This is a genomic window from Ralstonia soli (assembly GCF_023955655.1).
Classification (GTDB): domain Bacteria; phylum Pseudomonadota; class Gammaproteobacteria; order Burkholderiales; family Burkholderiaceae; genus Ralstonia; species Ralstonia soli.
Map to the genome: position 1 here is coordinate 570,448 of NZ_JAMXHT010000002.1, position 115,343 is coordinate 685,790.

Genomic DNA, 115,343 nt, shown 5'->3' on the forward strand with positions numbered 1-115,343 from the left:
AAATTTCGCTGCGCATGCCTTCGATGTTGTCGAAGATCATGCGTGCATAGCGCACCAGCACCGCGCCCGCGGGGCTTGGGACGACGCCTTTGGGCCCTCGCTCGAGCAGCTTGACGCCCGCGATATCCTCCAGATCCTGGATGCGCTTGGTGGCGGTGGATGCTGCGATGTTTTCGCGAATTGCCGCGCGGCCGATCTGCTGTTCTTCGACGGCGGAGAGGAAGAGCCGCAACGTAAAGAGATCGACCTGTCGGATCAGGTGGAGTCGGTTGAATGAGCCCATCTTGGCCTTCGAATGTGGCGGGCGAGGGCAGCGCTTGACTCAAGCGATTGCGGCTGCCTCCCGCAGTGCGGCAATTTCGTCGGAGGTGAACCCCCAGTCTCGAAGTATTTCCTCGCTGTGCTCACCGGCGGATGCCGGTGGACGCTGGATTGCCCCAGGTGTGCGGCTGAACCGCGGCGCGGGGGCCGGTTGCACCACGCCGTCATATTCCACCAAGGTCTCGCGCGCGCGCAAGTGTGGATGGTCCGGGGCTTCTGCCATTGACAGTACTGGCGTTACGCATGCCTCGCGGCCATCGGCCAGCCTGCTCCATTCATCGCGCGTGCGCGTGCGGAAGGCAGCGGCCAATCGCTCGTGCATTTCCGGCCATCGCGTGCGGTCGTGCTGGTCTGGCATGTCGTCCTCGCGCAAGTCCAGCAACGCGAGCAGGTTGCGCCAGAACCGGGCCTCGTTGGCGCCGACGCTGACCCACAGACCATCCTTGGCCTGGTACACGTTGTACCAGGGGGCGCCGGAATCGAGCCGGTTTGTCCCGCGGTTGTCGGTCCAGTAGCCGGCGGCGCGCAGCCCGTAGAACAGCGTCATCAGCGACGCCGATCCGTCCACCATTGCCGCATCAACAACCTGCCCCTGGCCCGAGCGGTGGCTTTCCAGGATGGCGGAAACGACACCCAGCGCGAGGTACAGCGAGCCCCCGCCAAAATCGCCGGCGAGATTGAGCGGAATCACCGGCGGGCCGTCCGCCAGGCCGATGGAGTGAACCACGCCCGTCAGCGAAACGTAGTTGAGATCGTGGCCGGGCGCCTGGGCCAGCGGGCCTTCCTGGCCCCAGCCGGTCATGCGTCCGTACACCAGCCTCGGATTGGCCCGCTGGCAATCATTAGGACCAAGGCCTAGCTTCTCTGCCACACCCGGGCGAAAGCCTTCCACCAGGGCATCCGCGTTTTCGACCAGCTTGAGAACGGTGGCGACAGCCTCTTTCTTCTTCAGATCGAGCGCAAGATTGCGCCGCCCCCGATTCAACAGGTTGAAACGGGGGGCGACAGGCACGCCGCCGTCGTACCCCGGCGGACGATCGATCCGGATGACCTCGGCACCCAGGTCCGCCAGCAGCATGCAGCAGAAGGGCACGGGCCCAACGCCACCCAGCTCGACAACGCGTAGCCCAGCCAACGGACCTTTTGCACCGCGGTTCATTCTTGTCTCCTGTGGTCGTTTTCGGCGTTGCTTTGATGCTTAGAGCGCTGCCACCAGTTCCGGCACGGCCTCGAACAGGTCGGCGACCAGGCCGTAGTCCGCCACGCTGAAGATCGGCGCTTCGGCATCCTTGTTGATGGCCACGATCACCTTCGAATCCTTCATGCCGGCCAGATGCTGGATCGCGCCCGAAATGCCGCAGGCGATGTACAACGTCGGCGCAACGATCTTGCCTGTCTGCCCGACTTGCAAATCATTGGGAGCATAGCCCGCATCCACGGCGGCGCGCGATGCGCCCAGCGCAGCGCTGAGCTTGTCCGCCAGCGGCGTGAGTACTGCATTGAAGCGTTCGTTGCTGCCCAGTGCCCGGCCGCCCGAGACGATGATCGTCGCGGAGGTCAGCTCGGGGCGTTCGCTCTTGGCGATTTCCGCACTGACGAACTGGCTGCCTGCCGTACCAGCGACCGTGGGTGTCGCCTCCACCGGGGCGTTGCCTTGCGCCACGTTGGCCGGCTCGAACGAGGTGGAGCGCACCGTGATGACCTTGACGCCGTCGCTCGATTGCACGGTGGCGATGGCGTTGCCGGCGTACACGGGGCGGTCGAACGTGTCCGCGGTGTGCACCTTGATGACGTCGCTGATCTGCGCGGCATCCAGCTTGGCTGCGACGCGCGGCGCGACATTCTTTCCGCCGGCGGTGGTCGGGAAGAGGATGTGCGTGTAGTCCGTGGCGAGCGCCAGGACCTGCGCGGCGATGTTCTCTGCCAACTGGTGTTCGAACTGCGCGCCGTCGGCGTGCAGCACCTTGGACACACCGGCAACGCGTGCGGCGGCCTGTGCAGCGTCGGCAGCGTTGTGGCCGGCAATGAGGACGTGCACGTCTCCACCGCAAGCCAGGGCGGCAGTCACGGTGTTGAGCGTGGCGCCCTTGATGGACGCATTGTCGTGTTCGGCGATAACGAGAACAGCCATTTAGATCACCTTCGCTTCGTTCTTGAGTTTTTGCACCAGGGTTGCTACGTCCGGCACGATCACGCCGGCGCTGCGCTTGGACGGCTCCACTACCTTCAGCGTCTTCAGGCGCGGGGCAACGTCCACGCCCAGGTCTTCCGGCTTGACCGTGTCGAGCGGCTTCTTCTTGGCCTTCATGATGTTCGGCAGCGTCACGTAGCGCGGCTCGTTCAGGCGCAGGTCGGTGGTGACCACCGCTGGCAGCTTGAGCGAGAGGGTCTCCAGGCCGCCATCGATCTCGCGTGTGACAGTCGCCTGTTGGCCTGCGATCTCGACCTTGCTTGCGAAGGTCGCTTGCGGAAGGTCGGCCAGTGCAGCCAGCATCTGGCCGGTCTGGTTGGCGTCGTCGTCAATGGCCTGCTTGCCGAGGATGATCAGTTGCGGCTGTTCCTTGTCGACGAGCGCCTTGAGCAGCTTGGCCACGGCCAGCGGCTGCAGTTCCGCATCGGTTTCGACCAGGATGCCGCGATCGGCACCGATGGCCAGGGCGGTGCGCAGCGTTTCCTGGCACTGCGACACGCCACACGTGACCGCCACGACTTCGGTGGCAACACCTTTTTCCTTGAGACGCACGGCTTCTTCCACCGCGATTTCGTCGAAGGGATTCATCGACATCTTGACGTTGGCCAGATCCACGCCGGTGTGATCTGCCTTGACTCTGACCTTGACGTTGAAGTCGACCACGCGCTTGACGGCGACCAGAATTTTCATCGTTCCTGCTCCAGGGATTTCTATGCTCGGAAGGACGCCCGAGGTGGGCATCCGGAGTCGCTGCACCGCGTAGCGTTGTACCGAGCATGAAATACAGCCGCAGCGATGCATAGGTGCTACGCAGCATCGTCACGGTGGCAGATTGCGTCAACGCTCCAGCCGGCACCGTTCCGTACTTCGGTAGGGAAGTGCGGCATGACCGTCCCGCAGCCCGCTGGTTTCAGGCTGCTTGCGCGTTGCGGAACACTCCGTTGTACGGAACGCGTCCAACAGCCGGCGGTGATGTGTGTGGCGCTGACGTGGAGATCGGAGGGGGCGCAAGGCGTCAGGAGCTGCCGCCAGCGGCTTGCGCGACCTTGATCAGCTCATCGATGAGGTCGCGCGCGCATCCGGGCAGCCCATCAATATCGCGCACGATCACGGCGCGTTCGCGAACGGCCCACGCATCGGCCAGTTCGGAGATTTCGATCTGCATGGTCTTGCTGTGTCGTAGCGCGGCAGACAACGGCACGACGCCGATGCCCACGCCGGCTTCGATCATCCGGCACATGGCTTCGAAGCTGCGGACCTGGATGCGGATCTGCAATTTGCGCCGTTGGTCGCGCACAAGATCGGTCAGGAACGCGTGCAGCGTGCTGCCTTCGTGCAGGCTCACGTGCGGATAGTCGAGGGTGTCGGCAAAGGCGATTTCACGCGATGCCATCGCCAAGGGGTGCCCGACCGGCGTGCACAGCACCAGCTTGTCGGTGCTGAAATGCACGAGCTGCAGGTCTTCAGCGGTGATTGGGCCCGAGATGATGCCGAGGTCCGCACTGCCATCCAGCACGCCGCGCACGATGTCGCGGGTCAGCCGCTCTTGCAGGTCCACCGTCACGGCGGGGCGATCCGCCATGAACTTGGCCAGCACCTCCGGCATGAATTCGGTGACGGCGGTGGTGTTGGCGAAGATGCGGATGTGGCCGACTTCGTCCTTGGAGAATTCTTCGAAATCGCTGCGCACGTGCTCGAACTGGCGCTCGATGACGCGCGCGTGCCGCAGCAGCTTTTCACCGGCCGGGGTGAGCGACAGGCCCTTGCTCTCGCGATAGAAGAGTCGGGTGCCGAGTTGTTCTTCCAGGGCTTTGAGACGGGCGCTTGCCGCTGCCGGGGAAAGAAAGGCGCGCCGTGCGCCGCGCGAGAGGTTTTGTTCCTCGGCGATGCGCGAAAACAGTCTCAGGTCTGCGAAATCGAAGTGCATAGGGGTTCCTTGGCGCGCCACTGTAGCAAGGTGTTCCGGGGTCGGCAATTGGCGTCGTTCATCACACGTGTCCGTCTGGAAGACGCGTGCATTCGGAACAGCTGAACGCTAGCTTCGCAATTTCAAGCTTTACCCACACCGGCCTCGGCCCGAGACTAGACCGGCAATACAGTCTGCGGTGGCAGGTTCGCGCACGCTGTCCGGATCGATCTTTCAAGGCCAGTCTCCTATGCGTCCTCTCGATGGTATGACCGTCGTCTCGTTTGAACACGCGATCGCGGCTCCGTTTTGCACACGTCAACTGGCGGATCTCGGCGCGCGCGTGATCAAGATCGAACGCCCCAAGGTGGGCGATTTCGCACGCGGGTACGACGAACGCGTGAATGGTTTGTCGTCGCACTTTGCCTGGACCAATCGCTCGAAAGAGAGCCTGACGCTCGATGTGAAGCATCCGGAGGCGTCGACTATTCTGGAACGTTTGCTCGACAAGGCGGACGTGCTGGTGCAGAACCTTGCACCCGGCGCGGCTGAACGCCTTGGCCTGTCATACGAAACACAATCGAAGGTGCGTCCTCGCTTGATTGTGTGTGACATCTCCGGCTATGGCAATGACGGCCCGTACCGCGACAAGAAGGCGTATGACCTGCTGATCCAGGCGGAGGCGGGCTTTCTGTCGATCACCGGTACGGCGGAGCAACCGTCCAAGGCCGGATGCTCGATTGCCGACATCTCGGCCGGCATGTACGCCTACACGAATATCCTGGCGGCGCTGCTGCAGCGCAATAAGACGAACCAGGGCGCGCACATCGATATCTCCATGCTCGAAAGCATGACTGAATGGATGACCTATCCGCTGTACTACGCGTACGAAGGCGCGGCACCGCCGCCGCGCGCCGGTGCCGCGCACGCGACGATCTTTCCCTATGGCCCGTTCAAGGCGGGTGATGGCAAGACCGTCATCCTGGGTCTGCAGAACGAGCGTGAGTGGGAGGTGTTCTGCCGCGTTGTGCTCGAGAAACCTGAAATGGCTTCCGACCCGCACTTCGCCTCGAACTCGCTGCGCACGAAGAACCGCGAGTCACTGACCACTCTGATTCACCACGTGTTTGCAGCATTGACGGCCGAGGCGATTGTGGAGCGGCTCGACCGAGCGCAGATCGCCAATGCGCGCATGAACGACATGCACGACCTCTGGCAGCACCCGCAACTCAAGGCGCGCGGCAGGTGGACGGAAGTGTCGTCGCCCGTCGGCACGATCCCCGCCCTCTACCCACCCGGCATGCCCGGCGCCTTCGAACCCCGGATGGATGGCGTACCCGCGCTGGGCCAGCATAGCCAGGCCATTCTGGGCGAACTCGGCTATGCGCCATCCGAAATCGATGCGCTTGCCGAGGCTGGCGCTATCTGAAGCGAGCGGCCCGGTCGCGCGTCCTGTCTGTTCGTCATTCACCCGATCCACGATGTCTACATCACGTTCCTCCCGCTCGTATCTCTTTGTGCCCGCCAACCGTCCCGAGCGTTTTGCCAAAGCGCAGGCTGCTGGTGCGGACGCCGTAATCCTGGACCTCGAAGATGCGGTGTCGATTGACGACAAAGACCACGCCCGCCAGCAGCTTGCCGATTACCTTGAAGGCGGCGGTACCGGCATCGTGCGCGTCAACAGCATCGAGACACGCTGGCATGACGATGACATGCGGTTGTGTGCCTTGCCCGGTGTGCAGGCCGTCATGCTGCCCAAGGCCAACAGCGCGGGGGACATCGTGGCGGCACGCTCGCACATGCCTGCGTCTGTGCCGCTGCTGCCGCTCATCGAGACGGCCCGGGGCATGGCCAACGCCAACGGCATTGCCGCTGCGCCGGGTGTGAGTCGCCTCGTCTTCGGTACGGTGGACTTCCGTACCGAGCTGGGCATTGACGGTGACGAAGCCGAGTTGCTGACCTTTCGCTCGACGCTGGTGCTGGCCTCGGCGCTGGCGGAGATCGAGTCGCCGGTTGATGGCGTCACGGTGGAGATCGGCAACGTTGATCTGCTAAGAGCCGCGTGTGTGCGCAGCCGGCGCCTGGGTTTTGGCGGCAAGTTGTGTATCCACCCCAGTCAGGTCGGCGCAGTCAATGCGGCGTTCAGCCCGAGCGCGGCCGAGCTGGACTGGGCGCGGCGCGTGGTCGATCTCGCCCGGTCCAGCCCCGGCGCTTTCCAGCTCGACGGAAAGATGGTCGATGCCCCGGTGATTGCTCGCGCCGAGCAGTTGCTGCGCCTGGCGCCCGTGCCTGCCGCCTGAGCGTCGAACGCGAATCCTCATCCACCAGAAATCCAGCATGAACACAATCCGTAGCGTGCTCGTCGCCAACCGTGGCGAGATTGCCGTGCGCGTTATGCGCGCCGCAGCCGAACTTGGCATGCGCACCGTCGCAATCTATTCGCATCAGGACAGATTTGCGCAGCACCGGTTCAAGGCGGACGAGAGCTATCTCGTCGGCAAGGGGCGCAAGCCGGTCGATGCCTATCTCGATATCGATGACATTCTGCGCATTGCCATCGAGGCCGGTGTTGATGCGATCCACCCCGGATATGGCTTTCTTTCCGAGAACCCCGACTTTGCAGAGCGCTGCACGCAAGCCGGCATCACGTTTGTCGGGCCGACGTCTGGGGTGATGCGTCAGCTTGGCAACAAGGTGGCGGCGCGGGAATTGGCAATGGGCGTTGGTGTGCCGATGGTGCCGGCCACAGGCGCCTTGCCAGACGATGAGCAGGAGATCCGGCGTCTGGGTGCGGAGATCGGCTATCCCATCATGCTCAAGGCCAGCTGGGGCGGTGGCGGGCGCGGCATGCGTGCCATCCTGCGCGAGGAGGACTTGCTTGAGGCGGTGACCTCGGCGCGGCGCGAGGCGAAGGCCGCGTTTGGCAACGACGAGGTGTATCTCGAAAAATTCATCGCGCGCGCCAAGCACGTCGAGGTGCAGATTCTGGGCGATTTGCACGGCAACATCGTGCACCTGTTCGAGCGTGACTGCTCCGTGCAGCGCCGCAATCAGAAGGTGGTGGAGCGAGCGCCGGCGCCGTATCTCACGCAACCCCAGCGCGAGGCCCTGTGTGCCGAGGCGCTGAAGCTCGCCAGGGCGGTCGGCTATACCCATGCGGGCACGGTCGAATTCCTGATGGATGCCGATACCGAGGCGTTCTACTTCATCGAGGTGAACCCGCGCATCCAGGTCGAGCACACGGTGACGGAGGAAGTCACCGGCATCGATATCGTGAAGGCCCAACTGCGGGTTTCCGAAGGCGAGCGCATCGGAGACCCGGGAGCCGCGGTGCCTGCGCAGGACTCGATCCGGCTGCGCGGCCACGCGGTGCAGTGCCGCGTGACGACGGAAGACCCCGAGAACGGTTTCGCCCCCGACCACGGCAAGATGACCACCTACCGAAGCGCAGCGGGCTTCGGTATCCGGCTGGACGCGGGGACGGCCTACTCGGGCGCGATCGTGACGCCTTACTACGATTCGCTGCTGGTCAAGGTGACGTGCAAGGGGCGCGATCCGCAAGAAGCAAACGAGCGGATGAGCCGCGCGCTGAGAGAGTTCCGTATTCGCGGCGTGGCGACCAACCTCGCCTTCCTCGATAACGTGATCAATCACCCGGATTTTCAATCGGGCAACTGCACCACGCGCTTCATCGACAGCACGCCATCGCTGTTCCAGTTCAGGGAGCGGAAGGATCGCGCCACCAAGATCCTGAACTACATTGCCGACGTCAACATCAACGGCAATCCGGATCTGAAGGGGCGGGCGTTTCCGCGAGCTGTGGTGTTTGAGCCGCCGGTACCGGCCGTCGATCTTTCCCAAGCCGTGCCCGGAGGCTCGCGTGACTTGTTGGCCAAACTGGGGCCCGCGGGCCTCGCCGCCTGGATGCGCGAGCAGAACGGCGTGCTGCTGACTGACACCACCATGCGAGACGCACACCAGTCGCTGCTTGCGACTCGCATGCGCACACGCGACATGGTGGCGATCGCCCCGACTTACGCGCGGCAACTGGCGGGCTTGTTCTCCCTGGAATGCTGGGGTGGGGCCACTTTTGACGTGGCCATGCGCTTTCTGAAGGAGGACCCGTGGAGCCGTCTGACGCAACTTCGGCAGGCGGTGCCAAACATCCTGTTCCAGATGCTGTTGCGTGGCTCCAATGGCGTGGGGTACACGAACTACGCCGACAACGTGGTCCGCTACTTCGTGCAGTGCGCGGTGGCCGAAGGCATCGATATCTTCCGCGTGTTCGATTCGTTCAACTGGATCGAGAACATGCGGGTGGCGATGGATGCCGTGATTGAAGCCGGTGGCGTTTGCGAGGGGACGATCTGCTACACCGGCGACCTGTTCGACCCCGCACGCAGCAAGTACAACATCCGGTACTACGTCGACTTGGCCAAGCAGCTGGAAAAGGCCGGCGCACATATTCTTGGCGTCAAGGACATGGCGGGCATCTGCCGGCCGCAGGCGGCCACGGCGCTGATTACGGCGCTCAAGAACGAAGTCGGTCTGCCCATCCATTTCCATACGCACGACACCAGCGGGGGCGCCGTGGCGACCGTGCTGGCAGCGGTGGCCGCCGGCGTGGACGCGGTGGATGGCGCCGTGGACGCCATGAGTGGGCTGACGTCGCAACCAAGCCTGGGAGCGATTTGCGCCGCCCTGGAACACGATGAACGGCGGCCTGCGATTCACTTCAAGGATCTTCAGCCCGTATCGCGCTATTGGGAGATGGTGCGCGGCAACTACGCGCCGTTCGAGGCCGAGATGCGTGCCGGCACGTCAGACGTATATCGCCACGAAATGCCTGGTGGGCAATACACCAACCTGCGCGAGCAGGCGCGCGCGATGGGCCTGGATGACCAATGGCCTGCCATCGCACAGGCCTATGCGGATGTGAACGTGCTGTTTGGCGATATCGTCAAGGTCACGCCGTCGTCCAAGGTCGTGGGCGACATGGCCTTGCACATGGTGGCGAACCAGATCACCAGTGAGGACGTCCTGAACCCGGACCGCGAGATCGCGGTGCCGGATTCCGTGGTGTCCATGTTCCGTGGCGAGATGGGGTATCCCGCCGATGGCTTTCCTGCTGCGGTGCAGAAGAAGCTTGCCAAGGGCGGCCAGCCGATCGAGGGCCGGGCCGGCGCGCATATTCCCGCGGTGGACCTGGAGGCTGCGCGCGCAGAGGCCAGTCAGGCGGTCGGGGGCGCCCTGGATGACAACGACTTGGCGTCGTACCTGATGTATCCAAAGGTCTTCACCGACTTCTGCGCGCACCACGCGCGGTACGGCGACGTCTCGATCCTGCCCACGCCGGTCTTCTTTTACGGATTGAGCACCGGCCAGGAAATTACGGTTGAACTGGAGAAGGGGAAAACCCTGTTCGTCAGCCTGAATGCCCAGGCAGAGGCGGATGCGGACGGCTCGGTGCGTCTGTTCTTTGACGTGAACGGGCAGCCGCGAAGCATTCGCGCGAGCCTGCGTTCGTCAGCGCGTGCGAATGATGTGCGCATGGCGGAAGCCGGCAATGCCGCCCATGTTCCTGCGCCCATGCAGGGGACCGTGATTTCGGTGGCCGTTCAGCCAGGGCAGGCAGTGAAGAAGGGCGACACGGTGGCGGTGATCGAAGCGATGAAGATGGAGTGCAGCATGCCGGCGGAGGTGGCCGGCACGGTTCACGCCATCTGCGTCAAGGCGGGGGATGCGGTTCGTGCCGGGCAACTGATGGTCGAGATCGCTGCGGCTTAAGTCAGCCGTGCAGCGCCGGGCTGGCGGCAGCCCGGCGCTGGATTCGCTGCCATGCTGTCCGTCGGCGTCTTACTTTTTCATGCGCGACGGCTGGTGGAACGCAGGCCAACGCTGCAAGACCAGCTCGCGTGACGCGCCGTACGCGTAGCAACTGTCCACCTTAAGCGGTTTGCCACTGGCATCGGTCGCGTCCAACTGGAGCGGTGCTCGCAGCGAGTTGACTGCTTGGAGTGCCGCCGTTGCCAGCGTCAGCATGAGCTCTCTCAGGTGCGTGCAAGTCTCTCCGGGCGGCAGGCGCTTGCGCACTTCGTTGCTCCAGCCCGCGCCGATGCGTAGCCCCACCAGCGCCTGCAGGGATTCGCCACCACCAGGGCACTCGCGGTAAGGGTACGCGTGGATGAACGTGCTGACTTGGCGCACAACCATATCGAAGTCGAACACGACGCGCACGCCCATATCGTGAATGGGATCGTGGGCCGGTACGGTTCGCGTGCTGCTCGGTGGCGTGAAGTCATGCGACTTGCGGTCGGTCAACTGCCCTTCGATCTCGAACAGGCCATCACTGCGCCGGAAGCCGCAGAAATCGATCCGCCGGGAGTGAAGCGGTTCGCGGGTGATGCTTTCCGGGGTGGCGTTCGGTCCGTCTTGCTGCGCAAAGGTCATTGCATCGTCTCCATTAAATGCATTGCGGTATTGGAAGGCGTGTCAACGTGCGTCGCCTCGCATGCGCGCGACGGTTTGCAGGGATACGCCAAACCAGTCATGGAATGTCGCTTCCAGATCGCCACCGGCCCAGCCAATCCGGTGCTTTAGATGGGCGACGGGTAGGTTGGTCTGCATCGATTCAAAAAATGCACGCATGAGCCGCTGGGTCTTGCAGATCTGTCCGAGGGCTGCCCCGCGTGCAAAGAGCAGTTGCCGAAGCCGCTCGGGCTTGATGCCGACGGCGCCGCCCGCAGACTGAAGATTCCAGGTGGACTCCGGTTCCAGAAACACCAGTCTGGACAGGAGCAGCGGCAGGGCCGGTGTTTGAGCGATGGCTGCCAAGGCGTCATTGGACGGAGTCGCGCCAGCCATGCATTCGTCCAGCTCGACCGTGCATTCGGCGGCGTGGAGCCGGTCTCCGCTGAGCAGAAGATCGAAGGATTCAAGCTCGGGGATGCAGACCGCACGCCCAGCCGCCAGGCGCCACTGATAACCGCGCCGCCGGATGCTGTGCCCGGTCTCCTGAGCGGTGATCGTGATCGGGAATGCGGGCACGAACCGCTGCAACTGGACCGCTGACCGGCACTGGAATCGAATATGCATGACAGACCATCGTCAGAAAAACACCTGATGTGATCCTGTCAAACTCGCGCGCTCACGGCCATCTGAATGTTCCGAAGGCACCGTTCGGCGGATGCGAACCGGGGCGTTCGTCCTACGCGAAGCGTCCCTTCCGAAGAATGGAATTTGAAGCGCGGCGTGACCGGTGCATAGTCGTCGTGAAGCAATCGGCGATGGATACGAAAATGGACATTGAGACGCTCCGGCAGTGGGTCGGCCGGACAGAAACACTCGAAGACGAGATCACCGCGTTCCCGATGCGGGCGCTCGGCGCGACGCTTGACATCAGCATGTGGCCCGTCGAGAAGGGCAGCGTTCTTCCGCCGCTTTGGCACTGGCTGTACTTTCACCAGCCAGCGGCACGATCGCAGTTGGGCGGGGACGGTCATCCGGCACGCGGCGGATTCCTGCCGCCCGTTCCGCTGCCGCGCCGCATGTGGGCCGGCGGGCGTTTGCAGTTCTATCAGCCGCTGTGGGTGGGCGAGGTTGCCTCCAAGCACTCGCGCATTCTGGACGTGAGTGCGAAGACAGGCCGCACGGGCTCGCTGGCTTTCGTGACGGTGGAGCATAAGCATTGCAGCGCGCGCGGGCTTGCCGTGACCGAGCAGCAGGACATCGTGTATCGGGAAGAATCGCAGCCGGGTGCGCCGCTGCCGCCGCCGGTGCTCGCACCTACCGACGAGGAATGGGCGCAAGACATGGTGGCCGATCCCGTGCTGCTGTTCCGCTTTTCCGCATTGACCTTCAACGGCCATCGCATCCACTACGACCAGGACTACTCGCGAAACGTCGAGCACTACCCAGGCCTGGTCGTGCATGGGCCCATGCTGGCCATGTTGTTGCTGGAGTCGGTCCGCCGCAAATTTTCCGACTGCGTCGTCCTGAGCTTCGAATTCAAGGGCGTGCGGCCGACGTTTGTTGGTCAGCGCTTTCAGGTTTGCGGCAAGCGCGATTCGGCGGGGTCGAAGGTGCTGCTCTGGGTGCGCCAGGAAGACGGTGCACTCGCGATGACCGCGTCTGCCGAAATTGAGTAACACCCATCACCGAATTGGAGAGTGTTGTGCAGAATCGAACCGATGAATATCAGGAAATCCGCGAAGCCGTACGGGATCTCTGCAGCCAGTTTCCTGCAGAGTATTTCCGCAAGATCGACGAGAAGCGTGGCTACCCCGAGGACTTCGTCAACGCGCTGACCTCCGCAGGCTGGCTCGCCGCGCTGATTCCGGAAGAGTACGGCGGCTCGGGGCTTGGCCTAGCGCAGGCGTCGGTGATCATGGAAGAGATCAACCGATCCGGCGGCAACTCGGGCGCGTGCCATGGCCAGATGTACAACATGGGGACGCTGCTGCGTCACGGGTCGGACGCGCAGAAGCGCGAATACCTGCCCAAGATCGCAAGCGGCGAACTGCGTCTGCAGTCGATGGCCGTGACAGAGCCCACCACCGGCACCGACACCACCCGCATCAAAACCGTGGCGATCAAAAAGGGTGATCGCTATGTGGTGAACGGGCAGAAAGTCTGGATCTCGCGCGTGCAGCATTCGGACCTGCTGATTCTCCTGGCGCGCACGACGCCGCTGGCTGAGTGCAAGAAGAAGTCCGAGGGCATGTCGATTTTTCTGGTGGACCTGCGGGAGGCGGTCGGTAACGGCCTGACCGTCCAGCCGATCATCAACATGGTCAACCATGAGACCAACGAGTTGTTCTTCGACAACCTGGAAATTCCGGCCGAGAACCTGATCGGCGAGGAAGGCAAGGGATTCAAGTACATCCTGGACGGCTTGAATGCGGAGCGTACCCTGATCGCCGCAGAGTGCATCGGTGACGGCTACTGGTTCATCGACAAGGTCACCAAGTACGTCAACGAGCGCGTGGTGTTCGGGCGCCCGATTGGGCAGAACCAGGGTGTGCAGTTTCCGATAGCCAAGGCCTTCGTCAATATCGAGGCGGCCAACCTGATGCGCTTCAAGGCCGCCAAGCTGTTTGATGCCCACCAGCCGTGCGGTGCAGAAGCGAACATGGCCAAAATGCTGGCCGCAGACGCATCTTGGGAAGCCGCTAACGCGTGTCTGCAGTATCACGGCGGCTTTGGTTTCGCGGCCGAATACGATGTGGAGCGCAAGTTCCGTGAAACGCGCCTGTATCAAGTGGCGCCCATCTCCACGAACCTGATCCTCTCATTCGTTGGCGAACACATGTTGGGCATGCCACGCTCGTTCTAACGGTTGGCAGTCGATAAAAAAGGGCGCCTGGCAGCAGGCGCCCTTTGTCTTTTGTGTCCGCCCCGGTGTATCGGGGCGGACAGCGATTTCGTCAGGCGGCAATCTCGCGGATCATGTTGCGAGCGATCACCAGTTGCTGAATCTGCGTGGTGCCTTCATAGATGCGGAAGAGGCGGACGTCACGGTAGAAGCGCTCGATGCCGTATTCGCTCATGTACCCGGCGCCGCCAAAGATCTGCACGGCGCGGTCGGCAACGCGACCGCACATCTCGGAGGCAAACAGCTTCGCGCACGACGCTTCGGTGCTCACGTTGAGCCCGGCATCGCGGCGTCGCGCGGCGTCGATCACCATGCTGCGTGCGGCGTAGATTTCCGCCTTGCTGTCGGCCAGCATGGCTTGCACGAGCTGGAATTCACCGATCGGCTGACCGAACTGCTTGCGCTCGACGGCGTATTGCAGCGCATCGGCCAGCATGCGCTCGGCAACGGCCACGCAGATCGAGGCGATATGCAGGCGGCCCTTGTCCAGCACCTTCATTGCCGTCTTGAAACCCCGGCCCTCGACGCCACCGATGATGTTTTCCGCCGGAACACGGCAGTTTTCGAAGATCACGTCGCATGTATGCGAGCCCTTGTGGCCCATCTTCTTATCGATCTTGCCCAGGCTGATGCCAGGCGACTTCGCATCGACGATGAACGCAGAGATGCCCGCGCTGCCTTTCTCGCTAGGGTTGGTGCGTGCCATGAGCGTGAAGATGCCGGCGTGCGGGGCATTGGTGATGAAGCGCTTGGTGCCGTTGACGACGTAGTGGTCGCCATCGCGGATGGCCGTCGTGCGCAGCGACGACGCGTCGGAACCCGAGCCCGGCTCGGTCAGCGCAAACGAGGCAATCAGATCACCGGTTGCCAAGCGCGGCAGATATTTGTCTTTCTGCTCTTGCGTGCCATCGAGCAGGATGCCTTGCGAGCCGATGCCAACGGTGGTGCCAATGAGTGAGCGGAACGCGGGCGAAGTCTTGCCCAGTTCGAGCATGGCAAGCACCTCTTCCTCCATGGTGAGCTCCAGGCCGCCGTACGACTCGGGAATGGTCAGGCCGAACAGCCCCATCTCCTTCATGTCCGCGACGATGTCGGGCGGAATCTCATCGGTATCCGCAACGGTGACCTCATTCGGCACTAGGCGCTCGCGTACGAACCGCGCGATGTTGTCCAGGAGGACGTTCAGTGTTTCTTGATCTCGAATCATGACAAGTCTCGCAATTTGACGCTTTGATGCTCGGCGCCGAGCCCGTGAGCGTCAATGCGCGGTGGGCTCCCGTTCCGTACTTTGGTTGGAACCGCAGCCGGCGTCCGGTCTGGTTGCATGCATGGCGCAAAGACTTTCAGCAGCACTCGGCTCCTCCGTCATTTCGAAGTACGGAATGTCGGAAGAGACTTGCTTGACCCGGGGTATCTCACGCACGAGATTGTTGGCATGCCCCGCGCGCTTCGTCTGCGGGATGATTTTCCGAACCCGTCATGTCAACGCAGCTCAACCCTCAACACCTTCTCTCGCGGCCATTCGCTCCCATCGAGCATGTTTATGGGGCGCGCGATACGCAGCTGTATGCCCTGGGCGTCGGACTGGGCGCCGATCCGCTGGATGTCGGTCAACTGCGATTTGTCTACGAAGGTGTTGAAGGCGAGGCGCTGCAGGCCATGCCGACGCTAGCCAATGTGCTGGCGTATCCCGGCTTCTGGGCGCGTGAGCCGGACACGGGCATCAACTGGCGTCATGTGGTGCACGCCGAGCAGCAGATCGTTCTGCACCGGCCGCTGCAGCCTGCCGGACGCGTCGTCGGTCACAACCGGGTGACTGCGTTGTGGGACAAGGGCCCGGAAAAGGGCGCGTTGATGGAGCAGCAGCGCGAGGTGCGCGATGCCGAGCACGGCACCTTGCTCGCCACGGTCACGCAGTTGAGCCTGCTGCGCCGCGACGGCGGCTTTGGCCCGGGCGGCACCGAAGGCAGTACACCGGCACCACACGCCATTCCCGCGCGGGAGCCGGATGCAGTCTGTGATCTCCCAACACTGGCGCAAGCGGCGCTGATCTATCGGCTCAGCGGTGATTTCAACCCGTTGCACGCCGATCCAGAAGTCGCACGCGCTGCCGGATTCGATCGACCGATCCTGCACGGCATGGCAACGATGGGCGTTGCCGCACATGCGGTACTGCGCTCCGTGCTGGACTACGACGCTGCGCGCTTTGGTGCGATACGCGTGCGATTTACCGCGCCGGCCATTCCGGGTGACACGCTGCGCACCGAACTTTGGCGGGACGGCAACGTGATTTCCCTACGCACCACGGCGCTTGAGCGCGGCGTGGTTGTGCTCAACAACGGGCGCGTCGATTTAAACCAGTAATAGAAGCGAGTTAGACATGGATCTGGGAATTCAAGACAAAGTGGCCATCGTGACCGGTTCGGCACGAGGCCTGGGTGCGGCGACCGCGCGCCGTCTGGCGGAAGAGGGTGCGAAGGTCGTTGTGACCGACGTGCTGGCCGAGCAGGCGGAAGCCACTGCTGAAGCGCTGCGCGCCGCCGGGCTTACCGCGCGTGCCGTGATTGCAGACATCACCAAGGCGGCAGAAGTGCAGCGCCTGGTCGACGAGACCGTCGAGGCCTTTGGCGGTGTGCACATCCTGGTGAACAACGCGGGTTTCCCACGCGACAAGTACCTCGTGAAGATGAGCGAGGAAGACTGGGACTTGGTCATCCAGGTGATGCTCAAGGGCGCTTTCTTGGCGACCAAGGCCGTCATGCCGCACATGATCGAGCAAGGGTGGGGCCGTGTCATCAACATCAGCTCGCGCGCGCACCTGGGTAATCCGACGCAGGCGAACTACTCCGCTGCAAAGGCCGGCCTGATCGGCATGGCTAAGGCACTGGCGATCGAAGAAGGCCGCTACGGCGTCACCGTGAATTGCATTGCGCCAGGGTTCATGGAAACCGAGATGGTGCAGGCGCTGCCGACGTACGAAGCCATCAAGGAGCGCGCCGTGCAGATGCAGCCGATCAAGCGCGTGGGTCAGCCGGCGGACATCGCCAACGCCGTGGCCTTCCTGGCGAGCGAGCGAGCCGGCTTTATCACCGGTGAGGTACTGCACGTGACTGGCGGCCGTTACGGCTGATACAGCAGCGGTCTCAACAGCAATGGAATGCGCGCGGTGCGACCGTGCCAATAGGGAATCGAAATGATGAAACGAGCAGCAATCGTGGCGCCGCTGCGTACTCCAGTGGGTGCATTTGGTGGCGCATTGAAAGGGGTGCCGGTGGAAGAACTGGGTGCCACCGTCGCCCGCGCCGTCGTGGAGCGTGCGGGCCTGGACCCTGCGCGCATCGACGACGTGATCTTTGCGCAGAGCTACATGAACGGCGAGACGCCATGTACCGGCCGTTGGGTCGCGCTGCAGGCAGGCTTTCCGATTGAGGTGGCCGGCATGCAGCTCGATCGCCGTTGCGGGGGCGGTCTGCAGGCCATCGCCACCGCCGCCATGATGGTGCAGACCGGCGCCGCCGACGTCGTGATGGCAGGCGGCGTCGAGAGCATGAGCAACGTGGAGTACTACACGACCAACATGCGTTGGGGTGCCCGCGCCGGGTCGGTCAAGATGCACGACCGCCTGGATCGTGGCCGCGAACGGTCGCAGCCGGAATCGCGCTTTGGCCGCATCAGCGGAATGATCGAAACCGCAGAGAACCTGGCGCAGGCGTACCACATCACCCGCGACGCCTCGGATGCCTTTGCCATGCGCAGCCACCACCGCGCCGCCGCAGCCTGGGAAGACGGCCGCTTTGCCAACGAGGTCGTTGGGCTGCATGTCTCGCCTCGCAAGGGCGAAACAGTTCTGTTCGACAAGGACGAGGGCGTGCGTGGACAGACCACGATGGACAGCCTGGCCAAGCTCAAGCCCATCATGAAGGATGGAGTGGTGACGGCTGGCAACGCGTGTCAGCAGAACGACGCGGCGGCGGCATGCCTGGTGGTGGCGGAAGACAAGCTGGCGGAACTGAACCTCGAACCGATCGGCTGGCTGGTCGGCTGGGCGGCAGCCGGTTGCGAGCCATCGATGATGGGGATCGGCCCCGTGCCGGCGGTGGAGAAGCTGTTGAAGCGCACGGGCTTGCGCTTTGATCAGCTGGACCTGATCGAGCTGAACGAGGCTTTTGCATGTCAGGCATTGGCCTGTGTGAAGGGCTGGGGTTCGTCCATGGACGAGCTTGAGAACCGGCTGAACGTCAACGGCTCGGGCATCTCGCTCGGCCATCCCGTGGGCGCCACCGGGGTGCGAATCATGACTTCGTTGCTGAACGAGTTGCAGCGTGGAGAAGGCCGCTACGGCCTGGAAACGATGTGCATCGGTGGCGGGCAGGGCATCGCGGCCATTTTTGAGCGGGCTTAGCCTCAGCGCTCCAATTTTTCGGCGGCCTGCGGGCCGTCAATCACAACGTATCAAGCCATCGGGAAACCGCCATTGGCGGGCTTCCATGGGGGCTTTTTGTCTTCGCAAGCAGAGAGGTCGACACAACAGCTTTACCAAACCGGACGAGAACCCCTTGTCCACACCAAGAGAAGAAAGGAGGAGGCGCTGATGAAATTGACAAATATTGCCGCAGCATCGGTACTCGCATGCACGGGAAGTGCATATGCGCAAAGCGGTGTCACGCTCTACGGCGTGATGGATATCAACGTGGAGTACACCAACCACGTCGGGGCGATCCCATCGGCCGCAAATGGCTTTAACGCAGGGCCGAGCAATCACATTGTCCGAATGGGTTCGGGCGGAGGTCTGGGCGGTTCGCGTTGGGGTATCCGTGGAACGGAAGACCTGGGGAACGGGCTGAAGACCATCTTCGTGCTCGAAAGCGGCTTTTCTGCAGACGCCGGTCAGAGCCAGCAAGGTGGTCGGCTGTTTGGTCGTCAAGCCTTCGTCGGGCTGCAGAGCAGCAGTTACGGGCAGCTGACCTTTGGCCGTCAATACACCTCCATCTTTGAAGGGTTGGCCAACTTCAGCCCGCTGTCCTACGCCACGCTTTACGCACCGACGGTGCTGCTGGACGGCGGGAACTACCGTGAAGACAACACGGTTAAGTACATGGGGCAGTTTGGCCCGCTGACGGCGTGGGCTCACTGGTCATTCGGCGTCGGCACCACTGTGCCGCAGGCGTCCGCCAGTGCCGTCACGTTCGGCGGCAACGGCGAAGTGCCGGGGCAGACCCGTCGCGACAGCGCCTACGGTGTCGCCGCGATGTATGTGGCGGGCCCGTTCGCGGCAACGCTCGGGTACGACCAATGGAACCCCTCGATCGGTGCCTCCAGCGGCACCGTCAAGAAGGCCGCTGTTGCCGCGAGCTATACCGTTGGCGCGGTGAAGGTCATGGGCGGTTATCGATGGGCGCAGAGCAAGACGCCCGCAGACGTCGTGATGGTGCGTGACGACCTCTACTGGGTCGGCGCCAACTATCAGGTGACGCCAGCGGTGGGCCTGTCGCTTGAGTACTCGTACGACAAGGTGAAGAACCTGTTTGGCGACACGGGTGCTCCCAATCCGTGGCAAATCGCGCTGATCTCGACGTACTCGCTTTCCAAGCGCACTGATCTCTACCTGAGCGCCGCCTACTCCAGGAACGCCGGCCTGACCCTGGATTCAGCGGCAACCGGCTACCTGACCAGCCTGGCCCTCGGCTCAAGCTACGCGTTGCCGAACAGCACGAACTCGATGATGGGCGTAGCTGTGGGGATGCGCCACAAGTTCTGATTGAGCGGGCGTCTGCCTGACGGGCCCACCCGGTGCGCCAGGCAGACGGAACGATCGCACTTCAACGGTGGTGGCTTGCCTCCAGCGGTCTCCAGTTTTGGCCGCCACCATTTTTCTTCACTCGCTCCCATGGCTGTTTGGGAAGAGCGTTCCATGCAAGACCTCAAAACGGCAATGACGCCAATGGCCGGTAAGCGGCTTCCCGGCAGTCCGGAACCGATGCGTTACTGGTCGGGGCTCGACGGCATTCAACTGGCAGGCGACGTGTGGGGCGATCCGGCTGCCCCGCTCGTACTGCTGTTGCATGGTGGCGGACAGACTCGCCACGCATGGGGCGCAACCGGTGAGCTGTTTGCTGCCGCCGGGTACTTTGCGGTGGCGCTGGATGCGCGTGGACACGGAGATTCCGACTGGTCACCGGACGGCGACTACAGCATCGATGCCATGGTGGCGGATCTGGTGTGCGTCAACACGGCATTGGGCGGGCGCAGGCCCATCGTGGTCGGTGCATCAATGGGCGGCGCCACGAGCCTAGCTGCTGTCGGGGGTGGCCATCTCGACGCGAGCGCGTTGATTCTTGTGGATATTGTGCCCCACACGGAGCCCGAGGGCGTGGCCCGCATCCACCAGTTCATGAGTCAGCAGCCGGACGGCTATGCCTCGTTGGAAGCGGTGGCGGAATCCATTCGCCAGTACCGCCCCCATTCAAAACCGCGACGCAATCTGCAAGGGCTGAGCAAGAACGTGCGGCTGGGGGAAGACGGCCGCTACCGCTGGCATTGGGACCCGCAATTCCTCGCAGGCTGGGACGGAATGAAACAGCGCTATGAGCGGTTATCGGCGTGTGCGCGTCGGCTGACCGTGCCCACCTTGCTGGTGCGAGGTGGAAGCTCCGATGTCGTCAGCGAGGCCGGAGTGCGGGAGTTTCTTGGACTGTGCCCGCATGCCGAATACATCAATGTCACCCAAGCCGGCCACATGGTGGCGGGCGATCGCAACGACCTGTTCGGCAGGGCGGCCAAGGACTTCCTCGTACGCACTGTTCCGAACGACTCCAACCGCGTCCCGAACTGAACATGAAATTGTCGTTCTTCCAAAAGCTGTTTCTGCCGCTGATCCTGAGCCTCGTTTCGCTCGCATCGCTGGCAGTGGTCGATGCCTACCGAAGCCGCGCAATGGGGCTCGAAGAGCGGAAGGCAGACCTGGTGCACGCGACCGAAGTCGCGTTGTCGGTAGTCAGGACGTTCGCCAATCAGGCCGCCGCCGGCACCATGACCGTTGACGAGGCGAAGGCCCAGGCCATGAAATCACTACGCAACATGCGCTTTGGTGACTACGGTTACTTCGCTGTTGAATCGACCGGGTCAGTCGTTCTGATGCACCCGTTCCTTCCCGAGATCGAGAACAAGAGCATTCGCGAACTCGATACGAAGACTGCTGCGAACCTTCAGAACTTCGTCGACTTGATTCAGCGGGATGGAAAAGGATTTATTCACACAGAGGCGCCAAAACCAAAAGGCACTGTCTTAGTTCCAAAAATCACCTATCTCGACGCGTTCCAACCCTGGGGTTGGATTCTCAGCACGGGAGTCTACGTCGATGACATTGATACCGCTTTTCGCGCGGCGCTGTATCAAAGCCTGGGGCTCTGTGCCGTACTGGCGGTTTGCCTAAGTGCGATTGTCGCTCTGCTCAACCGCAGCATGTTGCGCACGCTTGGCGGAGAGCCGGCCTATGCAACGGCCATTGCGACGCGCATCGCACAGAACGATCTGACCGAGGTTGTCAGGACGGCACCCAATGATCGGGTCAGTCTGCTTTTTGCGATGCGGAAAATGCAGGAACAATTGGACGGCACGATCCGAATAATCCGGGCATCCGCTGAATCCATTGCCTCCGCCACGACGCAGATCTCGGTGGGCAACCAGGATCTTTCCCGGCGCACTGAGCAACAAGCAGCCGCGCTGCAAGAAACGGCAGCCAGCATGGATGAACTGACTTCCACCGTCAGCCAAAACACCGACAACGCATGCCAGGCCAGCCAGGTTGCCGCACAGGCAGCCGATGTTGCCGAGCGCGGCCGCGGGGTTGTGTCGCGCGTGGTCGAAACCATGCACGACATCCATGCCAGTTCGGACAAGATTTCCGAGATCATCGGCATCATCGAAAGCATCGCGTTCCAGACCAACATCCTCGCGTTGAATGCGGCCGTGGAAGCGGCCCGTGCCGGCGAGCAGGGTCGCGGCTTTGCGGTCGTGGCGTCCGAGGTGCGGTCGCTTGCGCAGCGTTCTTCGTCCGCGTCAAAGGAGATCAAGGCATTGATCCAGACGTCGGTCGAGCATGTCAAAACCGGCGTCGACTTTGTCAACACCGCGGGTGTCACCATGAGCGAAATCACGCAGGCCATCCAGCGTGTAAATGACATCACCGGCGAGATTGCGGCAGCCTCCGTCGAGCAAAGCAAGGGGATCGCCCAGTTGAATGAAGCCGTCACGCAGATGGATGCTGCCACGCAGCAGAATGCGGCGTTTGTCGAAGAGGCCGCCGTCGCCGCGCAGTCGCTCGAAGAGCAGGGCCGGCAACTCGTGGCATCGGTGTCCGCGTTTCGCGTCGCCAATCTAGGGCTTGCACAAGAGGGCGATGGTGCACTGGCGGTGTGACCCTGCCCGCCTGGGACGCCATGCAGCTCGCTCGCAAAGACATGACCAACGTACGCATTCACGATCTGTTTGAGAACTGCCTGCTGGGCAATCCCGACCGCGCCTTCCTGCACGTGCGCGGCCCGGCAGAGGCGCCAACCACGCTGACCTACGCCGATGTTGGCGTCATGGTCGATGCGCTGCAAACAGAGTTGACTGTAGAGGGCGTGCGTCCTGGCGATCGGGTCATGATCGTGGCCGAGAACTGCCCTGAACATGTAGCGTTGATCATTGCATGCAGCCGGATCGGTGCATGGTCGTGCGGCGTCAACGCGCGCATGGCGCCAGGCGAGATTGCGGCATTCGCAAAGAAGGCCGACGCGCGCATTGTCTACTTCACCGCCAATGTTTCCGCCGCGGCACATGCACACGCAGAGCGTTTTGAAGCGCGCCCTTCCGTCGTTAGTGGACTGCTACGTAGCCCAACGAGCACCAACGCTGTAGCGGAAACCGGACCGCTGGCCGAGAAGGTGGCAGCCATCATCTTTACCTCAGGCACGAGCGGCGAGCCCAAGGGCGTGATGATGACGCACGAGGGTGTGACGCACTTTGGCCGCGTGTCAGCACAGTCCCGGGCGTTGGGCCCGGAGGATCGTTCCTACGCATACCTCCCGATGACCCACATCTTTGGGCTTGGGACCATCCTCGTCGCATCTCTTTACGCTGGTTCGGCGCTCCTGATGCGTACGGCATTTGATCCCGAAGACGCGTTAGAAGATCTCGCGAATCACGGTATCACCCAGTTGCAGGGGCCTCCGGCGCTGTTCTCGCGGCTGCTGTCTCACATGAGCCGAGTGGGCGTTGCCCACCCCGATGCACCTGCGCTTCGCTACATCTATGCCGGGGCCGGGCCACTGGATATGGCGTTGAAGCGCCGCGTCGAGATTGCGTTCAACCAATCCCTGCATCACGGCTATGGACTTTCGGAATATGCCGGCTCCGTACATGTCACCCGCCGCGATGAGTGGCGTCGTGACACCTCAGCCGGTTATTGCTTCGAAGGCGCTGAGTTGCGCATCGTCGACCCGGACTCCGGCCGCAGCCTACCTTCGGGCGAGCGCGGCGAGATCTGGTTGCGTGGCGTGGGCCTGATGCCCGGCTACTTCCGCGATCCCGCAGCAACGGCCACCGTCATGCGCAACGGCGGCTGGTACGCCTCGGGCGACATTGGCGAACTGCATGACGACGGCGCACTGTTTGTGGTTGGGCGCCTCAAGGAAATGATCATTCGGTCTGGGTTCAATGTGTATCCGGCGGAGATCGAGTCGGTACTCAACGCGTTTCCGAGTGTCGAGCGCTCTGCAGTCGTTGGGCGTCCCGCGCAGGACGGCAATGAAAGCATCGAGGCGTACGTGCAGTTGCGCGCAGGCGAGGCTTTCGATGAGGCAAGTTTGCGGGGCTACCTCTGCGAACAACTCGCGCCTTACAAGCAGCCCTCGGTCATCCAATGCGTGGCGGAGTTCCCGATGTCCGGCAGCGGAAAGATTCTGAAGAAGCACCTCACGGCGAAGCTCTGAGCGAAGCGCGTGGGGGCGGCCTGATTCGCGCACATGGCGCGAAGTACAGCCTGCTCAGCTGACATGCGTTGAGCCGCACCCATCACGCATTGCCCGCAAAAGCCTCGGGACTGGGGTTAACCCTCATGGAGTTTGATCGACCTGCCATCCACAATCTAACTAACGTTAGACAGGTATGTAACCCAACAAGGAGACAAAGATGAGTGGCACTCCGATGAAACCGATTCGATCCATGCTGTTCGTGCCGGGCAACAAGCCGACCTGGATCGAAAAGTCGATCACTTCCAAAGCCGATGCATTGATCCTGGATCTGGAGGACAGCGTTCCTCCCGATCTGAAGGTCGAGGCGCGCGGCATCGTGCAATCGAAGCTCGCGTGGCTTGCTGAGCAGAAACAACGCGTGTTCGTGCGCATCAACCGTAGCCCGCACCTCTACGACTTCGACGACATCCTCGCGGTGGTGAGCCCGTACGTGGAGGGCATCGTCATTTCCAAGCCCTGCGGGCCGGAGGATGTGGATTGCGTCTCGCGCATGCTGACCGAAGCCGAATACCGCAACGGCGTGGCCCTGGGTTCGACCCGCGTGATTCCGCTGCTGGAAACCGCGCGCGCACTGCAATTCGCGTACGAGATTGCGCTGCATGAGCGTGTGGGCGCGATCTGCGGTGCGACCGCAAAGAACGCCGACGTGGCCCGCGCCTTGGGTTACGTGTGGACGCCGGGCGGCCGCGAAAGCGAGTACCTCAAGTCGCGCGCCGTGATGGCGGCACGCGCTGCCGGCAAGCTGCCCATCGGCGGCGTGTGGCAGCAAGTGCATGACCTGGAAGGGCTGAAGAAGGCCGCGCTGCTCGACCGCAATCTGGGCATGACCGGAGAGCTGGTGCTCCATCCGTCCAACGTGGCGGACATCAACGAGGTGTACAGCCCGACGCCCGAGCAAGTGGCGTTTTACGAGGGCATGATCGCCGCGCTTGAACAGGCCCAGGCACAGGGCCGTGCTTCCACGATCTACGACGGCGAGCACATCGACATCGCCCACGTGAAGACCGCTCGCGAAATCATCGAGCTGGCCAAATCTTTCAACGCTTGAACTCCATCGAGGACTCGAAGATGTCTGGACTCTATTTTGAAGATTGCACAGAAGGCCTGGTAATCGAACATGCGATTCGCCGGACGGTGACCGAGATGGACAACATCCTGTTCTCGTCCCTGACCTACAACTGTGCGCCGCTGCATATCGATGCTGAATACGCCAAGAGCAGCATCTACGGCAAGCCGCTGGTCAATAGCATGTTCCTGCTCGGCTTAGTGGCTGGTGTGACCGTCATCGAGACCACGCTGGGAACCACGCTCGGCAACCTGGGCTTTCAGGAAATCAAGTTCCCGAACCCGGTTTTCTACGGCGACACGATTCGCGTGCGCACCGAGATCGTCAACGCCCGGCTCTCGAAGAGCCGCAATGACTCCGGCATCGTGACTTTCCGGCATGTGGCCATGAACCAGCGCGACGAGGAAGTTTGCACGGCCGTGCGCGTCGGGCTGATGAAGGTCCGTCCGCAGCAATAACCCAGAGACGGGAGAACGAACATGTCTGAGATGTCTGCTGCCTACGAAACGCAGCTCGCACGCGAGCAGGAACTGACCGAAGTCGGTGACGCGGCCCGTACCCTCGCAAACAAGTTCCCGCTGTCGTACTGGCGGGAGTGCGACAAGGAAGAGAAGTACCCCTGGGACTTCGTCAAGGCCTTTGCCGAGGCAGGGTGGATGGGCATCATCGTCCCCGAGGAGTACGGTGGCATGGGGCTGGGCGTGACCGAGGCTGCTGTGATGCTGCGTGAGATCGGTGCCTCGGGTGCCGGCATGAGCGGTGCCTCGGCTATCCACTTCTATGTCTTCCCGCCGCAGCCGATTCTGCGCCACGGGTCTGAGGAGATGAAGAAGCGCGTGTTGCCTGGCTTCGTGCGGGGTGAAACGCTGATGGCGTTTGGCGTAACCGAGCCGACCTCCGGCGTGGATACTTCGCGGATCCGCACCCGTGCGGAGAAGAAGGGCGACCGCTGGGTGATCAACGGCCAGAAGGTCTGGAGCACCAACGCGCAGAACGCCACCAAGTATCTGATCCTGGCGCGCACTTCGCCGCGTGACGACAAGCGCCCGCTGGAAGGCATGACCCTGTTCTATGCCGACCTGGATCGCAAGCATTGCGACGTGCGCGTCATTGACAAGCTGGGTCGAGCTGCAGTGGACTCCAACGAGGTGTTCATCGATGGCCTGGAGGTAGCGGAAGAGAACGTCGTGGGTGAGGTGGGTAAGGGCTTCCACTACCTGCTCGACGGTTTGAACCCGGAGCGGGTGGTGGTGGCGATGGAAGCCATCGGTATTGGCCGCGCGGCACTGGATCTGGCGGTGGGCTATGCCAACTCCCGCATCATCTTCGACCGCCCGATCGGCAAGAACCAGGCGGTGGCGCACCCGTTGGCCGAATGCTGGATGCGGCTGGAGGCGGCGAACGCCATGGCGCTGCGCGCGGCGACGTTGTACGACAACCATCAGTCGTGCGGTGCGGAAGCGAACACAGCCAAGTTCCTTGGAGCAGAAGCAGGCTTCCTGGCGTGCGACCAAGCCATGCAGACCCATGGCGGCTTTGCCTATGCCAAGGAGTACCACATCGAGCGGCTCTGGCGTGAAGTTCGCCTGCTGCGACTGGCCCCCATTTCGCAAGAGATGGTCTGCAACTACATTTCTAACAAGGTGCTCGGCCTGCCCAAGTCGTACTGATACGGGCAGCGTCGAGTTGGAGAGCCGGTCGCAAGCAGGCCGGGTCCACTAGAAAGGAGACAGCAGTGGCAACAGACGAATCTCGGCCGCTGGAGGGTATCCGGGTTCTGGACCTCACAGTGGCGCTATCGGGGCCATACGCCTCATTGTTGCTGGGCGGGATGGGGGCGGAGGTTATCCGCGTCGAGTCGCCCAGTGGTGGCGATATCGCACGAACGAACCCGCCCTTTGTTGGCCGCCGGGGCATCAACTTCGGCCAGCGGGCCGACGATGAAGTCTCGCTCACGGTCCTGAACCGGGCGCGCAACAAGAAAAGCATCACCCTGAACCTGAAAAGCCAGCAGGGCCGGGAGCTGTTCATGCGGCTGGCCGAAGAAGTCGACGTGGTGATCGAGAACCTGAGCGAAGGCGCGGCAGCCAAGCTGGGGGTGGATTACGAGCAGGTCCGAAAACGCAATCCAAAGGTTGTCTACGCATCGATCAAGGCCATGGGGGAGCCCAGTGCGTTCCCGGGGCTTAAGGGCATGGACATCATCGTGCAGGCGCTCAGCGGTCTGATGGAAGTCACAGGCTATGCAGACGGCCCGCCGACGCGTTGCGGTTTGCCGATTGCGGATCTGGTGGCACCAATGTACGCGGTCAATGGCATCCTGGCGGCCCTCATCCAGCGCGGGCGCACCGGAGAAGGACAGCATGTTCAGGTATCGATGCTGGATTGTCTGGCCTCATGGGTAGCGGAAGAACACTTCGACGTCTTTGGCCGAGAAGGCTACCCCCGCCGCACAGGCAATTTCCACGACCGATTGGCGCCATTTGGTGTGTACCGGGCGCAGGATGGTTACGTGGCCATCGTGGCGTTCCATCCCGAGTGGATGCGTGGGCTACTCGAAGCGATCGGCCATCCGGAACTCATGGATGATCCCCGCTTCAGCAGTCGCGGGCCACGGATGCGCAATGCCGGAGAACTGAACACGCTGATCGAAGCCTGGACGCAGCAACGCAGCGCTGCGGACGTGGTGAACGAACTGCTGGGCAAGCGCGGAGTCCCGAGTGCCCCAGTGCGCACGCCGGCAGAAGTGCTGCAGGATCGCCGATTGCATGAAAGCGGTGCGCTGATGAACCTGACGCATCCGGAGTTGGGTGAAGTCGATGCGGTCGGGATGGGGTTGCCGATCCGCTTCTCGGCCAGCACAGCGCAGTTCGACCAGCCGGCAACGGCATTGGGCGCGGCCAACGCGGAAGTCTACGGTGGGCTGCTCAAGCTCAGCCCGCAGGAGATCGAAGCGCTGCGCGAGCAGGGCGTTGTCTAGGCGCGAAAAGGAGAACCACTTGGGACCGCTAGACGGTGTGCGGATCGTGGAGCTGGCCGGGATCGGGCCGGCTCCGCTTAGTGCCATGCTGCTTGCAGATCTTGGCGCCACCGTGATCCGCGTCGATCGCAAGGAACCGTCCGGCCTGGGTGTCAGCCGGCCGCTGCAGTTCGACCTGGTGCTGAGGAATCGCAAAAGCATCCGGGTTGACCTGAAGGACCCGCAGGGACTGGAACTGGTTCGATCCCTGATCGACAAGGCCGATGCCCTGATCGAGGGATTCCGGCCCGGCGTGACTGAACGTCTCGGATTGGGGCCAGACACGTGCCTGGCCAGGAACCCGAAGCTGGTCTATGGCCGGGTGACGGGGTGGGGGCAGGATGGCCCGCTGGCGCAGGCGGTCGGGCACGATCTCAATTACATCGCCATCACGGGCGCGCTCGATGCCATCGGGCGTGACGGACAACCGCCGACGATGCCGCTCAATGTTCTGGGCGACTACGCCGGTGGGTCTATGTATCTGGCGCTCGGCATTCTCAGCGGCATCCTGCATGCGCGTGCTTCCGGCAAGGGGCAAGTTGTCGATGCCGCCATCGTCGACGGGGTTGCCTCGTTGATGACCGTTCTCATCGGGCTGCGCGCAGCGGGCATGATGAACGGCGAGCGCGGCACGAACCTGCTCGATTCCGGTGCGCCGTTCTATGACGTCTACACATGCGCGGACGGCAAGTTCGTGTCGATCGGGCCGATTGAGTCGAAGTTCTATCGGCAACTGCTTGAGCGGCTCGGGTTGGAAGGCGCCGCGCCGGCCAACCATATGGACCGCGCCGGCTGGCCTGAAATGCGACGCCTGTTCGCCGAGACGTTCAAGACAAAAACGCGCGCACAGTGGACGGCGTTGCTCGAAGGGTCCGACGTCTGCTTTGGGCCAGTGCTGAGCCAGGAAGAGGCTTTCGAGCACCCGCACCTGAAGGCGCGCAAAACCTTCGTCGAGGTGGCGGGTGTTGTGCAGCCGGCGCCGGCTCCCCGGTTTTCCGGGACGCCACCGGCTGATCCGCAACCGCCCGCAGAAGCCAATGCCGAGAACGCCGCCGCAGCGATGGCGGATTGGTTCTCCCAAGCGGAAATTGAGGCGTTTGCGTCAGCTGGCGCATTCGAATGAATGAATGCGCCCGTATCGGGCGAGTGGGCGCATTTGCAAGCCGGTGAATCGCAGTGGAGTGTTAAAGATGACTGTGTTGAACCAAGTGGCCGATAGCGATGCGAATCTGCGCGATGCGTTGGCCGATGTGCTGGCTGCATGGAACACCGCCGCGCAACGCTGGGATGCAGCGGCGCTTGGACAAATCTACGCGGAGGCGGGTTGCTTGTTTGGCGGCAGGCCCGGGCACTCCATCGGCCGAGCCGCGATCACCGAGTACTTCGCTTCGTACGACGGCGTCATTCTGTCCGGCGCCATCCATGCACAGGATCAGCATGTGGTCGGTCTCTCGCCCGGCATCGTGCTCGCACAGGGCTACGTGGAGATGTCGTTCGTGCTTGCCCCGGATCAGAAAACGCAGAGCGTATTGCGATCGACACTCACGCTCGTGCAGGAAGGGGGCGCGTGGAAGATTCTCCAGCACCATTTTTCACCCACGCCGGCCGCCCCACCGCTTGGAGACCGATGAGCTGCGAAAAGGCATTTGTGAGTTATGACCATGGAACACCAAACCAAGCAAGCGCAGATTGCCGGCTCCGAAGGTGCCGTCGACGCACTGCGGCAACTGATGGGAAGTCGTTTCACCTGTCGAGGCTATCTGCCGGATGCGGTGCCTGACGAGACCATCGCCAGCATCATCGATATCGCCAGGGGCACGCCGTCGTGGTGCAACACGCAGCCTTGGCATGTTGTGGTGACACGAGGGGAAGCCACCGAAGCCTTCCGCGCAGCGCTCGTCGAGCGGGCGACGCAGGCTCCGCAAGTCGAGTCGGACTTGCCGTTTCCGGTGCAGTACAGCGGTGTGCATGCACAACGGCGGCGCGAAACCGGGCATGCGCTGTATGAGGCGCTGGGGATCGAGCGTCACGATAAGGCCCGGCGAGACAGCCAAAGCTTCGAGAACTTCCGATTCTTCGGCGCACCTCACGTCGCCATCATCACCATCCCGGTCGAACTGGGCACCTATGCCGCGGTCGACTGCGGTGCCTTCATCGCCTCCTTCTTGCTGGCGGCCCACGCGCACGGCGTTGCGACGGCGCCGCAGGGGGCGTTGGCACGGCATGCGCGCTTTATCCGGTCGTATTTCGGTCTGGGGGAGGATCGACACATGGTCTGCGGCATCGCTTTTGGCTATGCCGATCATGAGCATCCCGCCAACAGCTTCCGCACGCGCCGTGCCGAGCGCGGCGATGTGTTGCGGCTAGTCTGACCGATCAGTTTGGGCCATCGGCCATCCCGATGGGATGGCCGTATTCGGCTGATTGAGGCTGCCGCCCTCAGGACGCCACGAGTTCGTTCCGTCGCCCGGGCTTCGCTTTATTCTTGGGCCGGCCGCCCTCGAAGAAGATCGAGCACAGTTCATCAACGACTTTTTCCGGCGAGCCTTTCTTCGGGTTGAACCAGGCCTGCGCCGACGTGATGGCACTGAGGATGAACACGCGGCAGAGCGCGAGGTCGGCGTCCTCGCGCAAGCTTCCTTCGGCTTGCAGATCCTTGAGCAAGCTGTGCCAAAACTCCTGATGCTGCTCGCGTCGCTTGATCTGGCGTTCACGCACCTTTTCCGGCAACTGCGCCAGCATTAGCCCGTGCGCGAGCGCATAGTCGCCATAGGTGACCAACGCCGACAGCAAACCGACGAGGGCCGCCTTGAAGCGCTCTTCCGCAGTGGCGTTGGGGGGGAGCGCCTCGAGGTGGTTCCGGGTGTGCTGGAAGATGCTCTCCGCGCTGTGCGCCATGACCGCGTCGATCAAGTCCTCTTTGGAGGAGAAGTGGTAATAGATGCTCGCGGCTTCGATGCCTGCCTGCTCTGCGATCGAGCGCATGGTCATGGCCGGATACCCTTGGGTGCCAAAGGCGCGCGCCGCCAATCGCATCAGTTTTTCTCGCGTGTCTGGATTGGAAGAGGTGGCTTGGCGTTTCGACATGAGAAGCGTAGTAGATCAGGGTTGCGAGCGGTCGTAATGCTAAACCTTTGCGGTATTTTCGGCCACAAACGCCAACGCAAGCGGCTTGGCTGATAGGGGTGTTAACCCTCATGGAAGTTAGCCGATTTTAAGACCAAAATCTACCTAACGTTAGTAAGGTATATCCCTTGGTGACGACGCTGTCAGGGCACCTTGGGTCAGCAGCAACGGCGAAATCGGCGTGGTTGCTTTCGGGTGTCGTTGTGGCACTGCATACAAGAAATACGGAGACGATATGAAGGTGTTCCTCCGGGTCGTTCGTGATCTGTTCTCGAGGCCCTCCGTTGCCTCGCATCGGTCGCCGACACCTTTGCCCCTCTGGTTGTCGATTCCAGCTGTTCAAGATCTGACAGCGGGGTCCTGGTGGTTGCAGGATCCACGTCACCATTTCTCTTCCGGACCGAAGGCCGGCCGGTCGGCTCAGTTCGATTCGCGCGCGTGAATCGGCGTCGCTCTTTCGAGGAGGCCCTCATGTTCCAGACCGTTGTTGCACGGCACAGTGGTTCCCAGCGTGGAATGTCGGCGGTCGAACTCAAACCGAGTCGATCCGACGGCCCGCAAAGCAACGTCATGGTGATGCCGCTTGCGCGCGGCCTGGCCGTGCTGGGCGCGTTCGGTGCCGAGCAGCCTTGGCTGGGCAACCATGAAATCGCGTTCGAAACCGGCATTCCGGCGCCCACCGTCTCGCGGATGCTGCACTCCCTGGTCGCGCTCGGTTACCTGCATTACGACGAAACCCGCAAGAAGTACCGGCTGACAGCGGCTGCGCTGTCGCTCGGCTACGCGGCCATTGCCGACGCTGATACACAGCGCCTGGCGCGCATCGAAATGCAGAAGCTTGCCGAGGCGAGCGACAGTTACGTGGTGTTGGGAACGCGGGATCGGCTGGACGTGGTCGTGATGGGCAGTAGCACCCGGCATCCGGAGTTGGATCTGCGTCTTACGGCCGGGGCACGCCTGCACATCGCTTCTTCGCCGTTGGGATGGGCTCTACTGGCCGCGCTTCCAGAGCTGGAGCGCTTCTACCTGTTGGGCAACGTGGAACGCAAGACCGGCCGCGACTGGCCGTCGCTGCGCCGGCGGATGGCCGAAGGTATCTCGCAGGTGCGCGAGCTCGGGTTTTGCATGTCCATTGGCGAATGGGAACCGGATCTGGCTACCATCGCCACGCCTGTGCGCATTCCGGATCAGCCGCCTTTGGTGCTGGCTTGCATCGGACTGCGTGCCCGTATGGTCCGCGCACGCATCGAGCGCGAAATCGGCCCCAAGATGGTTGCCACGGCACAGGCACTACAAGACAGGCTGGTGGCATCAGCCTGAGGATGAGCGGGCCGGGAAAGGAGGAGAGGCAATGAATCAGCCCACACAGGTCACCATGACGCTGGAACGAGGCCTCCAGGTGCTTCGTGCCTTCCGCGCAGAACGCGCGCCCCTGACTAATGGCGAACTGGTGCGCCGCACCGGTTTGTCCAAGGCCACGGTTTCCCGCTTGACGACGACCTTGATACGGCTGGGGTTCCTCCGCCGCGTGGTGGGTGGAACGCAGTTCGAACTCGCGACGGGGCCGCTGAGCATTGGACACGCCTATCTCGAAGCCAACCCCGTGACGCGCGCGGCGCAACCGTTCATGCAGCAGTTGGCCGATCGGCTCGACGTGTCGGTGGCACTGGCGATTCCCGATCATCTGGACATGCTGTACATCGCCTACCGCACCAGCTCGCGGATCGCCACGTTGCGCCTGGGCGTTGGGTCTCTGTTGCCAATGGGCTGGACGTCGATCGGCCGGGCCTGGCTATGGGGGCTTCCGGAAGATGCCCGGCGCAACTACATCGAGTCGCTCAAGCGAAAGGCCGGTGCGCAAGCCTCAGAGCTGGAGACGGGCATCGAGGCTGCATTCGAGGATCTCCGCACAGAGGGCGTCTGCATGTCGCTCGGGCGCTACCAGCGCAATGCTTACGGCATTGCCCTGCCAGTCGTAGTGGGGCGCTCCGCCACGCTGATGTCGTTGAGTTGCGGCGCCGTGGAACTGGAGCCCGATATGCTCAAGCTCCGCCGCCGTATCGCACCCGAACTCAAAGCCGCGGCAGTCGAACTCTCTGCGCTGCTTCGGGATGTCGATGCCGAGCCCTGAGGCGTAGTCGTTCGGCTGGCTCACCCCATTGGGTTCCTGGGGCAGGGCATGCCCCACCCACAGTGGACGGGGCGGCGCATGCCTGGCTGGCCAGTGCAGCCCTCAAGCGTCTGCCGTGATGTCGATATCCCGCGTTTCGCGGAAGAAGAAGATCACCGTCACGAGCGAGAGCAGTGTCCAGCCGACGGGGTACCACAGCCCCGAGAACAGATCGCCGGTTTGCGTGGAGATGGCGAACACAAAGGTGGGCAGCAGACCGCCGACCCAGCCCGTGGCCAGGTTGTATGGCACCGACATGGACGTGTAGCGAATTCGCGTCGGGAACATTTCAACCAGCGCAGGGCCCATCGCCATCACGATCAGGATCGAGCTTGCGAAGAAGGCTACCAGCAACACCAGCACCATGATCTTGTTGACGTCGGCGGGCGCGCCGGTGGCGGGGTAACCGTATTGGTCGAGTGCGGTACGTAACGTGCTGGCCAGGCGTGAGGCGCGGACCTTTGCCTCATCGGCCGCCAGGCCGGCGGCGTCGTACGCTTCCAGGGTGGTGTCACCGATACGGATGCGCGCGGCGTTGCCCGTCACCAGCGTTTGCGTGACGCGATAGGCCACGCCGGCGCCTGCCAGTGCTTGCCGTGCCGTATCGCAGGCCGATGTGAACTTGCGGTTGCCCAGCGGATTGAACATCAGCGAGCAGCCGGCCACATCCGTCTCGACACGGATATCGGCCTTCGCCTGTGCAGCTGCCAGCGCCGGGTTTGCATAGGCAAGCAAGCCATAGAAGACGGGGAATACCAGCACCAGCGTTGCCACAAAGCCGGTCAGCAGGACGGCCTTGCGGCCCAATCGGTCGCAAAGCCAGCCGGCCAGCGGGAACACGGGCAGGCAGAGGGCCGTGGCCAGCAGCACGAGTGTGTTGACCGTGGTGGGGTCGACCTTCAGGGTCTTGGTGAGGAAGAAGGTCGGATAGAGCGACGCCATGTAATACATAGACGTCATGCCCGCGCACAGTGCGAAGGCCACCAGCAGCCGGCGCAGGTTGGTCGGGTCAAGAAAAGTCTCCCGCACGGGCGCTTTCGAAAGCTTGTTGGCACTGCGCAGCTTCTGGAATGCTGGCGATTCATGCATGCGAACACGCAGCGCAACCGAAATGATCAGCATGATCAGTGCGAACACAAATGGCAGGCGCCAACCCCATTCATCGAAGTGCGAGCCGGTCGCCATGCGCGCCGTGAGAATCACCAGGAACGACAGCAACAGGCCCGCTGTCGACGCGGCCGTTGTCCACGACATGTTCAGGCCACGCCGCCCGCTTGGCGAATACTCGGCCACGTAGGTAAGGGCGCCCGTATATTCGCCGCCAGCGGAGAGCCCCTGCAGGATGCGCAGACAGATGAGCGTAATGGGGGCGGCAATGCCAACCGACTGATAGGTCGGCAGGCAGCCGACGCCGATGGTTGCGGCGCCCATCATGCAGATGGTGATCATGAACGTCCGCTTGCGGCCGATCATGTCGCCGATGCGGCCGAAGATGAGCGCGCCGAGCGGGCGCATCATGAACCCGACCGCGAAGGTCAATAGCGCGAAGATGAATGCCGTGCTGGGGTCGACGCCGGCAAAGAACTTGTCGGCCAGTACGGTGGCTAGCGACCCATAGAGCGCAAATTCATACCACTCGAAGGCCGTTCCGACGGAGGCAGCCCAGATGACGCTCGACATCGAGCTGGTGGGTTGTGTTGCTGGAGCAACCGTGCCGGTTGTCCCGATTGATGTATCCATGATCATCCTTGTTCGATGGTGTCTGGCCGATGCCGTTTGGGTACCTGGCCGGGCGGGGTACCGCTCAGAGAGGCCTTTCTCGCCGTGCGGCGCCCACGGTGGTCGCCACTGCGCGCTCCAGGTTGTCGCGGTCGTCTGGGTGCGCGATGGCCAGCATGGCGTCCAGGCGCTGCGACAGGGTCAAGCCGCGCAAGTCCGCAACGCCGTGCTCGGTGACGATGACAGCGGCGTCGCTGCGCGGCGTGCTCACCGGCCCGTTCAACTGGGCAACGATGCGGCTGCGTGCCCCGGCCCGCGAGGGCAGGACGACAATCGCCTGGCCCCCACGGGACTGGCTGGCCCCACGCATGAAGTCCAGCGCCCCACCGATGGCGCCGAGGTACCGGCTGCCCGCACACTCGGCGTTGATCTGTCCTGTCAGGTCCACCTCGATCGCGGAGTTGATCGCGACAAGCTGGTCGATTGAAGCCAGCACGGCGGCGTTGTGCGTGTAACCCGTGGCATGCAGCTGGATTGCCGGGTTCTTGTGCGCGAACTCCCAAAGGGTGGGCCCGCCCGTCAGCACACCACCCACGGTGACGCCACGGTCGATGGATTTACGTGCGTTGGTGACTGCGCCAGCGCGCATGAGCTGTGCAACGGCATCGCATAGCGCGCCGCTGTGAATGCCGAGATCCCGATGCGAACACAGCCCTGCGAGTACCGCTTCGGGCACGGTGCCGATGCCGCACTGGATGGTGGAACCGTCGTCGATTCGCGCGGCTACGTGGCGCGCGATGCTCTGCTCGACTGCCCCCGGCTGCATTGGCGGCGGATCGGAAAGCGGCCGGGACGTACGCACAACGATATCGATCTCACTGGCGTGCAGCATGCGCTTGCCGTATACCCACGGCGCCTGATCGTTGGCTTCCACGATCACGACGCGCGCGGTATCGATCAACGGCACCAGATACTCATGACTGGTCGACAGGCTGTATCGTCCTTCGTTGTCGGGCCCGGCGACTTGGAGCAGCAGCACCTCAACCCGAGACGGCCCTTGTGTGAGTGCCGCTTCGAATGCCGAGTAATGCACCGGCAGGATGTCGAGCACACCGGCTTCGGCCAGGTGGCGATTGCCTGCGGTTCCGCAGTACGAGCAGAAGTCAACCGTATCGGCGAAGTCCGGGTGGAGCGTGTCGCTCCATGTCGCGCCGATGAAGGCTGAGAAGCGGCCACCGATGGCATGGCGTTGCTCCATCAGCGCACGTGTGAGCGTGACGGGCTCACCCGCGTACTGGCCCCACGTCACCGTATCGCCGGGCCGGACCCACTCCGAGAAATCCAGGCTGCGGATGTCGATTTCGCGGGTCATGCTCGGCAACCTTTGTTGCTGCCGTGGTGTTGGCCGCGATTGCATTGATGGCATGCACAGTCTGCACAGCCCCGGCCGAGTTTGGCGTAACGACGCACCTCATGTCTCCCTGTCAGGTCGCTGCCGGCACACCGTCGACACGGGAGGTCGATCAAGAAGAGGCAGCCGCAGTCATGAGATCAGCATGGTTGGCGCATGCTGAGGGCGTCAATGCAACGGAGATGGCGGTTCCGTACTTCGGAATGCGGATCAAGCGTGTGGGTTGATCGCTCTGCAGCGCAATGGCGCGTAGCAAGGTGGGTTCGCTATCCGGCGCGGAACAGCGGTCTTCCGAAGCACGGAACAGGGCCTGACCGTGCCTTGACTTGCAGGGGTGCGCGAATCACGATCAAGTCACCGAGTGCGCCGTGTCTGGCGCCTGCTCTGCGCCGGTTGCAGTGGATTTCCGTGGCTGCATCGTGACGCGGTCATTGAATGCAACCCCATACGTAGAACTTCCATGAGCGACTCTCAGAACAACGCCTGGCACCCGACGGCAGACGACATCTCCACGGCCAACGTGACTGCCGTGATGCGTCGCCTGGGCCTGACCGACTACGACACGCTGCTGGCCTACTCGATCGAGCAGCCCGAAGCCTACTGGAACACCATCAACGACTTCTGCGGCATGGTGTGGGATGCCCCGTATCAGAAGTACGTGGATGATTCCGCCGGCGATCCGTTTCCGAAATGGTTTCCGGGCGGCGAGCTGAACTGGGTCAAGTCGGCGCTCAAGTGGGCCAACGATCCCGAGATGGCGGCGCGCGATGCCGTGGTGGCAGAGCGCGAGGATGGCTCCATCCAGCGCTTGACCTACGCCGAGCTGGCACAACGTGTCGCCAGCTTCGCGGCTGGGCTGAAGGCGCTGGGCGTGCACCGCGGCGACCGCGTCGGCCTGCTGATGGAAAACGGCGTCGAGGCAACGGTTACGGCCATGGGCATCGCATGGATGGGCGGGATCGTCGTGCCGCTGTTCAGCGGCTTCGGCGTCGACGCGATCATCTCTCGGCTCTCGTCATGTACTGCGCGTGCACTGGTTGCAACGACGGGCTTTTCGCGCCGTGGCAAGTGGGTTAATACGCGTCAACTGGTTGACGAAGCCCTGACTCGGCTGCCTGAAATCGAGACCACGGTCTGGAAGCATGCCGGCGAGGCCATCGCGTTTAACAAGCGCGTCGTGGATTGGCAGCAGGTGGCGGGTGCCCAACCCGATGCGAACCCTGAGCGGATGTCCGCAGATGATCCTTTCATGATCATCTACACGTCCGGCACCACCGGCAAGCCGAAGGGCACGGTGCACACCCACGGCAGCTTCCCGATAAAGATCGCGCACGATTCGGCGATCCACTTCAACGTCAGCCCGAAGGACGTCTTCTGCTGGCCGGCGGATATGGGCTGGGTGGCCGGCACGCTGGTCATGTCATGTGCGCTGCTGCGCGGTGCAACGCTCGTCTGTTACGACGGCGCGCCGGATTCCCCGGATTGGTCGCGCATGTCGCGGCTGATCGAGCGCCACGGCGTGACGCACTTCGGTTCGGCACCGACGCTGATTCGCGGTCTCGCAACGAACGAGGCGATCGCGACGCAAGGCGATGTCTCGACCGTCAAGCTCCTGATCACCGCAGGTGAGGGGATCGACCCAGAACACTTCCTGTGGTTTCAGAAGGCGTTTGGTGGCGGCCATCGTCCGGTCATCAACTACACGGGCGGCACGGAAGTGTCGGGTGCGTTGCTGTCCAGCGTGGTGATCAAGCCGATCAGCCCTGCGGGGTTCAACACCGCATCACCGGGCGTCGCGACGGACGTTGTGGATGCCGAAGGCCGGTCGGTGACCGGCGAGGTGGGCGAGCTGGCCATCCGCAAACCGTTCATCGGCATGACGCGCTCGTTCTGGCAAGACGATGAGCGCTACCTCGATTCGTACTGGCACACCATCCCCGGCATCTGGGTACACGGTGACCTGGCGATGCGGCGCGAGGACGGCATGTGGTTCATGATGGGCCGCTCCGACGACACCATCAAGCTGGCAGGCAAGCGGCTCGGCCCGGCTGAAATCGAAGACGTGCTGCTGGAGTTGCCAGAGATTGCGGAAGCGGCGGCCATCGGCGTCGAAGACCCGGTCAAGGGGCAGAAGCTCGTCGTGTTCGTTGTGCCGTCCAAGGCGAGCACGGCGTCGGCCGATACGCTCGCCTCGGCCATCGGCAAGCACGTGGACCTTCGCCTGGGGCGCCCGTTCCGCCCGTCGGTGGTGCATGTGGTGGCACAACTGCCCAAGACGCGCAGCTCGAAGATCATGCGGCGCGTTATCCGCAGCGTGTACACGGGCAAGCCTGCGGGCGATCTGTCCTCGCTCGACAACCCGCTTGCGCTGGACGAGATCCGCTCAGCCGCCGCCGTTTCCTGAATTCCTGGCGTGAATCGGGCGCTGGCTTGTGCGGCCATGCGCGCGGCACGTCCCTCCCTTCTTGCCGGAGACATCATGTCAAACACAAAAGCCGCCGGACTGGTGGCCTATGACAACTACACCAGCCTGGCGTTTGACCGCCCGAGCGAAGGTGTCCTGCGTATCACGTTGAACCGCCCTGAAAAGCTGAACGCGCTCGATGCGACCGGGCATGACGAGATTGCCCGCGTGTGGCGCGACATCGATGCGGACCCGAGCGTCAGTGCCGTCATCCTGCGCGGCGCCGGCAAGGCCTTTTCCGCCGGTGGTGACTTCGACATGGTCGAAGAGATGATTGACACCTTCGAAGCGCGGGCCCGCGTGTGGCGCGAGTCGAAAGATCTGGTCTACAACATCATCAATTTCTCCAAGCCCATCGTGTCGGCCATTCAGGGTCCGGCGGTTGGCGCGGGCCTGGTTGCGGCGCTCTTGGCCGACATTTCGGTGGCGGCACGCACGGCAAAACTCGTCGACGGGCACACCCGTCTTGGCGTGGCGGCAGGGGATCACGCCGCCATCATCTGGCCCCTGCTGTGTGGCATGGCCAAGGCCAAGTACCACCTGATGCTGTGCGAGCCCGTGACTGGCGAGAAGGCCGAGCAGATGGGCCTGATCTCGTTGGCCGTCGAAGAGGCCGAACTGCAGGACACCGCGCTGTCGATTGCCACCCGTCTTGCCGCTGGCGCGCCGTCTGCCATCCGCTGGACGAAGTACGCATTGAACAACTGGCTGCGCCAGGCCGGTCCGATTTTTGACGCGTCACTGGCGCTCGAAATGTTCGGCTTTGGTGGGCCGGAAGTGAAAGAGGGCGTTGCGTCGTTCCGCGAGAAGCGCGCGCCGGTGTTCTCGCAGAACACGCCCGTTTGAGTCCTGCCGCAAGGAAGATGATCAGATGTCGAAGGTTCTAGAAGGCATTCGCGTGCTGGATTTCGGGCGCTTCATTGCGGGTCCGTTCTGTGCTGCACTCCTGGCCGACTATGGCGCAGATGTGATTCGCGTCGACCGCGTGGGCGGCAGCGAAGACCGCTTCGTCTCGCCGGTAACGGACGCGGGCGAAGGCGCGTTCTTTCTCCAGGTCAACCGCAACAAGCGCTCGATCACGCTGGATATCGACAGCCCCGAGGGGCGGGAGGTGGTGCGGCGGCTCGTCAAGACGGCTGACGTGGTGGTCGCCAACATGCCCACCAAGACGCTGGTGAACCTGGGGCTGGACTATCCCACGCTCAGCGCGATCAACCCAGGCATCGTGCTGACCGCCTCGACGGCATTCGGCTCGCATGACGAGGTCAGCCACCGGGTGGGGTTCGACGGGGTCGGGCAGGCAATGAGCGGCGCCGTCTACATGGCGGGCACGCCGGGGAATCCGACCAAGGCGATGGTGCCTGTTGTCGACTTTTCCACGGCACTGTCGTGTGCGCTGGGCACGGTGATGGCCTTGTATGAGCGCCGCACCAGTGGGCGTGGGCAGTGTGTCGAAGCCTCGCTGCTGCAGACTGCGTTGAACCTTGCCAGCGGCACGCTCATCGAGGAAGCCGCACTCGCCATCAACCGGCAGGCGACGGGCAACCGCAGCCCCACGTATGGTCCGTCGGATATTTTCAAGGTGGCCGACGGCTGGATCATCGTGCAGGTCATCGGGCAATCGCTGTTCAAGCGTTGGGCCACGCTGGTGGGCGCGCCGGAGTTGCTGAGCGATCCGCGCTTTAGCGACGACATCCGGCGCGGCGAGCACGGGGAGTACCTCAGCCGCTTGATGTCGAAATGGTGCGAAACCCGAACCCGCGAGGACGCGTTGAAGGCACTGGAGGCGGCCAAGATTCCGGCGGGCCCGATCTATTCGCCGCGCGAGGCGCTGGATGATGCAACCATCCAGGGCTCTGGTGCCTATGTCTGGATGGACTATCCGGGCTTGCCACGCCAGACGCCCGTCATTGCGCCGCCGGCGCGCCTGTCCCGCACGCCGCCCGCCATTGCGAGCCGCGCACCCACCGCTGGTGAACACACGGACGAGATCCTGGCCGAGGCGGGTTATGACCAAGGGCAGATCCAGGGCATGCACGACAAGGGCATCGTCTAAGGGTTAGGATTCGCGATACGCCGCCCGATGGTGGCGTGGCGTATCGCATCTCATATTGCGCACCTGGCGGTCAGGCGGCAGAGCGTTTCGACGTACTGCCGCCATCGGCCATGACGAGGTCGCCCACTCTATTACTGAAGCGGTTCGAGGCCACGTCGACCAGCGCGTTGGCTCTTCGTCTCTCAGGCAAGCATTCCCGACATCAATCGCAAGAGAAGGCCCCGACCGAGCCTATTCAAATGCCTTGCGACGTGCGCGGCTATCAGAACGTGCTGCCCCACAGGATCGATCTATATGCGAGCCTGCCCGCCGAGCGCGTTGGCAGGCTCGCAGCGCGTCAACCCGGCGCCTCAGGCGTTCTGCTCGCGGGCGAGCATCCGCTTGTAGTGCGGCAGTGCCGAGAACATCATCCATGCCGCCATGGCCGAAGCGATGCAGCAGACGATGCCGATGGAGTAGCCAACCATTTTTGGGTCACCAAAGCCCTTGTCGGTTACCAGCGCAATCGCTGTCGGCCCGATGCCGTAGCCGATGAGCTGCGCAAAGAAGCTGTACAGAGACGCGACGATGCCGCGCAGCCGGGGCGGGGTGGCGAACTGTGTAACGGCAGCCAGAATGCCGGTAGGCATGCTGAACGTAAACACGGCCAGGCCGGTGGCGGCCATGGCGAGTTCGGCATTCGGCGCAAGCACCACAGCGAGCGTGGCGCCAAACAGCGCAACCAGGGACCACCCGGCAACGCGAAGCGCCGTGTCCTGATAACCGCGTCGCTCAAACAGCCGGGCAACCCATGGGCCGGCAAGCACACCGGCCGTGCCGCACAGCACAACAGTCACACCGATCCGATAGCCCACGGATGCCGGGGCAACACCGTGGTAGCGGATCAGGTACGCAGGCAACCACGCGGGCATGCCCAGCACGACCACGGCGATCATGCCAACGCCCCAGTACACCTTGCCGTAGAACGCCCGGAAGTTCCAGAGATAGGCGCCGGTTTCCCGCAGGCTGAATTTCCGATCGGCCTGCGCTGCAGACTTCGTTGATGACGTCCGCTGGGGTTCCCGCACCATCAACAGCGCGGCCGCCAAAAGGGCACCAGGAATGCCAACGAGCACGAAAGCCAGCTGCCACGTCGCAAGATGCGCAAATGCCGGAACCGCTTCGCGGACGTTGTTGGCGAACGCGATGACCAACCCGCCCGCCACCAGCGAAAAGCCGCCCCCAAGCAGCGGCCCCAGCATGAAGATGCTCAGTGCCCGCGGCGCGCGCTTTTCCGAAAAATAGTCCGAGAGCAACGACCAGCACACGGGAAGTACGCAGGCCTCACTGGCGCCGACACCAAAGCGCGCGAGGAAGAGTTCCGTGTAGGTATCCGCCTTGCCGCACAGGGCCGTAAAGATGCTCCACAGGCAGACACCGAACAACAGGATGTTGCGCCGGTTGGTGATATCAGCGAGCCGCCCGAACAGCGGCGCAGCCACGAGGTACGCGGAGATGAACGCCGTGCCTTGAATGAAGCTCAACTGCGTGTCGGTCACGCCGAGCGAATGCTTGATGGGATCGATCAGCAGATTGAGCAACTGGCGATCGATGTAGGCCAAGGCATATGAAAACGTCAGGAGGCCCAGGACGTACCACGACTGTGGGCTGTCATGCACAGCAATATATGGCGCTTGGCCCTGGACCAGCGGCGTTCGCAAGAGGCGGTCCTCTGCGGTCGTACGTTCTGATTGCATTTATCGTCTCCTGTGGAAAACTCCTCGGGTCAACCCGCAAGCCGGCTGCCCGCGCTTCTAGATAACATTGGTGTACTGGCGGCCTGTATCGGCGCGTCAGTCCTGCGCGACTGCGTCCCGGGATGCGTGAGCGTGTTCTGTGGCAGGGCCTGCCAGCTTGCTCATGACCGTGCCGATATCGGCCACATGTTCGAGATCCAGCAGGGACGCGACGACGCTGTCGATGTTGTGAGCCGGAATGACACCTTGCGCGTTGTGGCGGAACTTGGTCACCAGCTCGTCGGTGGTCATGGTGCTGGCCGGGTCCGGCGATGGGCTTCCCTTGGGATAACGCTTTTCGCCGAAGAAGGTTTTTCCGCGCGCGGCGACCTCGATCTTTGCTGGCCGGCTGGCGCCGTGTCCGGTGAGCAGTTGGACATAGTCCGGATGGATTTCGTGCGTGACCTTGTCCATCAGGCTCAAGACGGAGTTTCCGAAGACCAGTTCCGGATCCTGCCAATCCTTGCCGGGCGTCACGCGATGCGCGCCCAGCGCTATGCCGTGGGCAATACTGAACTGTGCGTCGTGCACGTGCTCGATCTTGCGGTTGAGCCAGACCGGCTGCTCGACGAAGCCTTCCACCCAGACCTTGATGCCATCGATTTCCGCGGGCTGAATGTCGTGTTCCTCGACAATCTCGATCAGGCAATCGAGCAGCGCGTGAAGGATGCGGCAATGCGGGTAGGGCTTGAAAGCGGATTCGCCCGGAAAGCGCCACACCTGTCCGAGATCGGCGGTGATCCCGTCTGGTTCCCAGCGGCGCGTTCCAATAAAGCGAGGGAAGCCGAACTCACGGTCGTCCAGGATCTGAACGTCGCCGCGGTGGCCCAGTTCTGCCATGTGTGCAGCCGTCATGGCCGCTTGCGTCAGCGCGCCGGCCAGAAGGTACTTGATGGTGGAGCTCGGCGCATGTTGAAACCAGGCGACCTGCGAGTTCACCGGGGCAATGCTGCCCGCAATGCCTATGGCATTCGCAATGATCTCTTCGGAGCCCCCCTTCAGTCGCGCGATCGCGGCAGTCGCGCCGAACACCGTACTGCTGTAACCGTAGACAGGCGGAGGCGATACCTTGCCGTCTTTCGTATCACGCAGGTAGTCCATGGCCTTGCCGAGGCGGTAGGACATTTCGTGTGCGAGGGCAACGGCGCTGATCAGGTCCTTGCCTGAGGCACCGACGGTTTCTCCCGCCGCCAGGGCACCAGGGATCACGTAAGGTGCAACGTGGCCAGGAGGCAGCACAGCATCCATGTCAAGCGCGTTGATCAGCTCGCCGTTTGCGAACGCAGCGCCGAACATGGACACCTGATCTCCAGTGCCAATGATCGTGGCCTTGCCACTGCCGCCAGTCAGTCGGCCATAGTCGATGCCGATGCGCCCCTTGGGCTCGTTCGTGGCGGCAAGCGCACAGCCGACCGAATCCAGAATGATGCGCTTGCACTCATCCACGACGGCCGAGGGCAGGGTTGCGAAATCAGACGCGCGGCTGAATTTCGCCAGCTGCTCGACAATGGTTTGGGTCATGACAAAGTCTCCGTGCTTTTTGAGGCATTCAGCGTGCGCAAGAGGGCACCAGATGCTCTTTCTAGGCGCTCACCAAATAGCTGTTTCAGTGCAGCGCAGAAGCGTGCGGGTGTGTTGAACAGAGTCTCTTGGAGTTGCCACCGTCGGGTCAATCGCCCCATCAGATCGTTCCGTACAGTGGCCCGCAATCGGGCCAAGCAGTTCAGGAAATGCCGGCTGAAGGCGCAAACGATGACCACGGAGTCACGGAAATATCTGACTTCCCCCAGTACTGCAGGCGTACGTTTGCGCGCACCGAGTTTTGACTCGCCGATGTACGGAACGGGAGGGTTCTCCGCATTGACGCTTGCCGTGCCTACGAGGAGGCTGACGATTGCGCTTGGGCGTGTCCATGATCGACCGGACAACGCCGCACCCAGGCATTCCAGGAGACGATACGCTTTGACCACGACCTCACAAGACGCCAGCACCCCGAGCCAATGCCCCCCATTGGAGCAAGCCGCCGTTCGCTTTATCCAGGACTTAAGGTACGAGCATCTGGACGACGGGGCGCACGCCGGGGTCAGCCGGCTCATGCGCGATCAGCTCGCACTGCAGATTGGCACCTCGCAGATGCCTTGGTCTCACCAGGTGCTGGCGTTTGCAAAAGCGCAGCAACGGCCCGGCCGCAGCCATGTGGCGGCAAGTCAGATCACCATGAGTGCTGCGGATGCTGCTTTCGTCAACGGTGCCTATGGGCACGGCTTCGAATACGACGACGCGCACGGCGTGAGCGCCAGTCACCCGGGCAGTTGCGTGATTCCTGCAGCGCTGGCGATTGGCGAGGACCTGGGGGCGAGCTTGGAGGAGGTCATCACCGCAATGGTGGCCGGCTACGAGGTCTACACACGGATTGGCGTGCTGGCAGCGCCGGACCTGCTCAAACGCGGCTTCCATCCGCATGCGGTGCTGTCGACGTTCGGCGCGGCGGCAGTGGCGGCCAAGCTGCGCAAGTTCGATGCGGAGACCACGCTGCATGCGTTGTCCATTGCGCTCAGCCACGCAGCCGGCACCACCGAATACACGTCGACCGGCGGCTCGATCAAGCGCGTGCACGCCGGTATCGGAACGCGCAATGGCATGGTAGCCGCCGACATGGCGCAGGCCGGCATTACGGGCCCACGTGCATTCCTGAGCGGCCATAAGGGCTTCTTCCGCACCTTCCTGCAGCGCGGCCCAGGCGAGCAGGCTGAGGCACGGTTCGGCTTGGACCAACCGTTTGAAATTGGCACGGTCTGGCTCAAAGCTTATTGCGCGTGCTATTGCACACACGCGTATATCGACGCAGTTCGTCGCTTTGCCAAGCGCAGCGCCGATATCGTCGAGGTGCGAGCCGGCATCCACCCCGCATTCGACGTGGTGGTCGGCACCGCCAATGCCAACGCCTACGAACCCAAGAACATTGAGCACGTCCAGTTCAGCCTGCCAACGCAGATCGCATTCGCTCTGCTCGGTAAGGGTAACGGCTACCGCGTGCATCGCGATTACCTGAGCGGCAAGATAGACATGGCGCTCGTGATTGACATGGCACGCAAGGTCAAGATTGCCACGGCACCAGAACTCGAACAGCGGTATCCGGGCAAGTTCGTCGCAGATGTGACGGTCGTCTTCCGCGATGGCGCGTCGGAACATGTGTTCGTCGAAGACCCGATCGGCACGGTGGCCAATCCGATGTCTCAGCAAGAGCAGGACGCGAAATTCATGGAGCTGACGGTCGATGTGCTCGGCACCGAGCGCGCGAAAACGCTGCTCGCCACGCTCTGGAAGATGGACCTACGTATCACGGCCGCAGATCTGATGGGTATGAGCGCTGCCTAGTAGGCAGCAGGAACACCTCACCCGAGAATCGCTGCACTGGATGCCGCACAGGCCACGGCATTGGCTCATATCTGCACGCTAAGTTCGCGCCGTTGCGCGTGTAGCGGGCTGGCTGCGCAAGCTTCTCGTTTCAAAACAAGAATACCTTTGGAGACAAACATGAGCATTGCGACATCCGGGCTCGAGATGCCAGCATTCGTTGGCGGCACGAAGCGCCTCCTGATCGGGGGCGAGTGGGTGCAGGCGGCATCCGGGAAGGCGTTTGATGCGGTCAACCCCGCCACTGGCGAGGTGCTCGCCCGTTTGGCGCAGGCAGAAGCCGTAGATGTTGATCGCGCCGTTGCAGCAGCACGTAAAGCGTTCGAGGGGCCGTGGAGCCAGTGGTCGCACAGCGATCGCCAGCGTCTGCTGATCCGCATTCACGATCTGGTCGAGAAGCACTTTGACGAGCTGTCGCTGATAGAAACGCTGGACATGGGCGCGCCGCTGATGCGTACGCGGGGCCTCAAGTCCTTCCTGCTTCAACAGATCCTGTTCTATGCGTCGCAGACGGCGTCGTGCAGCGTGCAGACCTCGGCCAACGCGCTGCCCGGCAACTTCTCCACGCTCAAGATCAAGGCGCCGGTGGGTGTGGTCGCAGGCATCATCCCATGGAATGGGCCTTTGATGAGCCAGTGGTGGATTCTTGGTGCCACGCTGGCCACGGGCTGCACCGCGGTGCTCAAACCCGCCGAGGATGCATCGCTGACCGCGCTGCGCATGGCCGAGCTACTGCTGGAGGCGGGCTTGCCTCCCGGGGTGATCAACGTGGTAACCGGCTTCGGCACTGAAGCGGGCAGTGCGCTGGCCGATCATCCCGGTGTGGACCGCATCGCCTTTACCGGATCGCCCGAGACGGGTCGCAAGATCGTGCAGGCATCGTCGGGCAACTTCAAGCGAGTGTCGGTAGAGCTTGGTGGCAAGTCGCCCGACATCGTGTTCGACGATGCCGATCTGGACAAGGCAGTGCCCGGCGTTGCCATGGGCGTGTTCACCAACACCGGCCAGATTTGCGCCGCAGGCACGCGCGTGCTGGTGCAGCGTCGAATCTATGACGAGTTCGTCGAACGCATGACGGTCTTCAGCCGCTCGCTCAAGATCGGCAACGGGCTCGATCCGCAAGTCAACCTTGGGCCGGTGATATCACAACGCCAGCTCGAACGGGTGATGCGCTACGTGGATATCGGCGGGCAGGAGGGGGCGGAGCTGGCCCACGGCGGCCGGCGTCTCGGCGGCGAGCTGGCCTCGGGCTATTTCATCGAGCCCACGGTGTTTACCGGCGTGCATAACGAGATGACCATCGCGCGCGAAGAGATATTCGGGCCAGTCGCTGCGGTCATGCCGTTCGATACGTTCGATGATGCGCTACGCATCGCGAATGACACGAACTACGGTCTGGCCGGCGGCATCTGGACACAAAACCTGTCGACTGCGCACCGGATGTCGCGGGGCATTCAGGCCGGAACCATCTGGGTTAACTGCTACGGCGTGCTCGATCCTCAGGTCGGCTTTGGCGGCTACAAGCTCAGCGGCTATGGCTGGAAGGGCGGTGCCGAACAGGTGGACAGCTACCTCTACCAAAAGGCGGTCTACATGAACCTCGGCTAAGACCCAGGTTCTTCACACGATTCCATACCCGGAGGTACGTATGCGTGGTGTTGTATTCAAAGGCGATCGCAAGCTGGAGATCATGACCTTCCCCGACCCGGCTCCGGGCCCGGGCGAGGCCGTGATCGAGATGAAGGCCTCCGGCATGTGCGGCAGCGACTTGCACTTCTATCGGCACAACCCGGCGGAGATCATCCGATCGCTTGGCTTTAAAGACCTCGCCTCGCGAGGTATCGACGAGAACGCCCCGATCATCGGTGGTCATGAGCCGTGCGGCGTGATCGCCGCCCTGGGCGCTGGTGTGGACCGGAATACATTCAGGATCGGTGACCGCGTCATGGTGTTCCATTACGAGGGCTGCAAGCATTGCGACTCGTGCCGCACGGGCTGGACACAGCTGTGCGACCACGGGGCTATAGTCCACGGCCTGATCGCCCATGGCGGCCATGCCGACTACATGAAGGTCCCGGTTTCCTCGCTGGTACATCTGCCGCAGGAGATGTCCTTTGCGGGCGGCGCCGCCGTATCCTGCGGAACTGGCACCGCGTATGGCGCACTGCTGCGCCTGGATATCAGCGCGCGTGACACCCTGGCGGTGTTTGGGTTGGGGCCCGTCGGCTTATCTGCAGCGCAGCTGGCCGCCGCGATGGGCGTGGAGGTAATCGGCGTCGATATCTCAGCTGAGCGAGTCAGTCGCGCCAAAGACTTCGGCGTTGCTCACGCTATTGATGGCAGCAAGGTGGACGTTGTCTGCGAGATTCTCCGGCTCACCGGCGGCAAAGGGGTGAGCTGTGCAATGGAATGCGCGGGTGGCGAAGTGCCCCGGCAGCAGGCCGTGCGCTGTACCCGGCCGTGGGGAAAGATCGCGCTGGTCGCCATTGGCGGCAATCTCAGTGTCGATGCGATGAAGGATGTAATCGGCAAGCAGCGGACGATCATCGGTTCCTACACGTTCTCGGAAGTCGGCATGAAGGACTGCGCGCACTTCATTGCTAATCACGGCGTCGATGTCGACAAGCTCTTTACCGACCAGTGGCGTCTCGATCAGGCTGACGAGGCGTATCGTCGCTTTGATAGTCAGTCGGGCGGGAAGGGGGTTTTCGTGTTCTGATTGGCGTCGTTGGAACATCGCAGTTTGCCTCCGAGAACTCGATCCTGTTTGTCGATTATGCGATCGAAGCACGTCGGGGCGAGTTCGGACCGAATGGTGTGGCGGTCCACGAACTAATGAACCGAACGCAAGCCCTTTCCTCCCTGACGCTTGACACGGGCCAATTGCATCTTTGCCCAACGAGCGATCAAGCCGACGCTGGATCGCTGCCAGACCTGCTTCATGTGCGAGTTGACCCTCTGTTCGCTGCGCTACAGGCCAACTCAATACCGGCTACACGACGGTCCGGCCCTATCTGTGCTCGCACATAGGGCATCGTGCACTCTCACGATGCGCGACCTGACCGGGCTCGCTCATGTGCCGTGCAATGGATCCGGCATCACCGCGTCACCTCGCTTGGCACGCCTTTCGCATGGTCCGCCCCTGCAGATCAAATCCATCCGGCTCCGGTACTGCCTATGCTGGAGCCCAATGCACCGAAAGGAGTCGCGCCATGGCAAGTGCGGAGCGCATCGTAGAACTGTCTCACCACGTTGGCCGTATCGCCGACAACAAGATTTCCGGCATTGCTGAAATTAACCGCGAAACTAAGTTTCTCGCACTGAACGCTTTGATCGAGGCCGCGCGCGCCGGAGAAACGGGCCGTACCTTCAGCGTCGTTGCCAATCAGGTCAAACAGGTGTCGGAGCGCATTGCGGGCATTACCGGCGAACTCACCACCGAGCTAGGCGGCTCCATCGTCGAGCTTACGCAACTGGGCGATGCCATGATCCAACAGATGCGTGGCCAGCAGGGTCAGCGTCTGGCGGACATGGCGCTCAACATGATCGACATTGTCGATCGCAATCTCTACGAACGCTCTTGTGACGTACGCTGGTGGGCTACCGACGCCGCCGTGGTCGAAGCGGTGAGCCGTCCTGACAGCAGCACGACGGCTTTCGCGAGTAAGAGGCTGGGCGTCATCTTGAACAGCTACACCGTCTATTTGGACCTTTGGGTCATCGACGCTCAAGGGCGGGTGATCGCCAATGGCAGGCCACAAGCCTATCCAGATGTGCGTGGCCGGACCGTGTCAGGCGTGGACTGGTTCCGGCGCGCGTTGGCGACCACATCGGGCGAAGAGTATGTGGCGCACGACATTGCGGTCTCACGGATGCTCCACAACGCCAGCGTCGCGACCTACGCCACTGCGATCCGCTCCGAGGGCCAGGTCGATGGTGCGCCGCTTGGTGTGCTCGCGGTGTTCTTCAACTGGGAGCCCCAGGCCGAGACGGTGGTGAAGAGCGTGCGTGTATCCAGCGAAGACTGGCAGCGTACGCGTTGCCTGCTCATCGACTCCAATCATCGCGTGATCGCCGCCTCAGACGGCAAAGGGCTGTTGAGCGAGATATTCCCCCTCAAGGCGGGCAATGCATCAACGGGTTGCTACCAAACATCTGACGGCACGCAAGTCGCCTTTGCGCGCACCCCTGGCTATGAGACCTACCCAGGTCTAGGTTGGTATGGCGTGATCGTGCAGCGGCCCGAAGCGTGAAAGGGTAATCGAGTGCGTTAGGCCGAAACGCTAAGCAAGCGAGTGCCGCGGTATCGCCGCCTCATTCGTCCCGCGTCGAAGGGTTGACCAGGTGGCTACCAAACAGCCCAACGCAAAGTAGCTGGAATTTTTCAATGCCATTGTGATAACTATTCTTATCGCAATGGCTGCATGGAAGCACTAAACTGCCTTCCATGAAAACGCGTCTGCTTCCCGTTGATCCTTCAGTCGGCACCCCGTTCGATTTCCCCGATGCCGCCGAACTGGCGGCGCTGCGTGCGTGGCATGCGGGCTTGTCCACCCGCGAGGCCGTTGAGCGCTACCTGGGCGAGCGCCTTACACCGGGGCAGTCCTCGCGCGGCGTGCTCGGCCGCATCCGGCGCGCGCTCGCCACGTTTGCCCGCCGGCGACAGCGCGAGGACTTGGCGGCGCTGTTCGAGATTTCAGCGGCCGAACGCGCCAAACAGGGCAGGGCAGCCGACCAAGCGATCGAGTTGCTCCGCACGCTGCCATTGCCAGAACCGGCCATCAGCGATGACGTGGCGCTGTGGCTGGATGCGCGCACCGTCGCCGCGCTGCGCGCCGCTGGCATCGACACCTTGGCCGATCTGACTGTCCGCGTGCCGCGTCGGCGCCGTTGGTGGGCTGTCATCCTCGGATTGGGGCAGGCCAGCGCGCGGCGTATCGAGGCCTTCTTTGCCGAACACCCCCGATTGACCGAACGTGCCCGGGCGCTGATTACTGAACAGGTCCGCGGCGCGGTGGTGCCATGGGAGCATCTGCGTCTCCCACATGAGGTCGACGGCTCGCAAGGGCAATTCCGTGCACCGCGCGAGACCTGCGTGCTTACCGCCGACAACGATTACGAGGCCGTGCAGGCGTGGCTTTCCCTGCACGAATCGCCCGCCACCCAACGGTCGTACCGCAAAGAGGCGGAGCGCCTGATCTTGTGGGCCATCGTGGAACGCAGCCGGCCGCTGTCGTCGCTCACCACCGAGGACGCGATTGCCTACCGGAGCTTCCTGCGCCGACCGACACCGCGAGAGCGTTGGGTCGGCCCGGCCCGCCCGCGAACGTCCGTCGAGTGGCGGCCGTTCACGGACGGGTTGTCTGCGCGCTCGGTTGCCTACGCGTTGTCCGTGTTGGGGGCCATGTTCCGCTGGCTGATCCAGCAGCGCTACGTACTGGCCAACCCGTTTGCCGGCATCAAGGTACGCGGCGGCGGGAGGACTTCCGCGCTGGATGCCTCGCACGCTTTTACTGAAGGCGAATGGGCGCTGATTCGCACCATCGCCGACGGCCTGGAGTGGTCCTGTGGCTGGGAAGTGCCAGCGGCGCAGCGGCTGCGGTTTGTGCTGGATTTTGGGTATGCGACTGGCCTACGCGCCAGCGAACTCGTTTCTTCTAAGCTCGGCGACATCGAAACGGACCGCCAGGGCGATCACTGGCTCGACCTGGTGGGGAAGGGGAGTCGCGCTGGCAAGGTTGCTCTGCCACCGCTGGCGTGTGCGGCGCTCGATTGCTACCTGATGGAGCGGGGGCTACCGGTGACGCGGGCGCGCTGGAATCCAAAGACGCCGCTGATTGGTGGGCTGGGGATCGATGCCACTGAAGGCATTACGGGGACGCGGCTGTGGAGCGTGGTTAGACGGTTTTTTGCGACCGCGGCTGACACCATCGAAAACGACCATGCCGTACTGGCAGAAAAGCTGCGCAAGGCGAGTCCGCATTGGATGCGGCACACACACGCTACCCACGCCCTGGCGCGCGGCGCGGAATTGATTACCGTGCGCAACAATCTGCGCCATGCCTCGGTCTCGACGACCTCGATCTACCTGCACAGCGATGAGATCAAGCGCGCGCGGCAGCTTGGAGAGGCCTTTGGTGCTCGAGAATGAACGTCTGCCCGGCGACCTCGATTGCCCCGTTTAGCCGAGGATAGGGGCATTGCGATTGCACATTATTGTCCCGGGATTAGCTGCGCAGGCCGCAGTAGTCACCAAGTTCGAATCGGTGGTTGAGCAGCAATCGACCAAGCTGACAGGAGCCGGGCGGTACGCGGTCGCGCTGATTGGGAATCAACCCAATACGGTAGCGGCGCAGCTCATTGCCACGAACCCGATGCTTGAGAGCAAGGTGCGGCGGCTCTTGCTGCTTCTGGTCGGATTCGCGTTTTTGGCCGGGGCGGTGGGCGGGCTCATCGGTGCCATGTCGGCAGGAGCATGAAAGAGGCACGGGCGCGGTGCAGTTGGCCCCACGGGGCGCCGTCATTCGGACTGAGGCCCTTCCTCATAGGGGACTGAGCGTGTTCTGCTAGGAAGTCACAAAGCGTGGTCCGTAGTGCTTCTTTATCGCGAATCTCGCACTCCCATACGACCAGTACATCCCACCCCATCGTTTCAAGCGCCGCTATGTGCTACGCGGGAGGTCTCTTGCCCTCGATATACGAGCGATGCTTCGATGGTTACCAGTTCTCACGCTCCGCCGCGACCGTTACGTCGGGTGCGTTGCCCGAAACGCCTGATTTTGGCTTCACACCTCGCATCGACGCCATCTTTGGAGTGGCAGAGGTGGGCAACTGCATTCTGTTCGGCGCTGTTAGGGGATTTCTCCGCCCTTTGTCGACGTGTGCCTTATTGGATCGGCGTAATGTCAACTCAACGTTCAGCACAGCCAGGACTCTGAACAACCGTGCAAAGCTCGCTGATGCCGGATTGGCTTCAAGTTGTGCGTAGGTTTGTTGTGTCACTCCGAGGTGGCTTGCCATGCTGGCTTGAGTCATCCCCGACTCCTTCCGAAAAGCACGCAGGAACAGACGCAGTTGGGCGACTGTCTTGATTGAGTATTCCATGGCTTGTCCCGTCCTGGAGCTTGTCTGCAATGCGAGTCGACTGGCTGTGAATTGCGATTTCGATTAACAGTCTATGACCTGTATCCCCCGAATACAAGCTATGTTATGTATTTTAGGAGGCGAGTGTGGCCCTCTCATCAATGGTCGATGTCGGCCATAGGTGAACAGATTCGGGGGAGTTGGCCGCAATCGCCGCGCGGCCCACATCAGCGTACACCTGCCGTGCGGCAGGCCTCTTGAGGCGGCGGCCAACACCGTCGCGGACGACCACGCGGTGCTGACAGGGAAGTCCCGCAAGGCTAGTCCGTACTGGATGCGCCATACCCATACAAGCCGCACGTTTGCAGGTGGTGCCGAGTTGACCACCCTGCGGGACCACCTGCAACACGCGTCGATCTATCCGCACAGCGATAACGTGAAACGTGCGAGGCAACCCGATGCAGCCTTTGCTGAAAATGACCGATGGCACGTCGTTACGACGAGTGCCTGAACATCATAAACAATGGGGTCTGACTACGATGATGCCGACGTTTCAGGAGCGCCAAGAACTTAGAAATCAGTTCGCGAGTGACGTCAACAGGATGCAGCTTTGCTTGCGGAAAACGGGCACCACAGCCAGCGATGATGAGGTCGTCCAGGCCTGGGCTGAACACTCTGACGACCACTGCGCGGGTTGGCTAGGCCTTCCTGAAAGCGATGATGCCCTACATCAGCTTCTGATGAAGTACGTGAAGATGGGAAGATCACGCGTTGTGTGGCGCGTCACCGGCACCAAGGCGACGGATGGGACAGGTGATTTCATTGTCCCGCTGCCGGCAGCTCCGTCCGAGCAGTTGGGATGGCAAATCGGGGACGAATTGTCCATTGAATGGATGGAACCAGGCACCTTGCGTCTCCGACGGATTAGCCCGTGAATCCGCTTGGCACAACATCCGAGCAAGTCCAATCCAACTAAGATGGCTCGCCCGGGAAAAGAAGAACGCTGGTCAACAGTCGGCGAGAGCGAAGCAAGCTCGAGCACGTCTTCCCCATACCTCCGATGTGGTGGACAGGTGAACGGGCTTGCCTCATGGAAGCGAATCGATTTAGTTGCCGTCCGCCAACTAGGGGCTGGCGGACTGGGAAGCCGACTGGCTGAGGAAGGATCGCTTCGCTTTTTGGTCCGCGCGGCACAAGCCGACGCGAGCGCTTGACTGGCGGGCTCTATCGCGCGTGCGCCAGAGAAGCGCGGCCGCGCTTGGATGGCAGCTGAGGCAAGCCGGCGGCGCGATACCGCAGCATACGGGCGGCAACAATGCGCGACGGCCACAACTGTTGGCCCCAAGCTACACGAAGGTCAATCTTCCTGTCCGCGCCCGCCGCCCGCCCGCCAAGCAACGGTGGGGGGCGTGTTCAATGCCAAGGAGGCCGCGCAGGCAAGAGGGGATGGACACCGCTCGCGCTCCCTTGTCCAGGTTGCTGCCTGCTGGGACGCCGGTCGCGGCACCACTGCGCCCCCCATCGGCATGGACATGCGCGCCCAGTGCGACGCCTCGATAGGTGAAAGAATTTGGGGAAACTGCGCGCATATAGGTGAAAAACGTAGCGTTGATTTTTCACCTATAAGGACATTCAATCCCGTTCAATAGGCGCAGCCGTTCGGCTTCAAATCGGCCCTAATAAACTTCCCAAAAATCCTTTATACACAAGGCTTTTCGAGCACCTCGCCCGCAAACTGGCGGCAAAGTGCAGTAAAGAACAGCGCAAAATGCAAACGACCAGCTAGAGCTACCCCAGATTAATTCGCTATAGCGAAAAGCTTTTAAATCTTGTTAGACTACGGCGCTAATCGTGGGCGGTGGCGCCCACCAACGGGCCGGAGCGGTCTTGCGTGCAGCGGCATGGCAGGTGCCAAGCCGCAAGGCGAGGGTGGCAAGCCATCCGTGATGAGCGGCCTTGCGGGGCAAGGAGGGCGCTTGCGGCCCTTGGTGGGTCCGCCAGGGGCCGTTGACGCCACCGACCCCACGACCATCGGTTCCTGTTTTTCTTTAACGCCAGCCTGGCACTCAAACAAAAAGCCGGCCTCGGGGGCCGGCTTCATGTCGAAACGAATTAGGAGACAGCACACAACACATTGCTCTCACCTTTGGTGACGTGGTCCTTTGTGCAGAAGGTCCACGTCTGATTTCCTGCTGCGTCGTTGTGAGATTTTGGCACCTTTTTTGCCGAAGTCAAGGGCTTGTCGTCCCTTTTTTCTGACGCCGCAGGGCAACCCATTGAGATGGAACTGCTCGCGTCATGAAACCCCTCCAAGCCCAAACACCTGGGGCCACGCTTCGTGCTGGCTCCGACAATGCCGGTGGCCGCGCCCGGCAACGCAAAGGCCGCCGTGCCAACCTCTGGTTCTTCCATTCCCACAAACGCAACAAGCTGCTGAGCCTTTGCGGCGATGTGCTGTTCGCCCACGCAGTCTTCGCGGAAATCGACCCCACCGTCGCCACCTACCGCTGGCCCGGCGAACTGGCCCCGGCCGATGCGGGGTCAAGCCAACGCGGATCAACGGACCTACACGTGACGTTCATTGATGGCAGCCAGCAAATCTGGCGCTGCAGCCGTTCGGCGCACAAGATGTCATTGACCGCCAGCGAGGCCGACGGCATCCCCATCCTCCTCAAGACCACCACGGATGTCGAAGCGCGCCTGGTGCGCCTGGACAACGCCTTGTTGTTGTGCGCGGCGCTGACAGCGGCCCACCACTACGATATCAACCCGGCGCATCAGGCCATCCGACAGTGCCTGCTGTTGCGCGAGCGGACCACGTTCGGTGAGCTCACGAGCCTGCCCGGGCACGACCCGGCGCTGCTGCAGGCCGCGCTCGTGCGCCTGCATCTTGAGCGCGCGGTCAGCATCGATTTGGACTCGCACCTGCTCACGCGCAACACCGCGGTGACACGCCTAACCTCGCGGAGTGCATCATGACCCGCGGGCGCCGACCAACACTGATCCCCGCCCAGCTGGCGCATCTCGAATGGCCCATGCCGAGCGCGGCGCAATTGCAATCGCTCACGCCCGCGGATCGCCAACTCTACGAACAGCGCAAACGCGCCGTTGATGGCGTGCGGGCCCGTCAACGCTTCCGGGCAATCACGCAGCAATCGGGCTTGAGCCGCTCGGAGATTCGCCGCCTCGTCACGCGCTGCATCCAGTGGGACGTGGAGGGCAACCTCTGGGGCTATCGCGCCTTGGTGCCCAACGTGCGACAGAAGGCCTACACCCGCACGGCGCCACTGCCGGACGCCGCGGCTGGCACTCGCGGCGGCTACGCAGGGGCTTGGCAACAGTTGTTGGACGACATTCCGGGGCTGGAGGACGCGATCGAAGACTGGGTCTTCCCGCCAGAACGGCGGGACGGCCCGCAGCCGCTGGACTTTGACGAAATCTGGGGGCAATTCGAGCTGGCCTTGCTCGAGGCGGGGCGCACTGAGGCGGACTATCCGTTGCGCTGCGCGGAGCGCGGCAAGCGCAGCCTGCACCAGCACATCGCGGCCTTGCTGGACGAACACCCTGAGCGTACCGCGCGCCAGCACGGCGGCACAACCGCCGGACAGCGCTGGCAGATGGTCTCGCCGACCAAGAAGCGTCTGATCAGACCGCGCCGCCCCGGCACGTTCGCCATCCTCGACTTCCACCTCTGCGACGCACGCACCACCTTCATCCTGACCAGCCCGACCGGTGAGCCTTACGCGATCACCGTGCCGCGTTGGTATATCGGCGTACTGGTAGACGAACACTTGGGGGCGATCCTCGCCGTCACCGCCACGCTCGAACTCAACCCAAGCGCCGCGGATACCCTGCAGACGCTCGACTGCATGGTCCATCCCGAGCGCTATGTGCAGGCGGACCTCAATGGACTGACCCTGGACGACAGCAAAATCTTCGTACAGCAAATGGTGCCCGAACATGCCAACGCGTCCATTAGCGTCCTGCGCCTTGACAACGCATGGGCCAACGCGGCCGACGCGGTGATTCGCAATGCGGTGTACACGTTTGGGACGTGCGTGCACTTCGGGCCAAGCCGCTGCTGGGTGGGGCGCCCGATGGTCGAGCGTGTCATCAAGGAGCTGGCCATCCGCGGCGCCCAAATCATGCCGTCCTCGACCGGCGCGACACCCGGCAGTGGACTGCACGGCGATGCAGCCGAGCAGGCCGAGCTCTTCGACGTGCGCATCGAGGATCTGATGTGCACCCTCCTGCGCGTGGCGCGCGAGCACAACGCGACGCGTACAGAACGCCTCGCACACTCCAGTGCCGACTTCGTGCTGCGCCAAGCGTATCTGGATTCAGACCGGCCCCTGCCGGGCATGCGGCTGCCCCAGGCGACGCGCGAGAGTGGGACCTTGCTGCAGGAGACCTTCATCGCCACCGTGCGTGGCAACGTCAAGAAGGGAGTCCGGCCGCATATCAATTGGGAGCGACGCCGCTTCAGCAACGCCATGCTCGACGAGCGTGCCGACTTGATCGGTCGAGACCTGCTGTGCACGGTGCCGTATTACGACTGCGATGTCATGCACGCGGTGGTGTTGGACACCAGCACGGCGCTTGGCCGTTTCATCCCTGACCGGCGTTACGATCCGCCGCGCTCGATCCGGATGAACCGGTTGCTGCGGGTACGCGGGCGGCGTGCGCAGCTCAAGCAGCGTGCCACGTCCGCGCGCGCCAAGGCGCTCGACAAAGCCCAGCAGCGCTCGAAACGCAAGCGCCACACCGACGAGCCAAAGGACGCACTCACCGCCGCCCGGGCCGCGCAGGATGCCCGCCGATTTCCGGAGCAGGAGGCCCGCCCGACGGCCACACCGTACCCCGTGCAGTCGGCCAACGACGACCTCAAGGGCTGGACTGGTACTCAGGACCCATTCGGTTTGGCCACCTTCAAACGCAGGCGCCCCGTATGAACTCCTCTACGACACATCTGACCCGCCCGGCCCAGCCGGACGCGCTGCTCCCCAACGAACTGACGCGGCGTCAGCTCATGCTGGACCACCCGCTCATCCGCGGAATCCCGGTCCTCACGCCACCCATCGAGCGCGCTGCAACCGCATGCAAAGTCACCTTCTTCGAAGGAAGTCACGCCTTCACCTTGATCGGGCCACCAGGCTGCGGGCGGCGCAGTGCGGTTTTCCTGGTCCTACAGGCGTTGCAGAGCGCGGTCCCGACGCTCACCGTCCTGCAGCACACCTTCGGGCGCTGCACCAACCTGCCGTTCCAGGAGGAGTGGCGCAGCCTTCTGATGAGCCTCGATCCGCACGCGCCGCGCGATAGCATTGCGGGGCTGCAGAACCGGTGCGTGCTGAGCGCGGCGCACCACGTGCGCCGCGCCGGCGGCAACGGGGCGATTCTTCTCGTGCTTCATCACATCGAGCGGATTACCGATGACGGCGCCAAGGTGCTGCTGGACTTTGCCGACCAACTGGCGGCGCGCAACTTCCGGCTGCTGTTCTTCTCGGTGGCGGAGCAAGGGGACTTTGCTCAGCACTTCGGTTCGGCGCTAACGTTCAAGCTGCGCGAGCTCAATGCGCTGGTCGGCAAGCTGCACGTGCTCGATATGATCGACCCCGTCCAGGAGCTGCCGGCCGTCCTGCGGGAGATCGATCTGGCCGAGTTCCCCGTGGGGTGCAGTTGGACACAGTTCTTTGCACCGCAGGCATACACGGCGGGGCTGCGGCTTGAGCACTGTCATGCAGCGTTGAGCTGTGCCATCGGCAAGATGCAGGGCGACTTCGATCTGCGCCCCACCACCCGGCAGTTGTTCACCGTGATTCGTACGGTCCTCGGACAGGCGGCACTGCACGACCGGCCCGGCCTGCAGTTGGAGGAAGGCTGGTGGTTCGATGCGCTCTATCGCACCTCATTCTCGTGCGCCGACCGGATCCAACGGTTGCTGCCCAACGCTGACTAGGTCGCAACGTGTCCCCAGTCTCGAAGGGTCCTTTGTTGGACAGCGATTTGTTGCCCTTGCCGCACGAGTCGCTGTTCAGCATGCTGGCCCGCATCGCGCGGGCCAATCTCTGTAACGCCTCCCAGGCGAGCGTGCTGTTTCTTGGCAACCCGAGATCCACCCGCATGCCATTCCTGTGTTACGAGCGCGGCGGCCGAAGCGCTGAGCTTGTACGACGGCGATTGGCCAACCGCACAGACTGGCCAATGACCGCCATTCACCCGACCGAATTGGCGAGCCTGGATACCTATCACGGCGTGTGGTTCGACCGCAATCTTGTGCTGTGTCCACACTGCATCGGACACCGATATCACAGCCATTGGCATCAATTGGTGGGCCTGCAATTGTGCCCCTGGCACGGCACACCGCTGCAGCGAGCATGCCAATATTGCGACACACCGTTCAGGCCCTATGCCGCCAGCATGTCAATGTTCCACAGTCTCTATAGCTGTCACCATTGCCACGCCGCGTATCATCCGGACGTCTTTGCGCTGGAAACCGGTGCACTTTGGAAAGAGGCCGAGGTCCTCGACCGGGCGTTTTCTGGCTACCGGCAATGGGCGAGGAGGGTGGCCGCGACATTGCGCCATTACGAGGTCAGACATCAATGGAGCGAGAACTGCATTGAACAATGGTGGACGGTGGATGAGGCCATGCGTGCGATGGCGGATCTAGCCGGGCCATCCCCGCCCGGCTGCCAATCACTCACGGGCGGCGTAACGCACTATGTCTGGCCATTACGGCCGAGTGCAGGCCTGGGCGCCAGGGACACGCTCTATGAATCGGCCTGGAATACGCATCAGGCAACGCACGTCTATACCGCCACGCTGGAAGACCTGCGCACCTGGATTCTGGATACGCACCGGCTGCCCAAAAAAGCGGGTTTATCGCCGCAGATTTTTGAGAATAACGCCATTCAGATCGGCAACTGGCCGCCAGCCGCGTTGGCCTACATGCTCCTGCGCCTGACGTGGGAGTGTCCGGACACGTGGTCCCCGGCCGCGAAAATCCGCGTGCGGCAGATGGTGGAGCCCTCCAGGGTCCAGGAGTTGTGGCATGTCGTCTACGAACCGCGCACCACGCGGGTGCTGACGTTCGCCACCTTTGCCGCCCTGTATTGGATGATCAAGCGTGCGGACGGTCCGACGCTACCGCGTTACCGGGGCGATGATCGGATCACCACCGCGTACCTCGGCCAGGCGGGCCGCCTACGATTTGGCGCCGTGTGGTTCCCAACAATCCCGGGCCTTCTGGAAGAGGAAGCACGGGATACCCGATATCTGAATCTGGCTGCACTTTAACGGAGCTGAGAATTGCTGCGGTGGGTCCCACCGCAGCAATTCTCAGTGCAAATACACAGCGATAACGATCAGCACAAAAAGAAAGCCACAATTCTTGGTAAAGAATGCTCAGCGCAAATTGTGTGCACAGGCGCTTTGAAGGATTTTGGGGCTGTAAATGTCTATTTGCGCTTAGTCTTACTTCCGCGCACTTGGGCTGAGGTTTTCCGATGCGTCAGTTGTAGGCTCCCGGGAGAGGAGGCGCGGTCAGTGCAACGGGGCGCACCACACTCGTATTTTATTTAACATAAGATACATTATGCGTCGGCAGGGTGTCACAGCCAATTAGTAATGTCGCATTTGAGCCAAATAGAAATGTCGTACCCCTAGGCCAACGCAGGCATGCTGGCGGCTTCCCGTCTGTCCGAGACCGGAGGCTGCCATGCCGAAGCCCGAGACCATCACCATGACGATGCGTGAACTGGACCGGTTCAAGGTGATTCAAGCGGTTGCTGACCAAGGCTTGGCGATTTGGCGCGCGGCTGAGCGGCAGCGCTTGATCAACCGGCTGGACCTGGAGCGGGCCCTCCAGCAAGTCGCTCCATGCCAGCCCAGCAACATGCCGGTCACCCGGACCACTGCCCTGCCGATCACTGCAAAGAAGAATCGAACTGGCCACAAAACGCACGCCCGTGCCGACATTTGAATTTGGCTGGCCCTATGTCAACTAAAAGTGGGCTGGACAAAGAGCCGCGCACAAAACTGCTACTTTCCGTTCCAGCCTGCAGCCAAACGCCATTCCCATTGGTCGATTCATCGGGAGACGCCGATCTCCCTCGAGCGGCGCACCTATACTGCCAGCCTCGCTGGCCTGGCGCCGCACACTTCTGCGCACCCGATTCACTTGATCATGGAAAACGTCCTTTCGCACCTTCACCCCGAACGCCTGAACTTCCTCTGGGACGCCTTCAGCCGCCTCGCTGTCAGCCTGTGCGCAGCGCTGGCGATTCTGATCCTGGGTTGGTGGGTATCCAAGCGCATCGGCAATTGGCTGAATCGGTTGATGAGTCGCCAGACGCGCGTCGATGCCACGCTCACGCCGATTCTTTGCGACATTGCCGTCTGGGGCATTCGTATTCTTGCCGGCATCGGCGCGCTGTCCCGGCTGGGCATCGAAACGGCCAGTATCATCGCCGTGCTTGGCGCTGCAGGACTCGCCATCGGGCTGGCCCTGCAAGGCACGCTGCAGAACATCGCAGCGGGCATCATGCTGCTGGCGCTGCGGCCCTTCCTGGTGGGCGACTACATTGACGGTGGCGGTGGCGAGGTGGCCGGCACCGTCGAGGAAATCGGCCTCTTCATGACGCGCCTGGCCAAGCCCGACGGCATTTGCGAATACGTGCCGAATAGCGCGCTCTGGAGCCATTCCGTGCGCAACTACACGCGCAACCCCAGCCGGCGGCTCGATCTGGAAACCGAGGTCTCGTTGCATGACGATATTCCCGGTGCCCTTAAGGCGCTCACTGCAATGGCCGCGAAAGAGCCGATGGTGCTGGCCGACCCCGCTCCGCTGGCCATGGTGATGCGTTTTGACGACAGTGTCGCGGTGCTGAATTTGCGCGTCTGGTCCAAGACCGAACACTTCTGGGACATGCGCTGGAGGCTTGCGCAGCAAGTCCGCGCGACCCTCGAAGAAGCGCGCTGCACCTTGCCTGTGCGGATTCGCGAGCTGCATATCGTGCACGATGCCACCCAGAAAAGCGGCGTGGAGCCAATGCGCGCCGACCACGAAAGCAGCCGGATCCGCGTGGGCTGAGCGGAGGGAAGTTCTTGTGCATTCGCAAACGCATTGCCTAGACTCCCTTTTCAGGGCATCTCTCTTATAGGCAATGCATCATGTGTCGCTGGCTGGCGTATTCAGGCAATCCGATTCAGATGGAAACGGTGCTGTTCCGGCCGCGGCACTCGCTGATCGACCAGAGTTTGCGCTCCCGCCTCGGTGGCGAGACGACCACCAACGGCGATGGCTTCGGGATCGGCTGGTACGGCCGCTATTCCGAAGTCCCCTTCCGCTACCGCTGCCTGCACCCTGCCTGGAACGATACGAACCTGCGCGAAGCCGCGCGCGCCATCCGATCGTCGATGTTCATTGCGCACGTGCGCGCGGCAACCGACACGCCTGCCCAGGAAACCAACTGTCACCCGTTTCGATACGGCCGGTGGCTCTTTGCTCACAACGGGCTGATCCGCGAATATCCGCTACTGCGGCGCGCCCTCATGATGGAGGTGGCGCCCGAATTGTTCCGCTGGATCGAGGGTTCGACGGATTCCGAGATCATGTTCTTCCTGGCCCTGACGTTCGGGCTGGACCGTGACCCGCGCGGCGCCCTGGAGCAGATGGTTGGCCTGATCGAAGACATCGGCCATCGCCACGGTGTCGAATACCCGCTGAACATGACGGTGTGCGCCACGGACGGCGTCCAGATCGTGGCGGCGCGCTATTCGAGCGAGGGAGAGTCGCGCTCCTTGTTCCACAGCACATCGTTCCGGCACCTGCACCAGCTCTATCCTGACAACGCCGCCATTGACGACGCCGGCGACGATGCGTTTCTTGTGCTGTCCGAGCCGCTTGTCGATCTTCCCGGCGCTTGGGCAGAGATTCCCGAAGAAACCGTCGTCATCGTGAAAGGCGGGGTCGTCGAGCACCACCGGTTCGTGCCCCGGAAGCCGCGGACGCCGGGCTTTGACCTGCCAGCCAACCAGGCTTCCTACGGACGCGAAGCCGGCTGATCGCGTCCTCGCGTCTGCCCCTCGGGGTGATATCCGCATCACCCCGCTCTTTCCCCTCCCCGCTGAAACCTCCTGACAAAACGCTGTCAGGAGGGTTGCGTTACGCTCGCGTCCACAGCTTGTGCCGCAGATGAACCGGATCTCAAGAATCCGTTACAGTTTACGGCTCGAATTTCGATTGCCGGCGTCATCGGGCGCTGTCTTGACCGCGCCGACAATCGCTCATCTCTCCAAGGAACGCCCTCCATGTCCTCCGGTGTCATTCGCCTGCGCGGAGCCCGTCAGCACAATCTCAAGAACCTCGATCTGGACCTGCGCACGGGCGAAATGACCGTCGTGACCGGCCCGTCGGGGTCCGGCAAGTCGAGCCTCGTTTTCGACACCCTGTACGCCGAAGGCCAGCGCCGCTACGTCGAGACCTTCAGCGCCTATGCGCGCCAGTTCCTCGACCGCATGGACCGCCCGCAGGTCGAGCACGTCGAGGGTGTGCCGCCCGCCATCGCCATCGACCAGACCAACCCGGTGCGCAGTTCGCGCTCGACGGTCGGCACGATGACGGAGCTGAACGATCACCTGAAGCTGCTGTTTGCACGTGCCGCTCAGTTGTTTGACCGCGAGACTGCACTGCCGGTGCGTCACGACACGCCCGAAACCATCTACGACGAGCTGATGGCGCGCACCCGCGAGAGCGATCCGCGCCTGGTGGTGACGTTTCCCGTCGAGCTGCCGGCCAATACGAGCGCGGACGAAGTCGCGCAATGGCTGTCGGTGAGCGGCTATACGCGCGTGCAGGCCGAGCGTGTCAGCGGTGACCGCAAGTTGCTCGACGTGGTGGCGGACCGCTTCCGGCTGCAAGGCACCGAGCGCGTCCGCGCGCTGGAGGCCATCGAGTCGTCGCTCAAGCGCGGCGGCGGGCGCGTCAACGTGTACGTCTTGCCCGCAAACGATGACGCGGGGGAGCCCGCGATCTGGCGCTTCTCCACGGGCCTGCACTGTCCGGAAAGCGACCTGCGCTATGCCGATCCGCAACCCGCCCTGTTCTCCTTCAACTCGGCGTACGGTGCGTGCGATGCGTGCCGCGGCTTTGGCCGCGTGATCGGCGTCGACCTGGGCCTGGTGATTCCGGACGAGCGCAAGACCCTGCGCGAAGGCGCCATCAAGCCGATGCAGACCCCGGCCTGGAAGGAGTGCCAGGACGACCTGATGCGCTATTCGGCGGCCGCCGATATCCCGCGCGATACGCCCTGGGCGGACATGACCGAGGCCCAGCGCAACTGGGTCGTCAATGGAGACCCCGCCTTCAAGCGCGGCGGCTGGAACAAGCAGTGGTATGGCGTGCGTCGCTTCTTCGACTACCTGGAGTCGAAGGCGTACAAGATGCACATCCGTGTGCTGCTTTCCAAGTACCGCAGCTATACGACGTGCGAAACCTGCGGCGGCGCGCGCCTGAAAACCGAGTCGATGCAATGGCGCCTGGGCACCAAGGAAAACGCCGACGCCGTACTCGCGCCCGAACATCGCTTCATGCCGCGCGGCGTGAAATGGAGCCGCGCCCAGCTCGAAGCCCTGCCCGGCCTGACCGTGCACGACGTGATGCTGCTGCCGATCGAGCGCATCCGCCGCTTCTTCGATGAATTGACGCTGCCTTCCTCCCTGCTCGACGATGCGCTCAAGCTGCTGCTTGACGAGGTGCGCACGCGGCTGGCGTATCTGTGCGACGTCGGCATCGGTTACCTGACGCTCGATCGCCAGAGCCGCACACTCTCGGGTGGCGAGGTGCAGCGGATCAACCTGACGACGGCGCTGGGCACGTCGCTGGTGAACACGCTGTTCGTGCTGGATGAGCCGAGCATCGGCCTGCACCCGCGCGATCTGGACCGCATTGTCGAGGCCATGCAGCGACTGCGCGATGCGGGCAACACGCTGGTGGTGGTGGAGCACGACCCGTCCGTCATGCTCGCCGCCGACCGCCTGATCGACATGGGCCCCGGCCCCGGCGAGCGCGGTGGCACGATCGTCTTTGACGGCACGCCGGCGGCCATTCGCCAGGCCGATACGCTCACCGGTGCGTATCTCTCCGGCCAGCGCCGCGTGGCTGACACGGACTGGCAAGCCCGTCCCGTCGACAACGCCACGCCCCGACTCGTGCTCGAAGGCGCGAGCGAACACAACCTGCGCGATGTCACGGTCGAGATTCCGCTGCAACGCCTGGTATGCGTGACGGGCGTGTCCGGTTCGGGCAAATCGACACTGATCCAGGACGTGCTCCACCCTGCTCTCGCGCGCCATTTCGGCAAGGCGACGGAATCGCCCGGTGCGTTCCGCGCGCTGCGCGGTGCGGATCAGATCAGCGATGTGGTGTTCGTCGATCAATCGCCGATCGGCAAAACTGCGCGCTCGAACCCGGCCAGCTACGTGGGCGCGTTCGATGAAATCCGCAAGCTGTTCGCCAAGGCGCCGATGGCGCTGCAGCGCGGCTACACGGCCGGCACGTTCAGCTTCAACTCCGGCGACGGCCGTTGCCCGACCTGCGGCGGCTCTGGCTTCGAGCATGTGGAGATGCAGTTCCTCTCCGACATCTACCTGCGTTGCCCCGATTGCGACGGCACGCGTTATCGCGCCGAGATTCTTGAGGTGAAGATTCCCCGCGCGGGCCGCGCGTTGTCCGTGGCCGATGTGCTGGAGCTGACGGTGAGCGAAGCCGCCAGCGTTTTCGCCGACGATGCCGACGTGCTGCGCGTGCTGCAACCGATCGTCGATGTGGGGCTGGAATACGTGAAGCTTGGCCAGCCGGTGCCGACGCTTTCCGGTGGCGAGGCCCAGCGGCTGAAGCTGGCGGGCTTCCTGGCCGAAGCGGCACAGGCCGCTCAGGCGGCCGCTCGCAAGCGTGTCAAACAAGACGTCCCCGCCAATGCCGGCCGCCTGTTCATGTTCGACGAGCCGACCACCGGCCTGCATTTCGACGACATCGCCAAGCTGATGCGCGCGTTCGGCAAGCTGCTCGACGCGGGCCATTCGCTGATCGTGATCGAGCACAACCTCGACGTGGTGCGCGCAGCCGACTGGATCATCGACCTCGGCCCCGAGGGCGGCGATGCCGGCGGCTTGCTGGTATGCGCCGGTACGCCTGCGCAGGTGAAGGATTGCGCGGCCTCGCACACTGGCGCAGCGCTCAAGCAATACGAGGCCAGCATTGGCCAGCCAGAAGCCACTGAAGGCGTGCCGCTGCAAACGGCACTGGCCGAGCGTCGTGCAAAACGTGTGGCGTTGGCCGAAGTCCAGGGCGAGAACGTCGTGCGCATCGTCCACGCGCACGAGCACAACCTCAAGGGCCTGAACGTCGATATTCCGCACGGCAAGTTCAACGTGGTGACGGGCGTGTCGGGTTCGGGCAAATCGACGCTGGCGTTCGACATCCTGTTCCACGAGGGGCAGCGCCGTTACCTCGAATCGCTCAATGCGTATGCGCGCTCGATCGTGCAGCCGGCGGGTCGGCCGGAAGTCGATGCGGTGTATGGCATTCCGCCCACGGTGGCTATCGAACAGCGCTTGTCGCGCGGCGGCCGCAAGAGCACGGTGGCGACCACCTCCGAGGTGTGGCACTTCCTGCGGCTGCTGTACGTGAAGTTGGGCGTGCAGCACTGCATCCACGACGGTACGCCGGTGTCGGCCCAGAGCCCCGAGGCGATCTTTGCCCAGCTCATGCGCGACCATCGCGGCCAGCACATCGGTTTGCTGGCCCCGCTGGTGGTGAACCGCAAGGGCGTGTACACCGATCTCGCCAAATGGGCCAAGGCACGCGGTTATACGCACCTGCGTGTCGACGGCGAATTCCTGACCGTCGACCCGTGGCCGCGTCTGGACCGCTTCCGCGAACACACGCTGGAACTGCCGGTGGGCGACATCGTCGTTGCGCCGGAAAACGAAGCCGCGCTCCGTGCATTGATGGAGCAGGCGCTGGAATACGGCAAGGGCATCATGCACGTGCTCGCGCCGTTGGACGGTTTGCAGCACGCCATGCACAACGGCGGCACGGCGCATGTGGGCAACGTCAAGGTGTTCTCGACCAAGCGTGCGTGCTCGACCTGCGGCACCAGCTACCCCGAGCTGGACCCGCGCATGTTCTCGTACAACAGCAAGCATGGCTGGTGCCCGAGCTGCGTCGGTACTGGCCTGGCGCTCACGCGCGAGCAGCGCGCCGCGTTTGACGACACGGTGCTCGGCGGTGACGACCGTGGCCGCGAGCAGACGCTGCCATCGGAAGAAGTCGATCCGGACGGCATGACCGACCTGCCCTGCCCCGACTGTCACGGCACGCGCCTGAACCCGACGGCCCGCGCGGTGACGTTCGCCCACAAACCTATCGTCGACATTGCCCAGTGGACGGTCAGCCAGACCCGCCGTTGGGTCGAAGGCCTGGACCTGACTGGCCGCGATGCCGACATTGCACGCGATGTGGTGGCCGAAATCCATAGCCGCCTGTCGTTCCTGGAAGAAGTCGGCCTGGGGTATCTGAGCCTGGACCGTGCCGCACCGAGCCTGTCCGGCGGCGAAGCGCAGCGCATCCGCCTGGCCGCGCAACTCGGCAGCAACCTGCAGGGCGTGTGCTACGTGCTGGACGAGCCGACCATCGGCCTGCATCCGCGCGACAACCAGATCCTGCTCGACGCGCTGCGCAAGCTGGGCGACAAGGGCAACACGCTGGTGGTGGTCGAACACGATGAAGACACCATCCGCCGGGCAGACCACATCATCGACATCGGCCCCGGCGCCGGTAAGCGCGGCGGCACGCTCGTCGCGCAAGGCGGCGTGCAGGATCTGGCGGCGCAACCGGATTCGCTCACAGGCCGGTTCCTGTCGCAGCCGATCGAGCACCCGCTGCAGCCGCGCCGCGAAGTGATTGCGCAGACTGTGCCCGAGCAGTGGTTGACGGTGCATGGCGCCAAGCTGCACAACCTGCGCAATGTCACGGCGACGATGCCGCTGTCGCGTCTGGTGGCAATTACGGGTGTGTCCGGTTCGGGCAAATCGACGCTGGCGCGCGATGTGCTGATGACGAATCTGCTGGATGCCGTGGGCCGTTCGGTCCTGTCTTCACCGGCAACGCGGCGCGCACGCAAGGCCGCGCAGGCGGAAACGGCGGACGCCAAGATGCCGCGCAAGCTCGATGTCAAACACGACTGGCACGGCTGCGACAACATCACCGGCTGGGAAGCCATCGACCGCGTGCTGGAGGTGGACCAAACTCCGATCGGCAAGACACCGCGTTCTTGTCCGGCCACCTACATCGGCGTGTGGGACACCATCCGCAAGCTCTTCGCCGACACGCTGGAAGCGCGCGCCCGCGGCTACACCGCCTCGCGGTTCTCGTTCAACACCGGCGATGGCCGCTGCCCCGCCTGCGAGGGCCAGGGCGTGCGCACCATCGCCATGAGCTTCCTGCCTGATGTCAAGGTCGGCTGCGACGTGTGCCACGGCCAGCGCTTCAATCCTGAGACACTGGCCGTCACCTGGCGCGGGAAGAACATCGGCGAGGTGCTGACCATGGAGATCGACGAAGCGGTGGAGTTCTTCGGCGCCATGAGCAGCATCGCCCACCCGCTGCAGTTGATGAAGGACGTCGGTCTGGGCTATCTGACGCTGGGCCAGCCCTCACCCACGCTGTCTGGCGGAGAGGCACAGCGCATCAAGCTCGTCACCGAGCTGTCGAAGGTGCGCGACGACGTCACGCGGCGTGGCCAGAAGGCGCCCCATACGCTGTACGTGCTGGACGAGCCGACCGTGGGCCTGCACATGGCCGACGTGGCCAAGCTGATCCGTGTGCTGCATCGCCTGGCGGATGGCGGCCACAGCGTGATCGTGATCGAGCACGACCTCGACGTGATTGCCGAGGCGGACTGGATTCTCGATCTCGGCCCGGAGGGTGGCGACGAAGGCGGCACCATCGTGGCGGCCTGCGGGCCGGAGGCGTTGACGCACGTGAAAGCAAGCCACACAGGCGTCGCGCTGGTACCGGTGCTGACCCGAGGTGGGAAGCAGGTCGACCGTCGGGAGACGGGCGAAACGGTGTAGTACGCCGCCAGCGCTGATGTCAGCGCTGCGCGGTGCCGATCGATCCTGTCGCCAGCGCCAGTGTGGCCGCCGCGGTGCGCGCGCCGCTGTAGGTATCGACGTAGGCGTTCCTGGCCAGCAGCAGCTGGTTTTGCGCCAGCAGCACATCGGTGATCGACCCGACGCCGTGGCGGTATGCGGCAAGCGCCGCGTCATACGTGGTCTGCGCGGCGGAGACCAGCGCCTGCGCGGCTTCATGCGAGGCGAGGCTCGTCTGCAGCGTGTTCTGCCCAGCCACGATCTGGCGCACGGCCTCCTGCGTTGTGCGCACGCGCTTGGCCGATGCGCTTTCAGCATCGTTGCGCGCCTGCGTGAGCACGGCTGCTCGCAAACCGCCGTCATAGAGCGGAATGCTCACGCCCACGAACGCACTCACGCCGTAGTGGCTGCCGTTGAGGTTGACCGTGGGCGCCTGCTGGCCGATCGGCGGGATGGCGGTGATGGCCGCACGGCCCGAGTTGTACGACGTGGCGGCGGACACAAACACCTTGGGCAAGAACTCCGCCTCGGCGGCCTTGATGCGCGATTGCGTGGCTTTTTCTGCTGCGTAGGCGCTCAGTACGTCGGCGCGCCGCGCAACGGCATTGGCAACGATCTGGTCGACCGGGTCGCGCAACGCGGGTTGAAGGGTTTGGATCGGCAAGTCCGCAATCTTCGGTTTGGACAGCGGCGAGATGCCCAGCGCAGAAAGCAGGGAGAGATACCGATCGCTTTGGGCGCCTTCCGCCTGCACTTGCGACAACTTGGCCTGGGCGCGGTTCTGCGTCGCCTGCGCGACCTCCACCACCGTACCGATACCCTGCTTATAGCGGGCCTTGGCGGCTGTCAGGATCGCTTCGGCGTTGTCCAAGCCCTGCGTCGCCGTGAGTGTCCGGGCACGGGCCGCTTCGTATGCGTAAAACGCCACCGTCACGTCGTAGATCACCTGCTGATGCACAGCCGTGAAGCCGATGTTGGCGGCGATCGACAGTTGTTCAGCGGCGTCTACGCGCGCAGCCCGGCCGCCAAAGTCGAACAGCAGCCATTGCAGCGACAGTACGGAGATCGTTCCGTGCACGGTGGTATCCGTGCCCGCCGTCCCCAGCAGCGTCGATGACGAACCGTGCCCCGCCTGATATCCCGCCATCGCCGTTGCGGACAGATACGGCAGGTAGGCGCTCTTCGCCAACCCCGCCGCGAGGGCGGCATTGCGGGCGTCGTTCCATGCCACGCGCGTCAGCGGGTTGTTCGACTCTGCTATGTTGATCAACTCGGGCAGTGTGTACGCGTGTGTGGTGTCGAGCGCGGCGGCCGGCGGGATCGTCGCCGCTGCGGTGTTGAGCGGCAACGTGTAGCCGTTGCCGGTTGCTGTGGATGGCGAAGCACCGGGGATGATCTCGCCGGCTTGCGTTGTCTGCGGCTGCCAGGGCCGGTCGGGGCGCTCGGGTGCCATGTCGAGCGCGGACGTCGCACATCCGGCCGTCACGGTGGCAGCCGCGCAGAGAAGAACGACCAACAGATCAGGCTGGCGCATGCGTCAGCGACTCCTTCGATACGGCATCGGGAACTTCGCGCGCGATCCGGCTCAGGCGCGCGTCAGCCAAGGCCAGCAATGCATCGTGCACGGCATCGGGTGGGGCTGTGGACGTGGCGTCGGCCACCAGCCCGTTCACGCCAGTACGTTCGGCCACGCCATGCAGGCGCGCACGCATGGCGGCATCACCGGGGGTGCGTTCGGCGATCAGGAATGACGGGGCTTCCATGGATTCCAACTCTGCGAGCGCGCGGCGGCGCTGGGCAATCCATGCCGGGGCGGGCCGCACCCACGAGGGCTCGTACCGCACCAGTGCAACGTCGGCGGCCAATGCGCCATGCTGTGCCAATGCCTGCGCGGTCAGCATGCGCCGTTGCTCTGTACTGAACGTACGCGTGACCGTGTCCCATTGGCGCAGCAACGCAGCCAATGCGGCATCGACCTGTGCGGCAATGCTCACCGGCCACACGCGCGTGAACATGAGGTACACGACCACGTTGCCCAGCAGGATGCCGATGATACGGTCACGCGCCACCGTCAGGTCAAACGCGGGTGAAGGCCCTTGCAGCACACACAGCAGGAACGCAAAGGCGATCTGGAACCCCGCATACGCGATGCGCGGTGAACCCTGTGCAACCCAGGCCGACAGCCACATGCCGATAAACACCAGCGCCATCAATTCGGCTACGGACGTCATCGCCGGCATCACCCACACGAGGGTCGCGATGCCTAGAGCCGCCCCCACCAGGCAGCCGACGATGCGCAGCGTCAGCTTTTCGACCGTCTCTGCGGTGCTGCTCAACGAGACCACGTAGCACGTGATGAAGCACGTATGGATGCCCGACCAATCCAGCTGCATGTACAGCAGGTAGCAGAACATCGCCGCCGCGGTGGTCTTGAGCGCGTAGCGCAGGTGGTTCGGGTTGGTGCGGGCATCCGGCAGGAAAAAGCCGCCAGGTGCCTTGGCCGGCGCCGCTTCCGCCTGCCGGGAAGGCTGCGGCTCCGCCACGGCAAAGCTGACGATGGCCGATTGCAATTCCGTCGCCACCGAGCGGCACAGCGGCGGCAACCCGTCGAGTGACGGCAGCGTGAGTTCGATGTCGACCGGGTATCCACCCTGCTCCAGCATGCGCGCCATGGCTTGCAGGGTCTCGGTGATCGGCGTGGCCATGTTCGCAGGCAGCCGCGCCTGGGGCTCGCTGGCAGCAAGGTCCGCCGCCATCAGGATGGCCGTTGTGGACGCCACCGCCTGCTGCAACGCCGGCAGATCGGTCGCCGAGGTCGAGCCCTCCATCCTGGAGAGCCGCAGCCAAGTGGCAATGGCTTGATTGCCTTCGCGCAGGCTCGCCGCCAGCGCTGCGCGATCAGCGTTTGCCGTGCCGAGGTGTTCGGCTGCCAGACGCAACCGACGGGCCAGCGCCTGGCACGCCAGCCGGCGCGGCGACGGCCCCATCACCAGATTGACGACGATGACCACTCCCGCCGGAATCGCCACCATCAGCCACGCATAGAGCAGCGCGCGCGTCGCCAGCTCGCCCACGGGCGCAATCCCGAGTTCGTCCAGTCCAAACCCGACGATCATCGCCAGGATGGCCCCGACCGGCCGCAGCTTGCTGGCTGAGGTCAGGAACAGCAGCCCGACAGACAGCGCCACCATCCAGACCACGCGCCACAGCGGGTCGTCCACGCAGAAGATGGCGATCACGATGATGAGCCCGAGTACCACCGTCACCAGCACCAGCATGGCGACCGAGAGCAGGATGCTCGTCACCCGGTCGGCGCGGATCATGAAGAACACCACGTACGCCGAGATGGCCGCCCACGGCGTGGAGTAGATGCTGGCGACCAGCGTGGTCAGCGCGCAGATGAGGGCGATACGGGTAGTGGCCTCCAGCCGGCCTGGCGTGGGCGCCAGCAGGCGCAGCACAGCGCCCGGGCGGGGCCAGATGCCCCGTGCGATGTCATCGGCAGGCAGCGCCATGCCTGATCTCGACAATCGCGCTGGCGCCGACGCGGACCAGCTTGTCGGCCGGTTCCTCCAGGCGCACGCGTACCGGGAAGCGCTGCGACACCCGCACCCAGTTCACCGAGGGCTGGACGATGGGCAGCGTGCGCGGCAGGTTCAGACGGTCCGCACCCGAAATGCCGGCGCCAATGCCGTCCACCTTGCCGTGCAGCGCCTGGCCGCGGTCGAGCATCGAATACACCGTTGCGCAGTCGCCCACGTTGATGGCGGAAAGCGTGGTCTCGCGAAAGTTCGCCACGGCAAACCATTCGCCCGAGTGGATCAGCGTGAAGATCGACTGGTTGGGCGCGACGGTCTCGCCGGCCAGCACCGACAGGCCGGTCACCCAGCCATCGTGCGGTGCGCGCACCACGGTGTCTTCCAGCGCGTGCTGGGCGCGGGCCAGTGCGGCTTCGCGGGCGTGCAGCATGGCGATGGCATCGGCATCGTTGCCGATCGTCTGGGCGGTGGTGCGTTTCTGCTCGTTGGCCTGCTGGAGGGAGATGGCGGCATCGCGCTGCGCAACCTGTGCCTGGTCCAGTTGCTGGGCGGGGACGTAGCCCTGCGCCGCCAGCGGGGTGAGCCGCTTCACCGTGCGCGAGGCCAGCTCGTAGTTATGCGCGGCGCGGCTGCTCTGGTCTGACGCGATGGTCGCGTTGGAACGCTCGCCGATCAGCGCCCGGCGCCGCGTATCAAGCGACGCGCGCGCCAGCTCCACATCGGCTTGCGCCTGTGCCACCGTCAGTCGGTAGGGCACGGGGTCGATTTCGAACAGCAGGTCGCCCTTCTTGACGCGCTGGTTTTCGGTCACGGCCAGCTTGACGATGCGCCCGCCCACCGGCGTGGCGATATGGACGACATCCGCATCGATGGTCGCGTCGTCAGTGGAGGGATAACGCGACGTGTGGACGTAGGCATAAACCGCCGCCGCCACGCCGAGGATGACGATCGCCGCGGCGATCAGGTAGCCGCGCAGCGCGGGTTTCTGCAGGCCGGCCATCTTCATAGCCAGTGCCCCGCGCCAATCAGCCACACGACCACCGCCACCATCACCCCGATCGCCACGCACACGGAGAGCTGGAACGGCATCCAACTCGACCAGCCGGTCATGACCAGAACCCGATGCGCAATGAGCGCCCCCGCCGCGCCAATCAGCCCGGCCAGCAGCCAGAGCGGGAAATACGCCCCGAAGATGGCGTAGGACGGTGCGCCATGTGCGCAGCCTTGCAGTGACAGCCCAAGAGCGGGTGTCGCCAGCGGCGTCAGCGAAAAACGCTTCGGACTGGACAGGTTTCGGCGTGGCATCGATGTCTCGGCGCCGCCCGGCAGCGTGGCGCCGTCGGGTTCGGGCGTTGGATCAAGGCCGAGCCACTTTAGCAGCGCACCTTGCGCTTGACCAGCTTTGACAATGCTTTCACTTTTGGGCGAAAAATCCGACCGACGTGCTGCCCCGGGGCGCGAATGTTACGCAAACCTGTCCGGCCTACCGGCGCCTGTCATGGAGGCATGTTCTGGGAACGAGGCACCTGCCAGGTGCTACTCAGCGCCACCCGGCGCCAGTACCTCGCGCTGCCCGTTGCGCCCCATCGGCGACACCAGCCCCGCCGCTTCCATCTGCTCGATGAGTCGCGCCGCACGGTTGTAGCCGATGCGCAGTTGCCGCTGCACGGAAGAGATCGACGCCCGCCGCGTGTTCAGCACAAATGCAGCCGCTTCGTCGTAAAGCGGGTCGGCTTCCGCATCGCCGCCTTCGCCGCCGAACAGGTCGCCGCCGGCAGCCGCCTCGCCCGGGTCGCCGGCCAGGATGGCTTCGTCGTACTCGGGTTCGCCAAACTGCTTCCAATGCTCGACCACGCGGTGCACTTCCTCATCGGCCACGAAGGCGCCGTGCACGCGCTGCGGATAGCCCGTGCCCGGCGGCAGGAACAGCATGTCGCCCTGACCGAGCAGCGATTCCGCGCCCATCTGGTCGAGAATCGTGCGCGAGTCGATCTTGGACGACACCTGGAACGCCACGCGCGTCGGAATGTTGGCCTTGATCAGCCCGGTGATGACGTCCACCGACGGCCGCTGCGTCGCCAGAATCAAGTGGATACCGGCCGCGCGGGCCTTCTGCGCGAGGCGCGCGATCAGCTCTTCGATCTTCTTGCCGGCGACCATCATCAGGTCGGCCAACTCGTCGATCACCACCACGATCATCGGCAGCGTGGAAAGCGGCTCCGGCGCGTCGGGCGTCAGCGAGAACGGATTGGGCACCTTGCGGCCGGCCTGCTCCGCCGCGCGGATCTTCTGGTTGTAGCCGGCCAAGTTGCGCACGCCCAAGGCCGACATCAGGCGGTAGCGCTTTTCCATCTCGCCCACGCACCAGTTGAGCGCGTGCGCCGCCTGCTTCATGTCGGTCACGACCGGCGCCAGCAGATGCGGAATGCCCTCGTACACCGAGAGCTCGAGCATCTTCGGGTCGATCATGATCATGCGCACGTCGTCGGGCGTGGCCTTGTACAGCATCGACAGGATCATCGCGTTGACGGCCACCGATTTGCCCGAACCCGTCGTGCCGGCCACCAGCAGGTGCGGCGCGCGCGCAAGGTCCGTCACCACCGGGTTGCCGGTGATGTCCTTGCCCATGGCCAGCACGAGGTGCGAGGCGTGCGACTGGAAATCCGCGGCGTTCACGACTTCCGACAGGCGGATCATGTCGCGGCGGGCGTTGGGCAGCTCCAGGCCCATGCACGTCTTGCCGGGAATCGTCTCGACAACGCGGATGGAGGTCACGCCCAGCGCGCGCGCCAGATCCTTCATCAGGCCGACGACCTGCGCGCCGCGCACGCCGATCGCCGGATCCACCTCGAACCGCGTGATGACGGGGCCCGCCGAAGCCCCGACCACCGTCACGGGCACCTTGAACTCGGCCAGACGTTGGGCGATGAGGTTGCTGGTGTCTTCCAGCTCCTCGGCGGACACGGCGTCCGTGCTGGCCGATGCTGCCGTGAGCAAGGCAGCGCTGGGCAGGCGGTAGTCCACGATGCGCGGCGCAACGGGAGCAGGCGCGGGCGTAGGAGCGGGTGCCGGCACGGCAGCAACGGCCGGTGCCGAAAGCGAGACGACATCCCCGACCACGGCAGGCAGCACAAAGCGCGGCTTGGGCGTTGGCGGTGCGGGCGGAGCCTCCGCTTCCGGTTCGGCGGTCGGCTCTGCGGACGGTGCAACGGGCAATACTGCTGATTCCTGCAGCACTTCAACAATCGGGGCGGCTTCAACAACCGGTTCGGCAATCTCCGACTCGGGTGCTGCCTTTGGGCTGGGCGTCATCAACCCGCGCAACTCAGCCAGCAGCGCTTCGGCTTCCTGGCGCACGGCATCCAGGTCGATGGCTGGGGCTTCCGCTACAGCGGCGGGCGCCTCAGTCGGCTCGATGGGCTCCAGCACCACCGGCGCGATTGCCAGAGCGGCCGGCTCCGCAATGGGCTCGACCACAGGCTCGCGCGGCGTTTCGACCGCCGCCATGGGTACCGCCAGTGCCTGCGGCTGCAGGCCCAACTGTGGTTGATGGAATGGGCTGCTGACGATGGTGGCGCGCGGCTTGGGACGCGCTGCCGGGGCCGGTTTCGGCGTGGGCTGCGTGGGCGCCGCGGCAATCGGAGCCGCCTTTGCGCTGGCGGGCGTATCGGCCGGCGCGCCTTTCTTTGCGTCGATCAGCGGCCAGATCTCTCCCGGTTGCGGTGGCGAGGGGCGCGTACGCGGCGGCGGTTGCCACGCGGGCTGGCGGCGGGCGGACACGGCCTCGATGCCCCGGTGGCGCATGGTCGGCTGCGCGGGGCCGGTGTTGCCGGTCCAGCGGGCCTCTCCTGCTCCGCCAAGGCCGAAAGCGGTGGGCTTCAGGCCGTCGTCGACCGGCTCGTCGTGGCGTGTGTCGGGCTCGGCCGGTGCGTCGTCCGTCGCGGTGCGGCGGCGGTTGAACACCTGCGCCCAGGAGCGGCCAAACACCATCGGCGCGACCCAGATCAGCACACCGAGCATCAGGAGAAACGCCCCCGTCCAGCCCAGCATGTGCGAAAACAGCGACGACAGCGCCCGCCCGGCGGCCCCGCCGGCCTTGTCCTGCGGATCGGCGCCCGAGGTGAGGGCTTCAAGCGCGGCGCTGGCGCTCAATGCGACGAGCGTCACCAGCCAGAGCCGCACGGTGCCCCGGCCCTTGAGGAAACCACGCTCTCCCGCCAACGCACGCGTTACATACCGCCACACCAGCGGCAGCAGCCACACGGTGGAAATGCCAAACCAACCAAGCACCATTTCAAAACGCCATCGACAAATGCCAGGCCGCGATTGTAGCGGGGCGCGCCGCCGCCATGAGAAACGCCCGACCGAAAAACACAGGCCGGGCGCTGCGATGGCCGGCTCAGCGCACCGCGCCGGAGGCCGTGGCCCGCGAGCTGCTGGTGCTGCGCGTGGCCTCGATCAGCAGAATGATCATCAGGATGGTGCCGGCCAGCGCGAACACTGCATAGCCGATATTGCCGCCCTCGATGGCAAACAGCGATGGTGAATAGCTCTGCCCCGTGCAGATCATCGTGCCAGCCGTCATGCCCGTGTAGTGCATGCCGCAGACGGCCACCCCCATGACAAGCGCCGCGCCAAGCTGCTGGCCTCGGGTCTTGACCGTGGTCGCCAGCCACAGCGCGACCATCGACACCACCACCGCGATCACCGCTGAGAGCGCGATGATGGAGATGTTCCAGTCGAAGGCGCTGTTGGTATGCACGGCAGCCATGCCGGTGTAGTGCATCACCGCCACGCCAAGACCGGTCAGCACGCCGCCCTTGGCGATGTTGGCCATGCGGTTGCCGGTGGTGAGCGAGGCAATTGCGAGCCCGCCGGCGGCAAACACCATCACCACCAGCAGCGACACCAACGTCATGAAGAGATCGAACTCCAGGCGCACCGGGGTCCGGTAGGCCGCCATGCCGATGAAGTGCATTGACCAGACGGCCCCGCCGCCCAGTGCCACGCTCGCGCAAATCAACCGGTCGATGTCGATGCTGCCGTTCTTGTCTCGGATGCGCCTGGACCATCGCAGGCCCACATACGCGCCCGCCACCGAGATGAGATACGACAGCCCTACCAGCAGCCAATCGTATGCATAGGGCACGATCGCGCCCGGCACCGCAGAAAAGCCGTTGAACATGGCACACCCTCCCGTTTCACTACCAAAAGGCCGCCGGGTTGCCGGGCGGCATCGGCCGACTGCCCGTGTTGCCGGGCCTTCATGAACGTGTTGTCGTTGTATTGGTGTGAGGTGGCCTCGGTCGGGCCTTGGTGCGCAGTATGGGCAGGGGAAGTTGCCCCGCCAATCACCTGATCTAGGTAACTTTGGGTCGACTTGTGGTGCAGGCCCCCCGCTTGCTTGCGCTATGGGAAACGCGTTTCTCAGGAGGCCCCATGTCGCTCATCGTCGCAGCCCGTTTCGACACGTTCGACCGCGCCGAGGCTGCCGCGCGCGCGCTGTTTGCCCAGCGCTTTTCCGAGGACGACGTGAACGTCTTCTTCGTCAACCCATCCGGCCAACACGCCGCATTTCCAATTGGCGGAGACCGCAATGCCGACCCGGGTGCCGCCCGCGCACATGCCGGTGCCGGCAAGGGCATGGCCATCGGCGCCGCCATTGGGGCCGTTGTTGGTGTGGTGGTGCTGATTGCGCTGCACGTGGCCGTGCTGTTCTCGGTGGTGGCAGCCGGAGTTGGCGCCTATATCGGCTCGCTGGCTGGCGCCATGATCGCCACGCGTGATGCCCCCGACCCCGAGCAGCCCCCCGATGCCACCTTGCGCACCCGGCACTCGGGGGTGCTACTGGCCGTGCGTGTCACGCCTGAGCGCGAGGGCGAAGCTGCACGCATCCTGGCCGGATCCGGTGGCATGGATGTGGAGGAGGCGGCCGGCCGCTGGCGCAACGGCGAGTGGGTCGACTTCGACCCGCTCAGCCCGACCCGGCTCAACCCGAAGATTGCACCGCGGGCGGCGTGATCGATGGTGGCTGGCCACGAGGTCGAACATGGCCAGCGCCACAAACGGTGGCTCAGATGTGCAAGACGGGTTCCGCCAATCCGGTCACACCCGGGCGCACGGCAAACGTGGCGCCAGAGAGCGGGTCGTTGTCGATCCGGATCGACGTGACGAACAGCGTGTCCAGCCCCGGCCCGCCGAATGCGCACATGGCGGGCTTGGGCGTAGGAATGGCAATGCTGCGATCAAGACGGCCGTCTGGCGTGAACCGGTGCACGAGCCCCGCATCGTTGCCGCAGATCCAGTAGCAGCCGTCAGCGTCCACGGCGGCACCATCGGGGCGGCCGGGGTGGGCGTTCATGTCGATGAAGACGCGGCGGTTGTGCGGCGTGCCGCTGTCGATGTCGTAGTCAAAGGCCCAGACGGTCTGGCGGCTCGCGTGCGAATCCGACAGATACATCGTCTTGCCATCGGGGCTGAAGGCCAGGCCGTTGGGGACGATCAGGTCATCGATGACGGACTCGACGCGCCCGTTGCGTGCGCCATCCGCATCCAGGCGGTACAGCTTGCCGAGAGGCGCCCCCAGTGAGGTGTCCAACACCATCGTGCCGGCCCAGAAACGCCCCTGGCGGTCGCAGCGGCCGTCGTTGAAACGCATGTCGGGGCGTGCGTGCTCGACCGTCGCCAGGCGTTCAACAGGTGTCAGTTCAGCGCCTGCCCTGGGCTGTGGCGTGCAGAAGACGCCGGTCTCCATCGCCATCGCCCAACCGTTGCCGGTCATGGCGATGCAGCCTGCCATCTCGGGCAGCGCCCATGCGTTGATCTGGCCGCTGAAGACGTTCCAACTCCACAGCGTGCTGCCTGGGATGTCTGTCCAATACAGCGCCTGTTCTCCCGCGTGCCAGACGGGGCTTTCGCCCACGCCGCATTGCATGGTGCCGATGCGTTCGACGTTCGCGTGCATGGCCTCAGTCTCCGAACGGGCCGGCTTTGACGAACGCCCCGCCCTGGTACAGCGCGGCGGGGTCGTCGGCGGGCAGCGGCGGTTGCGCTTGGACCTGCGCGCGGAAGATCTCGCTCGTCTGCGTGGGCTGGTAGCCGAGATGCGACGCGTGGCGGTTGTCCCACCAGTGGTCCCGGTTGGCCGACATGCCATAGACCACCGTAAAGCCGACCTTGGGCACGAACAGGGCGCGGCGGATCAACTGCTCCAGATCGTCGTAGCCGAGCCAGGTGATGAGCATGCGGCGGTCCTTCGGCTCTGCGAATGATGAGCCGATGCGGATGGCGACGGTCTCGATGCCGTAGCGATCGAAGTAGAAACTGGCGAGCTGTTCGCCGAAGACTTTGCTCAAGCCGTAGTAGCCGTCGGGCTTGGTGGGCACCGTGCTGTCGATCACCTCGCCCTGCCTGTAAAAACCGATAGTGTGGTTCGAGCTGGCAAACACGATGCGGCGCACGCCGTGACGGCGCGCGGCCTCGTACAGGTTGTAGGTGCCCTGGATGTTGGCCGGCAGGATCTCTTCAAACGGCCGCTCCACCGACACGCCGCCCAGATGCACGATCGCATCCGTGCCCGCGACGAGTGCATCGACAGCCTTGGCATCGGCCAGGTCGCACGGCGCGATCTCTTCGCCCGGCCGCGCCTCGCCAAGATTGGAGATATCGGACAGGCGCAAGGAATCGGCGTACCGGGTCAGGCGCTCCCGCAGCACCTTGCCGAGGTTCCCCCCTGCGCCGGTCAGCAGCAGGCGGTGGCAACGCGTGGCCACGCCGGTGAGCGGGTCCGTTTGAATAGTCTCTGGAGTTGTCATATCAGGTTACTGGGGCGGGGTTGAACAGGGCGAGCGCATTATGTAAGCCCAATTTGTCGGCGCACACCTGCTTGCGCCCGCTTGCCACATCAAGAATCAGGTGGAACAGCTCCCAGCCGATATCAGCAATGCTGGCTTCGCCGGTGGCAATGCGGCCGGCGTCGAGGTCGATGAGGTCGTGCCAGCGTTCGGACAGCGCCTTGCGGGTCGACACCTTGATGACCGGCGCCATGGCCAGGCCATACGGCGTGCCGCGGCCGGTGGTGAACACCTGCAGGTTCATGCCCGAGGCAAGCTGCAGCGTGCCGCACACAAAATCGCTGGCCGGCGTGGCCGCAAAGATCAGGCCCTTGCGGCGCACCCTTTCGCCCGGGCCAAGCACGTCGACGATGGGCGTGCTGCCCGACTTGACGATCGAGCCCAGCGCCTTTTCCACCACGTTGGACAGGCCGCCCTTTTTGTTGCCGGGTGACGGATTGGCGCTGCGGTCGGTCTGGCCGCCGCTGAGGTAGTTGTCGTACCACGCCATTTCGCGCAGCAACGCGCGGCCGACATCTTCGTCGATGGCGCGCGGCGTGAGCAGGTGGATGGCGTCGCGCACCTCGGTCACTTCCGAGAACATCACGGTGCCGCCTGCGCGCACGATCAGGTCCGCCGCAAAGCCGACAGCGGGGTTGGCCGTCACGCCGGAGAACGCATCGCTGCCGCCGCACTGCACGCCCACCACGAGGTCAGATGCCGGGCAGGTCTCGCGCTGGCGCTTGTTGAGCTGCTCCAGTCGACGCTCGGCCATTTCCATGATGGCGTCGGTCATGCCGATGAAGCCGTCAAAGGCTTCGTCCTGCAGACGCAGCACCGGCGAATCGGCTGTTCCTGCAATCTCGATCGGGATGCGGCCGCCGGGCGCAAGCTTCTCCGGCACGAGGCGCTCGGGCACGAGCTTCTCGCAGCCCAGGCCGATCACCATGATCTCGCCGCCAAAGTTCGGGTTGAGCGCCAGGTTCTGCAACGTGCGGATCGGCACGATGGCGGCCGGCGCGTTGATGGCCACGCCGCAGCCATAGACGTGGTTGAGCGCGACCACGTCGTCGACGTTGGGGTACTTCGGCAGCAGTTCGCGCTTGATGCGGCCGACCACGTAGTCGGTCACACCGGCCACGCACTGCACACTGGTCATGATGCTGAGCACGTTCTTCGTGCCGACCGTGCCATCGGCATTGCGGTAGCCCTCGAAGGTGTAGCCCTCGAGCTTGGCAAGCTTCGGGTCGGGGCGCGTGGCGAGCGGCAGCTCGTCCAGCGCGGGTGCGGCCGGCAGCTTCACGGCGTGCTCGTTGATCCAGCTGCCGCGTGGCAGCGGCTTGACGGCATAGCCGATCACCTCGCCGTAGCGGATCACGGCGTCGCCTTCGGCCAGGTCGGCCAGCGCCACCTTGTGGCCTTGCGGCACGCCTTCCACCAGCACCGTGCCGTCGGCCAGCGCCGTGCCTGCGGGTAATCCGCGCGCGTTGACGACGATGGCGACGTTGTCACTGTCGTGCACGCGGATCGTCAGCGCGGGTTCCGCTTCAGTGCCGGTCTCGGGGGCCAGCGTCGATTCAGACATCACAGACTCCGTGATTGATGCGGGCAACGAACGGGTTGGCGCCGTTCAGCGCCCAAAGGCCGGGCGTTTGGGATCGTACGTCCAGCCCGGCACGAGGTATTGCATGGCCATGGCGTCGTCGCGCGCGCCGGGGCCGAGGGTTTGGTACAGCGCATGGGCCGCCATGACGCGCTCCATGTCGATCTCGATGCCCAGGCCCGGGCGCTCCGGCACGGCCACGTGGCCGCCCTCGATGCGTAGCGGCTCGCGCGTCAGGCGCTCTTCGGCTTCCTGCCAGATCCAGTGCGTATCGATGGCGGTAATGTTGCCCGGCGCGGCGGCGGCCACATGCGTGAACATCGCCAGCGACACATCGAAATGGTTGTTGGAATGCGAGCCCCACGTCAGTCCCCATTCGTCGCACAGCTGCGCCACGCGCACCGAGCCCTGCATGGTCCAGAAATGCGGATCGGCCAGGGGGATGTCCACGGCGTGCAGTTGAACCGCGTGACCCATCTGGCGCCAGTCGGTGGCGATCATGTTGGTGGCGGTCGGGATGCCGGTGGCGCGTTTGAACTCGGCCATGATTTCGCGGCCGGAGTAGCCGGCCTCGGGACCGCACGGGTCTTCCGCATAGGCCAGCAGGTGGCCTTGCCCCTTGCACAGCGCAATCGCTTCGTCGAGCGACCACGCGCCGTTTGGGTCCAGCGTCACGCGCGCCTGCGGAAAGCGCGCCTTGATGGCGGCAATCGCCTCTATCTCTTCGGCGCCAGGCATCACCCCGCCTTTGAGCTTGAAATCGGCAAAGCCGTAGCGATCGGTGGTGGCTTCTGCCAGACGCGCGATGGCGTCGGGCGTCATGGCCGCTTCGTGGCGCAGGCGCAGCCAGTCGTCAGCGCCCTGGGTGCCGTCGAAGTACGGTAGATCGGTCTTGCGGCGATCGCCCACGTAGAACAGGTAGGCGAGCATCGGGGCGCTGTCGCGCTGCTGGCCAGCGCCGAGCAGCTCTGCCACCGGCACTTCCAGGAACTGGCCCAGCAGATCGAGCAGCGCCGCTTCCACCGCTGTGATGACGTTGTCCATGCGCAGGTTGATCTCATGCGGCTGCCGCAGCACGGCCGCTTCCGAGGCGGACGTCACCTGATGCACCGTCGCCTGATGTGCCGTACTGCCACCGCCGGCCAGCGCACGGCGGATGCTGTTCAGCACGCCGTTGGTGCGGCCAACGGATTGACCGACCACCAGCGGAATCACGCGCTCCAGCGCCTGGCGGATGCCCTCCCCGCCCGGGACCTCGCCCACGCCGGTGCGCCCGGCGTTGTCCTTCAGGATGACGAGGTTGCGCGTGAAGAACGGAGCGTGCGCGCCGCACAGGTTCAGCAGCATGCTGTCGCGCCCCGCCACGGGGATCACCTGCATCTCGGTCACACGCGGGGTATGGACGCGCGCGCCGGATTCGATCGATTGCAACGTCACAGCGAGGGCTCCTCTCGGCTTACAGCGGCTTCAGTTCCACACGCTTGATCTCGCCCACCATGAACAGGTAGCAGATGATGGCAACGAGTGCGTGGATGCCCACGTACACCAGCGCGCCATTGAACGAGCCCGTCGTGTTGACGATGTAGCCGATGGCGATGGGCGTGGTGATGCTCGACAGGTTGCCGAAGGTGTTCATCAGTGCGCCCGACAGGCCGGCGATCTGCTTGGGCGCCGTATCCGAGTTGACGGCCCAGCCCAGCGCGCCCAGGCCCTTGCCGAAGAACGACAGCGCCATCACCGCCACCACGATGGACTGCGCATCCACGTAGTTGCAGATCACCATCGTCATGGAGAGCAGCATGCCCAGCACGATCGGCGCCTTGCGCGCCACCGAAAGCGACGCCCCACGGCGCAGCAGCGCATCGGAAAGGATCCCGCCCAGGATGCCGCCGAGAAAGCCGCACACCGCCGGAATCGACGCGACGAAGCCTGCCTTCAGGATCGACATGCCGCGCGCCTGCACCAGGTACACCGGGAACCACGTGATGAAGAAATACGTGAGCGCGTTGATGCAGTACTGCGCGATGTACACGCCCATCAGCATGCGGTTGCCCAGCAGCTGCTTGACGTAGCCGAGGTTCGGTCCTTCGGTCTTGGCCACGCCGGCGCGGTCCATGTTGACGAGGCCACCGCCGGCTTCGATGTACTCGATCTCTGCGCGGTTCACGCGGGGGTGATCCTTCGGATCGTGCACGAACGCCTTCCACACGAACGCCATGGCAATGCCGATCACGCCCATCACGATGAAGACGTGGTGCCAGCCGAACTCGTGTACCAGCCACGCCATCAGCGGCGCGAACACCACCGTGGCCGCGTACTGCGCGGAGTTGAAGATGGCTGCAGCCGTGCCGCGCTCATTGGCCGGAAACCACGCCGCCACGATGCGGCTGTTGGCCGGGAAGGACGGTGCCTCTGCCGCCCCCACCAGAAAGCGCAGGCAGAACACCATGGCGATGGCCGCCGCACCGGTAAAGAACCCGATCGCGCCCTGCGCCAGCGTGAACAACGACCACAGCAGGATGCTGAACGTGTACACGCGCCGCGAGCCGAACCGGTCGAGCAGCCAGCCGCCCGGAATCTGCGCTATCACATAGGCCCAGCCGAACGCCGAAAAGATGTAGCCAAGCGACACCGCATCGATGCCGAGATCCTTCTGCATGGCAGAGCCGGCAATGGAGATGGTGGCGCGGTCGGCATAGTTGATGGTCGTCACGATGAACAGCATCGTGAGGATCATGAAACGCACGCGGCTCATGCGCTCGGTGCGCGGTACGGCCTGTGCTCCCACTGCTGGGGCTTTGATATCCATCGTCTCCTCCTTGATCCGGCACCCGTTGTGTGCCGTTGGATTCAAGTTGCCGGGTCCTTGTGGCCCGGCTTTTGTTTTTGCTGCCGATTGACTGCCGATTTACTGCCATTGCCCGTCGATCAGACGGCGCAGTTTGAGCGGGTTGGCGTCTTTCAGTGCCTCGGGCAGGAGTTCTGCCGGCAGATCCTGGTAGCACACCGGGCGCAGGAAGCGCTCGATGGCCGCTGTGCCGACCGAGGTCGTGCGCGAATCTGTGGTAGCCGGCCACGGGCCGCCATGCACCATGGCATGGCAGACCTCCACACCCGTCGGCCACCCGTTGGCCAGGATGCGGCCCGCCTTGCGCTCCAGAATCGGCAGCAGGGAACGCGCGATTTCCGTATCACCCGTATCGAGATGCAGCGTGGCAGTCAGCTGACCTTCGAGCGATTCGGCCAGCGTGCGCAGTTCTTCTGCGTCGCGGCAGCGTACAACCAGGCCGGTGGCGCCGAAGATCTCGTCGTGCAGCGTCGGTTGTGCCTGGAAGCTCTTGGCGTCGGTAACGTAGAAGCCGGCTTGGCCGCGGTTGGGCTGGTCACTGCCCTGCCCGCGTGCCACGCAGCGCACGTTGGCCTCGTCGGCCAGCTTGTCGACGCCGCGCGTGTAAGCGGTGTGGATGCCGGCAGTGAGCATCGGCTGCGCCGCAACGCCTCCCATGGCAGCAGCGGCAGCGGCTTCAAAGGCATCCAGATCGGGGCCGTCAATGGCGAGCAGCAGACCCGGGTTCGTACAGAACTGGCCAGCGCCCATCGTGAGCGATGCCACGTACTGCTGGCCCAGCACCGCAGCGCGGTTGGCCAATGCATCGGGCAGCAGGAAGACGGGGTTGATCGCGCTCAGCTCGCCGTACACCGGAATCGGCTGCGGACGCGCTTGTGCAATGCGCAGCAGCGCCTGACCGCCCGCACGCGAGCCGGTGAAGCCCACCGCCTGGATGCGCGGATCGGCCACCAGGGCACCCGCCACGTCGTTGTCCGCCAGGATGAGCGAGAACACGCCTTCCGGCAGCCCGCATTGCGCGACCGCCGCCTGAATGGCGCGGCCCACCAGCTCGGACGTGCCCGGGTGTGCCGGGTGCGCCTTCACGACCACCGGGCAACCTGCCGCCAAGGCCGATGCGGTATCGCCACCGGCCACCGAAAACGCCAGCGGGAAGTTGCTCGCACCAAACACGGCCACCGGGCCCAGCGCAATGCGGCGCATGCGCAGATCCGAACGCGGCAGCGGCTTGCGCTCGGGCAGCGCCGGGTCGATCCGCGCGCCCACGGCGTCGCCGGCACGCACCACACTTGCAAACAGGCGGAGCTGGTTGCAGGTGCGGCCACGCTCGCCTTCCAGACGGGGGCGCGGCAGCGCGGATTCAGCCATGGCGCGCTCGATCAGCGCATCGCCCAGCGCTTCGATCTGGCTGGCGATGGCTTCCAGGAAGGCCGCGCGGGTTTCGGGCGAGGTCTCGCGGTAAACGTCAAAAGCCGCGGCGGCCAATTCAGCGGCACGCGCGGCATCAGTCTTGGAGGCCAGGGTGAATTCAGGTTCGAGCCATTCCCCGGTGGCGGGGTTCATGGCGCGAACCGTGCCGGCACCACCCGCCACGCGGGTGGCACCCAGCAGCAGTTCGCCGCTCAAGTGCATATCGGTTCCTTTACGTTTGGGCTGTGCTCAGGCAGCCAGCTTTTCCACTTCAGCAATGCGCGACACCAGTGCCGACAGTTCGGCCACTTCGGCATCGGTCAGGTCCGTCAGCGGGGCGCGCACCGGGCCGGCGCTACGACCAATCACCTTCATGCCGGCCTTGACGATCGACACTGCATAGCCGCGCTTGCGGTTACGCAGCTGGATGTACGGCAGCACAAAGTCGTTGAGCATCTTGTAGACCTTGGCGTTGTCGAACGCGCGCACGGCGGCGTAGAACTCCAGCGCGAACTTGGGCACGAAATTGAAGATGGCCGACGAGTACGTCGACACGCCCATCGTCAGGTACGGCAGCGCGAAGGTCTCGGCGGTGGGCAGGCCGCCGACGTAGGTGAAGCGATCACCCAGGCGGGCGTAGATGCGGGTCATCAGTTCGAGGTCACCCACGCCATCCTTGAAGCCAACCAGGTTCGGGCAGCGGTCGGCCAGGCGTTCGAGGTGGTTCTCGTCGAGGATCTGGTTGGCGCGGTTGTAGACGATCACGCCCAGCTTGGTCGAGTTGCAGACCTGTTCCACGTGCGCGGCCACGCCGTCGGCAGACGCTTCGGTCAGGTACGGCGGCAGCAGCAGGATGCCGTCGGCACCGGCAGCTTCAGCGGCCTTGCAGTATTCGATCGATTCCGCCGTGCCACGGCCTGCGGGGGCGATCACGGGGATCTTGCCGCCGGTTTCCGCCACGGCGGCGCGCACGACGCGGTCGGTCTCGGCAGCCGTGAGCGAGAAGAACTCACCCGTGCCGCCTGCGGCAAACAGGCCGGCCGCATCATGGCTGAACAGCCAGTTCAGGTTGGCGCGATAGGCCGGCTCGTCAAACGACAGGTCCGACGCCTTGAAATGCGTGACCGGGAAGGACAGCAGGCCGGAGCCGATCTGTTGGGCGAATTCTTTGGGGGTGTATCGGGACATGTCTCGCTCGTGGTGAATGCGTGTTGTTGGTGAAAGCATTTTTGCATCGCGATCGATTCAAGTCCAAAACAACTGCTGACTGGATTGATACAAAACTTATATTGATACAGGGTCTTCCCTAACGTATGCCTTTCCATGCTGCAGCCGCACGTGACGCAGTGAAGGCGCTGCTGGGTAGCCTGGTTACTCCCCATTTGCGGTTGGATTTCTTGCGCAATGGATCTTTCCGCTTCAAGATGTCTGGCGCCACTCATCCATACAGGTTTTGAATCGATGTTTGAACTCAGCCAACTCCGCTGCTTTGTCGCCGTGGCCGAAGAACTGCACTTCGGGCGTGCGGCGGAACGCCTGCACATGACGCAGCCTCCGCTCTCGCGTCAGGTGCGCCTGCTCGAACATCAGGTCGGCACGGAACTGCTGGAGCGCAACAGCCGCTCGGTCAAGCTCACGGCGGCGGGGCGCAGTTTTCTGCCCGATGCATCGCGCATCCTGCGGCTGGCCGATGAGGCGGCCGCCACGGCACGGCGCGTGGCCACGGGCGCGGCCGGGTCGCTGGCGATCGGGTTTACGGCGTCGGTGGGATACGGAAAGCTGCCCACGCTGGTGAGTGCCGTACGCGCGGCATCACCCGGGGTGCGCTTGACGCTGAAAGAGATGGTGAGCGGCGCGCAGCTCTCGGCGCTGGATACACGCGAAATCGATGTCGGCCTGCTGCGCCCGCCGATCGAGCACGGGGAGCTGGTTGCCGTACCGTGCTCACAGGAGGCGCTCGTGATCGCACTGCCGGAAGCGGTGGCCGACCAGTGGCCACAACGCCCCAGCCTGCGCGATTGCGAGGGCCAGCCGCTGCTGATGTATTCGCCCTACGAGGCGCGCTACTTCCACCAGATGGTGAGCGGCCTGTTCGAACGGGCAGAGGTCCTGCCGGACATCGTGGAATACGTCAGCCAGATCCACTCGATGCTGGCGCTGGTGCGCGCGGGCATTGGCGTGGCACTCATTCCGGCGGCGGCAGCCATGCTGCACTTCGAGGGCGTCGTCTATCGCCCGGTGCGCACCACGCCGGCCAAGCCGGTCGAACTGTGGATGGCCTACCGCAAGGACAACGACAACCCGGTGTTCAACGTGCTCAAGTCCGTGCTCCACGATTCGCTCGCCGACGAGCGGCGCTGACCTCACGCGGCACCGCGCTTGCTGAACCATGGCGAACTTCCCTGGAGATCGCCATGCCGAGCACCCCCTTCAGCCTTCAACGCCCTGCCCTCTGGCCCGCCGCACTGGCGATCGGCCTGGCGGTCGCAGCGCTTCCCCATCCCGCCCACGGCAAACTTCCCCCGCCCACGCCGGCCGAACAGGCTGCGGCGGCTCAGAAGGCAGAGACCGAACGTGTGCAAAAGGTCCAGGAACAAGCCCAGCTGGCCGAAGTGCAGGATCGATTGGCCACGCGCTTTGGCAAGGGCGGCAACAATGCGCCAGACGCCACGACGCCGATGAACCAGCTCCCCAAGAGCGTGGCAGAAGCGCCAGGCACGGCGGGCCCGCATGGCGGGTCACGGCCCAGTGCGGAATCCCACTCGGGCAATGCGCGCTAGGCCGTCAGCGGAAACCCCGCATCAAAGGTGGACGCCACCTCCAGCCGCTGCTTGAGCAGCCCGACCTTCACGTAGAAGTCCGCCGTACGCTGCTGCTCGGCAACGATCTGCGCATCGATGGGGCGCCACACGGTCTGGCGCCGCGCAAACTGCAGCCGGGCCGCCTCGGGCGCAATGCCGATGATGCGCGCGAGCGTGGCCGAGAAGCTGTCGACATGCTGGTACGACCACACCTGCGCTCGCACCACCCGCTGCAGAAAATCGCGCAGCACATCGCGCTTGGCGGCCAGCGCTGCGTCGGTCGCGGCCAGATAGCTCAGGCCCGACCACAGCCCGCGCCCGCTGACCAGTACGCGCGCATGCTTGGCGGTTTCGGCCATCGCCGTATAGGGTTCCCACGTTGACCACGCATCGATCGAGCCGTTGACCAGTGCGAGCTTTGCATCGGCGGGCGGCAGAAAGCGGAAGTTGGCGTCGTCCGGCCCCAGCCCGGCGGATTCCAACGCCTTGAGTGCCACGAAATGCCCGATCGAGCCTCGATTGGTGCCGATCGATTTGCCCTTCAGGTCCGCCGCCGTCTTCAGCGGCGAGTCGGGGCGGACCAGCACCGCCGTGCCGTACGGGTCCGACCGGTTGGCGCCGATCAGCTTGATGCGCGTGCCGGCCGCCAGCGCAAAGATGGCGGGCGCATCGCCAATCGGCCCGAGGTCGACCGCACCCGCATTGAGCGCTTCTGCCAGCGGCGCCGCAGCCGGAAACTCGGTCCACTGGATGTCGTATGACACGCCTTTCAGCGCGTCGGCGGCTTCGAGCAGCGCGCGCAGGCCGCCCTTCTGGTCACCGGCTTTCAGCACGATGCGTGACTGCGGCGATTGCGCGAACGACAGCGCGGGCACGGCCGCCAGCGTCAAACCAGATTGGAGGAAACGTCGTCGGGAAGTCGGCATGAGGAAATGGAAATCGTCGGTCAATGAATGAAGCCGCCCTTCACATAGCGCACCGGTTCGGCGTCCATGCGGGCGATCAGGGAATCGAGGCCGCCTGCGCGCGGTGCGGCGGTTTCGCGCGCGGCGGCGGTGCACAGAAAATCGGCGTCGGACCACGCGGTGCCGGGTTCGCCGCGGGCGCGCAGCCAGCCGTTGCGGTCGGCCAGCAACTGCGTGCCGGAAAACGTCTGCGGTGCGGTGCCGGCAAGCGCGGCGAAGACGTTCCACGCATCCGTGCTGGCCGCCACGCAATGCGCCTGGAAAGCGCGCGTAGGCGAAGGCAACGTACCGTCCGGCGTGATGAGCAAGGTCTGGAATCGCGGGTCTTCCAGCGGAATCCGGTCCGCCGATGCGGCATCGATGGCCACCACACGTATGCGCTGCCCGTTGCGCCAGGCCGCTAATGTCTCGGGCGGCGCATCGCCGCAACGTACGGGCAACGTGGGCATTGCGACCGGCAATGGCCAGCCGCCGGCACGCACGCCACCGCTGGCGGCCAGCACCTTCATGTAATCGAGCGCGGACCAGATGTCGGCATCGCTCAGCCGATGCGTGAACGCAGGCATGGTCACCGTGCCTTGCGCGTCGCGCATGCCGTGGGCGATGTGCCAGAACAGCTCGCCGTCGGCACGGCGGCCAAGCAGCGGGCCCACCACGGTGGGCGGCCAGCGCGTGAGCGTGGCGGCCAGCGGGCCTTCGCCGCGGCCGTCTGCGCCATGACAACTCGCGCAGGCGGTGTTGTAGACGCGCGTGCCCTGTGCGATGGACTGCAGCGTGAACGCTGTCGGGCTCGCATGGAAGCTCGTCGGCACGGCGGGTGACAACACCACGGACGACGGCCAGGGCGCCACCACCAGCAAGCCGGCTCCCACACCCAACGACACCGCGCGCCAACGGCGAATCAGCAAGGCGGCAAGCACTGCCAGCAACGCCAGCGCCACGGCAATCAAGGTCAGGCCGAGTTGCCGCGCCTGCCCGAGATCGATGAGCAAGGTCTCACCCGCGATGCGCACCTCCCACGGCCAGGCCGGTTGCCCGTGCACCTCGCCCGCCAGCCCCAGCGTGTGCAGCAGCACCAGCACGCCGTGCTGCGCCCATTGCAGGAAGCCGAGCAACGCGTTGAGCCAGACCGTTGGCGGCGGGCCGCTCATGACTGCCCGGCCATCTACCAGCTCTCACCCAGGCCGAGGTGGCCGAGCGCCTCGTGCCGCAGTGCGCTCAGGCGCGGGTCGCCGCGATGGCGTGGATAGGGCAAGTCCACCGTCAGCTCCGCCGCGATGCGTGCCGGGCGCGGGCTGAAGAGGATCACGCGCTGGGCGAGGAACAGCGCCTCCTCCACATCATGCGTGACCAGCACGGTCGAGAACCGTGCACGCTGCCAGAGCGTTACCAGTTCGCTCTGCATGGCCAGCCGCGTGAGTGAATCGAGCTTGCCCAGCGGCTCGTCCAGCACCAGCAATTGCGGATCGTTGACCAGCGCGCGCGCCAGCGCCACGCGCTGTGCCATACCGCCCGACAGTTCATGCGGAAACGCACGATGAAAGCCGCCCAAGCCGACACGTTCCAACGCATCGTCCACGCGGTCACGTTCGGTATTGAGCACGCCGCGCGCCTGCAGGCCCAGGGCCACGTTGTCCCACACGCGCCGCCATGGGTAGAGCGTCGGGTCCTGAAACACAACCACGCGCGATGGGTCCGGCTCGTTGATGGGCGCATCGTCCTGCAGGATGCGGCCGCGCGTGGGCGCTTCCAGCCCCGCAATCAAGCGCAGCAGCGTGGACTTGCCGCAGCCGCTGGGCCCCAACAGCGCAACGAACTCGCCGGGCTGCACGGTCAGGTTCACGTTGTCCAGCACCTGCAGCGGATTGGCGCGGTTGCCGAACCAGTGGCTCACGCCCTGTACGTCGATCCTGGCGCCAGTGTTGGAGACTGGAGGCGGTGCCTGAACGGGCACCTCGCGTTCGAGCACGGCTACCATTTCAGCGTCCCCTTCTGCCAGACGAGCGCACGGTCCCGCACCTTGAACAGCAGCGTGATGATGCTGGAGAACAGCAGCGCCATGACGATCAGCGCGGCATACATGTTCACGTACGATGCCCAGCCCTGCGCCCACGTGAGGTACCAGCCCAGGCCGGACTTTACGCCCATCATCTCGGCCGTCACCAGCACGGTGAACGATGCCCCAAGGCCCATGAACAGGCCCACGAACACCTGCGGCAGCGCCGCCGGAATCGCTACGCGCAGCACCAGGAATGCGTTCGACGCGCCCAGCGTGCGGGCCACGTCGTAGTAGCTCTTGCTCACGCCTGCCACGCCGGACCACGTGAGCACCGCCACCGGAAAACCCGCTGCCAACGCAATCAGGAAGGCCGCCGCCGAATAGCTCGACGGGAAGAAGTAGAACGTGATCGGCAGCAATGCCGTGGCCGGCAGCGGCCCGAGAACGCGCAGCACCGGATGCACCCAGTACCCCACCGCACGCGACCAGCCGATCGACACGCCCACCAGAAAGCCCGTCAACGCACCGAGGAAGTAGCCGATGCCGAGCAGCTTGAGCGTGTTGACCACGCTCCCGCCCAGGCGCGGCCAGTCTTCGGAGTAGACCTCGATCAACGCCTGCGGCGGCGCAAAGAACGGCGTGGGCAGCGTGCCTGACTTGGCTGTCAGCAGCTCCCACAGGGCCAGCACCGCTGGCACGGCAATCAGCCACGGGCCCGCCGGCTGCAGCGTCTGCTGCACGGCGCGCAACGGGGAAACGTAGGCCCCGACCACGGCCACCACCAGCAGCACGATGCCGACGAACAATGCCGCGATACCCAGTTCCGCCGTGAACGCCCAATCGCTGAAGCCGACCACATGGTTGGGCCAGCGCCACGTCAACAGCCCGAACGCCGCCCAGGCCAGCGCGGCCACCGTGCCGGTGCGCCACACACGCCCATCGGCCACGACGCCATTGAACGGATTGGCCAGCGCGGCCGGCGCCTCCAGTGTCTGAGGGATGGTGCTCATATCGATATGCTCCTCAAGTGCTCATGTGCGGATGCGCCCATCAAGCCAGCACGTTCACGTACACGTGCTGCGCGAGGCGCTGCGGGTCGGTCGTCTTCTTGATGACGCCGATGCGGCGGAAGTCTTCTGCGTAGAAGGCGATCTCGTCGCGCAGGTCGATGCCGGTCGGGTGGTGCGTGTAGGTGAGCGTGGCGTAGAGCTTGCGCAGGTCGTCCAGCGCCACCTTGGGCGAGTACTTGGCGAACACCTTGGCGGCTTCGTTCGGATTTTCGTTGACGAAGTCGGTGGCCTGCACGATGGAGCGCGCCAGCGCAGATGCCGTCGGCCGATCGTTGCGCACCAGCTCGCCGCGCGCGCCGATCACGCAGCAGACCTTGCGTGCGTATTCGCCCGAGAGGTTGGTGGCCAGTTCCACATAGGCGCCGTTGGTGCGCTTTTCCAGCAGGTAGAGGTTCGGGTCGCCATCGGCAATCGCCTGGATCTCGCCCTTGTCCACCGCCACGCCCAGCAGGTCGGCCGGGTACTGGCGCCAGGTGATGTCCTTGTCGGGGTCGATGCCGTTCTTGGCCAGCAGGATGGTGAAGAAGTGCTTGCCCGGCGCAGCCAGGTCGCTCACGCCCACGGTCTTGCCCTTGAGCGCCTGCAGGTTGGTCACGCCCGCCGCCTTGGCGCCCACCAGCCGCACGCAGCCGCCGTGCGAGCTGCCGATGATCTTCACGTCAAAGCCCGCCTCGAGCGGCTTGAGCCAGCGATGGATCATCCCCACCGCCGCATCTGCCTTGCCGGTGGCGATGGATTCGAGCAACTGGTCGGTCGAGCCGCTGTAGTTGATCAGGTCGACCTGCAGGCCGTTCTTCTCGAAGAAGCCGCGCTCCTGTGCGACAACGATGGGCGTCAGACAGAACGAGTTCTGGTTCCACGCAAACGTCAGCTTGCGCGGCTGTGAATACGCCTTGCGGCCCAGGATCAGTGCCGGTGCGGCCAATGCCGTGGCGGCGACCGCGTGGAGTACCTTGCGGCGCGAGATGCCCGCATTGTCTTGGCTCATGGAATGACTCCCCGTGATGATGCGTTGGATGTGTTCTGTTGAAGCTCAGTCGAGCAGTTCCGGCTCGGCGGCAACGAGGCCGGCGTAGAGGCTCTCGAAGGCGTGCAGCGCGCCCTCCTGCCCGCCCACCTGGCTGTGCGTGTGCCGCGCAGTGGCCGCGTCGATCGGCTGCGGTGTGCCAGCGGCCTCCGCCAGCAGTTGCGTATGCGCCGCGTTGTCGAGCGCGATGTACCACCACGCCGCAGCCTCCACCGTCGGCCCGGCGGTGAGGATGCCGTGGTTCTTCAGGATCACGCCCTTGTGCGTACTGCCGTCCGGTTTGCGCAGTGCCTTGGCAATGCGTTCGCCCTCTCCGGCATCGACCACCATGCCGGTGAAGTCGTCAAACAGCGCGTGGTCTTCGTAGAACGAGCACGCATCCTGTGTGAGCGGATCGAGCGGTCGCCCCAGCGCCGACCATGCCTTGCCGTACGTCGAATGCGTATGCGCCGCAGCCACGATATGCGGATGTGCCTCGTGGATCGCCGCATGAATGGCAAACGCGGCCTTGTTGAGGGGACGATTGCCGATAACCGTCTCGCCACGCGCATTCACCAGCAGCAGGTCCGACACCTTGATGCGCGAGAAATGCACGCCCAGCGGGTTGACCCAGAAGTGGTCCGGCAACTCCGGATCGCGCGCGGTGATATGGCCCGCCAGCCCCAGGTCGAAGCCGTGCCGTGCAAACAGCCGAAAAGCCCCCGCCAAACGTTCCTGCCGATGGCGCCGTTCGGCCTCCAGCGTTGGACGTGTTGCAGGCGGATCAAACCAGAACTTCTGCTGCGGTATGGGATTCAGCTTGAGCGTGGCGGAAGCCGCGCGCTCGATGGAGATGACTGCACTCATGCCCGTGCCTCATGCCGCCTTGCGTTGGGCTTCGCGCTGCGCCACCAGCTCACGCACACGCGGGATGAGCGTGCGGCCGTAGTCGACCACGTCTTCCAGCGGATCAAAGCCGCGGATCAGGAAGGTGGTGACGCCCAGGTCGTAGTAGTCGAGCAGCGCATCGGCCACCTGGTCGGGCGTGCCGACCAGCGCGGTCGAGTTGGAGCGCCCGCCGGTTTCCTTGGCGATGGCCGTCCACAAACGTTTGTCGACGCGCTCGCCCTGATCAGCGGCGGCGAGCAGACGGCGCGCGCCTTCGCTCTGCTGCGGGCCACCACGGCTGTAGCCTTGCTGCACGCGCAGCGCGCGCGTCCGTTCGAGGATGCTTTCTGCACGCGCCCACGCGGCGTCTTCCGTGTCCGCCAGGATCGGCCGGAACGACACCGAGAACCGGATGCTGCGCCCATACCTGGCGGCCTCGGCGCGCACGCGCGTGGTCAGCTCGCGCACCTGGTCGAGCGATTCGCCCCACAGCGCGTACACGTCGGCATGCTTGCCGGCCACCTCGATGGCCACGTCGGATGCACCGCCAAAGTAGATCGGCACATGCGGCTTCTGTGCTGGCTTCACTTCCGAGAAGCTCTGCTCGAAGCGATAGAACGCGCCTTCGTGGTCGAACGGCTTCGCTTCCGTCCAGATGCGGCGCAGGATGCCGAGGTACTCGTCGGTGCGGGCGTAGCGCTGGTCGTGGTCGAGGTAGTCGCCATCGCGGCGCTGCTCGCTGTCGGAGCCGCCCGAGATGAAGTGCACACCCAGGCGGCCACCGGAGAACTGGTCCAGCGTGGCGATCTGGCGCGCGGCCAGCGTCGGATTGGTAAAGCCGGGCCGGTGCGCGAGCATGAAGTGGATACGCTCCGTCAGCGCCGCCGCATACGAAATCGTGAGCGTGGCGGACGGCCCCGTCGAATGATGCGGTACCAGGATGCGGTCGAAGCCGGCCTGCTCATGCGCCTGCGCAAAGTCACGCACGTAGTCGCGGTCGATAACCGGCCCATCCGGATTGGGCGGGTGGATCTCCGACTGCTTCTGGCTCTGGATCATGCCGATGAAATCGACGCTCATGGTGGCTTCGCTCCGCATATCGTTAGAAGGCTGGCAAGGCGTTGTGCCTCGCCACGAATGCGAATGAAGTTACGTCACTGCCCGCGCTGCACTAACGAATCATTTCGACGCTGCATATGCGGTATGGGTCGTTCGCCGGGCTCCGCAACGCAGATACGCTGTACGGCAATGTCACCTGCTGCGTGCACCTGCGTTACCCATGTCGCCTACTTCGTCTGCTCCGTTGCACCGTCTACCCACGCCGCCCGAGCGGCTTGCCGAAGTGCTCGCGGCCGTCGCGCCGCAACTGGCCGCAACGGCTGCCGAGCATGATCTGCATGGCACGTTCCCGCACGACAACTTCGCGCTGCTGCATGCCTCGGGGTTGATCGCGCAAGTCATTCCGCAAGCGCACGGTGGCGGCGGTGCCGACCTGCAAACCGCGCGGCAGATCATTGCCGCCGTGGCACATGCCGATGCGGCCACCGCGCTGGTGCTGACGATGACGTACCTGCAGCACCGCGCCATCAGCCGGGTCGATTCGCGTTGGCCAGCGCATATGCGTCAGCAGGTGTTTGCCACTGCCTTGAACGAGGGCGCGCTCATCAACGCGCTGCGTGTCGAGCCCGATCTGGGCTCGCCCGCACGCGGCGGCTTGCCGGCCACCACGGCCACCCGCGTGGGCGACGCCTGGCGCATCGGGGGCCGCAAGCTGTACAGCACCGGCAGCCCCGCCCTGCGCTGGCTGGCCGTGTGGGGCCGCACCGACGAGGCCGAGCCGCGCGTCGGCATCTTCCTCGTGCCGCGCACTGCACCGGATACCCCAGGCATCCGCATCGAACCGACGTGGAACCACCTCGGCCTGCGGGCCTCAGGCAGCCACGACGTAGTGCTGGAAGGCGTGGAGATTCCGCTCGACCACGCGGTCGATATCCGCCCCGCAGCCGAGTGGGCGGCACATGGCGCGGCACAGGCCGATACCGGCGCACATCTCGACCAGCAGGCATGGATGACCGTCCTGCTCGGCACGCTGTACGACGCCGTGGCCCAGGCCGCGCGCGACTGGCTCACACAGTTCCTGAACATGCGCGCACCCGCCAACCTGGGCGGGCCGTTGGCAACGCTGCCACGCATGCAGGAAGCGGCGGGCGAAATTGCCGCCGCGCTGCGCACCAACCGCGTGCTGCTCGAGCATGCGGCCGAAGTGGCCGATGCCGGCACGCCGCTGTCCATCACGGATAGCGGGTTGCTCAAGTACACCGTCACCACCAACGCCATCCGCGCGGTAGAGCTTGCGCTGCAGCTCTCCGGCAACCATGGCCTGTCGCGCCACAACCCCCTGGAGCGGCACTACCGTGACGTGCTGTGCAGCCGCATCCACACCCCGCAGAACGACTCCATCCTGCAAGCCGCCGGCCGCACAGCGCTTGGGGTTTAGCTGGACGCCTCTGCCCAACCGTCGCATCATGACCCCGCACCCACACCTGACACCCGCCGATGAGTACTTCCGCCCTCGCACCCGCACAAACGCAAACGATCGTGCCGCTGCGGGATTTCGTCACCGCACTCTCGCGGCTGCTCGATCAGCAACCCAGCGAAGCCGAAATCCTTGAGCGTGCCGGTGCCCTGCTCGGCGCGCTCGTCGCCCGCGACGACTGGCTGCCCGCCGAATACGCGCAGCCGCACCCCGAACACTTCCAGCAATTCCTCCTGCATGCCGACTCCGGCGAGCGCTTTTCCATCGTCAGCTTCGTTTGGGGGCCCGGTCAGCGCACGCCCATCCATGACCACACCACGTGGGGCCTGATCGGGATGCTGCGCGGGGCGGAATACTCGCAGCCGTTCGAGCTCGACGCACAGGGCAAGCCGTACGCCAGTGGCACCGCCGCCCGCCTGGAGCCCGGAGATGTTGAGCGCGTCTCGCCGCGCGTGGGCGACATCCACCGCGTGCACAACGCGTTCGATGACCGCACGTCAATCAGCATCCACGTGTACGGCGGCAACATCGGCGGCATCCATCGCTCCATCTATACGGAAGATGGGGAGCGCAAGCCCTTCATCTCCGGTTATTCCAATACCCACCTGCCCAATCTCTGGGACCGCTCCAAGGACACGCCCGCATCATGAGTACCGTCATCGAAGCCACGCAGTCGCCCGTTGCCGCCCCGCTGGCGCAGAGCCACGTGCCCACGCTCGCGTATGCCGACGTGCGCGCCGCCCTGCTCGCCCGCAAGGAGATCGCGCTGGTCGACGTGCGAGAAGAAGACCCGTATGCCCAGGCGCATCCGCTGTGGGCGGCGAACCTGCCGCTCTCGCGGCTGGAGCTGGAGGCGTGGTCGCGCATTCCGCGCCGCGATACGTTGATCGTGCTGTATGGCGAGCACGACGGTGTGGACCTCGCCCCACGTGCCGCCGCCACGCTGGCCGACCTCGGCTACACGCGCGTGTATCTGCTGGAAGGCGGCCTCGATGGCTGGCGCGCGGCCGGCGGTGAGGTGTTCCAGGACGTGAACGTGCCCAGCAAGGCCTTTGGCGAATACGTGGAGGCGCAGCGCCATACGCCGTCGTTCAGTGCGCAGGAGGTGCAGGCGCTGCTCGATGCCAAACGCGACGTGGTCATCGTCGATGCGCGCCGCTATGAAGAGTTCCAGACCATGAGCATCCCAGGCGCGACGAGCGTGCCCGGCGCCGAACTGGTGCTGCGCATCCGCGAGCTGGCGCCCGACCCCAGCACGCAGGTGATCGTCAATTGCGCGGGGCGCACGCGCAGCATCATCGGCACGCAATCGCTGGTGAATGCAGGCATTCCCAACCCGGTGGCGGCGCTGCGCAACGGCACCATCGGCTGGCTGCTGGCCGATCAGGTGCTGGACCATGGCGCGAGCCGCCGGCACCCGCACACCGTTTCGGCGCGGACGCGCGCCCAGGCCCAGGCCGATGCCCGCGCCGTGGCCGAACGCGCCAACGTGCCGCGCATTGCGCTGGCCGACATTGCCAAGCTGGAAGCGCGAGACCGCACGGTCTACAAGCTGGATGTGCGTACGCCCGAGGAATACGCTGCCGGCCACTTGCCCGGATTTGCCAGTGCGCCAGGTGGGCAACTGGTGCAAGAAACCGATCACACCGCCGCGGTGCGTGGCGCCCGCATCGTCCTGGCCGATGACGACGGCGTGCGTGCCGACATGTCCGCCTCGTGGCTCGCGCAGATGGGGTGGGAGGTTTACGTGGTCAACCCGGTCGACGCCAGCGAGCGCAACGTGAGCGGCGCGTGGCCGACGCCCGCCCCGGCGTCACCCTCAGTGCGCACCGTGGATGCCCGCGCGCTGGCAGGCTGGCTGGAGGCCGGCGACACGGCTGTCATTGACGTCACGCGCAGCGCCAATTACGTGGCGCGGCATATTCCGGGCGCCTGGTTCGCCGTGCGGTCGGATTTGCCAGCGGCACTCACTCGCATCCCCCCGGCCCGCCGCTACGTTCTGACCTGCGGCAGCAGCCAGCTCGCCCGTTTCGCTGCCATTGATCTGGCCGCGCTGACGCAGGCCGAAGTCTGGGTGCTCGATGGCGGCACCGCGGCATGGGTGGCTGCCGGCCTGCCCGTGGAAACCGGCGAGACGCACCTCGCCTCCAGCCGCATCGACCGCTACCGCCGCCCGTACGAAGGCACCAGCGCCCCGCGTTCGGCCATGCAGGCATATCTGGACTGGGAATTCGGCCTCGTGGAACAGCTTGGGCGGGACGGCACGCACGGGTTCCGCGTCATCTGACGGGCTGGCAGGGTTCTGAACTCGCCGCATGGCGTTCTGAACCAGGCCCACAGCGTCGGGGACTCGGCACACGCGGTTCTGAACCCTGGCGCCGGCTTTCTAAACCCGGCGTTCGAGGTTCCGAACCCCATGCGTTGGCGTTCAGAACCCCACCGTTGCGGTTCTGAACGCGACCCATCAGGTTCCGAACAGGGCGTCCTGACGCTCTGAACCCGAAGCACGAAGTCCGGAACCTGGCGATCGAGGTTCCGCACCCGGGGCGCCATTCCCTTGGCTTGCCAATGCCGCTCACAACGAGCGATAACAAAACTCGTTTTGCGCATGAGGGCGCCTTGCGTAGCATCGGGACTTGCTCGCTGAGGTCCCGTCATGTCGCCCTTTATCGCCCTGTGCCTGCTCATCACCTACGTGGTGTGGGGCACCACCTATCTCGCCATCCGCTTTGCGCTGACCGATCTGCCGCCCTTCCTGATGATGGGCTCGCGATTTCTGGCGGCAGCGCTGCTGCTCGCCCCAGTGGTCATCCTGCGCCTGCGCGAGCGGCCGGAAGACCGGCCGAGCTGGCGCCAGATCCGCAACTGCGCGCTGATCGGGGCCTTCATGCTGGTGGGCGGCATGGGCATGACGGCGGTGGCCGAGCAAACGATCTCGTCGGGGGCCACCACGGTGATGATCGCGTCGATGCCGCTGTTCTCCACGCTGTGGACGCTGCTCGCGGGTGGCCGCCTGCGCGGGTATGAAATTGGCGCCATTGCGCTGGGCAGCATCGGCATTGCAGTGCTGTTTCGCGGCGCGGAGTTCCAGGCCAGCACCATCGGCGTGCTGGCACTGACCACCGCCATAGCTTCGTGGTCGTTCGGCTCGCAGCTCTCCAAGCGCATCGACATGCCCAAGGGCATGACGGCGTTCGTGCTGGAAATGGCGTTTGGCGGCGTGGCGCTGGTGCTGCTCAGCCTGATCGTTGGCGAGGCGTGGCCGAAGCACATCGGCGCGCACTCGGCACTGGCCTGGGGCTACCTGGTGGTGTTCGGCTCGGCCATCGCATTCACGGCCTACATGGCGCTGGTGGAGCGCGTGTCCACCGTCATGGCAACGAGCTACGTGTACGTGAATCCGCCCATCGCCCTGCTGATGGGCGCATGGCTGGCAGACGAGCATGTCGCGCCGCAGACGCTGGGCGCGACGGCCATCATTCTGGCGGCGGTGGTGGTGCTGACGGCAGGCGCCACGCGGGCCGCGCGGCGGGCGACCGCCTGAGCCCGGTCCTGCCTACGACGACGGCAACGCCCCCGCTGCTGCTGCGGCTGCCGCTTCCCCTTCCGCCGCCTCGGTCGGCGCGTCCTCGGCATCGCTGCCCAGCCGCTCAAGCCAGGCCACCAAGGATTCGGCCTGCAGCGGGCGCGAGAACAGGTAGCCCTGCCCCAGGTCGCAGCCGGCGTTGCGCAGCAGGGCAAGCTGTTCGGGGTCTTCCACGCCTTCGGCCACCACCTGCATGCGCAGGCTGTGGGCCATGGCGATGACCGCGCCGGCAATCGCCTCGCCGTCGCCGGGCATGCGTTGCACAAAGCTGCGGTCGATCTTCAGCTTCTGGATCGGGAAGCGCTGCAGATACGCCAGCGACGAATATCCGGTGCCGAAGTCATCGATCGACAGGTTGATACCCGCGGCGTGCAGCGATTCGAGCAGCGCGATGTTCGTCTCAATGTCTTCCATCAGCACGCTCTCGGTAATCTCGAGCTCCAGCTGGCGCGGCGGCAGGCCGGTTTCACGCAGCACTTGCATCACGCTATCCACCAGCCCCGGGTCGCGCGTCTGCCGCGCCGACAGGTTGACCGAGACGCGCAGCGTGAGGCCGTCTTCGCGCATCCAGCGCACGGCCTGTTCGCACGCTGTGCGCAGCACCCACAGGCCGAGCGGCACGATCAGGCCGGTCTCCTCAGCCACGGCGATGAACTCGCCAGGGCCGATCACACCGATTTCCGGGTGGCGCCAGCGCACGAGCGCTTCCACGCCATAGACGTTGGATGCGGTGATCGTTGCGTCGTGCGCGTCTTCGTTGCGCAGACGCACCTGCGGCTGGTAGGCCAGCAGCAGCTCTTCGCGGTCAAGTGCGCGGCGCAGGTCGGACTCCACGCGCAAGCGGCGGCGCGCCTGCTGATCCATCTCCGACGTGAAGCTCGCGGCGGCGTTCTTGCCATGATTTTTGGCGTGGTACATCGCCGTATCGGCATTGCGGGTGAGCACCTGCACGTCGCGCGCGTCGTGCGGATACAGACTCACGCCCACACTGGCCGTCACGTAGATCTGGTGCAGGTCGAGCGCAAACGGTGCCGCCAGGGCCGCCAGGATGCGCTTGGCCAGCCCGTCGGCCAGCGCAGCGGCTTCGCCCTCGGCCATCGAGGCACGCCCAGACAGCTCCGCGATGACGGCAAATTCATCACCACCGATACGGCACAGCACGGCGCGCAGGTTGGCCTGCTCGATCACGTCGTTCAGCCGCCGCGCGACCTGGCGCAGCAGGCGGTCGCCGTTGTTGTGGCCGAGCGTGTCATTGACGACCTTGAAGTTGTCCAGATCCAGCAGCAGCAACCCTACCGCCCCCGCCTGACCCGCGCGCTTGAGCGAGAGCTGCAGCCGCTCGTTGAAAGCGTGCCGGTTCGGCAACTCCGTCACCGAGTCGATGTGGGCGAGATAGTCGAGGTGCGCCTCGGCCTGCAGCACCGCGCGGCGCATGCGTGCGATGACCAGATAGGCGAGCCCCATGGCACCGATGCCCACCGACACCGTCAGCACCGCATAGCCGAGCAACTGCGTGTACAGCTCGGCCAGGCTCGAACGGATGACCACATAGCCGATCACGCGGCGCTCGGATTCCACCGACTCGACCACCTCCAGCGTGGTCAGCGTAGAGACATGGGACTCGCGCAGCATGGTGGCGTCGGGCGCGCGTACGGGCGCCGCATCCCCGTGCTGGTACAGCGCCAGCGGCTTGCGCAGCGCGCTGAAGATGCCGGCCGCGCGCAGCGATGGCGAAGCCTCCAGCGCGCCCAGGGTGTCTTCAGCCGCGTGCCGGTCGTTGAAGAGCAGCGCGGCCACGCTGTTGGCGCCGATGATGCGCGCCTGCACGTGCACGTCGCGCACCAGCGCCGCATGCAGCGCAATGAACTGGAACACGATGAGCAGGAAGCCGGCAATGGTCAGCGCCGCGCCGGCGCCGGCCATGTTGGCCCGCACCACGGAGTGCCCCAGGCGGGGCCGTGAGGTCATGAGGGACTGGCTACTCATTGCACGCTCCTCGCCAGACGCAACAGTTGCGAACTGAGCTGCAGGCGCGCATGGCGGGCGGCCATCGCGTCGATATCGAAGACCACACGATCATCCTGCAGCGCAAGCACGATCATGGGATCCGGTGCGCCAGCCGCACGCTGGCTCCTGGGCTGCTCCGACACGGTCAGCAGCGGCGTGGCCGGATCGACCCGCACCCCGGTCCACGCACGCGCATCGAACACCAGCACGTGGCAGCCGGCCACGGTGCCATCGTTGAGCTTTCGGATTTCCAGGCGGTGTCCGCGCACGGGTTTTCCTGTGAGTTTTTCCAAGGCCGCCTGCAACGGGTGCTCGGCGGTCACGCACACCACCATCGGGGCATCGGCTTGCATGGCGTCGGGCGGCCAGGTGGTGAACAGCGCAAAGTTGTAAATGAACGCCGCCTTGACCTGCACTTCACTGGCCTGCACCTGGGCGTGGGCCACGCGCATGCATGCGGCGCCCAGCACGATGCCCAGGGCCGCACACAGCCTGCGCGGGCCTGGCCAACGTGCGCGTCGGGCGATGCCGTGCGGGGCGCTCATCGGAAGGCGTAGATGAACTTCAGGCGGAATGTGCGCCCATCCTGCGGGATGGACGGCTGCGGCTGCTCGGGCCCCGCCGGATCGGCATAGCGGCGGCCGAACACGTTGTAGACGCTGGCCGACATCTCCAGATTGGGCGCCAGCCGCGCCGCCAGCAAGGTCAGATTGGCGATCCAGTATCCGCCCACATGCTCCGATGGCAGTCCCGACGCCGTCAGCCTGTTGCTGATGTACTGCGCCTCGACACCCGCACGCCAGTCGCTGCGCCACACCGGAGCGCTCAGGTTGAGCTTCATCATGTGGCGCGGCGAGTTGCTCAGCATCTGGCCGGTATCCATGTCCTTGGAGCGCTGGAGGCTGTAGCTCGTGCGCAGGCGCGTGCCGCCGGGCCAGTTCTGCTCGTAGCCGAGTTCTGCGCCACACGTGCGCACGCGTGCCACGTTGCTGAAGAACAGCAGACCGGTGTTCGGGTCTTCGCCCTGGTTGATCAGGTTGGAGACGTTGTTCTCAAACACCGACAACGTCGCCTTGCCGCCCGCAGCCACTTGCTGCTCCACCACCGTTTCATACGTGCGGATGCGCTCGGCAGACAGCCCCGGGGTCAACTGCTGCCCCCCGGGTGCGCTGGTCTGGTAGTGCAGCTCGTAATCGTTGGGGGCCCGGTAGGCCATGCCGTAGATCGCCTTGATGGTGGTCGTGGCCGCTGCGTGCCAGATTAGGCCCACGCGCGGGCTGAAGATGCCGGGCGCGAAGCTCGTGTGATCGTAGCGCAGGCCCGTATCCAGCACCCAGTCCCGATGCAGCAGGAATTGATCCTGCACGTACACGCCCACCCGGTTGTTGTTGCGCTGGTCGTTCAGATAACCGCGATAGGGCGCGGTATCGAAATTGAGCATCACGTCACGGTAGTCGCGCTGCAGCTCGGTGCCCACAGCCAGCGTGTGGCGGTCGATGCGGTGCGTCACGAGCTTGAGCTCGGTGCCGTACCACGCCGTGTCGAAAATGTCGCGGTTGATGCCAACCGGCGGCGGGTAGTACGGGTAGTCGCCCAGCGAGACAAAACGGCCCCAGAAGACCCGCGCCGACACGTCGGTCACGTCGTCCAGCGCATGCTGCCAGGTGCCGTTGAACATCTGCCGCGCATCGTCGGCACGTGCGCGCGGATCGTTGAAGGCTTCGTCATACGGTGCCGTGGGCACCCCCTTCGTGCGATCCACATAGCCGAAGGTCACCCCGAATTCGCCGAAACTGCCCTTGGCGAACAGCCGCTTGGCGCGGTCGAAATCCATGCCGCGGGCGACGCCGTCGCTGATGCCGGGGCGGTTGAACTCGCCGAAGTAGAGGTCGCGGCCCGGCGCGTCGTCCACGCTGGCGGAGAGCAGCCATTCGGCACCGTTCTCGGCGCGCTTGCCCCAGGTCACCCGCCCCTCGCGCATATTCGTGCTGCCCGTGGCGCCGCTCACCTGTACGCCATCCATGTCGCGCCCGCGCTTGGTGACGACGTTGATGACGCCAAACAAGGCGTTCGAACCATACACGGCCGACCCTGCGCCAGGCACGTATTCCACGCGTTCGATGAGGTCGACGTCGAGCAGGGCTTCGGTGCCGACGGACGCCTCATCGAAGATCGGGTCATTGGTGCGGTAGCCGTCGATCAGCAGCAGGAAGCGGGTGTCGTAGTCCCCTGCGCGCAGAAAACCCCGTGCGCCGAGCGTGGTGTAGGTGCGATCGTAGTTGGTGTAAAGCCCCGGCAGGCTGCGCAGGACGTCGGCCAGCGTGCGCCAGCCGTAGGCCTTGATGTCGGCGGCGGTGATGACGGAGACATTGGCGGGGGCTTCGCTGGACGCCTGCGCGTATTTGGACGCGCCGGTCACGACCTGCACCTGCATCAGTTGCTCGATCGGCAAGGCGGTCAAGTCGGTGACCTCCGTCTGAGCGCGTGCCACGGTGGAAAGCAACCCGAACACCACCGCAAACATTTGCGTATAACGCTTTACGCCCTGCTCCTTGCACGACAGGCGCGTCGTCAACGCAAAAGGAGCCTTTGCGCGCAGGCGTTTCCAGTAGCCGCGTGTAAGTGCACGGGCAGTCACAACGAAGGGCGACATCAATGGGACCAGCAGAACCGATCACGCCTCTGTCGGGCGTTCATCGGCATTTCGATAGTTCTGCTTTAAAACGGAGGCGCGGCGCACTTCTTTACCCCACGCTGGGTGGGGCGACACCGGGTGGCAGTTGTGATGGGCTTGTGGTCGGCGGTTGACTGTCCGCGCGATCGGCTCAACGGCGGCGCTTGCGCAAGCGCTCGATGGCGGCGAGCTGCGCCACGGCTTCGGCCAGTTCGGCCTGCGCACGCGCGTAGTCGAACTTGCTGTGGCTGTTCTGCATGTGCTCTTCGGCCGCCTTGCGGGCCTGCTGCGCCTTGACCTCGTCCAGGTCATGGGCGCGCACAGCGGTGTCGGCCAGCACGATCACCTGCTCGGGTTGCACGTCAACAAAGCCGCCCGCCACGAAAAGGATGACTTCCTCGTCGTTCTCCTGCGTGACGCGCACCGTGCCCGGGCGCATGCGCGTCAGCAGGCGTTCGTGGCCGGGCAGGATGCCCAGTTCCCCTTCGGTGCCGGGGATGACCACGAACTTGGCGTTGCCTTCGTACAGACGTTCTTCTGCGGTGACGACGTCGACCTTCAGCACCGGCATGGTGTCTCCTGTGTTACGCGCATAGGCTCACACGGTAGCACGATGTGCGCCCAGCGCCCTCCCCCTTGCGCCATTCAGCACACAACGCTTTGACAGCCGCGTGGCAGCGGCGGGCTGACCGTAAGGTTTCACAGGATGTCGCGTCATAAACGCCGCCTAGACTGTGCCCCCTGATCATCAAACAGACACATCGGGGAAACACAAGCATGCTGGGCGATCTATTGATGTCGTTCTTCGAGGTGGCCCGCCAGGGCAGCGTGACGGGCGCGGCCAAGCGCCTGCGCCTGTCGCAGCCCACCGTGACGGGGCGCATCCGCCAACTGGAAGAGATGTACGGCGTGGAGCTGTTCCACCGTCGCGGCAGCCGGCTGGATCTGTCAGACCTGGGCGTGAGCCTGATGCCCATTGTCGAGCGCCTGGCGCAGCAGGAAGGCGACGTCGACTTCCTGCTGCGCAATGCCGGGGACTTGCGCACCGGCAACCTGCGCGTGGGCGCCACGGGCCCGTACTACATCCTGCCCAGTGTGGCCGCCTTCCGCGCGCGCCACCCGACCATCGAGATCACCATCGAGTTCGGCAATTCACAGCAGATGCTGGAGGCGCTGTCGGAAGTGCGCATCGATCTGGCGGTCTCGTCGCATGCCGTGGACGACGAACGGCTGCACCGCATCACCCTGGCCGAAGACACGATGGTGCTGGTGGTGCCGCTGGACCACGCCCTCGCCCGGCGCTCGAGCATCACGTTGAGCGACATCACCGGCTGCCAGCTGCTGATGCGCGAGCCCGGCTCCGTCACCCGCCGCGTGACCGAAGACGCTTTCGCCGCTGCCGGCATCGAGCCCGCCAGCATGAGCATCATCGGCAGTCGCGAGGCGATCTACGAAGCGATCAGCCTGGGCCTGGGCTGCAGCATCGTTCCCGCGCGCGAAGCCCCGCGCCGCCCTGACGTGCGCGTGCTGCCTTTTGCCGACAACGCGCCCGTCATCCACGAATACCTGTATTTCCTGAAGGAGCGCAAGGATGCACGGCTCGTGCGTGCGTTCCTTGACTGCCTGGACCCGCTGCACGCGCAGGCGCCCAAGAAAAAGGCCGATGCGTTCATCGCCAAAGTTTTGGGCATGGACACAACCGCGACGCGCTAGCGGCATAAGCTCGCGGGTTTTCAACCGCCACTGCCCGTCCGCTGTATGCAATCGCTTGCCCTGTTCGACCTGGACCACACCCTGCTGCCCATCGACAGCGAATACGAATGGGGCCGCTTCCTGGTCGCCCAGGGTGCCGTCGACCGACACGCCTTCGAACAGGCCAACGAGCGCTGGATGCGCGAGTACCGCGATGGCACGTTGGACTTCGGCCGCCACGCGCGCTTCTCGCTCGGCCTGCTGGCGCAGCACCCGCGCAAGCGTCTCGATGCCTGGCGCGCTGCGTTCCTGCACGAGGTCATCACGCGCGCCATCCAACCCGCTGCGCGAGAACTGGTCGACGCGCACCTGCGTGCGGGCGACCTCTGCTGCATCGTCACCGCCACGCACCGCTACCTGACCGAACCGATTGCCGCCGCTTTCAACGTGCCGCACCTGCTGGCGGTGGAAGGCGAAACCGTCAAGGGCCAACCTGATGGCGAGTTCACAGGCAACCTGCTCGGCACGCCCAGCTTTGGCGCCGGCAAGATCACGCGTGTGGCTGAGTGGCTCGCGCAGCGCGGCCAACGTATGACGGACTTCTCGCGCACGGTGTTCTACAGCGATTCACGCAACGACTTGCCGCTGCTCGACGCGGTATCGCACCCCGTGGCGGTGAGCCCCGACACCACGTTGCGCGCGACTGCCGAAGCGCGCGGGTGGCCGATCATCGAACTCTTCCCCGCCTGATTGAAAAACGCCCGCACGGCGCAAACCGGGCGGGCGTTTTCACATCGCGGCGCGGCGTCAGGCCGCCACTGCTGCGGGCAGGCTTGCCGGGGGCGTCCATTGGGGCAGCACCGTGCCGTCGACGAGCGCGTCGACATGCCGATGCGCCAGCGCCGGCCCCACGCTCATGCCGATGCCGCTGTGCATGAGCGCCACGGTCGTGCGGTCGTCGATGCGGGTGATCGAGAACGCGCCGCTGCCGGGCACGTGGCATTTGGCACCGTACACGCCCTGCCAGCGTTCCACCACGCGCAGCTTGCTGCCGAACGTGTCACGCGCGAGATCAAGCAGGATGTTGTCGACCGACTCGGCATTGAACGGGCGGGCGTCCTGGCCGTAGTCGTGCGAGTCGCCGACGATCCAGTCGCCGTACGGCGTCGGGCTTACCAGCAGGTGGATGCCGTGGCGCGCCAGTTCGGGGCGTTGATGCTCGATCTGCATGGCGAGCGCCTGTGCGGTCGGCAGATCGGCAAACGCGCCGTAGTGCGTGCATGACAGGCCGGTCAGCACGGCGTGCTCCAACGGGAAGCCGTCTTCGGGCGTCACGCGCAGCATCTGCAGGCGGCACACTTGCGGCTGCAGCGCGCGCAGTTGATCGGCGCACAGCGTCTGGTAATCGTGGCCGCTGCAGACGATCACGCGCTGGGCGTTGCATACGCCGGCCGTTGTGTCCAGCCGGCCGCCTTCCACATGGCGTACCAGCGTGCCGAAATGAAAACGCACGCCTTGCGTGGCGAGCCATGCTGTCAGCGCGGGAATGGCCTCGCGCGAATAGAGCTGCAAGTCATCAAAGCCCTGCAACGCTGCGCGATGGCGCGCAAAGCGGCCGTCATACAGGCCGGCCAGTTCAGCGCCGCGCAGCAGTTTCACGTGGTAGCCGAAGGCCGGCGCGCGGGTGGACATGAACTCATTCAGCACGGCTTCTTCAGCGGCATTGCGCGCAAACAGCAGCGCACCGTTGGCGCGCGCAAAGATGCCGGCGCACTCCGCCCAGTCGAGATACAGCGCGCGGCTTTCACGCGCGAGGTCGAGCATGATGCCCGGCGGCTGGCCAGTCACCAGCATCTGCCCGAAATTGCGGATGGACGCACCCACGGCGATCTCGCTGCGCTCGAACACCGTCACGCGCAGACCGCGCTTGACGGCGGCCGCCGCGTGCGCCAAGCCCAAAATGCCAGCCCCGACGATGGCGACGTCGGTGCTGGCATCCAGGCTCCCTTGCACAACGGGAATCAAGGGAGCTTCAATCACTTACTTCTTCTCCGACTTGCCGTCGTAGCGCTTGGTCCACTCGGCGAGGATGCGGTCACGGTTGGCGCTAGCCCACGTGAAGTCGTTCTTGATCAGGCGCTTCTCGTAGTCGGCCGGCAGCAGCGGGTCCGGCTTGGAGAAGCCCGGCGTGGCGACCACAGCAAAGTTCTTCTCATACAGCGCCATCGCAGCCGGGCTGGCAGAGAAGTCCGCCAGCTTCTTGGCGGCATCCAGGTTCTTGGTGCCCTTCATGATGCCGGTGGCTTCCACGTCCCAGCCCAGGCCTTCGGACGGCAGCACGATGTCGATCGGCGCGCCTTCCTTCTTCGACTTCACGGCGCGGTACTCGAATGCGATACCGATCGGGAACTCACCCGAAGCGGCCATCTTGCAGGGCTTGGAGCCCGAATGCGTGTACTGGCCGATGTTCTTGTGCAGGGCGTCCATGTAGTCCCAGCCCTTCTGCTCGCCCTGCATCTGCAGCCAGGCGCTGACATCCAGGTAGCCCGTGCCCGACGACGCCGGGTTCGGCATGACGATCTTGCCTGCGTAGACGGGCTTGGTCAGGTCTGCCCACGAGGTCGGCTTCGGCAGGTTCTGCTTTTGCGCTTCGACCGTGTTGAAGCAGATGGCGGCGCCCCAGGCGTCCATGCCCACCCACGCCGGCGGGTTGGCCTTGTCGCGGTACGTGGCGCCAATCTTTGCCAGGTCAGCCGGTGCGTACGGCGTCAGCATGCCTTCCTTGTCGAGGATGGCCAGGCTCGATGCAGCCAGGCCCCACACCACGTCGGCGCGCGGGTTGGCCTTCTCGGCCAGCAGCTTGGCGGTGACGACGCCGGTGGAGTCGCGCACCCACTTGATCTCGATGTCCGGATTGGCCTTCTCGAAGGCATACTGGTACGCCTTCACTTGGTCAGCTTCCAGCGCCGTGTACACGGTCAGCGTGGTCTTGGCAAAGGCCGACGTGGCAAACGCCATCGTGGCCGACGTGACTGCGGCGGCCAGCAGGGAAAGACGCTTCGTCATGGTTTCCTCGGTATGGGTGTGATGCAGGGAAAAAGACAACAAACAGGACAACAAACTCAGGAGCACTGCGGCCGTTCACCGCGCGCCAGGCGTCGGTTGATGTCGGCCACGACTTCCGGCAGATCGGCAATCGTGTCGATCTCGTAATGCGGGCGGCAGGCGGCAAAGCCTGCCGAAATGGCAACGCGATGGCGTGCACGTTCATCGGCATCCAGCGCTGCGTATTGCGCGTACGGCAGGCCCAGCGCGTTACCCGACATCAGCAGCGCCACCGTCCACATGCCGGCGCGGCGGCCTTCTTCAATACCGGGCACGGTGTCGTCCACCTTCACGCAGGCCGCCACATCGCCAAGGGCGAGATCCACCACGTTGCGCAGTGCCTGCGCAGGCCCTGGCCGAGCACGCGGCACGTCATCGCAGGCGATCACGCAGTCGGGCGTGTAGCCGGCCTCGGCCGCCAACTCCACCACGCGCTCCATCACCACGCGCGGGTAGCCCGAGCACGTGCCGATCTTCAAACCGGCTTCGCGTAGTGCGGCGATGGTCTCCAGCGCGCCGGGAATCAACGCCGAATGCGCGCCCACCTTCTCGATCTGCAACGGCATGAAGCGGTTGTAGATGGCGGTGACGTCGTCATCGGTCGGCATGCGGCCGTGCGCGAGCGAGAAGCGCGCGGCAATCGCGCCGTCGTTGCACAGCGTGCGGATGTGGTCCCACTTGCCCACGCCCATCGGGCCGCGCGCTTCGTCCAGCGTGATGGCCACGCCAAACTCGGCAAACGCCTCCACGAAGATCTGCGTGGGGGCAAACGAACCGAAATCGACCACGGTGCCGGCCCAGTCGAGCACGGCAGCTTCCAGGCGCAGCGGCGTGCCGCGGGCACCGCCACGTTCCGTGCCAGGCATGCGGGTCGTCATTGGGGAGGCGTCACCCATGTTGTGGTTCCTTTTTCTTTCCTACGAATTCAATGAGAGGCCGTGCGCCAAGCCTGCGTGCGGCGCACGATGCCGCGCGTGGCCAGTTCCAGCAGCAGCGACACGATGATCGACGTGACGAGAATGAGCGTAGACATGGCCGCAGCGGGGCCAATGTCGCCGGCGTCGTCCATGTTCAGCACGGCCACGGAGGCCAGCACGGTGTCGGGGCTGTAGAGGAAGATCACCGCCGACACCGTGGTCATGGCCGACACGAACAGGTAGCGCGTGCACGCCAGCACGGCCGGCAGGCACATCGGCAGCGTTACGCGCCAGTAGGTGCGCAGCGCCGATACCTTGAGCGAGGCGGACACGGCCTCGAACACCGGGTCCAGCTGCCCCAGCGACGCCACCGACGTGAGGTGGGCCGCCGTGGCGCAGTGCATGATCGTGCAGAGCACCATCAGCGTCATGCCGCCGTACAGGCCATTGAGCGGGTTGGCCGGATGGTTGAAGAAGAACACATAGCCCAGGCCGAGCACGAGCCCGGGCACCGCCATCGGCAGCAGCACGGCAAAGCGGATGGCGGAGTGCAGCCATGCAACCGCGCGTGTCTTTTCGACCAGCCACGCACCGGTGAAGATCAGCACCGTGCCGAACACGGTGGTCAGCGCGGCCAGCTTCAGGCTGTTGCGATACGCCAGCCAGCCGCCGCCGTCCATGTTGTCGAAGTCGTAATTGCGCAGCGACAGTTCGAGGTTGTACGGCCACAGCTTGACCAGCGACGCGCCCACGGCAGTCGCAAGCATCAGCAGGATCCCGCCGACCACCAGCACGCTCAGCAGCAGGAAGAGCCCGTCGCGCAGGCGGTCCGGGAGCGGGTGATACGGCTGCGCGCGGCTCGCGAGTGCAGCGTGCTGGCGGCGCTGCACCAGGCGCTCCACTGCGAAGGTCAGCAGCGCCGGCAGCAGCAGCATCAAGCCGATGACGGCGCCGCGCGCAAACTGCTGCTGGCCCACCACCGCCTTATAGGCTTCCACAGCCAGCACCTGGTAGCTGCCGCCCACCACCGTCGGCACACCAAAGTCGGTGGCCACCAGCGTGAACACCAGCGCAAAGGCGCCGAACAGGCCATAGCGCGCGCCGGGTAGCGTGACCGTGCGGAACGTGCGCCACGGCCCGGCCCCCATCGCACGGGCGGCGTCGTACAGGCGGCCGTCTGCCAGCGTGAGCGTGGCCAGCAACAGCATCAGCGCATACGGGAAGGTATAGAACACCTCGCCCAGCACGATGCCCCAGAAGCCGTAGATGTTGCCGCCGTTCAGCCATGCCTTGAACAGGCCCTGGTTGCCGAACAGGTAGACCAGCGCAATGCCCGGCAACAGCGATGGTGCAAACAGCGGCAGCATGGCCAGCGTGCGCATCGTGCCGCGCAACGGCATGCGCGTGCGCTGCACGGCATAGGCCAGGGCAAAGGCCAGCGGCACGACAATCGCGGCCACCGCGCCGGACACCGCCAGCGTGCGGCCCACCATGTCGAGAAAGTTCGGACCCTGCACCACGTGCATGACCAGCGCGAGGCCGTGCTCGTCGGTGCTGCGCGCGCTGGGGACCACGCCGGTGGCCTGCAGCAGCATCATGGCCGTCGGGGCCAGCAGGCCGATGGCCAGCAACAGCAGCCAGCCGAGCTTCATGCCGGTCAGCACGGGCACATCGGTGCGCCAGTACGGCGTGCGCGCGATGCGGGCGGGTTCGGATCGGGTGGCCGTGACCACGTTGGTCTCGGGCGGGAGCATCGACATGGCCACCTCAGGCACGGTCGTGCGGATAGAGGCGCAGGCCATCGCGCTCCAGCGCGATCCACAACTTGCTGTCGCCCACCCCCGGGCGCAGCGCGCCCGATGCCACTTCGGCCACCAGCGATGCGTCGCCCAGGCCGTCGATGGCGAGCGTCACGCGGGTGCGACTGCCCAGATAGATCTGGTCGACCACGCGGGCGAGATGGCGGTTGGGGGCGTCGTCGCGCGGGTGCAGCGTGACAGCTTCGGGGCGGCAGAACAGGCGGCCCTTGGCAGCGGCACCGTCGGCAAATGCCGGATCAAGCAGCAGCGGCTGGCCGGCCAGCGTGGGTGTACCGTCTTCCGCGCACTCCAGCGGCAGCCAGTTGGCCTGTCCGACAAATCCGGCGACGAAGCCGGTGGCCGGGCGTGAATAGATGTCTGCCGGCGAGCCCGTCTGCTCGATGCGGCCGTTGGACATGACGGCGATGCGATCGGCCATCGCCATGGCCTCGTCCTGATCGTGCGTGACCATCAACGTGGTCACGTTCAGCTTGCGCTGCAGGCGGCGCAGCTCGATGCGCAGATGCTCGCGCACCTGGGCGTCCAGCGCCGACATCGGCTCATCCAGCAGCAACAGCGACGGCGCGGGCGCCAGCGCGCGAGCCAGTGCCACGCGCTGCTGCTGTCCGCCCGAGAGCTGCGATGGGTACTTTGCCTCGCTGCCGGCCAGGCCGACCAGCGCCAGCATCTCCGACACCCGCTCCTGCATGCGCGCCCGGTTGCTGTTGCCGGTGTCGAGCCCGTAGGCGACGTTCTGCGCAACCGTCAGGTTGGGAAACAGCGCGTATGACTGGAAGACGATGCCGTAGTCCCGCTCACGCGGTGCCAGGTTCGAGATATCGCGGCCGCCGGCAATGATCTGGCCGGCGTCCTGCGCTTCCAACCCGGCGATGATGCGCAGCAGCGTTGTCTTGCCGCAGCCCGAGGGGCCCAGCAGGCAGACGAACTCGCCTTGCGCCACGTCCAGCGACACGCCATCAAGCGCGGTGAATGTGGCAGGCCCGGTGCCAAAGCGGCGCGCAACGTGCCGCACAGACAGAAACGGCGCGGCATGGCCCTGGGCGGGCTGGGAAGCAGGTTGAGGCATCGGCGCGGGTAGTAGCGAAAACGGTCGCCACTGTAGCCAGCCGACATGTACCCCATGTGGCAGTTACCCCAAAAACGCCAATGTGCGCATTTCCGGATTTTGGTTGGGCCGATTCATGGAACCGGACGCACTTCCGCCAGAAACGCCGCAATGAGCCGCGCGTCGCGCCGGTCCTGCAGGCAGTAAAGGTATTCGCTCAGCTCCGGCACCCCGCCCTCAATGCCTTCGAACGGCAGCACGCGCAGGTCGGCGTGGCTCGGCACCTCCTGGCGGGCGATCACGCTCACGCCCAGGTTGCGCGTGATGGCCTCGCGGATGGATTCACGGCTGCCGATCTCCACCGTGGAGGCCGGCGTCACGCCTGCCTGCGCCATCATGGTTTCGGTCATCGCGCGCGTGGTCGATCCCACCTCGCGCACCAGCAGCCGGCATTGCGAGAGCGCCGCCACGGGCACGGTCGTCTGTGCGGCCAGGGGGTGGTTGCGATGCACCACCAGCACGAGCGGATCGCGCGCCAGCTCGATGCGCAGAAAGCGCGCGTCGTCCACCCGCTGCGACGACGAGGCCACGTCCACCCGGTATTCCTGCAGCGCTTCAAGCATCTGCACCGAGTTGCCGGCTTCGATGCTGACGTCGATGCCGGGGTGGCTCTTGCAGAAGCGGTCGACGATGTCGAGCACGTAGTACGGCGCCGTGGCCCCGATGCGCAGG

93 protein-coding genes (2 of these 93 only partly in view) are annotated in these 115,343 nt (G+C 64.5%); 48 read left to right on the top strand and 45 right to left on the bottom strand.

The genetic code is table 11. From position 1 onward, the window contains the following. From NG900_RS06390 to NG900_RS06410, 5 genes are all read right to left on the bottom strand, one after another. On the bottom strand, positions 1-283 hold the 5' end (the start) of the coding sequence (locus tag NG900_RS06390) for a LysR family transcriptional regulator (protein WP_252678103.1). Its footprint begins 668 nt before the window's first position; the window shows 283 of its 951 coding nt (coding positions 1-283); its start codon is at positions 281-283; the stop codon falls past the left edge of the window. A 39-nt stretch (positions 284-322) separates the two neighbouring features. Next, entirely contained in the window at positions 323-1,480 is a 1,158-nt protein-coding gene (locus tag NG900_RS06395; protein ID WP_252678105.1) for a CaiB/BaiF CoA transferase family protein, read from the bottom strand. 39 nt (positions 1,481-1,519) lie between these two features. After that, positions 1,520-2,452, bottom strand: coding sequence for an electron transfer flavoprotein subunit alpha/FixB family protein (locus tag NG900_RS06400; RefSeq protein ID WP_252678107.1), 933 nt, complete (start codon positions 2,450-2,452; stop codon positions 1,520-1,522). After that, the gene (locus NG900_RS06405; protein WP_252678109.1) at positions 2,453-3,202 is read right to left on the bottom strand and encodes an electron transfer flavoprotein subunit beta/FixA family protein; all 750 of its coding nucleotides are present in this window, start codon (positions 3,200-3,202) and stop codon (positions 2,453-2,455) included. A 325-nt stretch (positions 3,203-3,527) separates the two neighbouring features. Beyond that, entirely contained in the window at positions 3,528-4,439 is a 912-nt protein-coding gene (locus NG900_RS06410) for a LysR family transcriptional regulator (protein WP_252678111.1), read from the bottom strand. 229 nt (positions 4,440-4,668) lie between these two features. Here NG900_RS06410 and NG900_RS06415 point away from each other — a divergent pair, with 229 nt between their 5' ends. Genes NG900_RS06415 through NG900_RS06425 form a run of 3 tightly spaced genes read left to right on the top strand, consistent with a single transcriptional unit; the run spans position 4,669 to position 10,205 of the window. Then, entirely contained in the window at positions 4,669-5,847 is a 1,179-nt protein-coding gene (locus NG900_RS06415) for a CaiB/BaiF CoA transferase family protein (protein ID WP_252678113.1), read from the top strand. Positions 5,848-5,899: 52 nt separating this feature from the next. After that, the gene (locus NG900_RS06420; protein ID WP_252678115.1) at positions 5,900-6,718 is read left to right on the top strand and encodes an HpcH/HpaI aldolase/citrate lyase family protein; all 819 of its coding nucleotides are present in this window, start codon (positions 5,900-5,902) and stop codon (positions 6,716-6,718) included. A 37-nt stretch (positions 6,719-6,755) separates the two neighbouring features. Further along, complete coding sequence (locus NG900_RS06425) at positions 6,756-10,205, top strand: pyruvate carboxylase (RefSeq protein ID WP_252678123.1); 3,450 nt, start codon at positions 6,756-6,758, stop codon at positions 10,203-10,205. Between the two features lie 69 nt (positions 10,206-10,274). On the opposite strand, the gene NG900_RS06430 is transcribed toward NG900_RS06425, so the two are convergent. Together NG900_RS06430 and NG900_RS06435 are read right to left on the bottom strand one after the other, a co-directional pair. Continuing rightward, positions 10,275-10,868, bottom strand: a complete 594-nt coding sequence (locus NG900_RS06430) for a DUF2889 domain-containing protein (RefSeq protein WP_252678125.1) — start codon at positions 10,866-10,868, stop codon at positions 10,275-10,277. A 42-nt stretch (positions 10,869-10,910) separates the two neighbouring features. Continuing rightward, positions 10,911-11,513 (bottom strand): hypothetical protein, encoded by a 603-nt coding sequence (locus tag NG900_RS06435; RefSeq protein ID WP_252678127.1) that lies wholly within the window; start codon positions 11,511-11,513, stop codon positions 10,911-10,913. Between the two features lie 203 nt (positions 11,514-11,716). On the opposite strand from NG900_RS06435, the gene NG900_RS06440 reads away from it, so the two are divergent. Both NG900_RS06440 and NG900_RS06445 read left to right on the top strand, forming a co-directional pair. Next, a complete protein-coding gene (locus NG900_RS06440; RefSeq protein WP_252678468.1) occupies positions 11,717-12,565 on the top strand; it encodes an HTD2 family dehydratase in 849 nt (282 codons plus the stop codon). 26 nt (positions 12,566-12,591) lie between these two features. Then, a complete protein-coding gene (locus NG900_RS06445; RefSeq protein ID WP_252678129.1) occupies positions 12,592-13,752 on the top strand; it encodes an acyl-CoA dehydrogenase family protein in 1,161 nt (386 codons plus the stop codon). 91 nt (positions 13,753-13,843) lie between these two features. On the opposite strand, the gene NG900_RS06450 is transcribed toward NG900_RS06445, so the two are convergent. Then, positions 13,844-14,998: an acyl-CoA dehydrogenase family protein gene (locus tag NG900_RS06450; protein WP_252678131.1), complete on the bottom strand. Its 1,155-nt coding sequence runs from the start codon at positions 14,996-14,998 to the stop codon at positions 13,844-13,846. A gap of 272 nt (positions 14,999-15,270) precedes the next feature. On the opposite strand from NG900_RS06450, the gene NG900_RS06455 reads away from it, so the two are divergent. The 14 genes from NG900_RS06455 (at position 15,271) to NG900_RS06520 (ending at position 30,264) form a co-directional block, all read left to right on the top strand. Continuing rightward, a complete protein-coding gene (locus NG900_RS06455; RefSeq protein WP_252678133.1) occupies positions 15,271-16,155 on the top strand; it encodes a MaoC family dehydratase in 885 nt (294 codons plus the stop codon). 16 nt (positions 16,156-16,171) lie between these two features. Beyond that, positions 16,172-16,921 (top strand): 3-oxoacyl-ACP reductase FabG, encoded by a 750-nt coding sequence (fabG, locus tag NG900_RS06460; protein WP_252678135.1) that lies wholly within the window; start codon positions 16,172-16,174, stop codon positions 16,919-16,921. 66 nt (positions 16,922-16,987) lie between these two features. Further along, positions 16,988-18,193, top strand: coding sequence for an acetyl-CoA C-acetyltransferase (locus tag NG900_RS06465; RefSeq protein WP_252678470.1), 1,206 nt, complete (start codon positions 16,988-16,990; stop codon positions 18,191-18,193). Between the two features lie 189 nt (positions 18,194-18,382). Then, positions 18,383-19,549 carry a porin gene (locus NG900_RS06470; RefSeq protein ID WP_252678137.1) on the top strand — a complete coding sequence of 389 codons (1,167 nt, stop codon included), beginning with the start codon at positions 18,383-18,385 and terminating at the stop codon, positions 19,547-19,549. A 153-nt stretch (positions 19,550-19,702) separates the two neighbouring features. Beyond that, on the top strand, positions 19,703-20,623 hold the full coding sequence (locus tag NG900_RS06475) for an alpha/beta fold hydrolase (protein ID WP_252678139.1): 921 nt from the start codon (positions 19,703-19,705) through the stop codon (positions 20,621-20,623). Positions 20,624-20,625: 2 nt separating this feature from the next. Next, positions 20,626-22,209, top strand: coding sequence for a methyl-accepting chemotaxis protein (locus NG900_RS06480; RefSeq protein ID WP_252678141.1), 1,584 nt, complete (start codon positions 20,626-20,628; stop codon positions 22,207-22,209). Between the two features lie 41 nt (positions 22,210-22,250). Next, positions 22,251-23,765: a class I adenylate-forming enzyme family protein gene (locus NG900_RS06485; RefSeq protein WP_420804129.1), complete on the top strand. Its 1,515-nt coding sequence runs from the start codon at positions 22,251-22,253 to the stop codon at positions 23,763-23,765. Positions 23,766-23,964: 199 nt separating this feature from the next. Further along, positions 23,965-24,855 carry an HpcH/HpaI aldolase/citrate lyase family protein gene (locus NG900_RS06490; RefSeq protein WP_252678143.1) on the top strand — a complete coding sequence of 297 codons (891 nt, stop codon included), beginning with the start codon at positions 23,965-23,967 and terminating at the stop codon, positions 24,853-24,855. A gap of 20 nt (positions 24,856-24,875) precedes the next feature. Beyond that, positions 24,876-25,331, top strand: a complete 456-nt coding sequence (locus NG900_RS06495; RefSeq protein WP_252678145.1) for a MaoC family dehydratase — start codon at positions 24,876-24,878, stop codon at positions 25,329-25,331. A 21-nt stretch (positions 25,332-25,352) separates the two neighbouring features. Further along, positions 25,353-26,543 carry an acyl-CoA dehydrogenase family protein gene (locus NG900_RS06500; RefSeq protein ID WP_252678153.1) on the top strand — a complete coding sequence of 397 codons (1,191 nt, stop codon included), beginning with the start codon at positions 25,353-25,355 and terminating at the stop codon, positions 26,541-26,543. Positions 26,544-26,608: 65 nt separating this feature from the next. Further along, the gene (locus tag NG900_RS06505) at positions 26,609-27,853 is read left to right on the top strand and encodes a CaiB/BaiF CoA transferase family protein (RefSeq protein WP_252678155.1); all 1,245 of its coding nucleotides are present in this window, start codon (positions 26,609-26,611) and stop codon (positions 27,851-27,853) included. Positions 27,854-27,872: 19 nt separating this feature from the next. Beyond that, on the top strand, positions 27,873-29,015 hold the full coding sequence (locus NG900_RS06510) for a CaiB/BaiF CoA transferase family protein (protein ID WP_252678474.1): 1,143 nt from the start codon (positions 27,873-27,875) through the stop codon (positions 29,013-29,015). Positions 29,016-29,082: 67 nt separating this feature from the next. Continuing rightward, on the top strand, positions 29,083-29,523 hold the full coding sequence (locus tag NG900_RS06515; protein WP_252678157.1) for a YybH family protein: 441 nt from the start codon (positions 29,083-29,085) through the stop codon (positions 29,521-29,523). A gap of 30 nt (positions 29,524-29,553) precedes the next feature. Further along, on the top strand, positions 29,554-30,264 hold the full coding sequence (locus NG900_RS06520) for a nitroreductase (RefSeq protein ID WP_252678159.1): 711 nt from the start codon (positions 29,554-29,556) through the stop codon (positions 30,262-30,264). Between the two features lie 67 nt (positions 30,265-30,331). Here the strand turns inward: NG900_RS06520 and NG900_RS06525 are convergent, their stop codons facing one another. After that, entirely contained in the window at positions 30,332-30,979 is a 648-nt protein-coding gene (locus NG900_RS06525; RefSeq protein ID WP_252678161.1) for a TetR/AcrR family transcriptional regulator, read from the bottom strand. Between the two features lie 510 nt (positions 30,980-31,489). Between NG900_RS06525 and NG900_RS06530 the strand changes: the two genes are divergently transcribed. Both NG900_RS06530 and NG900_RS06535 read left to right on the top strand, forming a co-directional pair. Then, positions 31,490-32,338, top strand: coding sequence for an IclR family transcriptional regulator (locus NG900_RS06530; protein ID WP_252678163.1), 849 nt, complete (start codon positions 31,490-31,492; stop codon positions 32,336-32,338). Positions 32,339-32,369: 31 nt separating this feature from the next. Next, entirely contained in the window at positions 32,370-33,149 is a 780-nt protein-coding gene (locus NG900_RS06535; RefSeq protein ID WP_252678165.1) for an IclR family transcriptional regulator, read from the top strand. Positions 33,150-33,251: 102 nt separating this feature from the next. Here the strand turns inward: NG900_RS06535 and NG900_RS06540 are convergent, their stop codons facing one another. Both NG900_RS06540 and NG900_RS06545 read right to left on the bottom strand, forming a co-directional pair. Further along, positions 33,252-34,928 carry an MFS transporter gene (locus tag NG900_RS06540; RefSeq protein WP_252678167.1) on the bottom strand — a complete coding sequence of 559 codons (1,677 nt, stop codon included), beginning with the start codon at positions 34,926-34,928 and terminating at the stop codon, positions 33,252-33,254. 64 nt (positions 34,929-34,992) lie between these two features. Then, positions 34,993-36,279 (bottom strand): acetyl-CoA hydrolase/transferase family protein, encoded by a 1,287-nt coding sequence (locus tag NG900_RS06545; protein WP_252678169.1) that lies wholly within the window; start codon positions 36,277-36,279, stop codon positions 34,993-34,995. A gap of 499 nt (positions 36,280-36,778) precedes the next feature. Between NG900_RS06545 and NG900_RS06550 the strand changes: the two genes are divergently transcribed. The 3 genes from NG900_RS06550 (at position 36,779) to NG900_RS06560 (ending at position 40,838) form a co-directional block, all read left to right on the top strand. Beyond that, entirely contained in the window at positions 36,779-38,722 is a 1,944-nt protein-coding gene (locus NG900_RS06550; RefSeq protein ID WP_420804122.1) for an AMP-binding protein, read from the top strand. 75 nt (positions 38,723-38,797) lie between these two features. Beyond that, complete coding sequence (locus NG900_RS06555) at positions 38,798-39,628, top strand: enoyl-CoA hydratase/isomerase family protein (protein WP_252678171.1); 831 nt, start codon at positions 38,798-38,800, stop codon at positions 39,626-39,628. Positions 39,629-39,653: 25 nt separating this feature from the next. Continuing rightward, entirely contained in the window at positions 39,654-40,838 is a 1,185-nt protein-coding gene (locus tag NG900_RS06560; protein WP_252678173.1) for a CaiB/BaiF CoA transferase family protein, read from the top strand. 350 nt (positions 40,839-41,188) lie between these two features. On the opposite strand, the gene NG900_RS06565 is transcribed toward NG900_RS06560, so the two are convergent. Continuing rightward, positions 41,189-42,574: an MFS transporter gene (locus tag NG900_RS06565; RefSeq protein ID WP_252678175.1), complete on the bottom strand. Its 1,386-nt coding sequence runs from the start codon at positions 42,572-42,574 to the stop codon at positions 41,189-41,191. A 96-nt stretch (positions 42,575-42,670) separates the two neighbouring features. After that, a complete protein-coding gene (locus NG900_RS06570; RefSeq protein WP_252678177.1) occupies positions 42,671-44,134 on the bottom strand; it encodes an MmgE/PrpD family protein in 1,464 nt (487 codons plus the stop codon). Positions 44,135-44,575: 441 nt separating this feature from the next. Between NG900_RS06570 and NG900_RS06575 the strand changes: the two genes are divergently transcribed. The 6 genes from NG900_RS06575 (at position 44,576) to NG900_RS06600 (ending at position 52,509) form a co-directional block, all read left to right on the top strand. Beyond that, positions 44,576-45,991: an MmgE/PrpD family protein gene (locus tag NG900_RS06575; RefSeq protein ID WP_315862365.1), complete on the top strand. Its 1,416-nt coding sequence runs from the start codon at positions 44,576-44,578 to the stop codon at positions 45,989-45,991. Positions 45,992-46,150: 159 nt separating this feature from the next. Continuing rightward, positions 46,151-47,638, top strand: a complete 1,488-nt coding sequence (locus NG900_RS06580) for an aldehyde dehydrogenase family protein (RefSeq protein WP_252678179.1) — start codon at positions 46,151-46,153, stop codon at positions 47,636-47,638. A gap of 40 nt (positions 47,639-47,678) precedes the next feature. After that, on the top strand, positions 47,679-48,749 hold the full coding sequence (locus NG900_RS06585) for a zinc-dependent alcohol dehydrogenase family protein (protein ID WP_252678181.1): 1,071 nt from the start codon (positions 47,679-47,681) through the stop codon (positions 48,747-48,749). 493 nt (positions 48,750-49,242) lie between these two features. After that, entirely contained in the window at positions 49,243-50,283 is a 1,041-nt protein-coding gene (locus NG900_RS06590) for a methyl-accepting chemotaxis protein (protein WP_252678189.1), read from the top strand. A gap of 194 nt (positions 50,284-50,477) precedes the next feature. After that, positions 50,478-52,181, top strand: coding sequence for a phage integrase family protein (locus NG900_RS06595; protein ID WP_252678198.1), 1,704 nt, complete (start codon positions 50,478-50,480; stop codon positions 52,179-52,181). A 49-nt stretch (positions 52,182-52,230) separates the two neighbouring features. Further along, a complete protein-coding gene (locus NG900_RS06600; RefSeq protein WP_252678200.1) occupies positions 52,231-52,509 on the top strand; it encodes a hypothetical protein in 279 nt (92 codons plus the stop codon). 238 nt (positions 52,510-52,747) lie between these two features. On the opposite strand, the gene NG900_RS06605 is transcribed toward NG900_RS06600, so the two are convergent. Next, complete coding sequence (locus NG900_RS06605; RefSeq protein ID WP_252678202.1) at positions 52,748-53,134, bottom strand: helix-turn-helix domain-containing protein; 387 nt, start codon at positions 53,132-53,134, stop codon at positions 52,748-52,750. A 437-nt stretch (positions 53,135-53,571) separates the two neighbouring features. Here NG900_RS06605 and NG900_RS06615 point away from each other — a divergent pair, with 437 nt between their 5' ends. After that, positions 53,572-54,048, top strand: a complete 477-nt coding sequence (locus NG900_RS06615) for a hypothetical protein (RefSeq protein WP_252678204.1) — start codon at positions 53,572-53,574, stop codon at positions 54,046-54,048. A gap of 1,177 nt (positions 54,049-55,225) precedes the next feature. On the opposite strand, the gene NG900_RS06620 is transcribed toward NG900_RS06615, so the two are convergent. Beyond that, on the bottom strand, positions 55,226-55,579 hold the full coding sequence (locus NG900_RS06620; protein WP_252678206.1) for a hypothetical protein: 354 nt from the start codon (positions 55,577-55,579) through the stop codon (positions 55,226-55,228). Here NG900_RS06620 and NG900_RS06625 point away from each other — a divergent pair. From NG900_RS06625 to uvrA, 8 genes are all read left to right on the top strand, one after another. Then, entirely contained in the window at positions 55,565-56,092 is a 528-nt protein-coding gene (locus NG900_RS06625; protein WP_252678208.1) for a hypothetical protein, read from the top strand. The two genes, NG900_RS06620 and NG900_RS06625, sit on opposite strands and share 15 nt — an antisense overlap. Continuing rightward, positions 56,089-58,065: a hypothetical protein gene (locus NG900_RS06630; RefSeq protein ID WP_252678210.1), complete on the top strand. Its 1,977-nt coding sequence runs from the start codon at positions 56,089-56,091 to the stop codon at positions 58,063-58,065. The genes NG900_RS06625 and NG900_RS06630 overlap by 4 nt, the downstream gene beginning before the upstream one ends. Continuing rightward, the gene (locus NG900_RS06635; protein WP_252678212.1) at positions 58,062-59,069 is read left to right on the top strand and encodes a hypothetical protein; all 1,008 of its coding nucleotides are present in this window, start codon (positions 58,062-58,064) and stop codon (positions 59,067-59,069) included. Before NG900_RS06630 ends, NG900_RS06635 begins: the two co-directional genes overlap by 4 nt. Before the next feature lie 35 nt (positions 59,070-59,104). After that, positions 59,105-60,409, top strand: a complete 1,305-nt coding sequence (locus NG900_RS06640; RefSeq protein WP_252678214.1) for a TniQ family protein — start codon at positions 59,105-59,107, stop codon at positions 60,407-60,409. A gap of 421 nt (positions 60,410-60,830) precedes the next feature. After that, entirely contained in the window at positions 60,831-61,094 is a 264-nt protein-coding gene (locus NG900_RS06645) for a hypothetical protein (RefSeq protein WP_252678490.1), read from the top strand. 204 nt (positions 61,095-61,298) lie between these two features. Further along, complete coding sequence (locus NG900_RS06650; protein ID WP_252678222.1) at positions 61,299-62,204, top strand: mechanosensitive ion channel family protein; 906 nt, start codon at positions 61,299-61,301, stop codon at positions 62,202-62,204. 80 nt (positions 62,205-62,284) lie between these two features. After that, positions 62,285-63,178, top strand: a complete 894-nt coding sequence (locus NG900_RS06655) for a class II glutamine amidotransferase (RefSeq protein ID WP_252678224.1) — start codon at positions 62,285-62,287, stop codon at positions 63,176-63,178. Positions 63,179-63,424: 246 nt separating this feature from the next. Next, positions 63,425-69,250, top strand: a complete 5,826-nt coding sequence (gene uvrA / locus NG900_RS06660; protein ID WP_252678226.1) for an excinuclease ABC subunit UvrA — start codon at positions 63,425-63,427, stop codon at positions 69,248-69,250. Between the two features lie 19 nt (positions 69,251-69,269). On the opposite strand, the gene NG900_RS06665 is transcribed toward uvrA, so the two are convergent. The 6 genes from NG900_RS06665 to NG900_RS06690 form a co-directional block, all read right to left on the bottom strand. Further along, a complete protein-coding gene (locus NG900_RS06665) occupies positions 69,270-70,802 on the bottom strand; it encodes a TolC family protein (RefSeq protein WP_252678228.1) in 1,533 nt (510 codons plus the stop codon). Continuing rightward, a complete protein-coding gene (locus tag NG900_RS06670) occupies positions 70,789-72,783 on the bottom strand; it encodes an FUSC family protein (RefSeq protein WP_252678235.1) in 1,995 nt (664 codons plus the stop codon). The genes NG900_RS06665 and NG900_RS06670 overlap by 14 nt, the downstream gene beginning before the upstream one ends. Further along, on the bottom strand, positions 72,764-73,813 hold the full coding sequence (gene mdtN / locus NG900_RS06675) for a multidrug transporter subunit MdtN (protein ID WP_252678245.1): 1,050 nt from the start codon (positions 73,811-73,813) through the stop codon (positions 72,764-72,766). The genes NG900_RS06670 and mdtN overlap by 20 nt, the downstream gene beginning before the upstream one ends. Next, on the bottom strand, positions 73,810-74,112 hold the full coding sequence (locus NG900_RS06680) for a YtcA family lipoprotein (RefSeq protein ID WP_252678247.1): 303 nt from the start codon (positions 74,110-74,112) through the stop codon (positions 73,810-73,812). The genes mdtN and NG900_RS06680 overlap by 4 nt, the downstream gene beginning before the upstream one ends. Before the next feature lie 231 nt (positions 74,113-74,343). After that, positions 74,344-77,100: an FtsK/SpoIIIE family DNA translocase gene (locus NG900_RS06685; protein ID WP_252678249.1), complete on the bottom strand. Its 2,757-nt coding sequence runs from the start codon at positions 77,098-77,100 to the stop codon at positions 74,344-74,346. 106 nt (positions 77,101-77,206) lie between these two features. Next, a complete protein-coding gene (locus NG900_RS06690) occupies positions 77,207-77,992 on the bottom strand; it encodes an MHYT domain-containing protein (protein WP_252678251.1) in 786 nt (261 codons plus the stop codon). 254 nt (positions 77,993-78,246) lie between these two features. Here NG900_RS06690 and NG900_RS06695 point away from each other — a divergent pair, with 254 nt between their 5' ends. Further along, positions 78,247-78,828, top strand: coding sequence for a hypothetical protein (locus NG900_RS06695; RefSeq protein WP_252678253.1), 582 nt, complete (start codon positions 78,247-78,249; stop codon positions 78,826-78,828). 52 nt (positions 78,829-78,880) lie between these two features. On the opposite strand, the gene NG900_RS06700 is transcribed toward NG900_RS06695, so the two are convergent. From NG900_RS06700 to kdgD, 7 genes are all read right to left on the bottom strand, one after another. Further along, complete coding sequence (locus tag NG900_RS06700) at positions 78,881-79,771, bottom strand: SMP-30/gluconolactonase/LRE family protein (RefSeq protein ID WP_252678255.1); 891 nt, start codon at positions 79,769-79,771, stop codon at positions 78,881-78,883. A 4-nt stretch (positions 79,772-79,775) separates the two neighbouring features. Then, a complete protein-coding gene (locus tag NG900_RS06705; protein ID WP_252678257.1) occupies positions 79,776-80,621 on the bottom strand; it encodes an NAD-dependent epimerase/dehydratase family protein in 846 nt (281 codons plus the stop codon). 1 nt (position 80,622) lies between these two features. Further along, positions 80,623-82,224: a galactarate dehydratase gene (gene garD / locus NG900_RS06710; RefSeq protein ID WP_252678259.1), complete on the bottom strand. Its 1,602-nt coding sequence runs from the start codon at positions 82,222-82,224 to the stop codon at positions 80,623-80,625. Between the two features lie 45 nt (positions 82,225-82,269). Then, positions 82,270-83,679, bottom strand: a complete 1,410-nt coding sequence (locus NG900_RS06715; RefSeq protein ID WP_252678261.1) for an enolase C-terminal domain-like protein — start codon at positions 83,677-83,679, stop codon at positions 82,270-82,272. 19 nt (positions 83,680-83,698) lie between these two features. After that, entirely contained in the window at positions 83,699-85,051 is a 1,353-nt protein-coding gene (locus NG900_RS06720) for an MFS transporter (RefSeq protein WP_252678263.1), read from the bottom strand. 99 nt (positions 85,052-85,150) lie between these two features. After that, complete coding sequence (locus tag NG900_RS06725) at positions 85,151-86,722, bottom strand: aldehyde dehydrogenase (NADP(+)) (protein ID WP_252678265.1); 1,572 nt, start codon at positions 86,720-86,722, stop codon at positions 85,151-85,153. 27 nt (positions 86,723-86,749) lie between these two features. Then, a complete protein-coding gene (gene kdgD / locus NG900_RS06730) occupies positions 86,750-87,688 on the bottom strand; it encodes a 5-dehydro-4-deoxyglucarate dehydratase (RefSeq protein WP_252678267.1) in 939 nt (312 codons plus the stop codon). Between the two features lie 273 nt (positions 87,689-87,961). On the opposite strand from kdgD, the gene NG900_RS06735 reads away from it, so the two are divergent. Both NG900_RS06735 and NG900_RS06740 read left to right on the top strand, forming a co-directional pair. Continuing rightward, entirely contained in the window at positions 87,962-88,861 is a 900-nt protein-coding gene (locus tag NG900_RS06735; protein ID WP_252678269.1) for a LysR family transcriptional regulator, read from the top strand. Between the two features lie 53 nt (positions 88,862-88,914). Next, complete coding sequence (locus tag NG900_RS06740; RefSeq protein ID WP_252678271.1) at positions 88,915-89,280, top strand: hypothetical protein; 366 nt, start codon at positions 88,915-88,917, stop codon at positions 89,278-89,280. Here the strand turns inward: NG900_RS06740 and NG900_RS06745 are convergent. The 7 genes from NG900_RS06745 to NG900_RS06775 are packed head-to-tail and all read right to left on the bottom strand — an operon-like array spanning position 89,277 to position 96,309. Next, a complete protein-coding gene (locus tag NG900_RS06745; RefSeq protein WP_252678273.1) occupies positions 89,277-90,227 on the bottom strand; it encodes an ABC transporter substrate-binding protein in 951 nt (316 codons plus the stop codon). The two genes, NG900_RS06740 and NG900_RS06745, sit on opposite strands and share 4 nt — an antisense overlap. Before the next feature lie 20 nt (positions 90,228-90,247). After that, positions 90,248-91,417: a c-type cytochrome gene (locus NG900_RS06750; RefSeq protein WP_252678275.1), complete on the bottom strand. Its 1,170-nt coding sequence runs from the start codon at positions 91,415-91,417 to the stop codon at positions 90,248-90,250. Between the two features lie 14 nt (positions 91,418-91,431). Next, a complete protein-coding gene (locus tag NG900_RS06755) occupies positions 91,432-92,244 on the bottom strand; it encodes an ABC transporter ATP-binding protein (RefSeq protein WP_252678277.1) in 813 nt (270 codons plus the stop codon). Continuing rightward, positions 92,238-93,275, bottom strand: coding sequence for an ABC transporter permease (locus tag NG900_RS06760; protein WP_252678279.1), 1,038 nt, complete (start codon positions 93,273-93,275; stop codon positions 92,238-92,240). The genes NG900_RS06755 and NG900_RS06760 overlap by 7 nt, the downstream gene beginning before the upstream one ends. A 40-nt stretch (positions 93,276-93,315) precedes the next feature. Further along, positions 93,316-94,323, bottom strand: a complete 1,008-nt coding sequence (locus NG900_RS06765; RefSeq protein ID WP_252678281.1) for an ABC transporter substrate-binding protein — start codon at positions 94,321-94,323, stop codon at positions 93,316-93,318. A 45-nt stretch (positions 94,324-94,368) separates the two neighbouring features. Next, on the bottom strand, positions 94,369-95,208 hold the full coding sequence (locus NG900_RS06770; RefSeq protein ID WP_252678283.1) for a class II aldolase/adducin family protein: 840 nt from the start codon (positions 95,206-95,208) through the stop codon (positions 94,369-94,371). 9 nt (positions 95,209-95,217) lie between these two features. Continuing rightward, positions 95,218-96,309, bottom strand: a complete 1,092-nt coding sequence (locus tag NG900_RS06775; protein WP_252678285.1) for an LLM class flavin-dependent oxidoreductase — start codon at positions 96,307-96,309, stop codon at positions 95,218-95,220. Between the two features lie 199 nt (positions 96,310-96,508). On the opposite strand from NG900_RS06775, the gene NG900_RS06780 reads away from it, so the two are divergent. The 4 genes from NG900_RS06780 (at position 96,509) to NG900_RS06795 (ending at position 101,309) form a co-directional block, all read left to right on the top strand. Further along, positions 96,509-97,726: an acyl-CoA dehydrogenase family protein gene (locus NG900_RS06780; protein ID WP_252678287.1), complete on the top strand. Its 1,218-nt coding sequence runs from the start codon at positions 96,509-96,511 to the stop codon at positions 97,724-97,726. Positions 97,727-97,785: 59 nt separating this feature from the next. After that, entirely contained in the window at positions 97,786-98,415 is a 630-nt protein-coding gene (locus tag NG900_RS06785; protein ID WP_252678289.1) for a cysteine dioxygenase family protein, read from the top strand. Continuing rightward, positions 98,412-100,052 (top strand): rhodanese-related sulfurtransferase, encoded by a 1,641-nt coding sequence (locus NG900_RS06790; RefSeq protein WP_252678291.1) that lies wholly within the window; start codon positions 98,412-98,414, stop codon positions 100,050-100,052. Before NG900_RS06785 ends, NG900_RS06790 begins: the two co-directional genes overlap by 4 nt. A gap of 369 nt (positions 100,053-100,421) precedes the next feature. Further along, a complete protein-coding gene (locus tag NG900_RS06795) occupies positions 100,422-101,309 on the top strand; it encodes an EamA family transporter (protein ID WP_252678293.1) in 888 nt (295 codons plus the stop codon). Between the two features lie 12 nt (positions 101,310-101,321). Here NG900_RS06795 and NG900_RS06800 read toward each other — a convergent pair whose 3' ends face one another. The 4 genes from NG900_RS06800 to NG900_RS06815 form a co-directional block, all read right to left on the bottom strand. Next, the gene (locus NG900_RS06800; protein ID WP_252678301.1) at positions 101,322-103,337 is read right to left on the bottom strand and encodes a putative bifunctional diguanylate cyclase/phosphodiesterase; all 2,016 of its coding nucleotides are present in this window, start codon (positions 103,335-103,337) and stop codon (positions 101,322-101,324) included. Further along, the gene (locus NG900_RS06805) at positions 103,334-103,903 is read right to left on the bottom strand and encodes a YfiR family protein (protein ID WP_252678303.1); all 570 of its coding nucleotides are present in this window, start codon (positions 103,901-103,903) and stop codon (positions 103,334-103,336) included. The genes NG900_RS06800 and NG900_RS06805 overlap by 4 nt, the downstream gene beginning before the upstream one ends. Beyond that, positions 103,900-105,882 (bottom strand): TonB-dependent receptor plug domain-containing protein, encoded by a 1,983-nt coding sequence (locus NG900_RS06810; protein WP_252678480.1) that lies wholly within the window; start codon positions 105,880-105,882, stop codon positions 103,900-103,902. The genes NG900_RS06805 and NG900_RS06810 overlap by 4 nt, the downstream gene beginning before the upstream one ends. A gap of 301 nt (positions 105,883-106,183) precedes the next feature. After that, on the bottom strand, positions 106,184-106,603 hold the full coding sequence (locus tag NG900_RS06815; protein WP_252678305.1) for a F0F1 ATP synthase subunit epsilon: 420 nt from the start codon (positions 106,601-106,603) through the stop codon (positions 106,184-106,186). A 206-nt stretch (positions 106,604-106,809) separates the two neighbouring features. On the opposite strand from NG900_RS06815, the gene NG900_RS06820 reads away from it, so the two are divergent. Together NG900_RS06820 and NG900_RS06825 are read left to right on the top strand one after the other, a co-directional pair. Continuing rightward, positions 106,810-107,745: a LysR substrate-binding domain-containing protein gene (locus tag NG900_RS06820; RefSeq protein WP_252678313.1), complete on the top strand. Its 936-nt coding sequence runs from the start codon at positions 106,810-106,812 to the stop codon at positions 107,743-107,745. Positions 107,746-107,790: 45 nt separating this feature from the next. After that, complete coding sequence (locus NG900_RS06825) at positions 107,791-108,474, top strand: HAD family hydrolase (protein WP_252678315.1); 684 nt, start codon at positions 107,791-107,793, stop codon at positions 108,472-108,474. A gap of 57 nt (positions 108,475-108,531) precedes the next feature. Here NG900_RS06825 and NG900_RS06830 read toward each other — a convergent pair whose 3' ends face one another. From NG900_RS06830 to NG900_RS06855, 6 genes are all read right to left on the bottom strand, one after another. Next, the gene (locus tag NG900_RS06830; RefSeq protein WP_252678317.1) at positions 108,532-109,764 is read right to left on the bottom strand and encodes a TIGR03364 family FAD-dependent oxidoreductase; all 1,233 of its coding nucleotides are present in this window, start codon (positions 109,762-109,764) and stop codon (positions 108,532-108,534) included. Beyond that, a complete protein-coding gene (locus tag NG900_RS06835) occupies positions 109,765-110,790 on the bottom strand; it encodes a putative 2-aminoethylphosphonate ABC transporter substrate-binding protein (protein WP_252678319.1) in 1,026 nt (341 codons plus the stop codon). A 56-nt stretch (positions 110,791-110,846) separates the two neighbouring features. Then, positions 110,847-111,725 (bottom strand): phosphonoacetaldehyde hydrolase, encoded by an 879-nt coding sequence (phnX, locus tag NG900_RS06840; protein WP_252678321.1) that lies wholly within the window; start codon positions 111,723-111,725, stop codon positions 110,847-110,849. Between the two features lie 29 nt (positions 111,726-111,754). Next, entirely contained in the window at positions 111,755-113,506 is a 1,752-nt protein-coding gene (locus NG900_RS06845; RefSeq protein ID WP_252678323.1) for a putative 2-aminoethylphosphonate ABC transporter permease subunit, read from the bottom strand. Between the two features lie 7 nt (positions 113,507-113,513). Next, a complete protein-coding gene (locus NG900_RS06850) occupies positions 113,514-114,632 on the bottom strand; it encodes a putative 2-aminoethylphosphonate ABC transporter ATP-binding protein (protein ID WP_252678325.1) in 1,119 nt (372 codons plus the stop codon). A gap of 113 nt (positions 114,633-114,745) precedes the next feature. Continuing rightward, positions 114,746-115,343, bottom strand: partial view of a LysR family transcriptional regulator gene (locus tag NG900_RS06855; protein WP_252678482.1) — the 3' portion only. It continues 275 nt past the right edge of the window; the window shows 598 of its 873 coding nt (coding positions 276-873); the start codon falls outside the window, past its right edge — the gene reads right to left on this strand; it ends in the stop codon at positions 114,746-114,748.

Excerpts from the sequence above, each read along its gene's own strand:
- NG900_RS06820 (WP_252678313.1), top strand. The coding sequence starts at position 106,810 with ATGCTGGGCGATCTATTGATGTCGTTCTTCGAGGTGGCCCGCCAGGGC.
- NG900_RS06405 (WP_252678109.1), bottom strand. The coding sequence starts at position 3,202 with ATGAAAATTCTGGTCGCCGTCAAGCGCGTGGTCGACTTCAACGTCAAG.
- NG900_RS06535 (WP_252678165.1), top strand. The coding sequence starts at position 32,370 with ATGAATCAGCCCACACAGGTCACCATGACGCTGGAACGAGGCCTCCAG.
- NG900_RS06420 (WP_252678115.1), top strand. The coding sequence starts at position 5,900 with ATGTCTACATCACGTTCCTCCCGCTCGTATCTCTTTGTGCCCGCCAAC.
- NG900_RS06835 (WP_252678319.1), bottom strand. The coding sequence starts at position 110,790 with ATGACGAAGCGTCTTTCCCTGCTGGCCGCCGCAGTCACGTCGGCCACG.
- NG900_RS06395 (WP_252678105.1), bottom strand. The coding sequence starts at position 1,480 with ATGAACCGCGGTGCAAAAGGTCCGTTGGCTGGGCTACGCGTTGTCGAG.
- NG900_RS06430 (WP_252678125.1), bottom strand. The coding sequence starts at position 10,868 with ATGACCTTTGCGCAGCAAGACGGACCGAACGCCACCCCGGAAAGCATC.
- NG900_RS06450 (WP_252678131.1), bottom strand. The coding sequence starts at position 14,998 with ATGATTCGAGATCAAGAAACACTGAACGTCCTCCTGGACAACATCGCG.
- NG900_RS06465 (WP_252678470.1), top strand. The coding sequence starts at position 16,988 with ATGAAACGAGCAGCAATCGTGGCGCCGCTGCGTACTCCAGTGGGTGCA.
- NG900_RS06515 (WP_252678157.1), top strand. The coding sequence starts at position 29,083 with ATGACTGTGTTGAACCAAGTGGCCGATAGCGATGCGAATCTGCGCGAT.
- NG900_RS06795 (WP_252678293.1), top strand. The coding sequence starts at position 100,422 with ATGTCGCCCTTTATCGCCCTGTGCCTGCTCATCACCTACGTGGTGTGG.
- uvrA (WP_252678226.1), top strand. The coding sequence starts at position 63,425 with ATGTCCTCCGGTGTCATTCGCCTGCGCGGAGCCCGTCAGCACAATCTC.
- NG900_RS06455 (WP_252678133.1), top strand. The coding sequence starts at position 15,271 with ATGTCAACGCAGCTCAACCCTCAACACCTTCTCTCGCGGCCATTCGCT.
- NG900_RS06720 (WP_252678263.1), bottom strand. The coding sequence starts at position 85,051 with ATGGATATCAAAGCCCCAGCAGTGGGAGCACAGGCCGTACCGCGCACC.
- NG900_RS06585 (WP_252678181.1), top strand. The coding sequence starts at position 47,679 with ATGCGTGGTGTTGTATTCAAAGGCGATCGCAAGCTGGAGATCATGACC.
- NG900_RS06635 (WP_252678212.1), top strand. The coding sequence starts at position 58,062 with ATGAACTCCTCTACGACACATCTGACCCGCCCGGCCCAGCCGGACGCG.
- garD (WP_252678259.1), bottom strand. The coding sequence starts at position 82,224 with ATGTCTGAATCGACGCTGGCCCCCGAGACCGGCACTGAAGCGGAACCC.
- NG900_RS06765 (WP_252678281.1), bottom strand. The coding sequence starts at position 94,323 with ATGAGCCAAGACAATGCGGGCATCTCGCGCCGCAAGGTACTCCACGCG.
- NG900_RS06400 (WP_252678107.1), bottom strand. The coding sequence starts at position 2,452 with ATGGCTGTTCTCGTTATCGCCGAACACGACAATGCGTCCATCAAGGGC.
- NG900_RS06530 (WP_252678163.1), top strand. The coding sequence starts at position 31,490 with ATGTTCCAGACCGTTGTTGCACGGCACAGTGGTTCCCAGCGTGGAATG.
- NG900_RS06665 (WP_252678228.1), bottom strand. The coding sequence starts at position 70,802 with ATGCGCCAGCCTGATCTGTTGGTCGTTCTTCTCTGCGCGGCTGCCACC.
- NG900_RS06700 (WP_252678255.1), bottom strand. The coding sequence starts at position 79,771 with ATGCACGCGAACGTCGAACGCATCGGCACCATGCAATGCGGCGTGGGC.
- NG900_RS06755 (WP_252678277.1), bottom strand. The coding sequence starts at position 92,244 with ATGGTAGCCGTGCTCGAACGCGAGGTGCCCGTTCAGGCACCGCCTCCA.
- NG900_RS06615 (WP_252678204.1), top strand. The coding sequence starts at position 53,572 with ATGCAGCCTTTGCTGAAAATGACCGATGGCACGTCGTTACGACGAGTG.
- NG900_RS06690 (WP_252678251.1), bottom strand. The coding sequence starts at position 77,992 with ATGTTCAACGGCTTTTCTGCGGTGCCGGGCGCGATCGTGCCCTATGCA.
- NG900_RS06415 (WP_252678113.1), top strand. The coding sequence starts at position 4,669 with ATGCGTCCTCTCGATGGTATGACCGTCGTCTCGTTTGAACACGCGATC.
- kdgD (WP_252678267.1), bottom strand. The coding sequence starts at position 87,688 with ATGTCCCGATACACCCCCAAAGAATTCGCCCAACAGATCGGCTCCGGC.
- NG900_RS06845 (WP_252678323.1), bottom strand. The coding sequence starts at position 113,506 with ATGTCGATGCTCCCGCCCGAGACCAACGTGGTCACGGCCACCCGATCC.
- NG900_RS06560 (WP_252678173.1), top strand. The coding sequence starts at position 39,654 with ATGTCGAAGGTTCTAGAAGGCATTCGCGTGCTGGATTTCGGGCGCTTC.
- NG900_RS06565 (WP_252678175.1), bottom strand. The coding sequence starts at position 42,574 with ATGCAATCAGAACGTACGACCGCAGAGGACCGCCTCTTGCGAACGCCG.
- NG900_RS06685 (WP_252678249.1), bottom strand. The coding sequence starts at position 77,100 with ATGGTGCTTGGTTGGTTTGGCATTTCCACCGTGTGGCTGCTGCCGCTG.
- NG900_RS06630 (WP_252678210.1), top strand. The coding sequence starts at position 56,089 with ATGACCCGCGGGCGCCGACCAACACTGATCCCCGCCCAGCTGGCGCAT.
- NG900_RS06785 (WP_252678289.1), top strand. The coding sequence starts at position 97,786 with ATGAGTACTTCCGCCCTCGCACCCGCACAAACGCAAACGATCGTGCCG.
- NG900_RS06470 (WP_252678137.1), top strand. The coding sequence starts at position 18,383 with ATGAAATTGACAAATATTGCCGCAGCATCGGTACTCGCATGCACGGGA.
- NG900_RS06440 (WP_252678468.1), top strand. The coding sequence starts at position 11,717 with ATGGACATTGAGACGCTCCGGCAGTGGGTCGGCCGGACAGAAACACTC.
- NG900_RS06810 (WP_252678480.1), bottom strand. The coding sequence starts at position 105,882 with ATGTTTGCGGTGGTGTTCGGGTTGCTTTCCACCGTGGCACGCGCTCAG.
- NG900_RS06595 (WP_252678198.1), top strand. The coding sequence starts at position 50,478 with ATGAAAACGCGTCTGCTTCCCGTTGATCCTTCAGTCGGCACCCCGTTC.
- fabG (WP_252678135.1), top strand. The coding sequence starts at position 16,172 with ATGGATCTGGGAATTCAAGACAAAGTGGCCATCGTGACCGGTTCGGCA.
- NG900_RS06790 (WP_252678291.1), top strand. The coding sequence starts at position 98,412 with ATGAGTACCGTCATCGAAGCCACGCAGTCGCCCGTTGCCGCCCCGCTG.
- NG900_RS06705 (WP_252678257.1), bottom strand. The coding sequence starts at position 80,621 with ATGACAACTCCAGAGACTATTCAAACGGACCCGCTCACCGGCGTGGCC.
- NG900_RS06545 (WP_252678169.1), bottom strand. The coding sequence starts at position 36,279 with ATGACCCGCGAAATCGACATCCGCAGCCTGGATTTCTCGGAGTGGGTC.
- NG900_RS06550 (WP_420804122.1), top strand. The coding sequence starts at position 36,779 with ATGAGCGACTCTCAGAACAACGCCTGGCACCCGACGGCAGACGACATC.
- NG900_RS06605 (WP_252678202.1), bottom strand. The coding sequence starts at position 53,134 with ATGGAATACTCAATCAAGACAGTCGCCCAACTGCGTCTGTTCCTGCGT.
- NG900_RS06670 (WP_252678235.1), bottom strand. The coding sequence starts at position 72,783 with ATGGCGCTGCCTGCCGATGACATCGCACGGGGCATCTGGCCCCGCCCG.
- NG900_RS06555 (WP_252678171.1), top strand. The coding sequence starts at position 38,798 with ATGTCAAACACAAAAGCCGCCGGACTGGTGGCCTATGACAACTACACC.
- NG900_RS06495 (WP_252678145.1), top strand. The coding sequence starts at position 24,876 with ATGTCTGGACTCTATTTTGAAGATTGCACAGAAGGCCTGGTAATCGAA.
- NG900_RS06800 (WP_252678301.1), bottom strand. The coding sequence starts at position 103,337 with ATGAGTAGCCAGTCCCTCATGACCTCACGGCCCCGCCTGGGGCACTCC.
- NG900_RS06645 (WP_252678490.1), top strand. The coding sequence starts at position 60,831 with ATGCCGAAGCCCGAGACCATCACCATGACGATGCGTGAACTGGACCGG.
- NG900_RS06735 (WP_252678269.1), top strand. The coding sequence starts at position 87,962 with ATGTTTGAACTCAGCCAACTCCGCTGCTTTGTCGCCGTGGCCGAAGAA.
- NG900_RS06590 (WP_252678189.1), top strand. The coding sequence starts at position 49,243 with ATGGCAAGTGCGGAGCGCATCGTAGAACTGTCTCACCACGTTGGCCGT.
- NG900_RS06425 (WP_252678123.1), top strand. The coding sequence starts at position 6,756 with ATGAACACAATCCGTAGCGTGCTCGTCGCCAACCGTGGCGAGATTGCC.
- NG900_RS06410 (WP_252678111.1), bottom strand. The coding sequence starts at position 4,439 with ATGCACTTCGATTTCGCAGACCTGAGACTGTTTTCGCGCATCGCCGAG.
- NG900_RS06435 (WP_252678127.1), bottom strand. The coding sequence starts at position 11,513 with ATGCATATTCGATTCCAGTGCCGGTCAGCGGTCCAGTTGCAGCGGTTC.
- NG900_RS06695 (WP_252678253.1), top strand. The coding sequence starts at position 78,247 with ATGTCGCTCATCGTCGCAGCCCGTTTCGACACGTTCGACCGCGCCGAG.
- NG900_RS06655 (WP_252678224.1), top strand. The coding sequence starts at position 62,285 with ATGTGTCGCTGGCTGGCGTATTCAGGCAATCCGATTCAGATGGAAACG.
- NG900_RS06740 (WP_252678271.1), top strand. The coding sequence starts at position 88,915 with ATGCCGAGCACCCCCTTCAGCCTTCAACGCCCTGCCCTCTGGCCCGCC.
- NG900_RS06485 (WP_420804129.1), top strand. The coding sequence starts at position 22,251 with ATGACCAACGTACGCATTCACGATCTGTTTGAGAACTGCCTGCTGGGC.
- NG900_RS06850 (WP_252678325.1), bottom strand. The coding sequence starts at position 114,632 with ATGCCTCAACCTGCTTCCCAGCCCGCCCAGGGCCATGCCGCGCCGTTT.
- NG900_RS06825 (WP_252678315.1), top strand. The coding sequence starts at position 107,791 with ATGCAATCGCTTGCCCTGTTCGACCTGGACCACACCCTGCTGCCCATC.
- mdtN (WP_252678245.1), bottom strand. The coding sequence starts at position 73,813 with ATGAAGATGGCCGGCCTGCAGAAACCCGCGCTGCGCGGCTACCTGATC.
- NG900_RS06490 (WP_252678143.1), top strand. The coding sequence starts at position 23,965 with ATGAGTGGCACTCCGATGAAACCGATTCGATCCATGCTGTTCGTGCCG.
- NG900_RS06525 (WP_252678161.1), bottom strand. The coding sequence starts at position 30,979 with ATGTCGAAACGCCAAGCCACCTCTTCCAATCCAGACACGCGAGAAAAA.
- NG900_RS06760 (WP_252678279.1), bottom strand. The coding sequence starts at position 93,275 with ATGAGCACCATCCCTCAGACACTGGAGGCGCCGGCCGCGCTGGCCAAT.
- NG900_RS06815 (WP_252678305.1), bottom strand. The coding sequence starts at position 106,603 with ATGCCGGTGCTGAAGGTCGACGTCGTCACCGCAGAAGAACGTCTGTAC.
- NG900_RS06650 (WP_252678222.1), top strand. The coding sequence starts at position 61,299 with ATGGAAAACGTCCTTTCGCACCTTCACCCCGAACGCCTGAACTTCCTC.
- NG900_RS06770 (WP_252678283.1), bottom strand. The coding sequence starts at position 95,208 with ATGAGTGCAGTCATCTCCATCGAGCGCGCGGCTTCCGCCACGCTCAAG.
- NG900_RS06475 (WP_252678139.1), top strand. The coding sequence starts at position 19,703 with ATGCAAGACCTCAAAACGGCAATGACGCCAATGGCCGGTAAGCGGCTT.
- NG900_RS06570 (WP_252678177.1), bottom strand. The coding sequence starts at position 44,134 with ATGACCCAAACCATTGTCGAGCAGCTGGCGAAATTCAGCCGCGCGTCT.
- NG900_RS06500 (WP_252678153.1), top strand. The coding sequence starts at position 25,353 with ATGTCTGAGATGTCTGCTGCCTACGAAACGCAGCTCGCACGCGAGCAG.
- NG900_RS06540 (WP_252678167.1), bottom strand. The coding sequence starts at position 34,928 with ATGGATACATCAATCGGGACAACCGGCACGGTTGCTCCAGCAACACAA.
- NG900_RS06580 (WP_252678179.1), top strand. The coding sequence starts at position 46,151 with ATGAGCATTGCGACATCCGGGCTCGAGATGCCAGCATTCGTTGGCGGC.
- NG900_RS06750 (WP_252678275.1), bottom strand. The coding sequence starts at position 91,417 with ATGAGCGGCCCGCCGCCAACGGTCTGGCTCAACGCGTTGCTCGGCTTC.
- NG900_RS06805 (WP_252678303.1), bottom strand. The coding sequence starts at position 103,903 with ATGAGCGCCCCGCACGGCATCGCCCGACGCGCACGTTGGCCAGGCCCG.
- phnX (WP_252678321.1), bottom strand. The coding sequence starts at position 111,725 with ATGGGTGACGCCTCCCCAATGACGACCCGCATGCCTGGCACGGAACGT.
- NG900_RS06775 (WP_252678285.1), bottom strand. The coding sequence starts at position 96,309 with ATGAGCGTCGATTTCATCGGCATGATCCAGAGCCAGAAGCAGTCGGAG.
- NG900_RS06780 (WP_252678287.1), top strand. The coding sequence starts at position 96,509 with ATGTCGCCTACTTCGTCTGCTCCGTTGCACCGTCTACCCACGCCGCCC.
- NG900_RS06520 (WP_252678159.1), top strand. The coding sequence starts at position 29,554 with ATGGAACACCAAACCAAGCAAGCGCAGATTGCCGGCTCCGAAGGTGCC.
- NG900_RS06480 (WP_252678141.1), top strand. The coding sequence starts at position 20,626 with ATGAAATTGTCGTTCTTCCAAAAGCTGTTTCTGCCGCTGATCCTGAGC.
- NG900_RS06725 (WP_252678265.1), bottom strand. The coding sequence starts at position 86,722 with ATGCACTTGAGCGGCGAACTGCTGCTGGGTGCCACCCGCGTGGCGGGT.
- NG900_RS06745 (WP_252678273.1), bottom strand. The coding sequence starts at position 90,227 with ATGCCGACTTCCCGACGACGTTTCCTCCAATCTGGTTTGACGCTGGCG.
- NG900_RS06680 (WP_252678247.1), bottom strand. The coding sequence starts at position 74,112 with ATGCCACGCCGAAACCTGTCCAGTCCGAAGCGTTTTTCGCTGACGCCG.